Genomic DNA, 111,650 nt, shown 5'->3' on the forward strand with positions numbered 1-111,650 from the left:
ACTTATTCTGTTTCGATGGTCAGGGCATGGCCGCTGCGGCAGTGCAGTGCCAGACCATGGCGTCCGGCCGCGGCCTCCGCCGTCCACACGGCGGCGGCTTCGCCGAGGCTGCGGGCGATTTCATAGCCACGCTGCTTCAGCCAGGATGGATCCACATGGCGAGCCATCAGGCGCGGTGCATTGGGTTGGCGAGGTGAGGCGAGGACGAGGTTGTAGATTCCCATGGCAATCTCCCGAGAGGTTTGCAATGGGGCAAATCTAGCTCCGGAGTATGACGGTTGTTGGTGGAGGCGCCTTGTGCTCGTTCATCAACCAAACTGCAGGCTGTCGGCAAAGGACAGGGCGTCGAGGTGTGCGCGGTTGACCTGTTCTGCCGACAGGTGGAGCGCTTCCGCTTGGGCCGCCAGATTCTTCGCGTCGAAGCCCTCCAGCGAGCAGGCGAGCTTGAGGAAGGGGGCATATACACCGTCGCCAGTGAGTAGTGCGTCGGCAATGCCGGTTGGCAGGTGCATTTCGTCGAGGGCCGTTTGCAGGCTGGCGCCGAGCAGCAGGTGCAGCATCGAGAAGGCGCCGGTGATGAAGAGATTGTCGAGTTCGCCCTTGTCGAAGAAGGCCGCGCCGATTTTCTCCATGAAGCGGCCGCGGGCGATGGCTGTCTGCATCAGTGCCGGCGCGGACGGATCGCGGCTGGCCGAGACCAGCAGCACGGACAGCCATTTGTTGAGCTTTTCGTAACCGAGGATGGTCACCGCGTGGCGGAAGGACTGGATCTCGCACATCAGCCCGAAGCCGGCCGAATTGATGTAGCGCAGCAGCTTGTAGGACAGGGCGACGTCTTGCTTGAGGACGGTCTCGATGTCCTTCACCTCGGCATTCTTGCGTACCAGGTTCATGAGCCGGACGATCTGCGCATGAGATGGGGCGAGCTTGCCGTCGGTCTTTATGCCGCGCAGGAAGAACCAGCCCGATGCTCCGTCATAGCCCTGGATGACCGCTTCCTTGAAACTGGGCACATCGGGCAGGCCCCAGGCGAGGGACAGGCCGGGCGGGTCGGCAGGCAGGGGTTGGCGCTTGGCGTCGATGATCACGAAGCGCCACGGCACGTTCGGTGGGAGCATCGTATCCGGCTGGTACCAGGTCAGGTTGAGGCTGACCCCGTTGGCCTGCAGCTGGGGCAGGAGTTGCAGCGTCAGCGGATGGCCGATCGACTGGGTCGGGATCTCGATCATCGCGTTGGACGGTGCAATCCATTCCAGCATGTCGGGCGTCGGAACCAGCTTGTACAAGCTGACGAACACCGGATGTGTGGCCGGCCACACATCGGCGAGACCATCCAGGGTTTCCACGGCCTGGGCAACTGATGCGGCGTGAACAACCAACCGGTTGGCGGTGATCTTGTACTGCTTGTTGATGACGGGTTCGCGGGTGATCAGCGCTGCATTGCTCATGGACTCGGGGCTCCGTTACGCGGGCTCAGGCCGCATTGGCGTCGTTCGAGAAACTGAAGGCATCCGCGTAGAAAGCCTCCACCGGAAGGCCGCAGCGCTCGGTGAGATCCTTGCGGGCCGCGTCGATCATCGCCGGCGAGCCACAGGCATACACCTCGTGGCCGGACAGATCGGGCAGGTCGGCCATCAGCGCCACATGGGCGAAACCGGTGCGGCCCGACCAATTGTCGGCTGCGGGCGCATCGGAGAGCACCGGTACAAAGCGGAAGCCGGGCAGGCGCTCTTCCCATCCGCGGGCGATGTCGAGCTGATACAGGCCCGCCACGTCGCGGCTGCCCCAGTAGAGGGTCATCTGGCGCTTGAGACCGGTGGCGATGGCGTTCTCGACGATGCTCTTGATCGGTGCGAAGCCGGTGCCACCGGCCAGCAGCACGACCGGCTTCGGCGAATCTTCGTGCAGGCGGAAGCTGCCCAGCGGACCTTCAAAGCGCAGGATGTCCTTCTCCTTGAGCTTCTCGAAGACGTGGGTGGTGAACTGGCCGCCGGGCACCAGGCGGATGTGCAGTTCGAGGAAGTCGGCGCCGGTCGGGGCGTTGGCGATGGAGAAGCTGCGCCGCTTGCCGTCCGCGAGCAGGAAGTCGATGTACTGGCCGGCGACGAACTGGAACTTCTCGCTGGCCGGCAGCTTGATCTCGAGGACGATCACATCGTCGGCGGCGCGGCTGATCTTCTGTACGCGGCACGGTAGTTTCTTGACCGGGATGTCGCCGGCGCGGGTTACCTGGCGTACTTCGATGCTGAGGTCGGAGCGGGGCTGGGCACAGCACAGCAGCGCCAGGCCGCGCTCACGCTCGTCGGCAGTCAGCGTGGACTCCGAGTAATGCCCGAGGTCCACTTCGCCGGACAGGATCTGGCTCTTGCACACCCCACAGGCGCCGTCACGGCAGCTGTATGGGAGTAGCAGGCCGGCAGTGAGGGCGGCCTCGAGAAGGGTTTCGTCGGCGCTGGCAGAATATTGGAGTCCGCTAGGTTGGAGGGTGACCTGGAACGACATGATGGGTGGCCGTGAGATAATCGATTAATGAAACGTCGAAATATGAAGAAAGTGCTGATTGTCGGCAGCGGAGACGTGGCCCGCCGGATCATTCCGTGGCTGGCACGGCGCTTTCGCGTGCGTGCGGTGGTCCGCCGGGCGGAGGAGGGCGCCGCGCTGAGGGCTCTGGGCGCACTGCCCATCGTGGCTGATCTGGATCGGCCCGGCAGCCTGGCACGCCTTGCCGGCATTGCCGATTACATATTGCATTGCGCGCCGCCGCCCGCAGCGGGGCGAGACGATCCGCGTACCCGACATCTGCTTGCAGCCCTTGTGCATCGCGGAAGTCTACCACGACGGCTAAGCTATATTAGTACCACCGGTGTGTACGGGGACTGTGGCGGCGCCTGGGCCGACGAGACGCGGCCGTTGCGGGCGGCGTCTCCGCGCGGCCTGCGGCGTGTGGCAGCGGAAGGCCATCTGCGAGCCTTCGGGCGACGTACTGGATGCCATGTAAGTATCCTGCGGGCACCGGGCATCTACGATGCTGCCAATCGTCTGCCGGGGGCGCGCCTGCAGAAAGGCGACCCGGTGCTGACGCCGCAAGACGATGTATTCACCAACCACATCCATGCCGACGATCTGGCGCAGTTGCTGGTGCTGGCCCTGTTCCGCGGCGGGCCGAACCGGGTCTATAACGCCTGCGACGACAGCGCGCTGCGCATGGGCGATTATTTCGATCTGGTCGCCGATACGCTCGGCCTGCCGAGGCCGCCGCGCCTGCCGCGTAACGAGCTGGCCGGACGGCTGTCGGAAATGACGCTTTCCTTCATGGCCGAGTCCCGTCGACTGAAGAATGATCGCATCAAGCGTGAGCTGCGCGCACGTCTGCGTTATCCGACGGTAGCCGATGCGCTGCGGACGCGGCCCGCCACTTCCTGAATACTTTCATCCTCCGAGTCGAGACCATGCTCTACCTGAGTATCAAAGCCCTGCACATCATCTTCGTCGTCAGCTGGTTCGCCGGCCTGTTCTACCTGCCGCGCCTGTTCGTCAATCATGCAATGGTCACCGACAAGGCCACCATCGAGCGTCTAGCGCTGATGGAGACAAAGCTCTACCGATTCATGACGCCGCTGGGCATCCTGGCTGTAGCTTTGGGTATGTGGCTGTGGTTCGGCTTCGGCTTGGCGGGTGGCTGGCTGCACGCCAAGACTGCGCTGGTCACGCTGCTGATCGTTTATCACCTGTATTGCGGCCGCCTGATGCGTGCCTTTGCCGAAGGGCGCAACACGCGCAGCCACGTGTGGTACCGCTTCTTCAACGAAGTGCCGGTGCTGGTGCTGTTCGTCGTGGTGTTCCTGGTCGTCCTGAAGCCCTTTTGATTTTCCGAACGGATTGCAATCTTGAATTTCTTTGCCCCTTGTCCCCGCGGCCTCGAGCCGCTCCTCGCCGATGAACTCCGCGCCCTCGGCGCCACCGACGGGAAGGTCATTCCCGGCGGCGTACAGTTTTCCGGCGACTGGGCCCTGTGCTATCGCGCCAACCTGGAGAGCCGGCTGGCGACCCGTGTGCTGTGGCAGATCAGCATGGGCCGCTACCGCAGCGAGGAGGACGTGTACCGCATCGCCTATGCGCCGACCTGGGCGCGCTGGTTCACGCCCGACCAGACCATCCGCGTTTTCGTCACCGCGCACAAATCACCGCTGCGCAGCCTGGAGTTCGCGACGCTGAAGATCAAGGATGCGGTGTGTGACCATTTCCGCACCGTCGTCGGGCGGCGGCCGGATGTGGACACCCAGGCGCCGGACATCCGCATCCATGCATTCCTGTCGGCGGATACGGTGACCCTGTATCTCGACACCTCGGGCGATCCGCTCTACAAGCGTGGCTTCAAGCAGGCCGCGGTGGAAGCGCCGCTGAAGGAGAACCTGGCTGCCGGCATCCTGCGCCTGACCGGCTGGAAGCCGGGCGAGGAAGCCTTGTGCGACCCGATGTGCGGCAGTGGCACCTTCCTCATCGAGGCGGCCCAGATGGCCCTGGATGTGGCGCCGGGCCTCGGGCGACACTTCGCCTTCGAGCGTTTCAAGCACTATGAGCGTGAAACCTGGTTGCCGATCCGTAAGGCTGCCGAGGCGCGCCGCAAGGCACCTCGCAAGCTGGAAATCTACGGTTCGGACATTCTCGACTCCCAGCAGCGCAAAGCCTACGTGAACCTGCGCAGCGCCGGCCTGGAAGGTTGTGTGGAAGTCGGACGTGCCGATCTGCTCGACCTCAAGGCCCCGGCGCCGTCTGGCGTGCTGGTTGCCAATCCGCCCTACGGCGTACGCCTGTCGGACACCGCCGAACTGGAAGCCTTCTACCCCAAGCTCGGCGATGCTCTGAAGGCCAACTGGACCGGCTGGCGCTGCTACTTCTTCACCGGCGATCCAGCCTTGCCGAAGGGGGTCCGCCTCAAGGCCAGCAAGCGCACCCCGCTGTTCAATGGGGCTATTGAATGCCGCCTGTTCGAATACCTGATGATCGCCGGCTCTGCCCGCAAACCCAAACCGGCGGAATCAGAAAGCTGAGATCCTTGAACTAAAGGTGCCCGAACGGGGGTAGAAAGCGGAGCGAGCATCGCAGTCGCAGGATCGGAGTGCGCAGTCGTTTTATTCCCCCGTTCAGACGATGTCGAGGTTCTGGATGCCCGAGGGGGCCATGTCCCGGTCGCCGCGGCGGCTTTTCAGCTTGATCTGCAGGCGCAGATCGTTCATCGAGTCGGCGTTGCGCAGGGCGTCCTCGTAGCTGATCAGGCCCCGTTCGTAGAGATCGAACAGGCTCTGGTCGAAGGTCTGCATGCCGAGCTCGCTGGAGCGCTTCATGACTTCCTTGATGCCGGGAATCTCGCCCTTGAAGATCAGGTCGGAGATTAGCGGCGAGTTGAGCATGACCTCCACCGCCGGCACACGGCCCTTGCGGTCGCACATCGGCAACAGGCGCTGGGAGATCAGTGCCCGCAGGTTCAGGGAGAGGTCCATCAGCAGCTGGTGGCGGCGCTCTTCGGGGAAGAAGTTGACGATCCGGTCGATGGCCTGGTTGGCGCTATTGGCGTGCAGCGTGGCCAGGCACAGGTGACCCGTTTCAGCGAAGGCGATGGCGTAGTCCATCGTTTCCCGGTCGCGGATTTCTCCCATCAGGATCACGTCCGGGGCCTGGCGCAGGGTGTTCTTCAGCGCCGGTTCCCAGGATTCGGTGTCGATACCGACTTCCCGCTGAGTGACGATGCAGTTCTTGTGGGCGTGCACGAACTCGATCGGATCTTCGACGGTGATGATGTGGCCGTAGCTCTTCTCATTGCGGTAGTCCACCATCGCCGCCAGCGAAGTGGTCTTGCCGGTGCCGGTACCGCCGACGAAGATCACCAGGCCCCGCTTGGACATGGTGATGTCCTTCAGCACCGGTGGCAGGCCGAGGTCGTCGAAAGTCGGGATCTTCTGCGGGATGGTCCGAAGCACCATGCCGACCTGGCCCTGCTGGATGAAGGCGTTGGCGCGGAAGCGGCCGATGCCCGGCGGGGAGATGGCGAAGTTGCACTCCTTGGTGGCTTCGAACTCCTGGGCCTGACGGTCGCTCATGATCACCCGCGCCAGTTCCATGGTGTGGGTGTGGGTGAGTTGCTGGTTCGACTGCGGCACGATCTTGCCGTCGATCTTGATCGCCGGCGGGAAGGCCGCCGTGATGAAGAGGTCGGAGCCATTCTTCTGCAGCATCAGCCGCAGCAGGTCATGCATGAACTTGAGGGCCTGATCGCGTTCCATGGTGCGTTCCTGTCACCGGCGCGGCCGGTGGTTGTTGCGGTTTTAGGATGGGGACGAAGAGGCTTTAGGCCGGGAAGCTGTCCTTGTTCTGGGCTTTCAGACGGGCTTCGGCACCCGACACGATATTGCGCCGGACCAAATCGGCCAGGCATTGGTCGAGGGTCTGCATCCCCACGTTCTGGCTGGTCTGGATCGCCGAATACATCTGGGCGACCTTGTTCTCCCGGATCAGGTTACGGATCGCCGGGGTGCCGATCATGATTTCGTGGGCGGCGACACGGCCGGTGCCGTCCTTGGTCTTCAGCAGGGTCTGAGAGATCACCGCACGCAGGGATTCGGACATCATCGCGCGAACCATATCCTTCTCGGCGGCGGGGAAGACGTCCACGATACGGTCGATGGTCTTGGCGGCGGACGAGGTATGCAGCGTGCCGAACACCAGGTGGCCGGTTTCGGCGGCGGTCAGCGCCAGGCGGATGGTTTCCAGGTCGCGCATTTCACCGACCAGCACCACGTCCGGATCTTCCCGCAGCGCCGAGCGCAGCGCCGCGTTGAAGGAGTGGGTGTCGCGCATGACTTCCCGCTGGTTGATCAGGCAGCGCTTGGACTCATGTACGAATTCGATCGGATCCTCGATGGTTAGGATATGGCCGTATTCGTTCTCGTTGACGTAATCCACCATCGCCGCCAGCGTCGTGGACTTGCCCGAACCCGTCGGGCCGGTGACCAGTACGATGCCCCGCGGCTGGATGGCGATGTCCTTGAAGATCTTCGGGCAGTTCAGTTCATCGAGGGTCAGCACCTTGGACGGAATGACCCGGAACACTGCCGCGGCGCCGCGGTTCTGATTGAAGGCATTGACCCGGAAGCGCGCCAGGTTGGGGATCTCGAAGGAGAAGTCGGTTTCGAACTGCTCCTCGTACTGTTTGCGCTGGGAGTCATTCATGATGTCGTACACCATGCCGTGGACATCTTTGTGCACCAGCGCGGGCAGGTTGATGCGGCGCACGTCGCCGTGCACGCGGATCATCGGCGGCAGGCCGGCCGAGATATGCAGGTCGGATGCCTTGTTCTTGACGGTGAAAGCGAGCAGTTCGGTGATGTCCATCGTGGTGACTCGTTGCGGGCAGCGGGATTACGGATAACCGGGGCAAGCGTGCAAAACGGGCAGCGCCAGAGCCGATGCTATACTCAACGGCCTCTTTAGCCCAGATTCACGCTTTGGAAGATTATAAATCAGGCATTTCCGGCCGCCTTCAAAACCTTGTCATGCGCATCGCGTCCGCGGCGCTGGCGGTGGGGCGTCAGCCGGCCGAAATCCGCCTGCTGGCGGTGAGCAAGACCTGGCCGGCCGACAGTGTGCGGGAGGCCGCTGCCGCCGGGCAACGGGCTTTTGGCGAGAACTACGTGCAGGAAGGCGTCGCCAAGGTCGAGGCGTTGACTGGCCTCGATCTCGAATGGCATTTCATCGGTCCGCTGCAGAGCAACAAGACGCGGCTGGTGGCCAACCACTTCGCATGGGTGCATTCCATCGACCGGCTGAAGATCGCCGAGCGCCTGTCCGAGCAGCGCGATGTGCATCTGCCGCCGCTCAACGTGTGCATCCAGGTCAATGTGAGCGGCGAGAACAGCAAGAGTGGTGTGGCACCGGCCGAGCTGGCGGAGCTGGCGAAGGCCGTGGCCGCGCTGCCGCGCCTGCGCCTGCGCGGCCTGATGGCGATTCCCGAGCCGACTTCCGACGTGGCCGTGCAGCGGGCGCGTTTTGCCAGCCTGCGGGCCTTGCGTGATGAACTCAATGGGGCCGGCTACGGTCTCGATACCCTGTCGATGGGCATGTCCGACGACCTGGAAGCGGCGATCGCCGAAGGTTCGACGATGGTGCGCGTGGGCACGGCGATCTTTGGATCGCGCAGCTGAAGCATTTTCCTTTAAGTCCAACTGGTGGAAAGAATCCGATGAAAATCACCTTCCTGGGTGGCGGCAACATGGCGGCGGCCCTGATCGGCGGTCTGGTCAAGCAGGGTTTCAAGGCGGCGGACGTTCAGGCCGTCGAGCTGTCGGCCGAAGGCCGCGCCAAGCTGGAGAGCGTCTTCGGCGTGCGCGCCGTCGAAGCCCTCGACGACCAGGCGCTGGCTTGCGACGTGCTGGTGCTGGCGGTCAAGCCGCAGCAGCTGAAGGCCGCCGTGGCGCCGATCGCCGGCCGCCTGAGCAATCAGGTGGTGGTCAGTATTGCCGCTGGCCTGCGTCTGACCGACATTGGCCGCTGGCTGGGGGATTACCGCAAGCTGGTGCGGGCGATGCCCAACACGCCGGCCCTGATCGGCGCCGGCATCACCGGCCTGTTCGCCGATCCGTCCGTCGATGCGGCAGGGTGCGACGCCGCCGCCAAGGTGCTGTCGGCGGTCGGCAGCGTGGTATGGGTGGCCGACGAGGCGCAGATCGATGGCGTCACCGCGGTGTCCGGCAGCGGCCCGGCTTATGTCTTCCACTTCATCGAATGTCTGCAGGCGGCCGGCGAGTCCCTCGGTTTCGACGCCGACACGGCCCGCAAGCTGGCCATCGATACGGTGCTCGGCGCGGCCAAGCTGGCGGCCAGCAGCGACGAATCCCCGGCGGTGCTGCGCGAGCGCGTCACCTCCAAGGGCGGCACCACCGCCGCGGCGCTGGCGTCCTTCGCCGCCGACGATTTCCCGGCCATCGTGACCCGCGCGGTGGCGGCGGCCGAGGCCCGCGGCCGCGAGCTGGGCGAACAGCTCGGCCGCGACTGAGCGCGGAGTCGGCCATGCTCGGAAACCTGTTCCTGACCATTGTCGAAACCCTCGGTAGTCTGCTCTCCGGCGTGCTGCTGGCGCGCTTCGTGATGCAGTGGCAGCGGATTTCCTTCCGCAACCCGATCGGCAATTTCGTGCTGGCCACCACCGACTGGATCGTGGTGCCGCTGCGGCGCTTCATCCCGGGCCTGTTCGGGCTGGATATCGCCAGCCTGCTGCCGGCCTGGATCGTGCAGACGCTGGTGGTGTTCGTCACCTTGTGGGTGCGCGGCATCATCGGCATTGCCGATCCGCTCAGCCTGTTGGTCGTGATGTGGGGCGTGGGTTTGCTTGAAACCATCAAGGCGGCGCTGTACCTGCTGATGGGCGTGGTGCTGATGTCGGCCATCCTGTCGTGGGTCAATCCCTACGCGCCGATGGCGGGTGTCATCAACGCGCTGGCCGAACCCTTCCTGCGCCCGTTCCGCCGCGTCATCCCGGCCATTGGCGGGGTGGACCTGACGCCGATCGCGCTGCTGCTCATCCTCCAGGTGCTGCTCAGCGCGCTGGCGATGGGCAAGTACATGCTGATCGGGCTGGCCTGAGCATGAGCTGGCTGAACCGGGCTGCGGATGGCAGCGTGACGCTGACTCTGCACATCCAGCCCGGTGCCAAGAAGACCGAATTCGCCGGTCTGCACGGCGAGGCCCTCAAGATCCGCCTCGCCGCGCCGCCGGTGGACGGCAAGGCCAATGCGGCGCTAATCGCCTTCCTGGCCAAGGCCTGCGGAGTGCCGAAGGCATCCGTCGAACTGATCAGCGGGGATACCTCGCGCAGCAAGCGGGTCCGCGTCAGCGGCGCCGACCCCGCGCGTCTCCTCGCGCTGGAGCAGGCGGCCACCTGAACCCCTAGCTCGCTTTCAGCATTTCGATGAAGGCGCGCAGCCCGGCCGGCGGCAGGCGGCGGCTCGGGTAATACAGGTAGAAGCCTGGTTCGGTCGGGCGCCAGTCGTCCAGCACTGTCACCAACCGGCCGGCAGCCACGCCGGTGGCGGCACTTTGCTCATAGACGTAAGCCAGCCCGAGCCCGTCCTCGGCGGCACGGACCATCAGCGGCATCTCGCCCACATCCAGCTGCCCGCCCACGTCCACCTCCAGCTTTTCCCCATTCTTCTCGAACTCCCAGCGGTACAGCATGCCGCTCGGAAAGCGGACCCGCACGCAGCGGTGTGCGTGCAGTTCGCGGGGATGGCGCGGGATGCCGGATTCCTGCAGGTAGTCGGGCGACGCGACGACCACGAAGCGCTGAGGTGGGCCCAGTGGAACGGCAACCATGTCCTGCTGCAGGCGCTCGCCAAAGCGTACGCCGGCATCGAAGCCGGCGGCGACGATGTCCACCAGCGCATCGTCGGCGACGATTTCCAGACGCATGCCCGGATGGGCGAGCAGGAAGCGCGTGACCAGCGGGGCCAGCACATGCTCGGCCGCAAAGCGCGGCGCGTTGATGCGCAGGGTGCCGCGTGGCGAATCTCGGAAGGCGTTGACTTCGTCGAGGGCGTCGTCGATGTCCAGCAAGGCCGGAGCCAAGCGATCAAGCAGGCGCTGGCCGGCTTCGCTGGGGGCCACGCTGCGCGTCGTGCGGTTGAGCAGGCGGACGCCGAGACGGGTCTCCAGCCCGCGAAGGGTATGACTCAGGGCCGACGGTGAAACACCCAGCTCGACGGCCGCCCGGCGGAAGCTGCGCAGGCGGGCGACGGTGGCGAAGGCTTGCAGGTCGGCCAGGCAGGCGCGGTTCATATTGATGAATTTAGCTCAGTAGGTTATCGAGTATTGTGCGGATTGTTGCACGATCCGACGCGGCGTAGCCTGCTTCGTATTCCTACTGCATCAATGAAAGGACACGAAGAATGGATATGCACTCGACCGATCTGGCCGGCAAGGTGGTACTGGTAACCGGCGCCTCCTCCGGCATGGGTGCTGCTACCGCGCTGGCTCTCGGCAAGGCTGGCGCACGGGTGGCATTGGCGGCCCGGCGTACCGAGGCCTGCGCGACGATCGCCCGGCAGATCGAGGAGGCCGGCGGCGAGGCGCTGGTGGTGAGGCTGGATGTAGGAGTCGAGGCACAGGTGCGCGAGGCGGTGGCTGCAACCGTCGCCCGCTTCGGGCGATTGGATGGCGCTTTCAACAACGCAGGCCTCCTCGGGCCGACGGCGCCCCTGCATGAAATCGCCAGCGAGGATTTCGATGCGGTGATGCGCACCAACGTATCGGGCGTGTTCTGGGCCATGAAGTACGAGATCGCCGCCATGCTGCAGAGTGGCGGTGGGGCCATCGTCAACAACGCCTCGGTCGTCGCCCAGGTCGCTTTTCCCGGTCTGTCGCCCTACAACACCAGCAAGCATGCGGTGCTGGGGCTGACGCGCTCGGCGGCGCTGGACTACTACCGGCTTGGTATCCGTATCAACGCGGTGTGTCCGGGGCCAGTGGAGACGCCGATGGCTGAGAGCGGCTTCGGCAGCCTGGACAATCTGCGGGCGGCCGGCGAGGGCTTTCCGGCTGGGCGCGTCGGCCAGCCGGATGAAATAGCCCGACCGGTGTTGTTCTTGCTTTCCGGTGCTGCGAGCTACATCAGCGGGCAGGGGTTGGCGGTGGATGGCGGCTTTACGGTTCAGTAAGGGAGGGGTGATGCAGATGGAACAACGTGTTCTCGGCCAGGGCGGCAATACAGTGTCGGCGATCGGCCTGGGCTGCATGGGCATGAGCGAGTTCTACGGGCGCAGCGATGACGGGGAGTCCCTGGCCACCCTGGCCCGCGCCCTGGAACTCGGAGTGAGCCTGTTCGACACTGCCGACACCTATGGCTTCGGCCATAACGAGGAACTGCTAGGCCGCTTCCTGCGCGAAGGCGGTCCAGTCCGCCGGGATCAGGTCCGGGTGGCCACCAAGTTCGGCATCGTGCGCGAGGCGGGGCGCTACGAGCGGCGCATAGACAATTCTCCCGCCTACGTGCGTCAGGCTTGCGAGGCATCCTTGCGGCGGCTGGGCGTGGACTGTATCGATCTGTACTACTGCCATCGACGCGATCCGGCCGTGCCGATCGAGGAGGTGGTCGGCGCGATGGGTGAGTTGGTGCGCGCCGGCAAGGTGCGCCGGATCGGCCTCTCCGAAGTCTCGGTGGACAGCCTGCGGCGGGCCCATGCGGTGCATCCGGTGGCCGCGGTGCAGAGCGAGTATTCCCTGTGGTCGCGGGAGCCGGAGGGGGGCATGCTCGCCGCCTGCGCGGCGCTGGGCGCTAGCTTCGTCGCTTACAGCCCCCTCGGCCGCGCCTTCCTGACCGGAACGGTGGAGACAGGGGCGCTGGCCGAGGACGATTTCCGCAAGAACAATCCGCGCTTCGAGGCCGAGGCGGCGGAGGTCAACCGCGGCTTGGTGGCCGGCCTCGAGGCCTTCGCGGCGGTGCGCGGTGTCAGCAGTGCTCAGGTCGCCCTGGCCTGGCTGTTGGCCAGCCATCCCCATGTGATCCCGATCCCCGGCACCCGACGAGTGCGCTGGCTGGAGGAGAACATCGCGGCCGCCGCGCTCCGCCTGACAGAGGACGAATGCCGCGAGTTGGGCCGACTGTTCGACCCGCATCGGGTGGCCGGCGCACGCTACCCGGCGGCGGGCATGCTCGGCATCGAGTAGCGCCGCCGCCAGGCGCAGCACGGCTCAGGGATACAGCCCGCGCATCTCCCGCGCTGTCAGGATGCGTTCGCAGGCCAGGATGAAGGCGGCGGTGCGCAAGCTCACCCGCCGGGCGCGGGCTGTGTCGCGGATGTGCGTGTACGCCTCTTCCATGATGCGGTCGAGGCGGGCGTTGATCTCCTCCTCCGACCAGAAGAAGCTCGAGAAATCCTGCACCCACTCGAAGTAGCTGACCGTTACGCCGCCGGCGTTGGCGAGCACGTCGGGCACCACCTGGATGCCGCGCTCGGCGAGGATGTCGTCGGCCTCCGGGGTGGTCGGGCCGTTGGCGCCTTCGAGCACGATGCGGGTGCGGATGCGCGGGGCGTTGTGAATGGTGATCTGCTGTTCCAGCGCCGACGGCACCAGGAAGTCGCTTTGCACGTCCCAGAAGCTGTCGTCGGGAATCCGTTCGCCGTCGCGGAACTCGGCCAGCGGCCGGCCGGCGGCGACCCAGGCCAGCAGGGCCGGGATGTTCAGCCCGCCCGGGTGGAACACCGTGCCGGAGACGTCCTGTACCGCCAACACGCGGGCGCCGGCCTCGTGGAAGCAGCGCGCGGCGGTGCCGCCCACGTTGCCGAAGCCCTGGATGGCGACGCGGGCGCCGCTCAAGGGGATACCGGCATCCTTCGCCGCCGCCGCGCCGACCACGAACACGCCGCGCCCGGTGGCGTCCCGGCGGCCGAGGCTGCCGCCGAGGCTGAGGGGCTTGCCGGTGACGACGCCGGTGGCGGTGCGTCCCTGGTTGATGGAGTAGGTGTCCATCATCCAGGCCATGATCTGCTCGTTGGTGTTCACGTCCGGCGCCGGGATGTCCTTGTCCGGCCCGATCAGTACGTTAAGCTCGCTGGTGTAGCGGCGGGTCAGGCGTTCCAGCTCGCCGTGGCTGAGGGTCCGCGGGTCGACCCGGATGCCGCCCTTGGCGCCGCCGTAGGGCACGCCGACGGCGGCGTTCTTGACGGTCATCCAGCCGGCGAGGGCCATCACCTCGGAGAGGGTCACGTCCTGGTGGAAGCGGATGCCGCCCTTGCCGGGGCCGCGGGAGGTGTTGTGGTGCACCCGGTAGCCCTCGAAGTGGGCCACCGTGCCGTCGTCCATCTTGACCGGCACGTCCACGATGAGGACGCGCTTGGGGCGCTTGAGGGTGTCGACCCAGTAGGTCAGCTCGCCCAGGTAGGGCGTCACCCGGTCGATCTGCTGCATGTAGACGCCCCAGGGGCCGGCGTCGTTGCTGGGGCGGAGGTAGGAAGGCAAGGGGTCGAGCATGGTTTCTCCTGTGGGGGCTGAGTTGCGCGGAGTGCCGGCGGAGGGCGGGGCCGCCGACGCCCTGGAGTGGTTTAGAAGTTGTACTTGACGGCGCCCTGGACGCGGCTGGAGGTGCCTTCGGCGCCGCCTTCCACCTTGCGTTGGGACCACACGTACTCCATGCCCACGTCGAGCTGGGAGGCGGCCTTCCAGATCAGGTTGGCGTGCACCTGGCGGGTATCGGTGTTGAGGCCGGAGATGTCGCCGAAGCCGGTCCTGTTGTTGATGTGGGTGGCGTTGAAGGACACCGTGGAGCGCAGCACGGTGTTCCAGAAATGCTGCAGGGCCAGGTAGCCGCCGGCCGCCTTCTGGGCCGACAGGGTGCCGGAGCTGGCGTCGTAGGCGGCGGCGCCGTACACGTCCTGAATGTAGCGGCCGATGCCCTGGCCGCCGTTGAGCTGGTAGAGCACCGTGTCGTTGGCGCCCAGCTTGAGGGTGCCGCCGAGGCCCAGTGCCCAGCCGGTGGTGGAGGCGTGGTTGTTGCCGCTGCCGTCGTCGGCCTTCAGCGGGCGGACCAGGGCGCGCAGGTCGAAGTGGCCGTAGTCGCCGCTGTGCTGCCACTTGGCGGTGAGGTCGGCGCCGCGGTCGATGGCGGTCACGTTGCCGCCGTTGTCGCGGGCGTCGGTCTGGGGGTTTTCCACCGACACCGAGAACTGGCTGGCGCTGCCGAGGGCGGTGGTGTAGCGCAGCTGCGGCTGGCGGATGAAGACCTGGCCGGTGGGGCCGTTGAATTCCAGGGTCTCGGGCATGGCGTCCAGGTCCATGAAGTTGGACCAGGTCTGGCCGGCCAGCCAGTTGCCGACGGTGCCGTAGGCATGGCGCAGGCGCGGGCGGGCCGAGTTGGTGTAGGTCTCGCTGCCTTCGTCGGTGAAGAAGTCGAACTCGATCTTGGTCTTGATCTCGCCCAGCTCGCTCGGCGTGGCGGTCTGCATGTTGATGCGGGACGTGCGGGCGCTGAAGGTGGTGGTGCCCTTGCGCTTGGCGTCGGCGCTGCCGTTGAGGGCGATATCGCCGGCGCTCACGGCGCGGCCCTGGTTGCCCTTGAAGTCGTAGATGGCGTCGAGCTGCACATAGCCGCCGAACTTGATGGAGGTCTCGGTGCCCGGCATCTTGAAGGAGCCCGGCATCGAGCCGCGGACGACCACGTCGGCCGGGTTGAGGGCCGGCGCCGGGGCTGGTGCTGCGACGGCGACGGGGGCGGCGACCGGGCGGCTTTCCAGCTGCTCGATGCGCGCCTGCATCTTCAGCAGCATGGCTTTCAGGTCTTCCACTTCGCCGGCACAGGCGATGCCGGGCACGGAAAGGACGCCGGTGGCTGTGAGGGCGAGGATCAGTTGCGGCTTCTTCATGGTACGGACTCCCAATTGACGGTGTTGAAAACGGTTTCAGCAGGCAAGGCGTGCCCCTGCGCGGCGGGGCGCATGAAAATTCGGTCCGGGGTGGGCCCCGTGTTATCGGGTGGGGAGCCGCAGCCCCGAGGCAGGGACTGCGGCGGGCGGGCGTTTAGCCCTGGGCGGCGAGCACCGCGCGCAGGCTGGCTTCGAGCACGTCGAAGCCTTCTTCCAGCAGCGCGTCGTCGAGGGTCAGCGGTGTCATCAGGCGGATCACGTTGCCGTAGCTGCCACAGGACAGCAGCAGGAGCTGGCGCTTGAAGGCTTCGGCGACCAGGGCCTTGGTGATTTCCGGTGCCGGGCGGGTGCGCTCGGCGTCGTGGAAGAACTCGAAGGCCACCATCGCGCCGACGCCGCGCACGTCGCCGATGCACGGCGCCCAGCCGGCCATGTCGCGCAGGCGGGCCTGCATGCGGGCGCCGATCTGGACGGCGCGCTCGCACAGTTTTTCTTCCTCGACGGCGTCGAGCACGGCCAGCGCGGCGGCGCAAGCCAGCGGGCTGCCGGAGTAGGTGCCGCCGAGGCCGCCGGGAGAAACGGCGTCCATCACCTCGGCGCGGCCGACGATGGCGGAGATCGGGAAGCCGCCGCCGAGGCCCTTGGCCATGGTGATGATGTCCGGCTGGACGCCGCTGTGTTCGATGGCGAAGACCTTGCCGGTACGCGCCATGCCTGTCTGGATCTCGTCGGCGATGAGGAGGATGCCGTGCTTGTCGGCGAGGGCGCGCAGGCGCTGCAGGAACTCGGTGGGCACCGGGTAGTAGCCACCTTCGCCCTGCACCGGCTCGATGATGAAGGCCGCCACGCGGGCCGGCTCGATATCGTTCTTGAACAGCAGCTCGATGCCGTGGATGGCCTCGTCGATGCAGGTGCCGTGCAGTTCGCAGGGGAAGGGCGCGTGGTAGATCTCGGCCGGGAAGGGGCCCATGCGCAGCTTGTACGGATCGACCTTGCCGGTCAGCCCGAGGGTCATGCAGGTGCGGCCGTGGAAGGCGCCGTTGAAGGCGATGATGCCGGGCCGGCCGGTGTAGGCGCGGGCCACCTTGACGGCGTTCTCGACGGCCTCGGCGCCGGTGCTCATGAAGAAGCTCTTGGCCGGGCCGTCCACCGGGGCGAGGGCGTTGAGACGCTCGGCGAGGGTCACGTAGCCGTCGTAGGCGACGACCTGGAAGCAGGTGTGGGTGAAGGCTTCCATCTGGGCGGCGGCGGCTTCGACGACCTTGGGGTGGCAGTGGCCGGTGTTGACCACCGCGATGCCGGCCACGAAGTCGATGAAGCGGCGGCCTTCCACGTCCCACAGCTCGGCGCCCTTGGCGCGGCTGGCGAACAGGGAGTGGGCCTGGCCCACGCCGCGGGGCAGGGCGGCGGAGCGGCGGGCCATCATGTGGGCGTTTTGTTGTTGAAGCGCTTGGTTCATTGCTGTTCTCCGTATGAAGGTCTGAATGTCTTGGTGCAAAGAGGGAATAAGGGATCAGGCGTCGAGGCCGCCGAGGGCCACGTACTTGATCTCCAGGTAGTCATCGAGGCCGTGGCTGGAGCCTTCGCGGCCGAGGCCGGAGGACTTGACGCCGCCGAAGGGGGCGACCTCGGTGGAGATGAGGCCGGTGTTGACGCCGACCATGCCGTACTCGAGGGCTTCGGAAACCCGCCAGATGCGGCCGATGTCGCGGCTGTACAGATAGGAGGCGAGGCCGAATTCGGTGTCGTTGGCCATGCGGATGGCGTCGGCTTCGGTGGCGAAGCGGAACAGCGGGGCCATCGGGCCGAAGGTCTCTTCGCGGGCCACCGCCATCTCGGTGGTGACGCCGGTCAGCACGGTGGGCTCGAAGAAGCTGCCGCCGAGGGCATGGCGCTTGCCGCCGGTGAGCACCTGGGCGCCCTTGGCGACGGCGTCGGCCACGTGGCGCTCGACCTTGGCAACGGCGGCCTCGTTGATCAGCGGACCCTGGGTGGTGCCGGGCTCCAGGCCGTCGCCGACCTTGAGGGCCATGACCGCCTCGGCCAGCTTGGCGGCGAAGGCCTCATACACGCCGTCCTGCACCAACAGGCGGTTGGCGCAGACGCAGGTCTGGCCGGCGTTGCGGTACTTGGAGGCGAGGGCGCCCTGCACGGCGGCGTCCAGGTCGGCGTCGTCGAAGACGATGAAGGGCGCGTTGCCGCCCAGTTCCAGCGACAGCTTCTTGATCGACGGCGCGCACTGGGCCATCAGGCGGGCGCCGACGGCGGTGGAGCCGGTGAAAGACAGCTTGCGCACGATGGGGTTGGCGCACAGCTCGCCGCCGATCGCCGCCGAGCTGGCCACGTCGCTGGTGACCACGTTGAAGACGCCCTTGGGGATGCCGGCGCGTTCGGCCAGCACGGCCAGCGCGAGGGCCGAGTAGGGCGTCTGCGGGGCCGGCTTGAGGACCATCGTGCAGCCAGCGGCGAGGGCCGCGCCGGCCTTGCGGGTAATCATCGCGGCCGGGAAGTTCCACGGCGTGACGGCGGCGCACACGCCGACCGGTTCCTTGATGACGAGCAGGCGACGGTCGGGGAAGGGCGATGGGATGGTCTCGCCGTAGGCGCGCTTGCCTTCCTCGGCGAACCATTCCAGGTAGGAGGCGGCGTAGGCCACTTCGCCGCGGGCTTCGGCGAGGGGCTTGCCCTGCTCGCAAGTCATGATGACGGCCAGGTCTTCCTGGTTTTCCAGCAGCAGTTCGTACCAGGCGCGCAGCAGCTTGTCACGCTGGGCGGCGGGCAGGCGGCGCCAGGCCGGCAGGGCGGCGTTGGCAGCGTCGATGGCGCGGCGGGTTTCCGCGGCGCCCATCACCGGCACGGTGCCGAGGCTGGCGCCGCTGGCCGGGTTGAGGATCTCGCTGGTGGCGCTGTCGTCGGCCTCGCACCACTCGCCGTTGATGAAGGCGGCATGGCGGAACAGGGTGGAATCACAGATTTTGGGCATGAGAAGGGCTCTCCCGACACGAGTGGGATTAAAAAAACAGAGGTGGATCAGGGGTTTAGGTTTTTAGCGCGACTCTCAGCGCAACTCTCAGCGCGACTTTCCGGTGCGCAGCTTCTCGGAGCGCTGGCGGAGCCATTCGAGGGTCAGCAGCATGAGGGTGGAAAGCACGATCAGGATCGTCGCCACCGCGGCGATGGCTGGGCTGATGTTCTCGCGGATGCCGGCGAACATCTGACGCGGCAGCGTGGCCTGGCCGGGGCTGGCGAGGAAGAGCGTGACCACCACTTCGTCGAAGGAGGTGGCAAAGGCGAATAGCCCGCCGGAGACGATACCCGGTGCAACCAGCGGCAGGGTGACCCGGAAGAAGGTCAGCACCGGGTTGGCGCCCAGGCTGGCAGCGGCGCGCACCAGGTTGTAGTCGAAGCCCTGCAGCGTGGCGGTGACGGTGGTGATGACGAAAGGCACGCCGAGGGCGGCATGGGCCAGGATCAGCCCGGTGTAGCTGCCGGCCAGGCCGAGGGGGGCGAAGAACAGGTACACCGCGACGCCGACGATGACCACCGGCACCACCATCGGCGAGATGAGGATGGCGGTGAGCAAGGCTTTGCCGGGGAAGTCGCTGCGCACCAGGCCGATGGAGGCCAGGGTGCCCAGCACCACCGCCAGCAGCGTGGCGGCCGGCGAGACGATCAGGCTGTTCATCAGCGCGTTGCGCCACACGTCGGAGCCGATGATCTCCTCGTACCAGCGCAGGGAGGCGCCGGCCATCGGGTACATCAGGAAGGAGTCCGAGTTGAAGGACAGCGGCACGATGACCAGGATCGGCAGGATCAGGAACAGCAGGATCAGGCCGGCGATGACCCGGTGGGCGTAGAACCAGGTCCGTTCGAGGGGCGAGGCGTAGGCTTGCAACATGGTGTTCTCCTTCAGCGGGCCTTGGCCGTGTTGCGACCCTGGCCGGCGTAACGGGAATAGACAACGTAGAGCAGCAGGGTGGCGCCGAGCAGCACGGTGGAGAGGGCGGCGGCCATGCCCCAGTTGATCGTCTCGTTGGTGTAGAAGGCGATGAAGTAGCTGGCCATCTGCTCCTGCGGGCCGCCGAGAAGGGCGGGGGTGATGTAGTAGCCCATCGACAGGATGAAGACCAGCAGGGCACCGGCGAATACGCCCGGCAGGGTCTGCGGGAAGTACACCTTCCAGAAGCTCTGGAAGGGCGGGCAGCCGAGGGACTGAGCAGCGCGCAGGTAGATCGGCGAGATGCCTTTCATCACCGAGTACAGCGGCAGGATCATGAAGGGCAGCAGGATGTGGGTCATGGCGATGTACACACCGAGGCGGTTGAACACCAGCTGCAGGGGTTCGTCGATGAGGCCGAGGGCCTGCAGGGCCTGATTGACCAGGCCGCCGGACTGCAGCAGCACGATCCACGAGGCGACGCGCACCAGGATGGAAGTCCAGAAGGGCAGCAGCACCAGGATCATCAGCAGGTTGCTGCTGCGGGTGGGCAGGCTGGTCAGCAGGTAGGCCAGCGGGAAGCCGAGGACCAGGCAGCACAGGGTGACCACCAGGCTCATCCAGAAGGTGCGGCCGAGCACGTCCAGGTAGATGGCCTGGTCTTCGGTGGCGGCGACGATGGCGCCGTCGGCATCGAGCGTGTGGTCGAGGGCAGCCAGCAGGTAATAGCTGGTGTAGGGCTGGCCGGCGCGGGCCATGACCTGCCAGGTGTGCGGCTCGCTCCAGCGCGGATCGATGGCGGCGAGGCCGTCCTGAAGGTTGGCGCCGTCGGGCAGCGGCAGGCTGCGGGCGGTCTTCATGATCAGGCTGCGGTAGCCGGTCATCTCGGTATTGAGTCGCTTGGCGGCGGACGCCAGCTCGGTGGTGCCGTGGGCGGCTTCCATTTCCTTCACGAAGACGGCGAGGGTCGAGGCCGGCGGCAGGCCCTGGCCATTCCAGTGTTCCAGTGCAGCGGCGGTTGCGGGCAGGCCGCCGACCACTTCGGGGTTGTCCACGCTGCGCTTGAGCAGTGCGCCGATGGGCCACAGAAAGGTCAGCAGCAGGAAGACGGCGAGGGGGGCGATCAGCGCCAGGTGCAGCAGCTTCTTGCGCCGTTCGGCCCGCTGCAGGCGGGTCTTGAGGGGCAGCGCCCGTTCGGCGGGCTCGGCGGCGGCGGGTGCGGTCAGGGTGGTGGCGGTCATGGGGGCTTCATCCATGGTGGTCGTCGGGGCCGGAGCCCGGTCGGGTGACGCCCGGCCAAGGTCCAGGGCAGGAGAGGGGGAGGTGCTGCTCGAGGACATGGCGGGCGTCATTCGGCGGTCGGCTTACTTGGCGGCCCAGCTGTTGAAGCGCTGCTCCAGCTCTTCGCCGTGTTCGACCCAGAACTGGGTGTTGCTGGGCAGGGCGCTGGCGATGTTGGCGGCGGAGGTCGGCAGTTCGGCGGCGATCTGCGCCGGCATCGACTTGGCGGCCTTCAGGTTGGTCGGGCCGTAGGGGATCTCGCCGGAGAAGACCTGCTGGTTCTCGGCCTTGCTGGAGAAGTGCAGGTACTTGTAGGCCAGGTCACGGTTGGGGGCGCCCTTCGGAATGGCATAGGACTCCACGTCATAGATGTTGCCGCCCCACACCATCTTGAGGTTCTTGCCTTCCTTCTGGGCGGTGGCAATGCGGCCGTTGTAGGCGGAGCTCATTACCACGTCGCCGGCGGCGAGCATCTGCGGCGGCTGGGCGCCGGCTTCCCACCACTGGATGGAGCCCTTGATCTGGTCGAGCTTCTTGAAGGCGCGGTCGACGCCGTCCTTGCTGGCGAGCAGCTTGTAGACCTGGTCGGGCTTCACGCCGTCGGCGAGGAGGGCGATCTCGAGGGTGAACTTGGCGCCCTTGCGCATGCCGCGCTTGCCGGGGAATTTCTTCAGGTCCCAGAAGTCGGCCCAGCTGGCAGGGGCGGCCTTCAGCTTGTCGGCGTTGTAGGCGAGCAGCGTGGACCACACGAAGAAGCCGATGCCGCAGTCGGTGACGGCCTTGCCGATGAACTCGTCCTTGCCGCCGATCTTGCTGTAGTCGAGCTTCTCGTACAGGCCTTCCTCGCAGCCGCGGGCCAGCTCGGGGGATTCGACCTCGACCACGTCCCAGGTCACCTTATGGGCTTCGACCATCGCCTTTACGCGGGCCTGCTCGCCGTTGTATTCGCCGGGCAGGATCTTGTTGCCGCTGCTCTTCATGAAGGGCTGGTAGAAGGCCTTGTCCTGGGCCTTCTGGTTGGTGCCGCCGAAGGAGATCAGGGTCAGTTCGCTGGCCATGGCGCTGCTACAGGACAGGATGCCGCAGACGGCGAGGGCGATGGATTTGAGGGCATGCATGGTGGTGGTTCTCCGGGATAGTGGGATGGCGTGGATCGGAAAAGACGACGGGTGCGGCGGATTCGTCAGGCGCTCGGCGTGGGAGCCAGGGCGCGCAGGTGGGCGGCCGGGATGCCGACCTCGATGGGTTGTTCGGGGCGCAGCTCGTGGCTGAGCTGGGAGATCGGCGCCTTGACCATCAGGCTGGACTGGTTGCCGAGGTCGAGCTGTACGCGCACGTGGTCGCCCTGATAGATGAGTTCCTTGACCTTGGCGCTGAAGCGGTTCTCGCAGCCGGCCGAGGCACCGTTGAGGACGATGCGCTCGGGGCGCACGGAGACCACCGCGCTGCTGCCCACCGCGCCGACGTCGGCGGCCCGGGCCTGGACCACCGCGCCGCTCGGCAGGCGGATCGCACAGGCGTCGCCGTTACGCTCGAGCAAGGTGCCCTGGAAGGTGTTGCTCTCGCCGATGAAGCCCGCGACGAAGGCATTGGCCGGTTCCTCGTAGAGGCATTCGGCGCTGTCGATCTGCTGGATCTCGCCACGGTCGAAGACGGCGATCCGATCGGACATGGTCAGCGCCTCGCCCTGGTCGTGGGTGACGAAGACGAAGGTGATGCCGAGGCTGTCGTGGAGGTGCTTGATCTCGATCTGCATGTGCTCGCGCAGCTGCTTGTCGAGGGCGCCGAGGGGCTCGTCCATCAGCACCAGTTCGGGTTCGAAGACCAGTGCGCGGGCCAGCGCGATGCGCTGTTGCTGGCCGCCGGAGAGCTGCTGCGGGTAGCGGTTGCCGAAGGCTTCGAGGCGCACCATTGCGAGGGCGCGCTTGACCTTGGCGTCGATGTCGGCGGCCGGCAGCTTGCGCACGCTGAGGGGGAAGCGCAGGTTCTCGGCGACCGTCATGTGCGGGAACAGCGCGTAGTTCTGGAACACCATGCCGATGTTGCGGCGGTGCGGCGGCACCTTGTTGATGACCGTGCCGCCGACGCGGATCTCGCCGGAGGTGGGGGTCTCGAAGCCGGCCAGCATCATCAAACAGGTGGTCTTGCCCGAGCCGGAGGGGCCGAGCAGGGTGAGGAATTCGCCGCGGCGGATCTCTAGATTGAGGTCGCGGACGATGAGGGTTTCACCGTCGTAGGTCTTCTGGACGCGGGTGAAGGTGACGTGGGCTTCCTGCTGGGTGCTGCCGGGTTGTGCGGCCATTGGGTAATCCTCCAGGGTGCGGTTCACAACGGGGCCGACTATGCCGGCGCCGTTTGTTGCGAGTTCGTTAAGGCCATAGTAGGGTGCGAAAGCGGTTCTGTAGAGAGCCACTTATTGCGCACTGGAAGGAACCACTTTGCGAGAACCTTTCCATTCGGGGTCTGTGGACCTGCTTTCCGGCCGGCGCGTATTGCGCTGCAGGACGACGCGGCCGCGGCTCCGGAACCCCCGACTGACGCAAGATTGACGCCACTTTTCCCCTGCCATGGATAACCGCCTGATCGTCGAATTGCTGCAGCAGCACCTGGCCCGCCAGCCGGAAGGCCTGATGCTGCGCATCCGCACTTTTCTGGCCCTGCGCCAGGCCATTCTTGATGGGCAATTGCCCCCTGGCACCCGCTTGCCCGGCACCCGCTCCCTGTCCCGGGATCTGGGCATGGGTCGCAATACGGTGCTTCGGGCCTATGAGCAGCTGTTCGCCGAGGGCTATATCGAGGGCCTGATCGGCGACGGCTCCTACGTGTCGGAGGCGCTGCAGCGGGTTGGCCGCCATCCGACCCCCAAGCGGCTGGTCGGGACGCGGCGGGAGGGCTTATCGCGGCGCGGCGGGGAGATCGCGGCGGCGAGCAGCAGCAGCCGGATCCAGCGCGGGGCCTTCATGCCGGGGGTGCCGGATACCGAGAACTTCCCGTTCGCGATCTGGCGGCGCCTGTTGAGCAAGTATTTCCAGCCGGCTCAGTCGCATCTGCTGCAGTACGCCCACGGTGGCTACGGACCGCTCAAGGTCGCCCTTGCCGAGTACCTGCACGTGACGCGGATGATGAAGTGCTCGCCGCGCCAGATCCTGATCCTGAATGGCTCCCACCAGGCGGTGGACCTGTGCGCGCGGATGCTCACCGACCACGGCGACCGGGCCTGGATCGAGGAGCCGGGCTACTGGGGCTCGCGCAACGTGCTGCGCGCGGCAGGGCTCGACGTGCGGGCGATCCCCCTCGATGCGGGCGGCATCGCGCCGACGGCGGAGGACTGGGAGGCGCCGCCGCGCATCATGTGCCTGTCGCCGTCCAGCCAGTACCCGACCGGCGTGGTGCTGTCGCTGGAGCGGCGCCTGGAGGTGCTGGAGCAGGCCGAGCGCTGCGGCGCGTGGATCATCGAGGACGACTACGACAACGAGCTGCGCTACCACAACCAGCCGCTGGCCTCCCTGTTCGGCCTGTCGCGGACCCAGCGGGTGATCTACGTGGGCACCCTTAGCAAGGTGATGTTCCCCGGCCTGCGTCTGTCCTACATGGTGGTGCCTGAGGATCTGGTGGATGCCTTCTCGATCGGCAACGCGGAGCTGTTCCGCGAAGGGCGGATGGTCGATCAGGCGGCGCTGGCGGAGTTCATCGATTCAGGCCACTTCACCGCCCACATCAAGCGCATGCGTGGCATCTACCGCACGCGGCGGGACATCCTGCTCGACGAGCTCGGCACGCGCCTGGGCGACAGCGTGCGGGTCTCCGGTGGGCATGCCGGGCTGCAACTGGTGTATCTGTTCGACGCGCCGGTGGACGATGCGGCGCTGGCCGCCGACGCGCTGGCCGACGGCGTGGTGGTACGGCCCCTCTCCCTGTACTACATGGACCGCAGCCGTAGCGAGCCGGGCCTCAACCTGGGCTTCGCGGCGGTGCCGGACGAGCTGATACGCCCCGCGGCAATCAAGCTGGCGCGGGTCGTGGAGGCGCATCTGGACAAGGCTGCCAGGCGAGGCTGAGCGGCGTTCCGCGAGGCGGGTAAACGAAAAAACGGCACCCGCAGGTGCCGTTTTTCGTAGCGCAGCTTGGGCTCCGCTTATTCCATCGCCTCGTACAGCGGAAGGGTCAGGAATTCCGGGTAGTCCGGGGTCAGCGACATCTTGTCGAAGATCTCGGCGGCCTGGTCGTAGGTGGCGGTGTCCTCGCCCTGGGCGGTGACGGTAGCCTTCACCTTGGCCAGTTCCTCGGCGATCATCGGGCGGACCAGCTCTTCGGTGACCTTGCGGCCGTCGTCGAGGATGCCCTTCGGGCTGACCACCCACTGCCAAACCTGGGAGCGGGAGATTTCGGCGGTGGCGGCGTCTTCCATCAGGTTGTGGATGGGCACGCAGCCGTTGCCGGCCAGCCAGGAGCCGAGGTAGTGGATGCCGACGTTGATGTTGTTGCGCAGGCCGGTTTCGGTGATCGGGGTGGTGGGACGGAAGTCCAGCCACTGGGCCGGGCCGAAGGAGCCTTCGACCTGCTTCTCGAACTGATTCGGCTTGTCGCCCAGCACCTTGACGAACTCTTCCATGGCGATGGACACCAGACCCGGGTGAGCCACCCAGCCGCCGTCGAAGCCGTCGTTGGCGTCACGGGTCTTGTCGTGACGGATGCCGGCGAGGGCCTTTTCGTTGGCTTCCGGATCGCCCTTGATCGGGATCAGGGCCGACATGCCGCCCATGGCCGGCGCGCCGCGCTTGTGGCAGGCCTGCACCAGGGCCAGCGCGTAGGAGCGCATGAAGGGCACTTCCATCGTGATGGCGCCGCGTTGGGCCAGGCAGAAGTCCTTGTTCTTCTTGAACTTCTTGATGCAGGAGAAGATGTAGTCCCAGCGCCCGGCGTTGAGGCCGGCGGAGTGCTCGCGCAGTTCGTACAGGATCTCTTCCATCTCGAAGGTGGCGAGGATGGTTTCGACCAGCACGGTGGCCTTGATGGTGCCTTGGGGCACGCCACAGTGGTCCTGGGCCATCACGAAGATGTCGTTCCACAGGCGGGCTTCCAGGTGGCTTTCCATCTTCGGCAGGTAGAAGAAGGGGCCGGCGCCGCGGGCGATCTGTTCCTTGGCGTTGTGGAAGAAGACCAGGGCGAAGTCGAAGATGCCGCCGCCGACGCGCTGGCCGTCAACGGTGACGTGCTTCTCGTCCAGGTGCCAGCCGCGCGGACGGATCTGCAGGGTGGCGATCTTGTCGTTGAGCTTGTATTCCTTGCCGGCTTCGTTCTTGAAGGACAGTTCGCGGCGGATCGCCTTGTAGAGGTTCACCTGGCCCTGGAGCTGGTTGTCCCAGTTCGGGGAGTTGGAGTCCTCGAAGTCGGTCATGTAGGAGTCAGCGCCGGAGTTGAAGGCGTTGATGATCATCTTGGCCTCGACCGGGCCGGTGATCTCGACGCGACGGCATTGCAGCGCGGCGGGAACCGGCGCGACCTTCCAGTCGCCTTCGCGGATGTGCTTGGTTTCCGGCAAGAAGTCGGGCATTTCACCGGCGTCGATACGGGCTTGGCGCTCGACACGGGCCTTCAGCAGTTCCTGGCGGCGGCCTTCGAAAGCGCGGTGCAGCTTGGCGACCAGCTCGAGAGCTTCCGGGGTGAGGATGGTTTCGTAGCCCGGACGAATCGGGGCATTGATCTGCATGCCGGCGGGGAGGGTGAGGCTCATGATGACTCCTGGTTGAGAAGTTGAAAAAGCTGAAATTGTTCAGGCGCGGTGGCGCGCCACGTAATCGACGACATCGGTCAGCAGGCGGCCCTGGACGGTGGGGGCGACATCCAGTTGCTCGAGGGGCTGGCCGCTGCGGTTGATCCAGAATGTGGTATAGCCGAACCAGGTGGCGCCGGCGGCATCCCAGCCGTTGGACGACACGAACAGGATGCGTTCGGCCGGGCAGTTGAAGGCCTGCGGCGCCAGCGCATAGGCGTCGGCGGCGGTCTTGTATTTGCGCACTGCATCCACCGACAGCACGTGGTCGAAGAGGCCGTGCATGCCGGCGCTCTTGACGGCGACCTGCAGCATTTCGGGCGTGCCGTTGGACAGGATGGCGGTGGGCACACCGGCTTCCTTCAGGGTGCGTAGCGCGCCCAGGTTCTCGGGGAAGGGAGACAGGCAAGCATACTGGTTCATCAGCTGGGTGCGGCGCTGGGCGTCGAGTTCCAGCCCGAGTCTGGCGGCGGCGTACTGCAGGCCGTCCTGGGTGATGTCCCAGAAGGGCTTGTAGCGGCCGGACAGGGTACGGATGAAGCTGTATTCGATCTGCTTGATGCGCCACAGATCGGCCAGCGCGGCACCCTTGCCAGGGTAAAGCTGTTCGGCCAGCAGGCCCACCGAGTAAACGTCGAAGAGCGTGCCGAAGGCATCGAATGCAACAGCCTGGATTCGGGGCGCGTGCGCCATGCTCTTGAGGTCCTCGTCAATGCTGCGGTTTGTCGTTGGTGGTGCTCCGGAGCGCTTCTGCCGGGCTCTTGCCCGGTGGCGCCACTCGATGAGCTTCTCCTCCACCACGTTGGAGCGAAGTTTATTTAATGACTAAACAAAAAAGAAGCCATAATAAAATCAAATGATTTTTTACTTTTAGTATCAAGTGAGCAGCTTTAAGGAAATCGAGACTTTCGTCAGCGTCGCGACTCGTGGCAGCCTGTCGGCCGCCGCCCGTGCCGAGGGCGTGACGCCGGCGATGATGGGGCGGCGCATCGACGCGCTGGAGGAGCGACTGGGGGTGAAACTGCTGGTGCGCACCACCCGCAAGCTGAGCCTCACCTTCGAGGGGAGTGCCTTCCTCGAGGATTGCCAGCGCATCCTCAACGACCTCGCGAATGCGGAAGCTTCGGTGAGCCTGGGTGGCGTGAAGGCCAGCGGGCACATCAAGGTGTCGGCGCCGGCGGGCTTCGGCCGGCGCCATGTGGCGCCGCTGGTGCGGGATTTCCTCGCTGCCAATCCGGAGGTGACATGCAGCCTCGACCTCAGCGACCGACTGGTGGATCTGGTGAACGAAGGCGTCGATTGTGCGATCCGCATCGGCGAGTTGAGCGACTCGAGCCTGGTGTCGGTGCGCTTGGCGGACAACCGGCGGGTCGTCGTGGCAAGCCCGTCCTACCTGGCCCGCAACGGCATTCCGGAAACCCCGGACGAGTTGGCACGCCATGATTGCCTGTCCCTCGACCCGCAGCGGGGCTGGGTGTTTGCTGACCTGGACTCACCGGGGCAGGCGCGCACCGTCAAGGTGTCCGGGCGTTTCGAATGCAACGACGGCACGGTGCTGCACGAATGGGCGCTCGGTGGCATCGGACTGGCCTGGCGTTCCATGTGGGAGGTGGAGCGTGATCTGACGGGCGGTGCGCTGGTGTCGGTGCTGGATGAGTGGGCAGCGCCGGCCACCGGCATTTATGCCGTCTTTCCGCAGAATCGCCGCCTGCCACTGCGGGTACGGCTGCTCATCGATCATTTACGCGGGGTGTTCGGACGTCTGGACTATTGGGGGGGCTGAGAAGGTGTCAGCGGACTGAACTCCAGATCCTTGTCGACCGGATTCTCCAATTCGATTTCAATAGCGATGCGACTGGGGACCGGATGTCCCAGAATTTCGGCAGGTGAAAAGCTCCAGTCGCGGATAAAGCCGGCATATGTTGCCGCTGCGTGGCACGTGTATGGCGTACAGACTGGCGTGGTTCGGACTACACGGCCGTCTGCATCGATATCCACTTGAATCAGGAGACGACCAGATGGAGCCCCCGGGTTGGATGGCCAGTCTTGTGGACCTACTTTCGTGAGTAACACTGGAGGGCGGCTCAGGGCCTCAATAGGAAAGAAAGGCACCTCGGCGCCCGCGTTGGAGTTGGATGGGGCTTCGTCTGTACTCTGTTGATGGGAGGAGGGCGTGCGCGTCATGGACTGTCGGTCGGATGGCCCGTTGGAGATTGGAACCCTGTCTGGGGAGCGCTGCTTGGGTAAAGCGGGAGGAAAGGGGCGCGGTGGCGCAGTACGCAAGCTCGCTATCAAGGGGGGGGCTGTGGGGGACGCCTGACCGGTGTGTGGTGCGCGGTCCAAAGTGATCAGCGCCCCCCAGTGGAGGGTAATGGAAAGCACACTCGCGACGAGCAGCGATGTGTCAGGGTAAGGCCTCATCGAATGCTGTCTCGTCGGCAGTGGCAGGGCACATCAGGATAGGGGCAGACGGGCGGTTCATCGCAAGCCGCTTGTCTGGATAAACGCACCTTTGATCGTCGTTGTCTCGCTTTGGACGACGGCAGGTTCCATCATGTGTGGAGGGAGAATGTTCATGAACAGAATGCGCGGATTTAGTTTGATCGAATTGATGATCGTGGTGGCCATTGCCGGCATCCTTGCGGCAGTTGCCGTGCCGGCTTATACCGAGCACATCGCTCGGGGAAAGATCGCACAGGGCGTTGAGGCACTGTCCGAGGCAAAGGTGCGGATGGAGCAGGTTTTCAATGCCAACCGGTCTTATATGCTGGCAGATGGCTCCTGTCCCGATTTTAGCGCCAGTTTCAGCGGGCTGCCATTCACGATCGCCCACAGTCCGGCGTGTACCGCCAATACCTTTACACTCAAGATAACCGGAACCTCGGCGGGTGGAATGAGTGGCTACTGGTATTCAATCAATGAAAGCAATGAAAAGAAATCGGCAACGCCATCCAGCACTGGAAACTGCTGGTTAATGAGCAAGGGGGGATCGTGCTGACCGGACATGCCCAGAGAGGGGTGACTTTACTGGAGTTGATGGTGACGGTGGTTATCGTGGCCATTCTGCTTGCCGTTGCAATACCTTACTTTGGGGGCTTGATAGCGCGTGGTGCGGTCGGGTCGGGTGCTCAGCTGATCCAGAATGCATTGAGGCAGGCTGAGGCCGAGGCGATTCGACGTAATAGCGATGTCGAGTTCATGCTAACAGACGATGTGCCAAGCGTCTCGTCGGTGGCAACCCTCGTCGCCAAGGCGAACGGCAAGAACTGGACAATCCGGGTGGTTGATGTTGCGGCCTCGAATCGTTATGTGAACGGTTACACAACAAAGGATATTTCCGGCGGCATCGCCTACCAGGGGCCTGCAAGCATTCGTTTCAGTGGGGCCGGGCGCGTATTGGATTCGACGGGAGCGGCAGTGAGCGGGAAGCAGATTTTTCGGGTGTCACAGACGGAGGGGGGCGATTTTGCCTACTGTGTTTTTGTGACGCCTGGAGGAGGGGTGAAAATGTGCAATCCGGCGCTTGCCAGTGGAAACCCGCAGGCTTGTCAGCCGATCTTGGCCGCGACTGATTGTCCGGGGGGGTAGTCCTGTGATGAAACGTGCGATTCACGGTTACGTTTTGCTTGAGGCGCTGGTTGCGCTATTGATATTTTCCTTGGGTTTGCTCGGGATGATAGGTTTTCAAGCTGCATCCACACGAATCGTCACGGATGCCCGCTTTCGAACGGAGGCGGCCATTCTCACGGATGAATTGCTTGCCAAAATGGCTGTTGACAGGCGCGATCTTGTACTCAGTAACTATCCGTTCAATTCGGATGGAAGTGGTGCAAGTGGTGCTACTTCGAAAGTGTGGTTCGATCAGCGTGTCGTTGCCGGAAGCAAATTGCCCAATGCGAAGGCCCAGGTGGCGGTTTCCAAGGGGGATGCGGCTGATACCTTCATTGTTACAGTCGTGCTTCAATGGGATTTGCCCGGGGCGACTGACGCGACTAAGTCAAAGGTGGAGCACGGAGTATATGAAACGACAACCATGCTTTTCTAACCGCCATTGCAGACGGCGTCGCAGGCAGTGTCATGCGCGGCAGTCGGGTATCAGTCTTGTCGAATTGATGGTTGGAATGGTGGTTGGGCTTTTGGCCAGTCTGGTCATCGTGCAGACTTTTTCGTCGAGTGAGATGTTTCGTCGAAATTTGTCCGGGGCGGGGGATGCCACGCAGGCTGCGGCAATCGTCGCCCAGCGGTTGGATCTGGTGCTCCAGGAGGCAGGGGCTGGGCTGGCACGAGGCTCGCATGTCTGGGGGTGCCAATTGTTGGTGAATTACGCAGGGACGGCCATCCTTCCGCGTCCCGACCCGTTTCCGAGTCCTTTCGGCAGTGTTCCACAGAAAATGCGGGCGGTTCCGTTGGCCATCGTGGACGGTGGAACAAGCGGATCCGACGTTCTTGTCGTTATGGCGGGGGATTCCGCAGCAGGTAACAGGCCCATCATGGTTTCGTCGACAGGTTCATCGCTTGTGGTGAAGCCTACCCCAGCCCTTGGTATGGGGCTCAAGGCCGGTGCAGATGCCTCCTTGTTCGATATGTTTCTAACTGTTCCCCAGGACGTTCCAGATGACCCCGGGGATTGTCGCCTAGTGCAGGCGCAGAGCACTTTTTCACCTGCAACGCTGGCCACGGACAGTTCTATCGGGGCCAAGATTGTTACGGTCTCCAATGCCGACATTCCCTTGAATGGAATGTCATATGGAAATGTGGACTCAGGAATTCTCACGAAGGCACCGGCTGCATTTCACTTGGGCTTGCGGAATGCTCCGACGTTTGCCTTGCTGGGCGTCAATGGCGACGGGGAACTCGTTCAGTTCGACATTCTCAACCGTTCTGATCCACAGGTTCTTGGCGAAAATGTTTTTCTCATCAAGGCCAGATATGGGCTTGACGATGGCGTTGGTGGAACGGACAACGACAACGCAGTGGATGAATGGGTTTCACCGTCGGAGAGTGGCTGGACAATAGCCAACGTGCTTGATGGGAAGCTGGCAACCCAGCAAAAGATCGGATACATCAAGGCTGTTCGCATCGCAGTGGTGATGCGTTCGGCGCAACCGTTCATGACCGATGCACCCGTCACTGAATTGAATCTTTTTCAGGATTTACCCGAGAAGAGGCGATTCAAGAGATCCCTGAGTGCAGACGAGCAGCGTTACCAATATCAGGTGTATGAGTGGGTCATTCCTTTAAGAAACATGAAGGTGCCACCCAATGTGTGATTTTCATATTGAAGGTGCTATGTCGGTTGAGTTCAGAGGCGGCTTTGGGCGGCAGAGCGGTGCCGTTCTGGCTGTCGTACTGATTATCTTGCTTGTAATGATGCTGGGTGCGACATCCTTGCTGAGTTCGGTCGGTACGTCGGCCTTGCTGTCGGGCAATATCGGCTTCAAGCGCGATACAAATAGCAGGTCGGCACGTGGGGTTGGGGATGCGTTCAAGCAAATGACGGGTACCAATAGAACAACACTCCTGAGTATTCAGGACTCCATTGTGGGCTGTCCTCCGCCGGCGAGTACCGGCGTAAAGTGCACTGCAGCAACGCAATGGGTCAAGCAGAATTTCTATCCTCGTCTGCTTGAGTCCGATGAAAATGGGATTCCCGTTATTATCAAGGATGCAACTGCATTCGATTCGGTCTTCAAGGTGGCGGCGCAATCCTATACCGGAGGATTTGCTGCATCGGATGTGACCAAGACCAGGTTCTTGATTGAGCGTATGTGCACGACATATGGGCCGGCATCGGCTCTCACATGCATGCTTTCAAGCAGTTCTCCTCGGGGCGGGACGGGATGGGCTGGAAAACCCGGCTCCACGGCTACCCCTCTTTATCGGGTTACGGTGCGTACTGACGGGGTGCGCAACAGCCAGACTTATGCGCAGTGGATTGTTACCTTTGCGCAAGAATAGTGTTGTTTCCGTCAAACGGGGATTGATGATGATGAACCTGCTTAAAGTACAGCGCAAATGCCCAGGTGTCGGATCCGGACGGATCGCAGCGCGACTCATGCTTGCTACCGCCTTGTGGGGCGCTGTCCTGCCGTGCGCGCGCGCGGCTGAAACCGGCCTGGCCAACGTGCCGATCCCTGCAAGTCAGGAAGCGGTACCTGCCAATGTGATGCTTGCGCTGTCTGTGGAGTTTCCGACGGCTCAGAGTCACGCCAATTTCAGCTCGGCCTTGGCTGCCAATTCAACGTCAGATAGTCTTTTCGAAAAGACACGCAAGTATCTCGGTTATTTTGATCCAACCAAGTGCTACGATTATGACGCTACAAATAACTACTTCGTGCCATCTGGGACGACGGACGTAACGAATTCCTTTAAATGCCCGGGTAAGTGGTCGGGAAACTACCTGAACTGGGCAACCATGTCGGTTCTCGATCTATTCCGTTGGGCGATGACGGGAGGGGCGCGAGACATTGATCTACCTCTTGATTTTTCGGCTACGGCGCCGGTGGGTAAGACCGTATTGAAGAAGAGTTGGTCGAGTAATCAGGGGACGCAGCAGAATTTTCCCGACAAATCGCTGCCATATGGAGATATCACTTCCTATACCCCTTACGGTGTGAGTGGAACCAAGAATCTTGTGGCGGTCGTTCTCAACAAGGGGCTTAATGTCGAGTTTAGCTATAGCACGGGAACCACGGCAGGGGCAACGGTTTACAAGAGTCTCCAGGTTCGGGTGCTGGTGTGCGATGGAACGGATCCAACCAAGCACGAGTATCCAGACAATTATTACTGTCAGAAATATCAAAGCCCCGATGACAGGACAAAGTTTGTCTACAAGCCGGTTGGGCTGATTCAGAAGAATATTGACCGGATGCGTTTTGGTGCTGTCAGCTATTTGAATCTGAATAACGACACCTATGGTAATGATACGCAGTTGCAGGCCGTGGATGGGGGGGTCTTGAAGGCTCATATAAACGACTCCAAGACTTATGAAATTCTGCCTACGGGGGTTTTTCCTGCTGACCCGTATCCGGCTGATAAGGGGGGGGATGCCGATGTCACAAAGACGGGGGCGATCAATTATTTGAATAATTTCGGATATGGTGCAAAAAGTTACAAGAGATACGACAATGTCAGCGAGATGTATGCGGTGGCGTTGCGTTATCTTCTCGGTCCGAAAGGGATTGGGAATATTGCTGGCTACTCAAGCATTCCCCCTGTTCCAAACTCAGGGTCCGCGCCGTCTTTGACGACAGCGCAAAAAAAGGCAATAAAGGATGATTTTCCTGTCATTTCGACATGGAAAGATCCGGTTCTGAGTGCGGCTGCGGGGGGGATGTGTCAGAAGCAGTTTGTCATTGGCGTGGGTGATACAAATACATGCTGTGATTCCAATCTGTCCGGCGGTGTTACGCCGGTAAATGCGGTTGTGGCTGGGGAAAGGTTTGCTGGAAAGACAGCCAATTACTGGGTGACGCAAATTCCGAGCTATGATCTGACCCATGATTACATCGCGGGCTTGGCTTTTGCCGCTAATACCCAGGCCCTTCGGAGCGATTTTCCGGATATGCGTATCAAGACTTTTTGGCTTGATGTGCTGGAGTTTTCACACAAGGCACCCAATAACCAGTATCAGAAGGCCGCAAAGTACGGTGCATTCAAGGATGTGAATAATAACGGCGTGCCTGATGAAGGCGAGTGGAATGCCTTGAAGCAAACGTACGCAGGTGAGGTCCTGCCAGATGCCTATTTCCCCGCGTCCGATCCTGATCGCATGTTGACGGGTCTTTCTTCTGCATTTAGCCAAATCAACGCAATGATCGGGGCCGCAGCGGGAGCGGCTCTGCAGTCGTCGGCCATTTCCACGACAGCGACTACCGATGGAGTGTACCTGACAAGCTACAATTCCCAATATTGGTCTGGAGATTTGCAGGGCTTTACAATCGATGCTTCCACGACACTCGGTGTGATCAAGACCAGTTTGGTGTGGAGTGCCGCCTCGCTGCTTGATGCCAAGGTGGCGGGGACTGGATGGGATACGGCGCGCAAGGTGGTGACGCTGGCGCCCAATAGTTCTGGTGTGCTGGTCGGGGTGCCGTTCAGGATTGGAAGTCTTTCGACTGCACAGAAAGCCACTCTAGGGGCCACGACGACGGAGCAGAGTGACATACTGAACTATCTGCGCGGGGATACCAGTAAGCAGTCCACATTGACGACCCGAAATACTTATCGTTATCGCGCTTCGGTCCTGGGCGATATTGTCGACTCGGGGGCATTGTACGTTGGGCCGCCTAGCGAGGTCTATAGCGATGCTTACAACCCGGGGTATTCTGCTTTTGTGGCAGCAAAGGCCTCCAGAACGCCGGTCGTATATGTTGGCGCCAATGACGGAATGCTCCATGCATTTGATGCGCGTGTCTCCGGTACCGGAGGGGGGGCTGAGTTGTTTGCGGTTGTGCCGAATGCGATGTTTGCCGGCCCGGATGGAGTACCGGTGGAAAGTGGTTTGAAGGCTTTGAGTGGCAATGACTATCTTCATCATTACTATGTAAATGCTACGCCATTTGCGCGGGATGTCGACTTTGCGAGAGCGGGAGGTGTTATTGAGACCAATTCAGCAAGGTCGGATTGGCGCACGCTTCTTGTTACGGGCTTGGGGAAGGGCGGGCGTAGTTATGTTGCAATGGACGTGACGGATGTCCCTACTTCATCAACGTCTGAGGCGACCATTGCGGGCAAGGTTCTCTGGGAGTTCACTCACGAGGACATGGGGTTCAGCTACGGGCGTCCTTTTATCGTGAAAACGAGGAAATGGGGATGGGTGGTCGTTATTGCTGCTGGCTACAATAACAATCTTGGCGTGTCCAGTAGCAGCGCGCCGGGCAAGGGTGTGGTGTTCGTGCTCAATCCTACAAATGGCGCTCTTCTCCAGAAGATCACTACTTCTGCAGGTAGTGTGACGACACCCTCAGGTTTAACTCATCTGTCGGGATATGTGCAGGATTATGCTGACATGACCATGGATCAACTCTATGCAGGGGATTTGCTCGGTAATGTATGGCGTTTTGATTTCATGAGCCCGACGCTGTCGGTTCCAAGCGAGACAACCCCGATCGCCATTTTGAGGGACGTTGATGGGAACCCGCAGCCTGTGACGACCGAGCCGCTAATTGAAACTGCGCCCGATTTGGTGCGATATGTTTTTGTCGGAACCGGGCGTCTTCTGCACACCAATGATCGGGATAGCACGCAGCGGCAGACTTTTTACGCCGTACGAGATGGTACGGTGACCAATCCATACTCGACGGCGGCAGGTGCGCCCAATCCCTTGCCTTCAGGGGTTACATTTCCCGTCGGGCGCAGCCAGATGGTGCAGGTGGCGAATCTCATAGAGGGCGTGACAATGGACTCGAGCAAGCCTATGGGGTGGTACTACGATCTCATTGAGACGGCGGACTCTCCGAAGGCACCCGCAGGAGCCAGTAAAGGACCTGAGCAGGTTGTGATTAATCCCCAAGCCAATGAAGGTGTCGTCTCATGGGTAGGGTCTGCCATGACCCAGGATAAGTGCAATCCCGCTGGTGTCAGCTCGACATACGCCGTCAAATATGGAACCGCAAAATCGGTTTTCTCCTTGCTTGATGCTACTAGCAATGCAGTGACGGTGCAGGGGAGTATCCCTTCGAGCGTAGGGTTGGCGGGATTGAGACTGGTTCGTTACGGATCGACAATTAGGCTTGTCGGGTCTCGCAGCGATGCATCAGCGCCCTCGTTCGTTGGGAGTCAAGTTTCGGGCTTTGGCGATCCGCGTGTTTTGAACTGGCGAATTATCGGGCAGTAAGGTGGGGCCCCGCGTCGCTGTCATGCGTTTTATATGGGATGACGGGCTTGCGTAGTTTTTCTTTATCTGTATAATGCGCAGCTCTTGGAGCCGCTGTAGCTCAGTCGGTAGAGCAGCGCATTCGTAATGCGAAGGTCACCAGTTCGATTCCGGTCAGCGGCACCATAAATGCATTCAGGCCAACTCCATAGGGTTGGCCTTTTTGCTGAGACTTGAAGTTGCTCAAGTGAAAGTGCTTGACGGCTAAAGCTTTGAGATGTTTTTTGAAAGTCAGCAGTGGCGGCATTAGCTCAGTTGGTAGAGCACTGGATTGTGATTCCAGGTGTCACCGGTTCGATCCCGGTATGTCGCCCCAGAATATATGAAAAAAGCCCTGAGGAATCAGGGCTTTTTTTTGCCGCATTTTCGGTAATACGCAGTGGGCGTATTACCGAAAATGATGTGGGGTCAGTCAGGCCTTGCGCCCAAGTCCGCCGAGCAGAAATGCAATTGGGCGCTGGGTCTTGTGAATTTCGCGCCCTGCTGCGCTACCTGACTGTTGGGAAAGATCCTTTGGCGCTTCGTAGGGTTTGCTGAAGTCGAAGCCGTCTGGTGCGATGTGGTTGGGCTTGCGGCCTCGGGGGGGAGGGCGCTCCCGCTCGCTGGGCTTGCGACGATCGCTTGGGCTGCTTTCCGATTGCTGGCGAGAGCTCGCTGCCGGAGCCTTGCGCCGACGACCTGCTTCGCCTTCAAAGAAGTCGGTTTCCGGCTCGTAGCCGTGGACGACCTCCTGCCGGATTTCCAGTTTGATCAGTTTCTGGATGTCGGCCAGGCGATGTCGTTCTTCGGCGCTGACCAGCGATACCGCCTTGCCCTTCTTGCCGGCTCGACCGGTTCGGCCGATGCGGTGAACGTAGTCTTCCGCGGTATGGGGAAGTTCGAAGTTGATCACCGAGGGCAGGTCTTCGATGTCGAGGCCACGGGCTGCGACATCGGTGGCCACCAGCACGCGGATCTTGCCGCTCTTGAAATTGTCGAGCGTTTCGGTGCGGGCTTGCTGGCTCTTGTCGCCGTGGATGGAGTCCGCGGAGATGTCATGCCGTTCGAGGAAGTGGGCGAGCCGGCTGCAGGCGAACTTGGTGTCCACGAAAACCAGAACCTGATTGGATGGATCTTCGTGGCGGATGAGGTGGGCCAGCAGATTACGCTTGAGGCCGCTGGAAACTGGATGGACGATGTGGGTGATCGTCTCGCTGACCATGTTGCGGCGGGCTACTTCGATCAGTTGCGGGTTCTTCAGCATCTGGTCGGCGAGCTTCTTGATCTCGTCCGAGAAGGTGGCCGAGAACAGCAGGCTCTGGCGATTGGCCGGCAGCAGCGCAAGGATGCGGCGGATGTCAGGGATGAAGCCCATGTCGAGCATGCGGTCGGCTTCATCGAGGACCAGGAACTCGACCTGGCCGAGGGCGATGGTTTTCTGCTGGACATGATCGAGCAGGCGGCCCGGGGTTGCCACGACGATCTCGATGCCGCGGCGGAGCTCCTGGATCTGCGGGTTCATGTCGACGCCGCCATAGATGCAGGTGCTGCGCAAGGGCAGATGCTTGGAGTACAGCTTTACGGATTCGAACACCTGCATCGCCAGCTCGCGCGTCGGCGCGAGGATCAGCGCACGTACCGGGTGGCGGGCCGGGCTGGTCGAGGTGCTGGCGTGACGGGCCAGGCGGTTCAGCAGCGGCAGGGTGAAACCGGCGGTCTTGCCCGTGCCGGTCTGGGCGCCGCCCATGACGTCGTGTCCGGCGAGGACGACGGGGATCGCCTGGCGCTGGATCGGGGTGGGTTCAGAGTAGCCGGCGTCGGTGACGGCCTGCAGGATTTCAGGGATGAGCCCGAGTTCGGAAAACGACATGGATATGATCACGATGGCGGTGCTGTTTGTTTAGTGCACCGCAGCATTTAAGTAGGCAGGCATTATACATCGGAGCGCGCTCAGCGCCGCGTCAGATAGCACGTAACCTCTTCCCGATCGTGATAGAGGTGTTTGATTCGCAATGTATATTTGATGCCCGCCGGGCGCAGGCGTTGGTCGATGAGGGCGCGGCAGCGTTCCACTTCCTCCTGGCGGCGCTTCATCGGCAGCTTGAGGTTGAAGATCGTGTGCCGGCAGCGTCCGCTGGCGATCCATTCGGCCATCAGGGGCGCGATTCGCGATGGTTGTTCCACCATATCGCAAACCATCCACTCGACGGGCTTCTTCGGGCGCCAAGTGAAACCGTCGGCACGCTGGTGCGTGATGAGACCCGTCGCCAGTGCCGAAGGGGCCAGGGGGCCATTGTCGATGGCAGTGACCCGCAAGCCTCGGCTGGCCAGTTGCCAGCTCCAACCGCCGGGTGAGGCCCCCAGGTCGACGGCCTGCAGACCGGCGCGTAGTGTGGCCTGCTGCTCGTCAGGGGTTAGTAGCGTAAGTATTGCCTCGGCGAGTTTGAGAGTGGAACGGCTCGGCGCCTCCTTGGGCATGCGCAGGCGCGGGATGCCCATTGGCCACGGCGAGGATTCGCTGGGCAGGCTGAGGCCGAGCCAGGCCTGCCGACTGCCGACCAGGAAAAGGTGCAGGCGCGGCAGGTGCGGTGTGTCAGGTCTCAGCAGGCCGGCTTGGCCCAACGATTCCTGCAGTAAGGGGCCGAAGCGCTTCAGAAAGCCCGATTGCTCTTTTCCGTTGTTGGTGTCGGGGGTTTCCAGCAGAAGTGCCGAGAAGCGTTCGCCGAAGGATGCAACGGCTTCCTTCAAAGGGGTCAGCCGGTCGCGCTCGGGCAGGTCGTCGATGATCGCCAGAACCTGGAAGGCCTGGCGGGCAAAGATCAGCCGCGAGATGTCGATGCGGCGCCGTATTTCATCGTGTGGGGCCGGAGTGTCCAGGGCTAGATAAACGAAACCGCCGTTGCCGGGGGCATTGATCCGGCCCGCGAGACGCCGACTTTCAGTCTGGAGCTCCTGGGCGGCATCGGCTTCGAAACCGGGCCGGCATTGAACGAGGACGCCGAGCGCCGGGTGAGGCTGGTTGACAGACGACATGACGGACTGAAGGAGTGGCGTGGCAGGATGGATGTGTAGAATTCTGGAATACTCAGCGGCCACTGCCGTCAATTCCCGGTGCGGTGGTGGGCCGGTTGGTGGCGGATAATAACCGATCGTTGCGCTGGGGCCGTCTCTTTACCGGGGTTTTGGGAGCTATTTCATGGAATATCGCCTGTTGGGGAACAGCGACTTGCAGGTTTCGTCGGTTTGTCTCGGTACGATGACCTTTGGCCGGCAGAACACCGAGGCGGAAGGGCATACTCAGCTGGACGTCGCCTTCGCCCAGGGTGTTAATTTCATCGATGCGGCCGAGATGTATCCGGTTCCGGCCCAAGCTGAGACCTATGGCTCGACGGAGTCCATCGTCGGCTCATGGCTGAAGGGGAGGGCGCGTGACAAGGTCGTGCTGGCCACCAAGGTGGCGGGGCCGGCGCGTGGAATGGGCTGGATTCGCGGAGGACCGCAGGCGCTGGACGGGAACAACATCAGGGCCGCGCTGGAAGGAAGCCTTCGGCGGCTCGGCACCGATTACGTCGATCTGTACCAGCTGCACTGGCCGGCCCGCAATCAGCCCATGTTCGGGCAGTGGCGTTTCGATCCGGCGGCCGAGCGTCCGGCGACGCCGATTCGTGAGCAGCTGGAAGTCCTCGGGGAACTCGTTAAGGAGGGCAAGATCCGCTATGTAGGGCTGTCCAACGAGCATCCCTGGGGGGTGATGGAGTTTCTGCGGATTGCCGATGAACTGGGGCTGCCGCGGGTCGCCACCATCCAGAATGCTTACAACCTGCTCAATCGGGTCTTTGAGCAGGGGCTTTCCGAGGTGTGCTTCCGCGAGAGGATCAGCTTGTTGCCCTATTCCGTGCTGGCCTTCGGCCACCTGACTGGCAAGTATCTGGACGACCCTGGGGCATCCGGCCGGATTTCCCTATTCCCCAGTTTCGGGCAGCGTTACGACAAGCCGAATGTCCGCCCTGCGGTGGCGGCCTACGTGGAGCTGGCCCGACAACATGGCCTGACGGCAGCCGAGCTGGCGATAGCCTTCGTAGCCGCACAGCCGCTGGTGGGGAGTACCATCCTCGGAGCAACGTCCGTTGCGCAGCTTGAAGCCAATCTACGGGCCGCCGAGCGGGTTTTGCCGGAAGCCGTGCTGGCCGGGATAGACGCAATACACCTGCAGTTCACGAATCCGGCGCCCTGACTATCGGTGACGGTCGTCGTTCGGGAGAAGTGCGTTGAGGGAAATCGTAGCTGCCCGCGATCTGAGCATCGGCATGTTTGTGGACGAACTCGATCGCCCTTGGCTGGAGTCGCCGTTCCTGCTGCAGGGCTTTCTGATCGAGGACGAGGCGACGCTTGGACAGGTGCAGCGGGAATGCCGCTTCGTATACGTGGATCGGAGTCGTTCCGTCGGCGATGCCTGGCGCTCCGATCCGAAGGTGCTGGAAGGATTGCCCAGGCATCGGCAAGCTTCAAGGGGGGCGCTTGATCTGGGGGCAAGGCGGCGTCCCCTCGATTTCTTCGCGCTGTTGCGGGCTCTGCGTGCGGGGGGCCTCAAACAGCAGGGCGATGGTGAGACGATCAATCTAGGCACGTCGAGTGTGAGCACCGTTGCGACGGAGGTGCCTCTCGAAACCGAGATCGCCACGACACTCCCGGTCATGGCCCGTGCGCAGGGCGCGCTGGAGCAGATTGCCCATGACGTGCAGAGCTGTCTGAATCCGGATCTAGAACGCGTGCGCAGTGTCGTGGCCGAAATGGTGTTGAGTGTCGCCCGAAATCCGGATGCGCTTCTGTGGTTGGTGCGCCTCAAGCAGACGGATCGCTACAGTTACGATCACTCCCTTGACGTTGCCGCGCACGTAATGATCTTCGGGCGTGCGCTGGGGCTGGGTGAGGATGCTATTGCAACGCTTGGCATGGCTGGCATGTTGCAGGACGTCGGCAAGCTGCGGCTTCCTCCGCGTCTTCTGCACAAACCCGGCGGATTGACGCCCACGGAGTATGAGATTTTCAAGACTCACGTGGATTACTCGAGACAGATCCTGTCCGCATCTCCCCATGCAAGTTCGGCGATGCTCGAGATTGTCGAAAGACACCATGAGCGGGTGGACGGTAGTGGCTATCCGGCCGGCTTGAGCGGGAAAGCGCTAGGCATCATGGCCGAGATCTCCGGTATCTGCGACGTTTACTGTGCGATGACCCGCGAGCGCCCGTATGGTGTGGCGGAGAGTGCCCAGACTGCGTTGGATGCGATGCGCGTCCAGCGCGGGGGCTGCTTCTCTGCGAGTCTGATCGATCAGTTCGTGCAGTGCATCGGCCTCTATCCCGTTGGTACCCTGGTCGAGCTCAATTCGGGCGAAGTCGCGGTGGTCGTCGCGCAGAATCGCATCCGTCGCCTGAAGCCGAAAGTCATGATCCTCCTCGGGCCGGACAAGAAGCCGAACACCTATCCCCAGACTGTCGATCTCCTGTACGACCGGCCCGGTGCGGTCGGAGAACAGTATTTCATCGTGAAGGCCCTGCCACCCGGGGCCTATGGCGTGGTGCCCTCCGAGTTCTATCTGAGATGAATACTCGAGCCCTGAACCTAGGTGGCCTGGTGGTGCCAACTTTCGATGGGGATGCCTTGGCGCGTCTGTTGCTGCGTTACGGTATCGGACCGGCGGAACAGGCGGCCATCCGGGCTTTCGGCCGGATGGCCGATGTGGAGGGGCTGGCAGCTGGGCTTGCCGAACGCTTCGTCCATGTTGGCGAGGGGGATGGGGCGCCGCTGGATGCGTTTTGTGCCAGTCTGGCCCGTTTTGCCGAGTGGGATTTTTCTGCGACCTGGCTCCGGGAGTTGGTGGGGCGCTGGCTAGAATGCTATCTGGCAGGCGCAGTGGCCGAGTTTCCTTTCCTGGCGACCGAAGCCCTCCTCGGGGAGTGCCGGGCCCAATTGCTCGGTGAGCGGAGCACGGCTCATCGCCTCGAGTTGGACATCCAGATGGCGTTGGTACGTCTTGGATTCTGTCTTGGCGGGGTGTTGGCCGAGGCGACGGTCGAGCAGGAGCAGGCCTTCCGTATCTGCGCCGAGGACGCCGACCCGGTGCTCGGCATTCCCAATCGGCGCCGCTTTCTGAGTCTGCTGAGCGATTACCTGAAGTGCGTCGGAGAGGGCGATGTGCTCGGCCTTGTGCTTGTCACGGCAGATTGGGGTTTTGCCGCCGATGTCCTCGCGTTGGACGAGCAGGATTACTTGTGTCTGGCGCTATCTGATGCCATGCGGGCGGCGCTGCGCCCGCGGGATGTGCTGTGTGCCCTGGGAAATGCGGAGTGGGCGGTGATCCTGCCGGATCTGCGCAGTTCCGCCCAGGTATCGCTGGCGGCCTACAAGTTGGTGGATGCCTGTGATGCTGCGCGCAGCAATGCGTTTCCGGCCTTGCGTGGCCGCTTTTGTGCTGGTGGCAGTTGGGCACCGGAGCACGCCCGAAGCGCTCTGGATATCGAACGAACCGCGAGGATGGCGGTGAATGTGGCCAAGCGTTCGGGGCGGCTCTTCGATGTGTACTGCCCAGATGTGACGCGTCAGGCTGACAGGGATGCAAATTTCGAGACCGAGGTGGCCCGTGCCTTCGAGGCGCGCCAGTTCAGGCTTTGCCTGCAGCCACAGGTGGTGTTGCCGTCGCGCAGGCCCGTGGGGGCCGAGGCCTTGCTGCGGTGGACCGATGGTGAAGGGCGGGCGGTTTCCCCTGGGCGGATTTTGCGTGTCTTCGAGCGCTTGGGACTGATGGCCGACCTGTCCCGCTGGGTGATCCAACAGGCCGCCCAGAGCCTCGCCGCGTTGGATGCGGTCGGTTGCGAACTGCGTATCTCGGCCAATCTGATGGCGGAGGATCTGCAGGATCCGGAATTGCCCCTCTTCATCCGGCAGACCTGCGAAACCTGGCGGGTCAGTCCGTCCAGACTGTGTTTCGAGTTGACCGAGGGGGGGCTGGTGTCGAGCGAGGGCATGTCCGTGCGCACGCTTGAGATCCTGAAAGGAGCTGGCGGGCGCCTGGCTCTGGACGATTTCGGCACCGGCTATTCGTCCATGGATTACCTGCGCCGTCTGCCAGTGGACGAACTGAAGATCGACAAGTCCTTCGTCGAGCGCATCGTCCAGTCGGCCAGCGACCGCTCCATCGTCGAGCTGATGGTGCGTATCGCTCACGCATTCGGCCTGGAGGTTGTGGCCGAAGGCGTAGAGAACGAAGAAACCGAAAGCATGCTGGCCACCATGGGCTGCGACTGCGCCCAAGGGTATCTCTATGCGCCGGCCATGCCGGTTGACGTGTTCATCGACTGGTGGCGCGAAGCTGTCCGCCAGGAAGGCCCTCCGGCCACAGGCTGAATAGTGCCGCTTCGGTCATTCCTTGGCGCGGCGGCGTTTGCGCGGAGTTTCCTCTTCCGCGGCTGAATCCGCATCGTTCTTGGCTCCGTCTTCGCTGTCCTTGGCGTCATTTTGCGTGTCAGCGTCAGAACTCTTGGCCTTGGCCGGCTTGGCTCCGGGGGGAGGAGGAGGTGGGGGCGGGGGAAGCTGCGGCGCGACCTCGCTGATCTTGTTTTCTGCCATGTAGTCGTTCATTTCCTTCCAGCCGGCAAACACCGAAGCCTTGGATGCCCCCTGGTTGAGTGTGAAGCAGTCTTCGATCGCCCGTCCCGCATGCCGGCAGGCGCTGCCGATTGCCTTGCCTTCGGCCTCGGTCTGAGCTGCGGCCTTGCTTGGGTCGGGTATGCCCAGGCGTTCGCAGCCGCCGAGCAGGGCAGCGACGCTGATAATCGAAAGCATCAAGCGCAGGGAGGGTCTAGTCATGGCTCGCTGGTCGCGTTGCATTGATCTCGTAAACGGCCTCGGTGCAGGGGACTTGAACGTCTTGTCACGAATCCGGGCGGGCGGAGCAGGGCGCTTCTTACTATAATTAGCGCCTGATTCGCGTCTTCCTGTCGATGGACCCCTTCCCCATGAATATTTTTGGTCGTACCGCCTTGGTGGCGGCTTTCGGCGCTGTGTGCGTCTCCCCGGTCATGGCTGCTGCCAAATCGCATCCGGTTTCCAAACCCCAGGCATCCCGCGCTGCACCGGCAGATGCTGCCGTGAAAGAAGTCGAACTGGTGCACAGCCTTGGTGCTGACAAGGGCGAGCAGTTGCAGAAACTGGTCGATCGCTACAACGCGACCAATCCGGCGGTCAAGGTGGTGGTGCGTGAGCGCCGCTGGAACGACGGCGCGTTGCCGGACATGATGATCCTCGGCGAACGGGATCTGCCGGGCTTTCTGAGCGGTGCTCCGCGTTACCGCCCGCTCCATCAAGTCATGAAGGATGCCGGCGAGCGCTTGGAAACCCTGCGTGCGCCGGCGATGATGACGCCGAGCCCGCTCGACAGCGCCAATCGCCTGGTGGCCCTGCCTGTGGGACTGTCGACCCCGGTGATGTTCTACAACAAGCAGGCCTTCCGCGACGCAGGCGTCGATCCGGATAACGCGCCCAAGACTTGGCAGGCGCTGCAGAAAACCCTCGGGCAGCTGGTCGCGCATGGCGCCAACTGTCCTTATACCACTGCCCAGCCAGCCTGGATCCTGGTCGAGAACATGAGTGCCTGGCACAACGAGCCGGTCGTCTCCGAAGGCAAGAGGGCCAGCCTGGCCATCAACGGCATGCTCGAGGTCAAGCACGTGGCGATGCTGTCTTCGTGGGTGAAGGCCCGCTACCTGCACCTCTTCGGCCGCGACGACGAAGCCACCGAGCATTTCGCCAAGGGCGAGTGCGCGGTCCTCACCGCGCCTTCCGCCGCCTTCCCGACCCTGCAGCGCCAGGCCGGGTTCGAGGTTGGCGTGGCAACGCTGCCCTACCATGAAGACTATTACGGTGCGCCGCAGAACACCCTCGCTGACGGTCCAGCCTTGTGGATTGGCGCAGGCAAGAGGCCGGCTGAGTACAAGGCCGTCGCCCGCTTCGTGAGCTTCTGGCTGAGCAGCGAGAGCCAGGTGGAATGGCAGCGCACTGCGGGTTATCTGCCCCTCAACCGTGCCGGTCTGCTGGCTTCCGAAAGCAGCCTGCTGGCGAACGATCTGGCCGCGATTCGCATCGGCGTACAGCAGCTGACCCACAAGCCGGTGAGTTCCGTGTCCCGGGCGAGCAGCTACCCGCAGCGTGCCGCGGTCCGTCGCATCATCGAGGAAGAGCTGGAGTCCGTCTGGGACGACCGCAAGCCGTCCAAGCTGGCCCTCGACAATGCCGTGTCGCGCTCGCGCGCGCTGGACTGACCGAGGTCTCTGAGTGACCACGGCCGGCTGGGTGTGGCCTGAGCTGCTGGCACACCGCTGCGGCGGAGCGCTGGCGCCGGAAAACACCCTGGCCGGCCTCGAAATCGCCGCCCGGCTTGGTTGCCGGGCCGTCGAGTTCGACGTGATGTTGTCCGCGGATGGCCAGCCCTTCCTGATCCACGATGAAACGCTGGACCGCACCGCCGGTCGAGGGGGGCGGGTTGCCGAACTCAGTGCGGCGGAGTTGTCCGCCGTGGATGTCGGTCGTTGCTTCCATCCAGCCTTTGCCGGCGAGACGATCCCTACCTTTGCCGCGGCCCTCGAAAGCTGCCGGCGTCTAGGGCTGGCTGCCAATGTGGAGATCAAGCCGGCCGCCGGCCATGACAGGCAGACCGGGCAGGTCGTCGGGCGTATGTTGAGTGCCGCTGGCGCTACTGGCCAGCAGGTTCTGTTGTCTTCCTTTTCCACTGATGCCCTCGAGGCCGCCATCGAGGAAGCTCCTGCCTTTCCCCGGGCATTGCTGGCGGAGCGCCATACGCGAGCGGCCCTCGATACCGTGCGGCAACTGTCCTGTGTTGCGTTGAATCTGTCACGCCACTGGGTCACCGAAGCCGATGTCGCTGCCGTATGCGACGCGGGTTTTGCGGTGATGATCTATACGGTGAACTCCCGCGCGGAGGCTCGGCGCCTGTTGGATTGGGGTGTTTCCGGTGTGTTTTCAGACCGTCCCGATCGCCTGTCCGCACCCGTGACGGAGTCGTGAATTACTTGACTGGCCCGGCTTGACGTCATCGCAGTCGGCTTCTACCATCGCGTTTTTCCTATCCTGGGCATGGTCTTGTCTCTCACGCAGCTTTACGCGCCGATCGCCGAAGACATGAAGGCGCTTGACGCCGTCATTAGGGAACGCCTCTACTCCGATGTGGTCCTCATCCGCCAAGTGGCCGAGTACATCATCGGTAGCGGCGGCAAGAGACTACGCCCGGCCATGGTCTTGTTTGCCGCTGGCGCGGCCGGTTATCAGGGCAGCTACCATCGTGAACTGGCGGCGGTTGTGGAATTCATTCACACCGCAACGCTCCTGCACGACGATGTGGTCGACGAGTCCGAATTGCGCCGTGGCAACAAGACGGCCAATGCCCTGTTCGGAAATGCGGCTTCCGTGCTGGTCGGGGATTTCCTTTATTCCCGTGCATTCCAGATGATGGTCGGCACCGACAACATGAAGGTGATGCGTGTTCTCGCGGATGCCACCAACGTGATTGCCGAAGGCGAAGTCCTGCAATTGCTCAATTGCCACAACGCCGATGTCGAAATCGAGGATTACCTGCGCGTGATCCGTTACAAGACGGCCAAGCTATTTGAAGCGGCGGCCCGGCTCGGCGGTATTCTGGGCGGTGTTGGACAGGAACTCGAGGACAGTCTCGCCGCCTTCGGCATGCATATCGGCACGGCGTTCCAATTGATCGACGACGTGCTGGATTATTCCGGCGAAGAAGCGGATACCGGTAAGCATATTGGCGATGACCTGGCCGAAGGCAAACCGACGTTGCCGCTGATCCACGTCATGCAGCACGGCACGTCCGAGCAGGCGGCTTGTGTACGCAAGGCCATCGAAACCGGCGGGCGGGATGACTTTGCAGCGGTATTGAGTGCCATTCGTGAATCCGGAGCGATTGAAGCCACCCGTAGAGTGGCTGAAGAAGAGGCAAAGCTCGCACTTAATGCACTTAATCAACTTCCCTCTTCCATTTTTAAAGAATCGTTGATAGAATTGTCGTCCTTCGCAGTTGCACGGAAATACTGAGCTTCGGCAGATTTAAAAAGTATTTAAAAAATACTTTACAAAGTCGAAATTAAGTGTAAAATGAACGTCTTCTGTTGTAGGGAATTGGCAAAACAGCGCTAATTCAGCAGTAAAGAGTCGGGGAATAGCTCAGCCTGGTAGAGCACTGCGTTCGGGACGCAGGGGCCGGAGGTTCGAATCCTCTTTCCCCGACCACCAATTCAAGTGCAAATAGAAAGTTTATTTGCACTCAAATGAAAATGGAGCAAAGTCAAGATCGACTTTGCTCCATTTTCATTTCCACTGCCGAAATCGGCAAATACAGCTTACCGGCGATGGTATCGATGCCTGCTTCCCGCTGTTCGCTCCTGTCACTGTCTGCACTGACCTCCGGTCAGTCAGCTGCAAGGGGGCTCTGCTATAAGCTCCTGTCGATTTTTCCGGCCCGCCGCCCGCCGCATCCACATCCTGTGATTCCCTGCCGCAGTTGGAGCCTGAGTGCTTCTGCTGCGTGTCGCCACGTACATCTTGCGGAACGTGGCCCGGCAATCACCGACTCTGTTGATCTCCAATGATTGTCAAAGGCCCCCTCCGACCGGATTTTCTTGCTGAAGAAACCCTGGCGGACCTTTTCGAGGCGACTGCGCGTTGCCATCCCGAACGCCCGGCCCTGATCTGGGGGACTGAGCGTCTGTCCTACCGCATGCTCGACGAGCGGGCGGATCTGATGGCGCATCACCTTATCGAGGCGGGTGTGACGCCCGGCGACATCGTTGGCCTGTGGCTACCCAGAGGCATTGACTTGCTGGTGGCCCAGTTGGCCATCGCCAAGACCGGCGCCGCCTGGCTGCCCTTCGACGCGGATGCGCCGGCTGAACGCGTTGCGGTGTGCCTGAAGGATGCGCAGGGGGCCGGGCTGATCACGCAGCGGGAGCGCCCCGCAATCGAATGTCCGGTGTGGTCGCAGACGGAACTGTTGCGCGATGCCGTGCCGCCCCTGCGTCGCCGAAGCGGTGCGAGCCCGGACGATCCAGCCTATGTGATCTACACCTCGGGTTCCACGGGCGTCCCGAAGGGCGTACCGATCAGCCAGCGGGCGATCTGCCATTTCCTGCGCAGCGAGAACGAGGTGCTCGGCATTCGCGGTGACGACCGGATCTACCAGGGTTTCTCGGTCGCCTTCGACATGTCCTTCGAAGAGATCTGGATCGCCTATTTGGTCGGCGCCAGCCTGTGGATCGCGCCGCAGGAGATCACTGCCGATCCGGATGCCTTGCCCAAGGCGCTGCAGGAGCACGGCATCACCGTGCTGCACGCGGTGCCGACGCTGCTGGCGCTTTTCGCGACCGATGTGCCCGGCCTGCGGCTCATCAACCTGGGTGGTGAGGCCTGCCCGCAGTCTGTGGCCGACCGCTGGGCGACGCCGTCGCGGCAGGTTTTCAACACCTATGGCCCGACGGAGGCCACAGTCTCGGCCAGCATCACTGCGCTGACGCCGGGCGAGGCGGTGACCATCGGTCGCCCGCTGCCCAACTACGGCCTGCTCGTCGTCGATGCCGACATGAAGCTGCTGCCTGCCGGGGAAACCGGCGAGCTGTGCATCTTCGGACCGGGGGTTGCCGCCGGCTATCTGGGCAGGCCCGAGCTGACCAGCGAGAAATTCCGCTCCAATCCGTGGGCGGAACATTCCCATGAGGCGAGCCTGTACCGCACCGGTGACCTGGCCCGTATCGACGGGGAGGGCCGGGTCGAGTGCCTGGGGCGGGCCGACGACCAGGTCAAGGTGCGTGGTTTCCGCGTCGAGCTGGGCGAGATCGAGGCGGCGCTGACCCGTCGGCTCGTCAATGCGACCGCAGCGGTGGTGCTCAAGCCGGTCGGCGAACTCGAACAACTGGTCGCCTACATCATGGCGGCGGAAAGCGGGCGGCTGGACGTGGCCGGCTTGCGCGCTCATCTGCGCGAGACCCTGCCGTCCTACATGGTGCCAAGCCACTTCGAGCTGATCGAGACGATCCCGCGCCTGACCTCGGGCAAGATCGACCGCAAGGCCCTGCGCGCGATGCCGATGAGTGCACCAACTACGGTTGCCGAGTCGGACGAGCCGGTCACCGAGGCGGAAGTTGCGCTGTTCGCGGGTCTGGCCCGTTTCTTCCCGGGGCTCTCGATCCGCCGAGGCAGCGACTTCTTCAACGACCTCGGCGGTCACTCCCTGCTTGCTGCGCGCCTGGTTTCTTTGCTGCGAACGGATCCACGTTTCGCCGGCATGACGGTGCGCGACGTGTATTGCCAGCGCCGTGTCGAGGATATCGCGGCGGCGATGGAGGAGGGCGCCCGCCGCCACTCGGCGGTCACCTCGCGCCCCTTCGTACAGGTGCCGCCGCTGCGGCGCTTCCTCTGCGGTCTCGCACAGGCGGTGACGCTGCCGTTCATGATCGGCTTGCACATCCTCAACTGGCTGGCGCCGTTCTTCACCTACCACTTTTTCACCGGTGATCCGGGGGACAGCGTGTGGCGTGCGATGGGGGCGTCGATGCTGGTGTTCCTCGGTACTTATCTCGTCACCTTCGGTGTGGCGGTGATCGGTAGCCGGATCCTGCTGGTCGGTATCCGTCCGGGGCGCTATCCGCTGTGGGGTGCGACCTATTTCCGCTGGTGGCTGGCCGACCGTCTGCAGCAGACCGCGCCAGCCTATCTGCTGTCCGGCTCTTCCCTGTATTGCGGCTATCTGCGGGCCCTGGGCGCGCGTATCGGCGAGGACGTGGTGATCGGCTCGGTGACGATTCGCCAGCCGTGGTTGCTGTCCATCGGGGATGGCGCCAGCATCGGCTCGCAGGTCAACCTGGAGAACGTACGCGTGGAGGGCGGGGAGCTGATCGTCGGTGCCATCGACATCGGGGCGGAGAGCAATGTCGGCTCCTACGTGGTGCTGGAGGACGATACGGCGATCGCGCCCCATGGCCGCATCGAAGGCCTGGCGGCCTTGCCGCGGGGGGGACGGATCGGCGAGCGGGAAGTCTGGGACGGTTCGCCGGCCCGTTACGTGCGCCACCTGACGGATAAGGAAAGGCTGGTTCGGCCCCCGGTCAGTGCCTTGCGCCGGAAGCTGGAGGCGGTTTTCTTCGGCCTGGGGGCTGCGCTGACCGCTTTGCTGTTCTTCCTGCCGATCTTCCCGACTTTCGTGCTGATCGATGCGCTCGATGATGGCGCCTTCGATCCGTCGGCCGCCGGTGCCCACAGCTATCTGTGGGCGGTCATGCGGTATGCGGTGCTGGCGCTGCCGGCCAGCAGCGTGCTGGTCATCGGCACCGCATTGATCGCCGCCGCCATCCGCTGGCTGGTGCTGCCGCGCCTGCTGCCGGGCACCTGGCCGGTGCACAGCAATGTGTATTGCCGCAAGTGGCTGGCCAACCAGATTCAGGTGGCCAGCCTCAACGTGCTGCATGGTGTGTATGCGACGATCTACGCGCCGGTGTGGTATCGCCTGCTCGGTGCCAAGATCGGCCGAGACGCGGAAATCTCCACCGCGATGGGCATCGTGCCGGACATGCTGACCCTTGGCGACGAGGCCTTTATCGCCGATGCGGTGATGCTTGGCGACGAGAAGATCGACGCCGGCTGGATGTCGGTGGACAACACGGTGATCGGCCAGCGCAGCTTCGTCGGCAATGGCGCCTACGTGCCCGACGGCACCACGTTGCCGCCCGGCGTGCTGCTCGGCGTACAGTCGAAGGCGCCCGCTACGGAAAGGATGGCCTCCGGCCAGACCTGGCTTGGCTCGCCGGCGCTGGAGCTGCCGTCCCGCGAGGAGGTGATGGGCTTTCCGGATTCGCTGACCTTCCGTCCGTCCATCTGGCGGCGTATCGGCCGCGGCATCGTCGAGGCCGCGCGCATCCTGATCCCCTTGTCGCTGATCATCGGCGTTGGCTACGTGATCGTGCTGGCCGCCATGCCGGCTGCCGCCGACGAGAACTGGTTCAAGCTGTCCTGGCAGCTGACGCTGGCGGGCATCTGCTACGGCATCGGCGGTTTCCTGCTGGTCGTGGTGCTCAAGTGGCTGCTGATCGGCCGTTACCGGCCGCGGGCGATACCCATGTGGACGCCCTTCGTGTGGGTCAGCGAGGCGGTCACCAGCGTCTATGAATCCATCGCCGTGCCCAATTTCCTCGAATACCTGCGCGGCACGCCGATGCTGCCGGTGGTCCTGCGCCTGATCGGCGTGCACACGGGGCGCGGCGTCTATATGGATACCACCGACATCACCGAGTTCGACTGCGTGACGATCGGCGATCAGGCGGAGCTGAACGCCTGGTCGGGGCCGCAGACCCATTTGTTCGAGGACCGCATCATGAAGATCGGCCGCATCGACATCGGCGCGCAGGTGACGGTCGGCGTGCGCGGTACCGTGCTCTACGACACGCGGATCGGTGACGGCGTGCGCCTAGGGCCGCTGACCCTGGTCATGAAGGGCGAGAGCCTGCCGGCCCAGACGGCCTGGAGTGGTTCGCCGGCCCAGCCCTGGCAGGGCTGAAAACCGGGCGATTTCGGTACTGCACCTGAAAAGCTATTCGGCATGAAGCTGCAAAGCTCAGAAGAATTGCTTGGTTGGGCACCCGGAGGGGCGGGACTAGAGTCGGGCCTTCGCGTATTTCGTTGGTCCGCATCATGTCCCGCCCCTCTGCCGTCTCTGCCCCGTCCCATCGCCCCTACTGGGACGAAGCCCTCGAAACCCAGTCCCGCGCCGACTGGGATGCGCTGAAGCTGCAGCTGCTGCAGAAGCACCTGCACCACGCCTATTACAATTCCCCGTTCTACCGGGCCAGCTTCGACGCGGTCGGCGTACACCCGGAAGAGGTGCGCAGCCTCGATGACATCCGCCGCTTCCCCTTCATCAACAAGCAGACCCTGCGGGAACGCCAGCTGGCGCTGCCGCCCTTCGGTGACCTGGTGGCGGTGCCGGAGCGGGATATCGTCTACATCTCCGCGTCGAGCGGTTCGACCGGTGTACCGACGGCGTCGCCCTTCAGCGCCACCGACTTCGACGCGTGGATCGACTACGAGGCGCGCCAGTTCTGGTCATCCGGGCTGCGTCCGGAAGACCGCTACGCTCACTCCCTGAACTTCTCCCTGTTTGTCGGTGGTCCCTGCGTGCTCGGCGCGCAGAAGCTCGGCGCCCTGTCGATCCACGCCGGCACCGTGCCGTCCGAGCGCCTGCTGGCCATCCTGCGCCAGTTCCAGGTGACGGCCATCTGGACCACACCGTCCTACGCCTGGTACCTGGGCGAGACGGCGATTAAGGAAGGCATCGACCTGCGCAAGGACCTCGCCGTACAGCGCATCTTCGTGGCCGGCGAGCCCGGCGGCTCGATCCCGGAAACCCGCCAGCGCATCGAGGACCTGTGGGGGGCCTCGGTCTATGACTACTACGGGCTGTCGGACATCTTCGGCTCCTGCGCGGGCATGTGTGAGGAGAAGGATGGGTTGCACTGGGCGGAGGACCACATCCTCGTCGAGGTGCTGCACCCGGAGAGCAACGAGCCGGTGGAAGAGGGCGGCCGCGGCGAACTGGTGCTGACCACGCTGAAGAAGAGCGCCCGCCCGATGATCCGCTTCCGCACCGGCGACATCGTGTCCTTCACGTCCGAGCCCTGCGGTTGCGGCCGTACGTCGATCCGCTTGCAGGGCGTGCATGGGCGCTTGGACGACATGCTGATCATCAAGGGCGCCAATCTTTTCCCAAGCGACGTGGAGGCCATCGCCCGCCGCGATCACAACCTGACTGGCGAATACCGGCTGATCGTCGAGCGGGAGAACCACCTGGACCGGCTCACCGTGGAACTGGAGCGCAGCGCCGCATTCACTGGCAGCAACGAGGAACTGGCCCACCACTTCGCACGCCAGCTCAAGTCGATCACCGGCGTCAGCGCGGTGGTGAACATCCTGCCGCCCGACACCTTGCCCCGTGCCACCCACAAGGCCAAGCGCGTCGAGGACCGCCGCAGCGGGGTGTGGGCCTGAGCAGGCCGGCATGCGAAACAACAACAGACCGATACAGACTGACCAAGGAGCGCTTCCATGACCGACCGTAAAGCTGCCTACCGCTTCGAAACCCTGCAGGTGCACGCCGGCCAGCAGCCGGCGCCGGGTACCAACGCCCGCGCCGTGCCGATCTACCAGACCACGTCCTACACCTTCGACGACGCCGACCACGGCGCGCGCCTGTTCGCGCTGAAGGAGTTCGGCAACATCTACACCCGCATCATGAACCCCACCACCGACGTCTTCGAACAGCGCATCGCCGCGCTGGAAGGGGGCGTTGCGGCGGTGGCCACTAGTTCCGGTCAGGCCGCCCAGTTCCTGGCCATCACCACCATCGCCCAGGCCGGCGACAACATCGTGTCCACCAGCTACGTGTATGGCGGCACCTACAACCAGTTCAAGGTCACGCTGCCGCGCCTCGGCATCGACGTGAAGTTTGTCGAGGGCGACGACCCCGAGGATTTCCGTCGTGCCATCGACGCTAACACCAAGGCCTTGTACGTGGAGACCATCGGCAACCCGCGCTTCAACATCCCGGATTTCGAGGCGCTGGCGCAGATCGCCCACGAGGCCGGCATCCCGCTGATCGTCGACAACACCTTCGGCGCCGGCGGCTACATTGCCCGGCCGATCGACCACGGTGCGGACATCGTCGTCGAGTCGGCCACCAAGTGGATCGGTGGCCATGGCACGTCCATCGGCGGGGTGATCGTCGATTCCGGCAAGTTCGACTGGGGCAATGGCAAGTTCCCGCTGTTCACCGAGCCGGCGCCGGGCTACCACGGCCTCAATTTCTGGGAAGTCTTCGGCAGCGGCGGCCCCTTCGGCAACATCGCCTTCGCCATCCGTGCCCGTGTCGAAGGCCTGCGCGACATCGGCCCGAGCCTGTCGCCGTTCAACGCCTTCCAGCTGCTGCAGGGTGTCGAGACCCTGTCCCTGCGCGTGCAGCGCCATCTGGAAAACACCCTTGAGCTGGCCCACTGGCTGAAGGCCCATCCGCAGGTAGCGTGGGTCGAATACAACGGCCTGGAAGACAGCCCCTACCACGAGCTGGCCAAAAAGTACCTGCGCAACGGTTTCGGTGCGGTGCTCAACTTCGGTATCAAGGGCGGCGCCAACGCGGCGCGGACCTTCATCGACAACGTGGAGCTGGCCAGTCACCTGGCCAACGTTGGCGATGCCAAGACGCTGGTGATTCACCCGGCGTCCACCACCCACCAGCAGCTGTCGGAAGCCGAGCAGAAGAGCGCCGGCGTACGGCCGGACCTGGTTCGCGTGTCGGTGGGCATCGAGCACATCGAGGACATCAAGGCCGACTTCGACCATGCGCTGCGCCGGGCCGGGCTGGAAGCGGCGGCATGAGCGCTGTGCGCCTGTCCGACCAGACCCGATTGTTCCAGATGGGGGGCGACTTCGCGCTGGAGTCGGGGGAAAGCCTGCCCGGTGCACAGCTCGCCTTCCGGACCTGGGGCCAGCTGTCGGCGCGGGCCGACAATGCGGTCATCGTCTGCCACGCGCTGACCGGTTCGGCGGACGCCGACGAGTGGTGGGCGCCGCTGTTCGGCAAGGGTCGGGCGCTCGATTCGAGCTCCCAGTTCATCGTCTGCAGCAACGTGTTAGGCGGTTGCTACGGTAGCACTGGGCCGACCACGCCAGCACCGGACGGGCGGCCGTGGGGTGCGCGCTTCCCGCGCCTGACCATCCGTGACCAGGTGCGCGCGCAGATCGCGTTGGCCGACGCCCTTGGCATCCGCCGAATCCGTTTCGTGATCGGCGGCTCGATGGGCGGCCTGCAGGCGCTGGAGTGGGCGCTGCTCGATCCGCAGCGGGTTGGCGCAGTGGTGACGATCGCCGCTTCGGCGGCCCATTCGCCTTGGTGCGTGGCGTGGAGCGAAGCCCAGCGCCTGGCGCTGGCGGCCGATCCGAAGTACCGCGACGGCCACTACGATCCGTCCGATCCACCGCTGGCGGGCCTCGTCGCGGCACGGGCGATGGCGATGGTCGGCTACCGCAGCCCGGCGTCGCTGGGCCGGCGCTTCGGGCGCAGCGACGCCGAGGAGATCTTCGGTGCACGCGCCACCGATCCGGATGCGTTGGCCGTGCAGGGCTGGGTGCGCCATCACGGCGACAGCCTGACCCGCCGCTTCGACGCGCACAGCTACCGGGTGCTCCTCGACGCAATGGACACCCACGACATCGGGCGCGGACGGGGTGGCTGCCGGTTGGCGCTGGAGCAGATCCGTCAACCGGTGCTGGTCGGCTCGGTGCCGTCGGATGCGCTGTACGTGCCGGAGGATCAGCTCGCGCTGGTCAGTCAGCTGGCGCGTGCCAGCCTGATCGCCATCGATTCCGAGCATGGCCACGACGGCTTTCTGATCGATGCCGGGCGCTTCGAGCCGGCGATCCGGCGCTTCCTGGCCGAATTTCACTCCGGCGAAGTGCAATCTTTGCTTACGAACAGCCGCCTGCCGAGTCATATTTCGTACATACATTAGGACGAAAATGCGGGCCCCGGCTGGTCCGGCTGTATCACTGGAAAGATCGACATGAGCAATTCTCCCGTTCCCCGCCGCGCTAGCGCGGCAACGCCCCTCCAGGTTGGCAATGCCGTGTTGCGTAGCGCGCTGCTCGGAAACCTGCATGATGCCGGCGTGGCGATCATCCGCTGCGCCGCCGGGCGGGACCGGGAGTCCCTGTTTGCCTCGCCGTCCCTGCACGAGAAGATCGTCGAGTGCCTGGAGGTGATGCGCGTCAGCGCCCGTGACATGCCGGAAGTAGATAAAGATGAGATGGAGCACGTCGATTGGCATGCCTGGGAGACCCTCAACATCGCTGCAGTCGGTTCGCCGCGACAGGGCCGCGAACACCTGTGGCAGATCGTCACCGACCTGGTGCCGACGACCCTCGTCGAGGTCCGCCGCTACCGCCGTGCCTTGCCGGGCTGGTTCGAGATCTGATTTGCGGTTTCCGGCGCCACTGCCCGGAATTCCCCATCGCCTGCTGTAATTCCACCACGGGCTGCTGGATGCGAAACATCCGGCAGCCCGTAGTCCTTTTCGCCAAAGCTTGCGCATAGCTTGCAGAATGTGCCGAAAACCCCTGAAGAAACAGAGCTCCGCCGGGCCTCTCGCGGGTGCGGGCCGAGCCTGGGTATGCTTCTTGCCGAAGCCTGAACATCATTCACTCGATAAGGCCCGCCCGCGGGCCCATGTTCAGGGGGTTTCATGCGCAAGGTCGTACTTCCCGTCATCGGTGTCACCGCCGCCCTGTCTCTCGCCGCCAGCATGCCGGCGGCGGCACAAAGCCTGGAAGGGGCCGTCAAGGCCCTGAGTGCGGCGGACACCCATTCCCTGTCCCTGACCGGAACGGGCCAGTGGTTTCAGTTCGGCCAGGCGCCGAATCCCACGCTGGCCTGGCCGCGTTTCGACATCAGCCGTTACGCCGCCGACTTCAACTACGACAGCGCCAGCGCGCGGGTGCAGATCACCCGCAGCCAGACCATCGAGCCGGGCCGCCTGCGCCCGGCCCCCGTCGAGCAGAAGGTCGACCAGTACGTCAGCGGCGCCCTTGCCTGGAACCTGCCCACCGGCAACGCTGCCAATCCGGCGCCGACGCCACAGCCGACCGCGCTTGCCGAGCGGCTGGCCGAGATCTGGTCCACGCCGCAGGGTTTCCTGCGCGCGGCGCAGGCCAACAACTCCAGAAGCGTGGTCAAGGCCGGCGAGGCCGAGGTGAGCTTCACCGTCGACGGCCATTACCGCTTCGTCGGCATCATCAACGCCGCCAACCAGGTCGTGAAGGTGCGCACCTGGATCGACAGTCCTGTGCTCGGCGACACCCTCGTCGAGACCCGTTTCTTCGGTTACCGCAACTTCGGCAACCTGTATTTCCCGTCCCAGATCGAGCGCGTGCAGGGCGGCTATCCGGTGCTCGACCTGCAGATCAGCGACGTGAAGGCCAACCCGGCCGTCGACTTGCCGGTGCCGGCCGAGGTGGCAAGCGCCAAGCCCGCCACGCCGACGGTGACGGTGACCAAGCTCGCCGAAGGCGTGCTGTACCTGACCGGCGGTACTCACCACAGCGTGGCCATCGAGCAGAAGGATCACGTGGTAGTGGTCGAGGCTCCGCTGAACGAGGAGCGCTCCCAGGCGGTGATCGCCAAGGTCAAGGAGGCCATCCCCGGCAAGCCGATCAAGTTCCTGGTCAACACCCACGCCCACTTCGACCATTCGGGCGGCCTGCGCACCTTCGTCAATGAAGGCGCCACCATCGTCACGCCGGCAGCCAACGTGACCTACTACCGCAAGATCTGGGGGGCGCAGCGCAGCATCAACCCGGACAGTCTGGCCAGGTCCCGCAAGAACGCCCAGTTCGCTGCGGTGGAAGGCAAGCGCGTGCTGACCGACGGCAAGCGTCGCATCGAGATCCACAGCATCGCCGGCAGCGGCCACAGCGACGCCTTCGCGCTGATCTACCTGCCCGCTGAGAGGATCCTCATCGAGGCCGACGCCTACACGCCGACGGCCGCCAACGTGCCGCCGCCGACCAGCCCCAACCCGTACTCGGTGAACCTCTACGACAACATCCGCAAGCTCGGCCTGGACGTGGAGCAGATCGCCGCGCTGCACGGCCCGCGCGTCGTCACGCTGAACGATCTGCGCACCGCCATCGGCCAGGCCAGCGCGTCCCGCTGAGCCCGGTTCGTCGATTCCTGCTGCGGTGAATCCCTGATTAGGAATTCACTGCAGCAGGAATAAGCAAACGAATTTTTCTTGGTTCGCCATTCGAATCTTCGTCTCTAGACTCGGTTTCACTCATCGTTAGTTAATAGGAAGCCCAATGAAATCGCGCATTGCCCGCCGCTCGCTGTTGTCTCTTGCCCTCGTTCTCGGCCTTTCCAGCCTGGCTCACGCCGACGTCACGCTGCTGAACGTTTCCTATGACCCGACCCGTGAGCTCTACCAGGATTACAACGCTGCCTTTGCCAAGTACTGGAAGGCCAAGACCAAGGAAGACGTGACCGTCAAGGCATCCCACGGCGGCTCCGGCAAGCAGGCACGGTCGGTGATCGACGGCCTCGAAGCCGACGTGGTGACTCTGGCCCTGGCCGCCGACATCGACGCCCTCCACGACAACGGCAAGCTGGTGCCGGCCGACTGGCAGAAGCGCCTGCCGCACAATGCGTCGCCCTATACCTCCACCATCGTCTTCCTGGTCCGCAAGGGCAACCCGAAGAAGATCAAGGACTGGAACGACCTGGCCAAGCCCGGCGTCGAGGTGATCACCCCGAACCCGAAGACCTCCGGCGGCGCCCGCTGGAACTACCTGGCCGCCTGGGGCTACGCCCTCAAGCAGCCGGGCGGCACCGACGCTACCGCCAAGGACTTCGTGAAGAAGATCTATGGCAATGTGAAGGTGCTGGACTCCGGTGCCCGTGGCGCGACCACCACCTTTGCCGAGCGCGGTATCGGCGACGTGCTGATCGCCTGGGAAAACGAAGCCTACCTGGCCGTCAAGGAGCTCGGTCCGGACAAGTTCGACATCGTTACCCCGTCCATCTCCATCCTGGCTGAACCGCCGGTCTCCGTGGTCGACAAGGTCGTCGACAAGCGCGGCACCCGCAAGGTCGCCGAGGAGTACCTGAAGTACCTGTACTCGCCGGAAGGCCAGGACATCGCCGGCAAGAACTACTACCGCCCGACCGATGCCAAGGTGGCCGCGAAGTACGCCAAGCAGTTCGCGCCGGTCAAGCTGTTCAAGATCGACGAAGTCTTCGGCGGCTGGACCAAGGCCCAGAAGACCCATTTCGCCGACGGCGGTGTGTTCGACCAGATCAGCATCAAGTAAGAGGCGAGGGCGTTCCGGCCCTCGGGCCGGACGATACCAGAACCACGCCAGGCCCCCAAAGCCTGGCGTTTTTTTCATCGAGGCGCCGCAAGGCCGCCTTTTGCAGGAGCGTTCGCGTGCTGCAAACCACCCTGATCGTTCCCGGACTCAACAACAGCGGCCCTGGCCACTGGCAGACCTGGCTTGAAGAACAACTGCCCGATGTGCGCCGGGTGCGCCACATCGACTGGGATGTCCCCGTGCTGGCCCGCTGGGCCACCGAAGTACGGCGCGAGATCGACGAGGCCGCCGGCGTGGTGTGGCTGGTCGCCCACAGTTACGGCTGCCTGGCTTCCGTCGTGGCGGCGGCGGATCGCCCGGAGCGGGTCGCCGGCCTGTTGCTGGTTGCGCCGCCGGACCCCGACCGCTTCACCGCCTTCGGCCTGCGCGATCCGCGCGACATCACCTGTAGGAGCGGGCTGGCCGAGTGGATCCCGGCTTCGCCGATCGGCGTGCCGAGCATGGTCGTGGCGAGCAGCAACGACCCCTGGGCCAGTATCGAGCAGACGGCCCACTGGGCGGACAGCTGGGGCAGCCTGTTCATCGATGTGGGCCTGGCCGGGCACATCAACATCGAATCGGGGCATGGCCCATGGCCGCAGGGCCTGGTGCTGCTCAATGCGCTGCGCGATTCCTATACCGGCCTGCCGCTCGGCAGCATCGACGATGGAAAGGTCACCAACCGTGGCAAGCGTGGTGCGCTGGCTCGTCTGCGCCATCGCACGCGCTTCAACTGGGACGTGTTCACAGAGTTGTCCCACTGAATACATATAGTCACAACGATGAAATGCTTATTCGATTTGGGTTGCAAACCTACTGAATTATTGTTGGTTCGCTGCCCAAGTCGGTGGGCGTAGTGTGCTTCGCAATGCAGCAAAGACATTCACCTATTCAAACCGATTGATCCAAGGAGATTTCCCATGTCGAAATGGTACGCGGACAACGCCCAGTCCATCGGCCACACCCCGCTGATCAAGCTCAACCGCATCACTGACGGCGCTCCTGCCACAGTGCTGGCCAAGATCGAGGGGCGCAACCCGGCTTATTCGGTGAAGTGCCGCATCGGCGCGGCGCTGGTGGCGGATGCCGAGAAGCGCGGCCTGCTCGGCCCCGGCAAGGAACTGGTCGAGCCGACCAGCGGCAACACCGGCATCGCGCTGGCCTTCGTCGCCGCCGCCAAAGGTATTCCGCTGACGCTGACCATGCCCGAGACCATGAGCATCGAGCGCCGCAAGCTGCTCACCGCCTACGGGGCCAAGCTGGTGCTGACCGAGGGCGCCAAGGGTATGAGCGGGGCGGTGGCCAAGGCCGAGGAGATCGCAGCCTCCGATCCGGACAAGTACGTGCTGCTGCAGCAGTTCAAGAACCCTGCCAATCCGGCCATCCATGAAAGCACCACAGGCCCCGAGATCTGGGACGACACCGACGGCGCGGTGGACATTTTCGTGTCCGGCGTCGGTACCGGCGGCACCATCACCGGCGTCAGCCGCTATATCAAGCAGGGCCGTGGCAAGGCCATCCAGTCGGTGGCCGTCGAGCCGTCGGCCAGCCCGATCCTGACCCAGGCCCGTGCCGGCGAGCCGCTCAAGCCCGGCCCGCACAAGATCCAGGGCATCGGCGCCGGCTTTGTGCCGGGCGTGCTCGACCTGTCGCTGGTGGATGCGGTGGAACAGGTCAGCAACGAAGAGGCGGTGGACTACGCTCGCCGCCTGGCCCGCGAGGAGGGCATCCTGTCCGGTATTTCCAGCGGTGCTGCCGTTGCCGCGGCGGTGCGCCTGGCCAAGCTGCCGGAGAACGAGGGCAAGACCATCGTCGTGATCCTGCCCGATTCGGGCGAGCGTTACCTGAGTTCGGTGCTGTTCGAAGGCGTCTTCGACGCTGCAGGCCTGCCGGCATGAATTTGCGCGAGCCCGTGAGCACTTACGACGAATCCGTGGCGGCCGAACACTGGGACCTGGGCGCGGTGGTCGGTGGCCTACGGGCCGTGCGCGACCGCTGGCGCGAGGCCCAGGGTCGTAGCCGCGAGGCGGGCGGCCGCGAGTTCCCGTCGCGGGATGCACTGGCCGTGGTGGTCGGGCAGCTGTGCGGGGCGCTCTTTCCGATGCGCCTCGGCCCGGCCGACCTGCGCCAGGAGAGCGAGGACTTCTACGTCGGCCATACGCTGGACGCGGCGCTGAACGGGCTGCTCGAACAGGTTCGTCTCGAACTGGCCTATCAGGCCCGCCATGGGGATGTGGACGAGCAGACGATCCGCCGTCAGGCCATCCAGGCGGTCCGCGAGTTCGCAGCGACGCTGCCGTCCACCCGGGCCCTGCTCGACACCGACGTGGAGGCCGCCTTCCTCGGCGATCCGGCGGCCCGCAGCGTGGACGAAGTGGTGTTGTGCTACCCGGGCATCCTGGCAGTCATCCATCACCGCATCGCCCATCGCCTGTACCGCCTCGGCGTCCCGCTGATCGCGCGCATCGTTGCCGAGCTGGCTCACTCGGCCACCGGCATCGACATCCACCCGGGCGCCGCGATCGGCCACAGCTTCTTCATCGATCACGGCACTGGCGTGGTGATCGGCGAGACGGCGGTGATCGGCAACCGCGTCCGCCTGTACCAGGCCGTGACCCTCGGCGCCAAGCGTTTTCCGGTGGGGGCCGACGGCAGCCTCGAGAAGGGGATGCCGCGCCATCCGGTCATCGAGGACGATGTGGTGATCTACGCCGGAGCGACGATCCTCGGCCGCATCACCATCGGTGAGGGCTCCAGCATCGGCGGCAACGTATGGCTGACCCACAGCGTACCGCCGGGCAGCCATATCACCCAGGCCGGTCTGCAGCATGCGCTCGCCGGCCAGGAGCGGCCCGCCCCATGGCCGCGCTGAATCGCCGCTTCGGACTGGCCGTCCGCCAGTTGCGGGAGGCGCGGGGCTGGTCCCAGGAGGTCTTTGCCGACCGGGCCGGCCTCAGCCGTTCCTACGCCGGCGAAGTCGAGCGGGGCAACGCAGTACCGTCCTTGGCGACAGTGCTCAAGGTGGCTTTCGCCTTCGGCATCAGCGCCTCGACGCTGATCGAGCATTCCGAAAAGGCTGAAATCCGCCGCCCCTGAACCCCAGGGGCAGGTGGATCGCCAGCCATCTCTACAGAAGAACAAACTCATGAACTTGCGCAAGACTCTTCTGGCTGCCAGCCTGGTGGCTGCGGCGTGGCCTTTTGCCGCGTCAGCCACCAACGGCTATTTCTCTCATGGTTACGGCGTGCGCGCCCAGGGTGTCGCCGGTGTTTCCATCGCCTTGCCGCAGGACGGCCTTGCCGCCGCGGCCAACCCGGCGGGCACGGCGCTGGTTGGCGACCGCCTTGACCTTGGCGTGTCCCTGTTCCGTCCCGATCGCGGTGCGTCCATCCGCGGTAATGGATACGGTGCCAACGGTGATTTCAGCGGCAACGACAACAGCAACTTCCTGATTCCCGAATTCGGCTACACCCGTCAGTTGTCGCCCAACCTGGGCTGGGGCGTGGCGGTGTATGGCAATGGCGGCATGAATACCGACTACGGTCGCAATCCCTTCGGTGCCTTCGGTTCCAGCGGCCGCGCCGGTGTCGACTTGTCCCAGCTGTTCATTACCCCCTCCCTTGCCTACAGGCTGACGCCCAGTCATTCGATTGGCGCCGCGGTGACTTTTGCCTACCAGCGTTTTGCTGCCCGCGGGCTGGGGGCATTCGACAATCCGGTGATCTCGTCCAACCCGGGGTCAGTGACCGATCGTGGCCATGACAGCGCCACCGGCGTCGGCATCAAATTGGGCTGGATCGGCGAGGTGCTGCCGACCGTCAAGCTCGGGGCGAACTGGTCGTCGCGCATTGAAACGGGCGAGCTCGGCCGTTACAAGGGGCTGTTCGAGGGAGGCGGCAGTTTCGACGTGCCGGCCAACTATGGCGTGGGTGTGGCCTGGCAGGCCTTGCCTGCGCTAACGCTGGCGGCGGACTGGCAGCGCATCGAGTACAGCAGCGTGAAGGCGGTGGGCAACCCGCTATCGGTGCTGTTCAGTGGTGGCCAGCTGGGTGCCGACAATGGTGCCGGCTTCGGCTGGCGGGACGTGTCCACCGTGAAGCTCGGTGCGATCTACAAGGCGGACGATCGCCTGACCCTGCGAGCGGGCGTTAGCCGCAACCAGCAGGCGGTGCCGAACAAGCGGACGTTTGTTAACATCCTCGCCCCCGGCGTGGTGCGTAATCACTACAGCCTCGGCGCCAGCTTCAAGAGCACGCCCGGTGGCGAGTGGAGCGTGGCTTACACCCGAGTGCCCAAGACCACGGTGTCCGGCTCGGGCTCCATTCCAGCCAGCTTCGGCGGTGGGGAGGCAGATCTGCGCATGAGCCAGGACGTGCTGACGGTTGGCTATTCCTGGGCGCTTTGAGGTCGGCGAGGCCGGCGTTTCCTTCGGGTTTGTCGGATCATCGATCAATGCACGCGTTATGGGTGAGAGCAGTCACCCTCACTGGGGCATGTCATCGGCTCAACAAGAAAGCGGGTTGCATGCCCCAATGTAGGAAAGGTATCCAATGAGTATTGCCTGGCAGGCCTTCACGCCGTGCTCTGCACTCGGAGGCGGGGTCCTGATCGGGCTGGCCGCCACCGCTTTGTTGCTGGTCAATGGTCGGATTGCTGGAATCAGCGGCATTCTGGCCGGTTTGTTGCGGGCGCCAGGCGATCGAGCCTGGCGTTTCGTTTTTTTGGTGGGCTTGTTGCTGGCGCCGCTGGTGCTGCACGTCTTTGCCCCCGGCATCGGCGTCCCGTCGGCTGTGGTGGATGCGCCGGATGCACGCTTCCTGATGCTGGCGGGCCTGCTGGTTGGGGCTGGCACCCGCCTTGCCAACGGCTGCACCAGCGGTCATGGGGTATGTGGCCTTGCGCGTCTGTCGCTGCGTTCGCTGGCGGCCGTGGCGGTCTTCATGGGCACGGCAATCGTGGTGGTTTTCGTGTTGCGCCATGGTCTGGTGGGAGCGGCAGCATGAGTGTTTCGCAGATGAATGAACGTGCCTCGCTTGTAGTGGCAGCGCCGGCTACGGCGGGCACCCGTGCGCTAGGGCTGATTGGCGCGCTGGCGTCCGGCCTCTTGTTCGGTATCGGTCTGCTGCTGTCCGGCATGACCGATCCGGCCAAGGTGCTGGGCTTTCTGGACATCTTCGGTGCCTGGGATCCGTCGCTGGCCTTGGTGATGGTCGGCGGTATCGCTGCTGCGCGGGTTGGCGTGATGCTCGTCGCCCGCCGTGGGGCCACCTTGTCCGGGCTGCCGGTGTGCCTGCCGCCAAAGCGGGCCATCGACGCCCACCTGATTGTCGGCAGTGCGTTGTTCGGCACCGGTTGGGGCCTAGCCGGCTACTGTCCGGGGCCGGCCGTGGTGTCCCTGGGCTTCGGTTCTTCGTCAGCGCTGGCGCTGGTGATCGGGATGCTGGTGGGCTTGTGGATCGTCCCTCATTCCGGCCCGCGGCGATAAGCAAAGCACTTTTAATTGGTTCGTTTTCCGGCTGGCCTTAGCAACACTTGGAGCCACCTCAAGCCGGATCACGAACCCATGAACACCGAAACCGATCGTCTTGCGCACTGGCTGGTCAGTGGGCTCGAACTGGACACCACGGTCTTCCACGTGGGCCAGTATTGCGGGCCGTGGCGGGCGTCTACAGCCGGCCGGGAGAAGGCCAGCTTTCATCTTGTGCTGCGCGGCCAGTCCTACCTGCACCTCGACGGCCAGGCGCCGATCATTCTTGGCGAGCGGGAAGGCGTCTTCCTGCTGCGCGACATTTCCCATTGTCTGACGCCCGAGCCCGACGCGGGGCCGGCCTTCCAGGCCCGCGACATGCGGCCGATGACGCCGCCACTGGCCGGTGCCTGCGGGCTGGCCTGCGGTTTCTTCCAGTTCCGCGGCCTGCTCGGCGAGCTATTCCGCGGCGCCTTTCCCGACTATGTGCTGATCCGTGCCGATTCCGCCGCGCTGAAGGCGGTGGCGCCGCTGTTCGACCTGATCCTCGCCGAGGCGGAGCGGGGCGAGGGGGCACCGTCGCCCTTGATCGAGCGGCTCACCGAGCTGCTGTTCTTCTACGTGATCCGCGAGGTGGCGCGCCGCGACGACGTGGCCGCCGGCCTGCTGGCGGTGGCGCGCCGGCCGGAGTTTGCGCCGCTGCTTGACGACCTGCTGCGCGAGCCCGGCAAGCCCTGGTCCATCGAGGACATGGCCCGCGTGGCGCGCATGTCGCGGGCCAGCTTCTGCCGCCATTTCGTCGAGGCCAGCGGCCAGCCGCCGGCCCAGTTCCTGCTGCAGGTGCGCATGAAGATCGCCGCGCGTCGGCTGCAGGGCGGCGACAGCGTGCTGCGCGCGGCCGAGCACGTCGGCTATTACTCCCAGGCGGCCTTCACGCGTGCCTTCAAGAAAGTGATCGGCGAGCAGCCGGGGGCTTTCCAGCGTGCCCGCCGCAATTCGCTGCCGCACGCCCACCGTTAGACGAAAGAGCAAAAAGCCGCGACGTTCGTGCATAGAGGGTGGCCCGCCCGATCGGGAGAATGGCCCCATCACGAACCATGCTGTGGAGATTTTCATGACCCGCCTGACCGTCCATACCCCTGCCACTGCACCGGAGGGCAGCCGCGCCTTCATCGACACGGTGATCACCAACAACGGCTTCCTGCCTAACCTGATCGGCGTGCTGGCCAATGCGCCAGCGGCCCTCGAAACCTACCTGACTGTGTCTGGCATCAACGCCCGCGCCAGCCTCAGCTTGGCCGAGCGGGAAGTGGTGCAGATCACCGCCGCCAGCGTGCACGGCTGCGACTTCTGCGTCGCCGGGCACACCGCCATCGCCCTCAAGAAGGCCGGTCTCGAGCGGGATCTGGTGCGTGCGCTGCAGGAGCGGGCGAGCACCGGCAACGCCCGTTTCGACGCGCTGGTGGCCTTTACCCGCGCGGTGATCCTGACCCGAGGCAACGTGGGCAAGGGCGAGCTGGCCGACTTCCTGGCCGTCGGCTTCGGCGAGCAGCAGGTGCTGGAGGTGATCCTCGGCGTCAGCCTGGCGACCCTGTGCAACTTCGCCAACAACCTGGCCGGCACCGGCATCAACCCCGAGCTGCAGGCTTACCGTCCGGGAGCGCTGGAAGCATGACGCGGACGAACCGCAATCAGGGTGACGCGCTGGCCTGGGTGGCCGCCCATGCGGCATCCCTCGACCGGGACGCCAGCCACGCCGACCAAGTGGTGCCGGTGCTCGGCGCCGCCGGTTTCTTCCGTATCGGCGTGCCGGTTGAATTGGGCGGTAGCGGTGGTGCCACGTGGGATGCCGTCGAGGCCATCGCCCGCGTCGCCGAACGGTCGCTGACCGCCGCCTTCGTCTTCTGGGGACAGCGCTGCTTCATCGGCTACCTGCTCGACAGCGACAACGCGGCGCTGCGCGAGCGCGTTCTGCCGGCGCTGTTGAGCGGTGAGCTGGCCGGCGCGACCGGCCTGTCCAATGCCATGAAGTACCTGTCGGGCATCGAGAGCCTGTCTGTCGCGGCGACGCCGGTGGCTGACGGCTGGCAGCTCGACGGCCGCCTGCCGTGGGTCACCAACCTGCGCCGCAGCGGCTACGTGGTGGCAGCGGCGGTGGAGCGGACCGACGGCCAGCCGCCGGCGGTGGTGGCCCTGTTCCACGACACGCCCGGCGCGGTGCGCAGCGACGATCTGGAACTGCTGGCCCTGCGCGGCAGCAACACCGCGGCCATCGACATCCGTGGCGTGGCGTTCGGGGTCGGCGAACTGATCGCCGCCGACGCGCGCGCTTTCCTGCCGCGGGTGCGGCCGGCCTTCCTGAGCCTGCAGTGCGGCATGTCCATCGGCCTCGCGCGGGCCAGCCTGGCGGCGTCGAAGGCCAGCGGCAGTGCGGCCCGGGCAGGTCTGCAGGCACGCATCGACCGCATCGAAACCGATCTGGTGGATGCCATCGCGATGCTGCGCAGTGGCCTCGCCGACGGCAGCTTCGCCACCCAGGCGGCGCCGCTGTTCCGCATCCGCATCCGGCTGGCCGGCATCGTCCGCGAGGCGGCCGATCTGGAACTGGACGCTACCGGCGGCCGCGCCTACCTGCTGGCGACCACCGGCGACTTCGCCCGGCGCTGGCTGGAGGCCGCTTTCGTGCCGGTCGTCACGCCGAGCCTGACCCAGCTGCACGGCGAGCTGGAACGCCACGCTGCCCTGAGGGCCGCATGAACAGCCCGCTGGCGGAAGCTGAGATCGCCAAAGCCGGCTGCGCGCCGGCGGTGCTGGAGGGGCGTGGCCTTTCCTATTCCCATGCGGGCATCGGCACCATCTTCGACGGCGTCTCGCTGACGGTGCGCCGGCGCGAGATCGTCGCGCTGCTGGGCAGCAGCGGCTGCGGCAAGTCCACGCTGCTTCGCGTGCTGGCCGGCCTCGAAAAGCCGGCGGCGGGGGAGGTGCGCTTCCTTGGCGAGGCGCTGGCCGAACCCCATCCGCGCAGCGCGCTGGTGTTCCAGCAGCCGAGCCTGCTGCCGTGGCTGAACCTGGCCGGCAACGTCGGCTTCGGCCTCGATTTCGCGCACCAGCCAAAAGCTGCCAAGGCCGAGCTGGCCGAGCGCGTGGCCGCCGCCATCGATGCGGTGGGCTTGGCCGGCCGCGAGGCGGCCTATCCGTCCCAGCTCTCCGGCGGCATGGCCCAGCGTGCGGCGCTGGCCCGTGCGCTGGCGCGCCAGCCGGAACTGCTGTTCGCCGACGAACCTTTCTCGGCGCTGGACGCGATCACCCGCGCCGAGATGCAGGCGCTGCTGGTGGACGTGGTGCACCGCTGGCATTCCGCGGTGCTGCTGGTCACCCACGACATCGACGAAGCCATCCTGGTGGCCGACCGCATCGTGCTGATGGGAGGCCGTCCGGGCCGGCTGGTGCAGGAATGGGTGGTGGACATCCCGCGCCCGCGGGAGGATTTCCCCGAGGCCGTCTCCGTGCTGCGCCTGGCTATCCTCGCGGCGCTACGCCACAGCAGCCAGTAAGACCGCAGCGCAAGCCCGCATTCAACCGCATTCAATCGAACTCGCACCGGAGACCGACTTCATGGATTACCGACCCGACTCCCGTTCCATCCATATCTGCCAGTCGCCGGATTGCGGTTGCGGCCTGACTCGCCGCGATTTCCTGCGCCTGTCGGCGCTCACCGCAGCCAGCGTCGCGGCGCCGCTGCTGTCCGCCGGCGATGCGCTGGCCCAGGGCGCCGGCAGCGACCTGCCGGTGAAGATCGGCTACCTGCCGATCACCGACGCCACGCCGCTGCTCGTCGCCCACGGCCGCAAGCTGTTCGAGGCGGAAGGCCTGCGCGTCGAAAAGCCGCGCCTGTTCCGCAGCTGGGCGCAGATCGTTGAGGCCTTCGTCGCCGGTCAGGTGAACGTCATCCACCTGCTGTCGCCGGCGACCCTGTGGGTGCGCTATGGCACGCGCTTCCCGGCCAAGGTGGTAGCCTGGAACCACGTGAATGGCTCCGCGCTGACGGTGGCGCAAGGCATCAACAGCGTGGCCGAGCTGGGCGGAAAGACCGTGGCGATCCCGTTCTGGTACTCGATCCACAACGTGCTGCTGCAGCAGATCCTGCAGGCCAACGGCCTAGTGCCGGTAACCAAGGCGCGGGACGCCGGCCTGGCCCGCAACGAGGTGAACCTCATCGTGCTGCCGCCCGCCGAGATGGTGTCGGCGCTGGCCGGCAAGTCCATCGCCGGCTTCATCGTCGCCGACCCTTTCAATGCACTGGCCGAGACCGCCGGCGTCGGTAAGGTGCTGCGCCTGTCCGGCGACGTCTGGAAGAACCACGCCTGCTGCGTGACCTTCCTCGCCGAGCGGGACATCGCCGAGCGCCCGGAATGGGCCCAGCGCGTTACCAACGCCATCGTCAAGGCCCAGCTGTGGACCCGCACGAACCAGCTCGACGCCGCCAAGCTGCTGTCGAGCGCCGACGACAACCGCTACACGCCGCACAGCCCGCAGGTGCTTGCCAAGGTGCTGGCGACCACCGATTACGCCAGCTACGAGGCCAGCGGCGCGGCGCGCAACAAGGGCTGGTACCAGCGACGCATCGACTTCCAGCCCTATCCCTTCCCGTCCTATACGGAGGAGCTGGTGCGCGTGCTGCAGAGGACCAAGGTGGAGGGTGACAACGCCTTCCTGGCCAAGCTCGATCCGCGCTTCGCCGCCCGTGATCTGGTGGACGACCGCTTCGTGCGCAAGGCCATCGCCGCCGTCGGCGGACCGTCCGCCTTCGGGCTACCGGCCGACCTTCAGCGCAAGGAAGTGCTGGCGGTGTGATGGTGGCGAATCTCCTGCTTCCGCTCGCCGGCCTGCTGGCGGCTGCCCTGTTGTGGGCTGTTGGCGCCGGCTGGCTGGCGGCTAACACGCCGGTGGCGGCCAGCTTTGAGCCCGTGCCGGCTTTCGACGCGCTGCTGCAACTGCTGCAGGGCCGTGACCTGTGGACCCACGTGGGCATCAGCCTGCAGCGGGTCGGCATCGGCTTGGCCATTGCGCTGGTGCTGGGTATCCCGCTCGGCGTGCTGACCGGGCTCTCCAAGTGGTTCTCCCGCACCACCACGTCGCTGTTCCAGTTTGCGCGAATGATCTCGCCGCTGTCGTGGATGCCGCTGGCGGTGATGGTGCTGGGAGTCGGCGATGCGCCGGTGTATTTCCTGCTGGCTTTTGCGGCGGTGTGGCCGATCCTGCTCAATACCGCCTCGGGCGTGGCCCAGCTCGACCCCAACTGGTTGCTGCTGGCGCGCAGCCTGTCGGCAACGCGAAGCGAGACGATCCTGCGGGTGATCCTGCCGGGCATCACCGCCCACATCCTGACCGGCGTGCGGCTGGCCATCGGCATCATCTGGATCGTGCTGGTGCCGGCGGAGATGCTCGGCGTGTCGGCCGGGCTGGGTTACTTCATCCTCGATTCCCGCGACCGCCTGGCCTACTCGGATCTGATGGCGGCGATTCTGGTGATCGGCTTCCTCGGCTACCTGCTCGATCACGCCGCCCGCAGCCTGCACCGGCGCTGGCTGCACGCCTGAGCGGCTGATTCCGCACATGTTGGAGGCGTGCATGGAAGCGAACTGGTCAGGAGGTCGCGCCGATCAGTTCCTCCACCCAATCGATGAAGGCGCGTAGCCTGGCATTGGTACGCCGGCTTGGGTGGAAAGCGACATGCAATGGCATGAGGTCCAGTTGCCACTCAGGAAACAACAGGATCAACGTGCCCTCGCTTGTGCAACGCTGGGCCATGTAGTCTGGCAGCCATACGATTCCAAGTCCGGCCACGCCCGCAGCCAGATAAGCATTACCGTCATCCACGGCAAGGGCATAGTTGCCACGGATGCTGACAATCTCCTCGCCACGTCGCATCGGATATGGGACGCGCTGGTTCCTGTGTGCCCACAGATAACCCACGATCCGATGAGCAGGGCCATCGAGTTCGCTTGGATGGTCGGGACTCCCAGTGCGTCGCAGGTATTCCGGCGCGGCGTAGGTCTGTAGACGGAGGTCGCCCACCCGCTTGGCGATCAATGTCTGGTCCGCGATAGGCCCTCCCCGAATCACACAGTCGATGTTTTCATCCAGCAGGTCGGACGTGCGATCGCTGACCCGCATGTCAAGCTGAATGCCAGGGTGGCGCTCGTAGAAAGCGGGGAGTGCAGGTATCAGGATCAAGCGGGCCAGCGGGCTGGGCACATCGACCCGCAAGCGCCCTTCGAGCATGTCCGATCCTCCTGCCACGCTTTGTTCCGCTTCCTGCAGGTCGGCCAGCAACCGAATCGCATGGTCGTAGAAGTTTTGCCCTGCAACGGTCACTTTGACCTTGCGGGTGGTTCTATGAAGCAGCTGGGCTTGCAGGTGAGTCTCGAGTTGCTGCACCAACTGGGTTGCTGTCGCCCGGCTGATATGTAGGGTCTCCGACGCCTTGGTAAAGCTGCCTGTTTCCACCACACATGCAAACACTCGCATGGCATCGAACCGATCCATATTTTGTTCCGAGAATTCGATTGTTATTGTTTGAATTTTACAAATTCTGATGAAGGAAATCGGCCATTTATCGATGAAATCCCTGCTTGTAGAGTCTGGCACTTATCCCAATGAAGTCTGGCAGAGCTTGCCGGACCAGAAAGTGAGAACGTGCCATGGTGTCATCCCGTGACGTTGTATGCCCTGCAGGGCGTCAAGCTTTGTATGAACGAAATCGTTATTCCCCGGCGGTGCGCGCGGACGGTTTCCTTTTCGTGTCTGGCCAAGTCGGCAGTCGCGAGGATGGTTCGCCAGAGCCCGAGTTGGAGGCACAGATTCGGCTCGCCTTTGACAACCTCAATGCGGTACTGGAGGCAGCCGGATGCACTTTTGACCATGTGGTCGATGTCACGGTATTCCTGGTCGATCCGCAGAACACGTTAGAGACCGTCTGGAAAGTGCTGCCGGATTACTGGGGTGAGGCGCCATACCCAACGCTGACGGGGGTTGGCGTGACTTGGCTGTCTGGCTTCCAGTTCGAAATCAAGGTGATCGCCAGATTGCCTGTAGCTTGAGCCGATGGAAGATGCTCACGTCTTCGAGGGCGAGAGCGGCCCGTTTACGGACGAGGGCCTGCGCCATCGAATTGGACGAACGCTAGCCGAGTGACATCAGCAAAGATGTGTTAAGAGGAGATTCAAACGCTCAAACCTCGCGCTTGGATAAATGCATTTGCTCCCACTGGGTGGCCGTAGGCGTAGCCCTGCAGCAGCACGTGGTCCGCAGCCAATTCCGGTGCCGGCTCCTCCACATGGGTGACGATGATGCGGGCGTCTTCGCGCAGGGCGGCCAGCCACTTGAGGCGCTCGTGGGCTTCGACGCCGCTGCCGAGCTTGCGCCGGTCCACCTTCACGAACTGCGGCCACACCGTGTTGGCGATGGCCTGCCACTGGGCCGCGGACTCCACATTGACCGCCACGCGGAAGCCGTTGTTGCGGTAGTTGCGCAGCACGAAGGCCAGCAGATCGGGCTGGGCGCTGGCTTCTGGCGGTGTTTCGATGACGATGTTGTCCGGCGCCACGCCGAGGGCGTCCACCACGCGGCGGAAGGCGCGGCCGTGGTCGTCGCCGACGGCGGCCAGCAGGCGGCCATGTACGTTGAGGAAGAGGGGAAGCTCATTGCCGGCGGCCAGCGCGTTGAGCAGGTGCACGGTGCGCGCCAGGCGGTCGAGGGCGATCAGGCGGGCATCTTCGGCGGCGGCGGAGAACAGCGTCCATGGCGACAGTCCGTCATCGTCCGGGCCATGGCTGCGCAGGAAGGCCTCGCGGCCGACGACAGCGCCGCTGGTCGCATCGACGATAGGCTGGAAGGCGCTCGACAGCTCGAAGCCGAACCAGTCGCCCACCACCGCGCCGCTTTCCGTGCGGTGCAGCTGCTTGCCGGGGACGGGCTCCTGCGGCAGGCGGGCGAGAAAGTCCCGCGCCAGCGGGTTGAGGTGGGATGCGGTCGCGGCGGCCATGGGGAGACTCCTTGGTGGATCGGGTACGGCCGCGCAGGGGGGCGGTCCGGCTGCCAAATCTATTGCCACGTGGCCGCGGGCGGAACCAAGAAATTCTGCAAAACATATGTGGAAGCCCGGCCGGGCCGCCCACGGTGGAGCAGGGTGGGGTTCAGCCCAGCGAGCCGACGATGCTGACCTCGCGCTGCTCCGGGATCTCGTTGTAGGACAGCACGGACAGGCCCGGCGCGAACAGGCGCGCGTAGCGGGCCAGCAGCGGGCGGATCTGCGGCATCACCAGCAGGATGGGCGGTACGTTCTGCTGCTTCATCTGCTCGCGCACCTGGGGCATGTTGGACTGCAGCTGGGCCAGCAGGTTGGGGTCGATCGGGTAGTTGTCGAGGGCGGCCTTGCCGCCCTGGCGGGCCTGGTTGAGGGAGCCGAGCAGCATGTTCTCCAGCTCGCCGCCCAGGTTGAAGACCTTCATCTCGCCGCTCGGGCCCGCCAGTGCGGCGACGAGCTGGCGGCGCAGCGTGCAGCGCACCTCGGCGGCAAGCAGGATCGGGTCGCGGGTGGCTTCGGCGTTCTCGAGCAGCGTGGTGGCGATCGGCACGATGTCCTTCAGGGACACGTTCTCGGCCAGCAATACGCGGAATATCTTCAGCAGCAGGCTGTGGCTGTAGGCCTTCTCGAGGGCTGTGGCGAGCTTCGGCGCCACCGCGGTCAAGCGCTCCAGCAGCGCCGGCACGTCCTCGTGGGCGATCAGCTCGGGCAGGTGGTCGCGCATCAGCTTGGCGACGTGGGTGGCGATCATGCTCGCCACGTCCACGACCTGGTAGCCGAGGCCCAGCGCGTGGGCCTTCTGCTCCGGCGCGATCCATACCACCGGCATGCCGTAGGCCGGCTCGATGCCCGGCGTGCCGTCCAGCTCACCGTAAATCTGCGGCGATGGGATGGCCATCAGCTGGTCCGGGTAGGTGAGCACCTGGGCGATCGGCGTGCCGTTGAGGAGTACCGAATACTGGGCCGGCTTCAGCGTCAGGTCGTCGCGCACTCGGATCTTCGGCAGCAGCAGGCCCAGGCTCTCGCTGAGCCCCTGGCGCATGCCGGCCAGGCGCTTGGTGAGTGGTGCGCCCTGCGCGTTGTCGATGAGGCCGACCAGCTTGTAGCCGACGCTGATGCCGAGCGGCTCGACGAAGGGCAGGCCGGTCCAGTCCAGCTCGGGGGCGCTCTCGGTGAGCAGCGCGGCCTCGATGGCGGCGCTGTCCGCTTCGGCCGGCACCGCGGGGCGGCGGCCGAGGCGCCAGGCGACGAAGCCGAGCACGCCGCCGAAGGCCAGGAAGACCAGCCACGGCATGCCGGGGATCGCCGCCAGCGTCACCATCAGCCCGGCGGCGCCGTATAGCACGGCCGGAGAAGCCAGCATCTGGGCCGCCACCTGCTGCTCGAAGTCCTTGCCGTCGTTGCCGACGCGGGTCACCACGATGGCTGCCGCGGAGGACAGCAGCAGCGCCGGGATCTGTGCCACCAGGCCGTCGCCGATGGTCAGCAGCGCGTACAGGCGGAAGGCGTCGGAGAGGCTCAGGTCGTGCATCAGCGCGCCGATGGCGACGCCGCCGAGCATGTTGATGAGCAGGATCAGGATGCCGGCGATGGCGTCGCCGCGCACGAACTTGGAGGCACCGTCCATCGCCCCGTAGAAGTCCGACTCGGCGGCCACTTCGCGGCGCCGCTGCTGGGCCTTCTCCTGGTTGATCAGACCGGCGTTGAGGTCGGCGTCGATGGCCATCTGCTTGCCGGGCAGGGCGTCCAGCGTGAAGCGGGCCGACACCTCGGAGATCCGCTCGGCGCCCTTGGTGACGACGATGAAGTTGATGATCATCAGGATCACGAACACCACCAGACCGACCACGAAGTTGCCGCCGATGACCACGTGGCCGAAGGCCTCGATGACCTGGCCGGCGGCGCCGGTGCCCTCGTGACCGCGCAGCAGTACGACCCGCGTGGACGCCACGTTGAGGGTCAGGCGCAGTAGCGTGGTGGCCAGGATGATCGTCGGGAAAATCGAGAAATCCAGAGGTCGCCGCGCATTCACGCTGACCAGGATGACGATCAGCGCCAGCACGATGTTGAAGGTGAACAACACGTCCAGCACCACCGGCGGCAGCGGCAGGATGACCATCGACAGGATGGTCAGCACGAACAGCGGCGCGGCGACGCGGTGTCGGCTGAGGTCGGAGAGGAGTTGGCGCAGGGTGTTCATGGCGGTGGTTCGTGGTCCGTCGGGAGGCGGGCTGGAATGGGGGGCTGGCGGTGGTTCAGGTGTCGGTTTCTGTGTCGAGGAACTGCCGCGGCACCGGCGGCGGGTCCGGCAGGTCCGGGCGCTGCGGTCGCTGGCCGTTGCGGAAGGCTTTCAGCTGCAGCACATAGCCCAGAACCTGGGCCACCGCGCGGTACAGCGGGGCCGGGATCTGCTGGTTGACCTGGCTGGTGTTGTAGATGGCGCGGGCCAGCGGCGGCATCGGCACGATCTCGACCTTGTGCTCGGTGGCCACCGCGCGGATGTACAAGGCCATCTCGTCCACGCCCTTGGCCACTACGTAGGGCGCCTCGGCGCGGGCCGCGTCGTACTTGAGGGCGACCGCGTAGTGCTGCGGGTTGACGATCACCACGTCGGCGCCGGGCACCGTCTTGCGCACGCCGCGGCGGGCCAGCTGCTGCTGGATCTGGCGGATTCGCTGGCGCACTTCCGGGCGGCCTTCGGTGGATTTGTGTTCCTCCTTCATCTCGCGCCGGCCCATGCGCTGGCCGCGCAGGTAGATGAAGTGCTGCACCGGCACGTCGATCAGCGCGAAGACGACGAAGACCGCGCACAAGGCCATGATGCCGTCCACCATCAGGCCGGCGCCGCCTGCCAGGGCCTGATCGAGGGGCTGGGCCTGCAGCTGCATGAAGGCCTCGCGGCCGCTGCTGACCACGTGCCACAGCACCAGGCCCAGCGCGCTGGCCTTGAGGACGGTGGTGGCCAGCTCGACCAGGTGCTTGGGCTGGGTCAGGCGCTGGGCGTAGGAGAGCGGGTTGAGGCGGTCCAGCTTGGGCTTCAGGTTCTCGCCGCTGAGCACCCAGCCGCCCGGCACCAGCGAGCCGATGGATACGATGAGCGGCACCGCGAACAGCGGGGCGAGCATCTTGGCGAGCAGCAGCATGGTGGTCGTGAAGGCGATGGACCACAGGTTGTCCAGCGTGGCGTCGCCGTCCAGCGCGGCGAAGCCGACGCCGAACAGGGCGCGGAAATCCGCCAGGTAGCCAGGCATCAAGAGGAGCAGCAGCTTGACGCTGACGAGCAGGCCGAGGGCGGTGGCCCAGTCCCGTGAGCGGGCCGTCTGGCCCTGTTCGCGGGCCTTGCGCAGTTTCTGCGCGGAGGCCTTTTCGCTCTTGTCTTCGGTCGAGGTGTCGGCCATCGCTCACAGCCCCATGTCGTGGTGGAGCAGGCGCAGTACGTGGCTGGTCATGCGCACGTAGTGTTCCGGCACGAAGCCGATGATGCGCACCAGCATGTAAAGGCCGAACAGGGTGATCAGCGAAAAGCCGAGGGCGTACAGGTTGAGGGCCGGCGCCACGCGGTTGAGGAAGCCAAGCCCGACCTGCACCACCAGCGTCGAGAAGATGATGGGCACCGCGAGCAGCAGCGCCGCGGCGAACACCCAGGCAATGTTGAGGGCCAGGGTCTGCAGGGCCAGGAAGTCGAAACCGCGGCCCACCGGCCAGGCGTGGAAGCTCTCGGCGAGCACGCCGGTCAACACCAGGTGGCCGTCGATGGAGAAGAACACGATGACGCCGAGCATGTAGAGCAGGCCGGATACCACGTCCGACGAGGTGCCGTTCATCGGGTCGTTCATGACTGCCATGCTGAGGCCCATCTGGGACGACACCAGGAAACCGAGGATGGCGAGGATGGCCATCAGCTGGTGGAAGGCCAGGCCGATCACGAAGCCGATCAGCAGCTGCTCGCCGGTGGCCAGCACGCCGGCCATCGAGAAGGGATCGATGTGCGTGGAAGGGCCGACGACTGGCAGCATGACCACCGCGACGAGCAGCGACAGCAGCACGCGGATCGGTACCGGCAGCATGTTCTCGCCGATCACCGGTGCCGCGCTGAACAGCGCCAGGCTGCGGCAGAAGGGCCACCACAGGGTGTGCAGAAGGGCGAGCAGCTGGCCGAAGAGCGCTTCCATGATGCGGCGGGGGCGGACTCAGCCCACCAGCGTGGCGGCGCGCCGGAACACGGCGACGCAGAAGTCCATCACGTAGGACGTCATCCAGCGCCCGGCCAGCGTGATCGCCAGCAGCGTGACGACCAGCCGCGGCAGGAAGCTGAGGGTCTGTTCGTTGATCTGCGTGGCGGCCTGGAACAGCGCGACCAGCAAACCGACCACCAGGCCGGGCACGACCAGCACGGCGACCAGCACCATGACCATCTGCAGGGCTTCGCCGATCAGGTCGGCGGCGATCTCGGGCGTCAGCATGGCACGTCCTCGTTCACAGGCCGCGCACGCTGGTCACCAGCGTCTCGACGGTCAGGGTCCAGCCGTCCACCAGCACGAACAGCAGCAGCTTGAGGGGCAGGGAGATGACCAGCGGCGACAGCATCATCATGCCCATGGCCATCAGCACCGACGACACCACCAGGTCGATGACCAGGAAGGGGATGAACAGCATGCAGCCGATCTGGAAGGCGGTCTTCAGCTCGCTGAGCACGAAGGCCGCCAGCTTGACGGTGAAGGCGTGCTGTTCGGGTTTGTCGACAGTCTTCTCGCCGGCCAGCCGGGACACCTGGGCCAGCGCGCTCTTGCTGGTCTGGGCGAGCATGAAGCGGGACAGGGGCTGCTCGGCGATGGCGAGCGCCTCCTGCAGGCCGATCTTCTCCTGGTCGTAGGGTTGCAGCGCCTTCTCCCAGATGGTGTCGCCGACCGGGCGCATGACCAGCAGCGTGAGGATCAGCGCCACGCCGGTGATGATGCGGTTGGGCAGGCCCTGCTGCAGGCCGAGGGCCTGGCGCAGCAGGGACAGCACGATGACGAAGCGGGTGAAGCTGGTCATCATCAGCACCAGCACGGGCAGCAGCCCGAGCAGGGTCATGATGATCAGCACCTGGGTCTTGACCGTCAGCTCGGTCTTCGCGCCCTGGGCGGTGCTGGTGAACAGCCCGATCTGGTCGGCACAGGCCAGGTCCGGCAGGGCCAGTAGCGCGAGCGCCAGCAGCCCCAGGGCCGCGGACGGCCATAGACGCGTGTGTGGCGGTGTCATGCTGCCAGCCTCATGACGCCAGCGTGCCCAGGTCCAGGTCGCACAACTCGACGACCTTCAGTCCATAGTTCTCGCCGGCCAGCACGACTTCGGCGCGGCCGATGGGCGTGCCGTTCACCTTGATGACCAGAGGTTCGCCGGCCAGGGTGTCGAGCTCGATGACACTGTCGCGGTCGATGTTCATCAGGTCCTGCAGCGAGATGCTGGTCGAGCCGACTTCCAGCGTCAGCCGCACCGGGATCTTGCGCAGCATCTGGGCCAGTGGCCGGGCAGGGCGCGGCGCCGGGGTGGGTTCGGTGCTTTCACCGAAGGCGCTGGCTTCACCGTCGAAGTCACCCAGCATGTCGTCGAGGCTTGCGTTGATCGGGTCCATCCCACTCACTCCACATCTTCAAAAGCGGTTAAACAAAGCTTGCCCTTGTGTTCCACGACCTGAGCCGTGAACAGCCGGGAATCGTCGACCAGGATGTCGGATGGCCCCAGGCGCACCGGGATCACGTCGCCGACCCGCAGGTCGAGCAGGCGCCCCAGCGGAATGTCCTTCTCGAGCAGGCGGGCCGTCAGCGCGAGCCGCAGGCGGTGCGGGAAAGGCTGGGCCGCGGCCGGTTCGCCAGGTCGATCGCGCGTGGGTGCCAGTTGTTGCAGGAGATGGCGCTGCCAGGCCTCCTCGAGCAGGAAGTACATGCCGCCGTCGATGCCGTGGGTCCGTTCGCGCATGCCGACGCGCAGGGCCCAGGCGCCCTGGCGGCGCAGTGCCGTGGTGGCGTCGCCGAGCAGGCGTCCGGTGTGGGCGCTGCCGTCGTGGGACGGAGCACGTCCTTCCAGGCGATCCACCAGTACTCCGGTGAAGCGCCGCCCGAGCAACGCGGCGAGGCGTTCTTCCGTTGCCGTCACCGGCGCCTCGTCCCGCGGACCGGCCTTGCTTACAGGGTGGGCACCGTAGCGGTAGTCGAGGGCGCACAGCAGGAGTTGGCGGTCCAGCGCGAAATCGATACGGCCCCGTTCGTGCGTGTAGCCGTTCCAGCGGCGGTGCTCGGGGAGGCGGTCGACGGGCACGAGGCGGACGTCTGCGACTTCGAACTGCGCGCGGTAGCGACGGTTCAGGCTGCCGCGCAAGGCCTCGTCGAGATCGTCCCGCGCGAGCGCGGTGAAGCGCTCCAGCAGGTGGAGCGGGCGCCCCAGAGAGAGAGGGTCGAGCGTCATTCCACCGCGCGGCGCTGCGGATTTCTGCATGTCTGTATTACCAATGATTGTCCGGCAATTCGAGCAGAATGCCGGTCGCGTTTCGCCCGCGAATGGCGTTTCCTGAATTCTTAATCCGGAAAGACTTGGATCTAATTATTTTTAGTTTGCGGATTAATTCGATTTAACGCAACAGGAATTGATGGGCCGTTTATCGATTAATTCAATCTGGGGCTGAATTGAAAAAAGTGATTGCCTGGCGGAAAGCTTCTGGGCATAATCACTCCAACTCGCGACCAAAACCGCGAAAACTTAAATTTGGGCACACCCGTTCGAAAGACGGGGTCGCAAAGCCTCCGGTCTAAAGCTCTTACGGGCTACGATAGCGGGGTTGCCAGACAGGAACCGCTGACTCGGTTCCGCCGGTTGTTGTCCGTGTGGGCTTTGCCTGTACGCCGCGCCGGGTCTGTGTTGTCGCCTTTCTGGCGGCTGCGCCTCGTCTTTCCCATGTGTGCGCCCCGAGCACGTCGATGAGGGAAAGCGCATGAACCATCACATTCTCGTTTGAATACGCACCAAGGCCGTTCGGGCATGGTGTCGTTCGCCTGCCCTCCGTACGCCTGGATCCGGATCAGGGTTTTCTCCTGACCCCCTTTGCCCGATTCGATTCGGCGCGAGGTCTATTTGCGTCCGGTTCTAATTCCGGCCTTATTGCCTGTTCAATTCTTTTTCATCGATTTATTCGTTCTTTTTTTAAATTGCCGCATTGAGCGTGTGAGGGATTCCTTTTGCCCAAAAAAACGCAACGCCAATTGGCGATTGAATCCCGCCCCACCGGCTGGTGCGTGCGGGGCGCCATTCCGGCGCATCCCGTTTCCGAAGGAGAGTGTGGTGGTGACTGAAATGCTGGCGTCGATCGGCGCCGACCTGATGAAGCTGCAGGGCAGCCTGCCGGCCGCCGACCTGGCCGTGCCGGCGGCCAATCCGCTGGATGCGGCCAGCCCCGAAGCCGACGGCTTCGGTGAGCACCTCAAGCAGGCCGTGCTTGGCGTCAATGAGAAGGACCGCGTCGCCGGCGAGCGCATGGCCGACGTGGACAGCGGCCGCAGCGACGATCTGGTGGGGGCGATGTTGTCCAGTCAGGAAGCCAGCCTGTCCTTCTCGATGCTGATGCAGGTCCGCAACAAGATGGTCGGTGCGATGGACGACCTCATCAAGCTGCCGCTCTAAGCGCACCCTGGGACGCCACTCGTGAATCTCTCCCTCTCTCCCGCCCTGGCCCGCCTGCGCGCCCCCGGCGGCCTGCCGAAGCTGCCGCCGGGCTTCGTCAAGGGCCTGCTGCCCATCGTGCTGCTGGCGCTGGCGATCACCGCGCTGGTGCTGATGTTCGCGTGGAACGACCAGGCGGGCTACAAGCCGGTGTTCGGCAGCCGCGAGAAGGTGGCGTCCGCCGAGATGATCGCGCTGCTCGATGCCCAGGGCATCCCCTACCGGCTCCATCCGGATTCCGGCCAGGTGCTGGTGCCGGCCAAGCGCCTCGGCGAGGTCCGCATGCTGCTGGCGGCCAAGGGCGTCGTCGCCAAGCTGCCGCAGGGTTTGGAGCTGATGGACCGCAATGACCCGCTGGGGGTCAGCCAGTTCGTGCAGGACGTGCGTTTCCGCCGCGGCCTGGAGGGGGAGCTGGTGCAGAGCATCATGACCCTCGACGCGGTGGATTCGGCGCGGGTGCACCTGTCCATCGCGCGCTCTTCGTCCTTCGTCGTCAATGACGGCGAGAAGAGCACCGCGTCGGTGGTACTGGCCCTCAAGGCCGGCCGCTCCCTCAGCCCCGAACAGATCGCGGCGATCATCAACATGGTTGCCAACAGCGTGGCCGGTCTCGATCCGCAGCGGGTCAGCGTAGTCGACCAGGCCGGCAACCTGCTGTCCGCCCGCGTCGATCTCAGCGAGGGCTTCGAGGGTGCCCAGCTCAACGACGCGTCCCACCGTTTCCGCGACGAGACCCAGCGCAATGCCGAGGATCTCCTGCTGCCGATGCTTGGCACGGGCAACTTCAAGGTCAGCGTCACCGCCGAGGTGGACAACGACCGCATCCAGGAAACCACCGAACGCTACGGCGAGGCGCCGAAGATCACCAACGAGGCGATGCGCACCGAGAACGGCCGCGACCCGCTGGCGGTCGGTGTGCCGGGTTCTCTCAGCAACCGCCCGGTGGCGGTGAAGGCCGAGGAGGAGCCGGAGGCAGCGACCACCAAGAAGAACGCCACCACCCGCCAGTACGCCTATGACCGCAGCGTGACCCAGGTGAAGCGCAGCCGCGGCCGCCTGAAGAAGCTCTCCGTGGCGGTGGTGATGAACAACGCCGCGGCCCCCGACGGCAAGTTGTGGACGCCGGAGGCGCTGGCCAATGTGGACAAGGTGCTGCGCAGCGGCCTCGGCATCGACTCAGCGCGCGGAGACAGCCTGGTCGTCACCGCCAGCGGCTTCCGCAAGCCGGTGGATGACAGCGTGGCCTGGTGGCAGCAACGCGACAACATCATCGAGATGGCGAGCTGGCTGGCCTACGCGATCAGCCTGCTGCTGGCCTTCCTGTTCATCGTCCGTCCGCTGATGAAGCTGGTCCAGCAGCGTCTGGCGTTGCCCGCTGCCGAGACCGTCGACGAGCTGGCAGAGGCGCAGGACCCTGCCAGTCCGGAACTCGCCGCGCCGGCAGCGCACGCCGCGTTGGCCGCACCCGATGCTCAGCGCATGCCGGTCGCCGGCCTGCTCGAAAACTACGACCTGCCGGCGCCGGGTTCGCCGGTGGACGTGATGGTTGAACACCTGAAGGTGCTGTCGGCGAAGGAGCCGGAGCGCGTTGCCGAAGTGGTCCGCCAATGGATGCAGAAAAATGGCCGAAGCGAATAATCTGCCCGACATGATCGTCCCCGGCGCCACGCCGACGCCGGTGGAACAGGCCGCCATCGTGCTGCTGTCGATGGGCGAGGAGCCCGCCGCCGCGGTGCTGCGCTGCCTGTCTCGCGACGAGTTGCTGGAAGTCACCCAGGTGATGTCGCGGATGAGCGGCATCAAGGTGGAGGCGGTAAAGAGCTCGCTGCAGCGCTTCTTCGACGATTACCGGGAGCAGAGCGGCGTGCATGGTGCGTCGCGCACCTACCTGCGGCGCTCCCTCGACCTGGCGCTCGGCGCCGACATCGCCGGCAGCGTGCTCAACAAGATCTACGGCGACGAGATCCGCCCGAAGATGGCGCGCCTCCAGTGGGCCTCGCCGAAGTGGCTGGCCGAGCAGCTGATCAACGAACACGTGCGCATGCAGGCGGTGTTCCTGGCCTTCCTGCCGGCCGCGCTGGCCAGCGAGATCGTCGATGCGCTGCCGTCCGACAACCGGGACCAGGTGCTGCTCAATGTGGCGCGCCTCACCGAGATCGACCGCGAGCTGCTGATCGAGCTGGAGGAGATGGTGCTCCGCTGCCTGGACAGCCTGGGGCTGCAGAGCGCCAGCGTGGAGGGTGTGCGTCACGCCGCCGAGATCCTCAACCGGCTGCCCGGCAACCGCCAGCAGATGGTCGAGATGTTGCGCGCCCACGATCCCGAGATGGTGTCGGAGATCGAGGTCAGCATGTACGACTTCTACGTACTGTCCCGTCAGAACGACGAGGTCATCACCCGTCTCATCGAAGAAGTGGCCCTCGACCAGTGGGCCATTGCCCTCAAGGGGGCCGAGCCGGCGGTGCGCGAGGCCATCCTGCGGGCGATGCCGCGTCGTCAGGCGCAGGGCTTCGAGGATCTGATGCGGCGCAGCGGCCCGGTGCCGCGCAGCCGCGTCGAGCAGGTGCGTGCCGAGATCATGGGGCAGGTCAAGGAACTCGTCGATGCGGGCGAGATCGAGATCCAGCTGTTCGCCGAGGCGACGGTCGAATGAAGAACTTTCGGCCCTACCGTTTCCCCCCCTTGTCCCTCGTGGCTGGCGCGTCGGTCGCCAGTGCGGCGGAGGCCCAGGCTTCCCTGGCCGATGGCTTCCACCAGGGCATGGAGCGGGGCTACCGGGAAGGGCATGAACTGGGCCTGGCCCAGGGACGTGGGGACGGACTGGCGGAGGGCCGCCGTGAAGGGCTGCGCACAGGCCGTGACGAGGCTCGCCAGGAGGTGCTGGCCCAGTTCGACACGCTGAGTGCGCCGATCGATGGGCTGATCGCCAGCCTGCGCCAGATGCAGGCCGACTACCAGGGTGCGCTGCGCCGGGAGGTGGTGGATCTGGTCGCCAAGGTGGCCCGTCAGGTCATCCGTAGCGAACTGGCCCTGCAGCCGGTGCAACTGCTCGCGCTGGTGGACGAGACCCTGGCGACGATGCCGCCGGCCCGCGAAGGGGTCGAGGTCTTCCTGAACCCGGAAGAGCGGGAACGCATCCTCGAACTGGCGCCGGATCGTGCGTCGCGCTGGACGCTGATCGCCGATCCGCGCCTGGAGCCCGGCGAGTGCCGCGTTCGTGCCGACGGGCGCGAGGCCGACGCCGGCTGCCGCCAACGCCTCGCCGCCTGTATCGAACAACTCGAAACCCATCTCGCCGAGGACGGCGAGGAGGTGCGTCCGTGATCGCCGCCGCGCTGCGCCAGCTCGAATTCGCCGACGTCCCGGTGGCCACGCTGACCGGCCGCCTGGTCGGCGCCTCGGGTCTGCTGCTGGAGAGCACCGGCTGCGCCTTCCAGACCGGCCAGTGCTGCCGCATCGAAACCGCTAGCGGTGAGTGGATCGCCGCCCAGGTGGTCGGCTTCCGCAACGACGTCTCCTACCTGATGCCCTTCAAGCGCCCGGAAGGCCTGGCCACCGGCGCCCGCGTGCTGCCGGCGGCCGAGCAGGGCGGGCTGATGATCGGGCCGTCCTGGCTGGGGCGCATCGTCAATGGCCTGGGCGAGCCGGTGGATGGCCGTGGCCGCCTGGGGGGCGAGCACCCGCTGGCGGCTCGGCCGCCGCATGTCCATCCGCTGCGCCGCAAGCCGGTGGAAGGCGTCCTCGACGTCGGCGTGCGCGCCCTCAACGGCCTGTTGACCCTCGGGCGTGGCCAGCGCGTCGGCCTGATGGCCGGCAGCGGCGTCGGCAAGAGCGTGCTGCTCGGCTTGATCACCCGCCAGACCGTCGCCGACGTGGTGGTGGTCGGCCTGATCGGCGAGCGCGGCCGCGAAGTGCGCGAGTTCATCGACATGTCCCTCGGGCCGGCCGGGCTGGCCCGTGCGGTGGTCGTCATCGCGCCGGCCGACGAGTCGCCGCTGATGCGCCTGCGCGCCACCGAGCTGTGCCATGCCATCGCCGCCCATTACCGGGACCAGGGCCAGAACGTGCTACTGCTGGTCGACTCCCTCACCCGTTACGCGATGGCCCGCCGCGAAGTGGCGCTGGCCCTCGGCGAACCGCCGGCCACCCGCGGCTATCCGCCGTCGGTGTTCGGCCTGCTGCCGCAGCTGGTGGAGAGCGCCGGCAACGGCGAGCACGAGGCGGGCAGCATGAGCGCCATCTACACCGTGCTGGCCGAAGGCGACGACCAGCAGGACCCGGTGGTGGACACCGCGCGGGCCATCCTCGACGGCCACATCGTACTGTCCCGCGAGCTGGCCGACCGCGGCCACTACCCGGCCATCGACATCGCCCAGTCCATCAGCCGCTGCATGGCGCAGGTGACGACTCCCGCCCAGCAGGCGGCGGCGCGGGAGATCAAGGCCTTGTATTCCCGCTACGTCCGCGTGCGTGACCTGCTGCCGCTGGGCGCCTACGTGGCCGGCGCCGATCCGGCCACCGATCGGGCGGTGGCCCTGTACCCGCGGATCGAGGCCTTCCTGCACCAGGGTACGCGGGAGGCCGCGCCCTTTGCCGACACCCTGGCCCGACTGGAGAGCCTGCTGGCATGAGCACCCATCCCAAGACCCTGCGCGGCCTCGCTGCCGTCGTCGACCAGCGCCGCCGCGAAAAGGACAGCCTGGTCGGTGAGCTGGCCGGCCGCCGCACTCAGCTGGAGCGCCATCGCGCCACGCTGGCGCGCCTGGAGCAGCTGTGCGCCAGCGCCACCGTTAGCGGCGAACGACCGGCGGTCCACGTCGCCGCGTTGTCCCTGAACTGCGGAGACTACAAACAGGCGGTGTTGAACCTCGCCGACAACCAGCGCGACGAAGTCGAGCGCCATGACGCCGACCTGCAACTGGCCCAGCTGGCGCTGACCCGTGCGGTGCAACGCCACGAGGCCGTCAGCCAGGTGCTGGACGGCAAGCTGCAGGCCCTGCAGCGGGAGCAGCGGCAGGGCGAGCAGAAACGCCAGGATGAGCTGGCCACCCAGAGCTGGTGGCGGAGGCGGGCATGAACGCCGGAATGAGCACGGAATTTCAGACGGGAGCGGATCCGGTCGCCTTTAACGAAGGCGAATTCCGATTCACTTCTTCCCCCGTAGGAGAGCTCCATGGCTAGCACGAGCATCAATCCGACCTCGATGGCCAATTCCCTGGCCACGGCCTACACCCAGGCCGCCCAGGACCAACTGACCACCCAGACCAACAAGGCGCAGGCGACATCCACCGCGCTGAATTCCCTGCGCTCCGCACTCAACACCTTCAACAGCGCGGTGACGAGCCTCAGCGCCAAGAAGGGGTTGAGCCAGAACACCGCGACCTTCAGCAATCCGGCAATCGGCGGCGCGAGCGCCACGTCCACCGCACAGGCCGGTTCCTACTCCTTCTTCGTCGAAAAGCTGGCCACCGGCAGCCAGGTCGCTTACCAGGACCTGCCCGCCGCGGCGGCCTCCGAGGGCGGCCCGATCGTCGTACAGATGCCCGACGGCACGACGATCAACGTCGCGCTGGCCGATGCCGACAACGACGGCACCATCTCCCAGTCGGAAGTGGCGCGCGCCATCAACCTGGCCCCGACCAACCAGGGCAAGGTGACGGCCACCACGGTGAGCGCCAACGGGAAGACCCAGCTGCTGCTGACGGCGGCTCAGACCGGCGGCGTTGCCGACCCGCTGACGGGCGTCGTCCCCAACATCACCATCGATGCCAGCGGCTTGCCGTCCGGCGCCCTGCAGACTGCTCTGGGCGCCGCCCCGAACGTGCTGGCCGCAGCCCAGAACGCGGTGGTCTGGCTGGGCGCGCAGGGCACCGGCATCAAGCTGGAACAGGCCAGCAACACCTTCACGTCGATCCCCGGCGTCAGCATCAGCTTCAACCAGGCCATGACGGCCGGCGCCGCGCCGGTGACGCTGACGGTGGCCAGTGATGCCAGCGGCACCGCAGCCAACGTGCAGACCTTCGTCGATGCCTACAACGCGCTGAACAAGACGCTCGACAGCCTCACCGCCGCGGGCAGCGCCGACGGCAAGACGAGCGCCGGCGCGTTTGCATCCGACGCCGGCATCCGCGCGCTGCGCGGCAAGCTGAGCAGCATCCTGCGCCAGAGTTTCGGCGGTCTGAGCGTGATCGATCTGGGCGTGGCGAGCGACCGCAGCGGCGTGTTGAGCCTCGACAGCAGCAAGCTGAGCAAGGCCCTTGCGGCTCATCCGGATGGCTTGTCGCAGGTCTTCGGCAGCACCGCCACCACCGGCGGCAGTGGCCTGCTCGGCGCATTGAACGATTACGCCGGGGTGTGGCTGAACAGCGCCAACGGCCTTCTCAAGAACCGCCAGGACTCGGTGCAGCGCACGCAGACCGAGCTGACCGACAAGCAGACCCGTCTCGACGCCACCTTCAAGCTGTACTACGAGCGCTACCTGCAGCAATTCACGGCCCTGCAGACCCTGCAGGACCAGATGAGCCAGACCTCCGACATGTTCAGCAGCCTGAGCACCAGCGGCAACTGACCGACTTCATCGAACCACCGGGACCACCACCGTGCATCACTCCGCTTATCAGAGCTATCACAGCGACAACCTGGCGGCGCAGACCGCCCAGGCCTCGCCGGTACAACTCGTGCTGATCCTGACGGACGGCCTGATCGAGGAGCTGTTCCGCGCCCGCGCCCACATCGAGGGCGGGCGCTACGAGCAGAAGGCCCACAGCCTCGACCGGGCCCTGGGCATGCTCAACGGGCTGGCGAGCGCGCTCGACCTCGACTCGGGCAGCGACGTGGTGGCCAGCCTGGACCAGCTCTACGCCTACTGCGGGCAGCGCCTGTACCAGGCGGGCGTGGCGCTGGATGTCGGCATCATCGACGAGGTGGTCGGGCTGCTGAACACGCTGCGCAGCGGCTGGGAAGGCATGCAGGCCCGTCATGGCTGAACGGCTGGACCTTCTGGCCGCGCTGGCCACCCGCTTGCGGGCTGCGACGGCGGCCCGCCAGTGGGCGGCGGTCGGGCGCATCGACGGCGAGATCGCCGCGCTGCTGAAGAGCTTCCGCACCGGCTTTCCGCTCAGCAGTGCCGAGCGGCAGGCCGTGGATGCGCTGGCCGCCGTGCATGGCCTGGCCCGCGAAGCCTGCGCCGATGAGGCAGTCCGCATCGGCCGGCGGCTGGCGGAGATGTGCACCCATCGGGACGGCTGGATGGCTTACGCATTGACCGACTACGACTTGTCGGAGCCGCGCGCATGAGTATCGCCATGTCTGCCGATGGTCAGTCCGTCCTGCTGCCGATGGGGGCGGTCGCGGCGGCCAATGCGGGGCTGCCGACGACTGCCGCAATCGTCGGCGATGTCGGGAATGACACCCCCTTCGACGCTGCACTGCAGGCCTGTCTGGCCGAGCTGCCGGATGCCGTCGGCGTGCTTGCCGACGACCGGGCGGACGGACACGGCGCCAGCGTTGAGCCGTCTGAGGATGAGACCCGGTCGTCTGTGGCCCAGGGCGCGCCTGTCGTGCTGATGGCACTCATGTCGCCGTCGCAGGCCGCGCCGCTGGCAGTGCTGTCCTTGGCGACAGCGGACGTGGCTGTATCTGAGCCGGTAGGGATCACGACGACAGCCGTCGTCGGCCAGCCGCTGGCGCTCGTGCTCGCGACGGGGCAGGGGACGCCGCGTCCTCTCCCGTCGATGTTCCGGACCGCGTCCGAGCAAGCTGCCGCGCCGGCGGAGGCCGTACTGCCCACTACGCAGCCCGTGTCCGAACGGTCCGATGTTGCTACAGCGCGGATTGCCGTGCCGGGGGCGGTCCTGGAGAAGAGCGCGAGCTTGGCGTTGACGGATGGGCCGGATGGACTGCTTTCGAGTACCGCACAGCCGGTGGTTGCGGTTGGCGCGTCCGGCATCGGGCAGCCCATACCCGAGCAGCCGGGGGGCGCCCAGGAGCAGGTTGCCAGGCCGGATGCTGACCCAGGAGAGCCCACGCGTTCGGCGTCGCCGGACGGACGATCGTTCATGAGCATCGCACTGCCTGCACTTGTGCCCGGCGCATCCGGCGCGGGGCTGCCCGCGCCTGTGGGGGCGGATGTCGATGTGGCTTCGGATGCAACGCAGGGTGCCATTCCGGGGGCGATTCGGCGTTCGGCATCGTCGGACGGGCTGGATGGATTGCGCCTGGGTATCGCACGGCCAGCTGCCGCGGCCGGCGTATCCCCTTTCGTGCCGCCCGTGCCCGAGCGGCCCGGTGTCATTGCCATGCAGGTGGTAGCGCCGGGCGCCGTTCAGGAGGAGATCGGGCATCCGTCGCGGACGGATGAACAACCGGATTGGATGTCCTCGAGTCGCGCCTTGCCCGCGGCTGTGGCAGGAGTGTCCGCCGGCGCCGCGGCGCCGGCTGCAATGTCTGGGAGAAGTGCCGCGGAGACCGGGCGTTCTGCCTTGGTTGACGGCGTGGACCAACCGCAGCCGACGGCCATGCCACCGATCGGCAGCGCCGATCCGGCCTCCGCACGCAGTCCGGACGCAGCGCTGCGCCTGCCCAACGGCGACGCGAACCAATGGCGCCAGCCCCTCATGCAGGCCCTGGGCGAGCGTCTGCAGTTTGCCTCCGAGCGGGGCATCGACAGCGCGGTGATCCGCCTGGAGCCGCCGCGCATGGGCAGCATCGAGATCGCCATCCGCCACCAGGACGGTGCGCTGCAGATCAATCTCAGCGCCACCCACAACGAGGTGCTGCGCCAGTTGCAGGACATCAGCGACAACCTGCGCCACAACCTCGGCCAGCGCCATTCCGGCGACGTGACAGTGCAAGTGGCCGACGCGAGCGCCTCCCGCCCGGGGCAGGGCCAGGGCGACGGCGAACGCCAGCGGCAGCGTCAAGCCCAGGCCGAGCAGAACCCGGGCCGTGCCCTCGGCGATGCCGAGGCCGAGGCTGAACGTCAGTCCTTCCGTCTGGCCCGCAACGAGGAATGAAAGAGATGAGCAAACTGAACCGAACCCTCCTGCTGGTGGGCGCCCTGGTGCTGACCGCAGGCGTCGGCGCCGGTGCGGCCTGGTGGCTGCTGCGGCCGCAGGACGGCGCCACCAAGGTCGAAGCTGCGCCGGCCATCGATCCGCAGGAGTACCGCTACGTCAACCTGGAAAAGGTGATCGTCATGCTGCGCGGGCGTACCGGCGAATCGATGAGCCACTACCTGGCGATGGACCTGGTCTTCAAGACCCCGCTGAAGAGCGAGAAGACCACCAAGGAACACCTGCCGCTGCTGCGCAGCGTGGCGGTGATGGAGCTGTCCCGTTACTCCCAGGAAAAGGCCGCGGCGATGACTCTCGAGGAGTTCGCCGCCAACATCAACCGCGCCTTCAACGACCGCTATGCCCGCGAACACGGCGAAAAGCCCTTCGTCGAGGCGATGGTCAGCAAGCTGATCATCGAGTAAGCGGCCATGGACATGTATGCAGGTTACGCCGAACTGCAGGGCGGTGCCGTCGAACAGCGCTACCTGCTGCAGTACGTGCCGCTGGTGAAGCGCATCGTGCGTCAGCTGCGCTCCCAGATCGGCGCGGCGATGGAGCGCGAGGACATGGAGCAGATCGGCCTGCTCGGCTTGCTGGACTGCCTGCGCCGCTACGGTACGCCCGACGAGAAGTTCGGCGCCTATGCGTCGATGCGCGTGCGCGGCGCGGTGCTCGATGAGCTGCGCCGCCAGGACTGGCGGCCGCGCAGTGTGCGCCAGGAAAGCCACCGTCTGCGCGACGGCATCCGCGCCCTCAGTCGCCGCATCGGCCGCGAGCCGAGCGAGGCAGAGGTGATGCAGGCCCTCGGCCTGAGCCCGGAGGGCTATCAGGAGTTCCTGCTCGCCGAGAACGCCGAAGTGCTGGTCAGTTTCGACGAGGTGCTGCAGGAGATGGGCAGCCTGTCCGCCGACGGCCCGTCGCCGGAGGTCCAGCTGGTGCGCCGGCGCAGCATCGAGCAGGCCCTGCGGGCTCTCGACGAACGCGAGCAGCGGGTGATTCAGCTGTACTACGAATTCGACCTGAGCCTGAAGGAGATCGCGACGGTGCTCGACCTCACCGAAGCGCGGGTCTGCCAGATCAACAAGGGGGCGCTCCGCAAGATGCGGGCGTGCCTGCAACACTGAACGCCGGTCCGACGGAGCAACGCATATGCAACAACTCATCGGCATCGCCATCGTTCTCGGCACCGTCTTCGGCGGCTTCGTGCTCGGTGGCGGCATCCTCAAGGTCATCTGGCAGCCGGTCGAGCTGCTGATCATCGGCGGCGCGGCCGTCGGTGCGCTGGTGCTCGGCAATCCGCGCCACGTGCTGGCCGAGACCTGGCTGCAGATCCGCCAGATCGTCACCAGCCGCAAGCAGGGGCGGGAATTCCAGCGCCAGCTGCTGCTGCTCATGTACGAGCTGCTGCAGACGGCGGCCGGTGGCCTCAAGGCCCTCGACGCCCACGTGGAAGAGCCCCACAACAGCCCTTTGTTCAGCAACTATCCGCTGATCCTCGAAGAGCCGAAGCTGCTGGCCTTCATCGTGGACAATTTCCGCCTGATGGCGATGGGCAAGATCAACGCCCACGAACTGGAAGGTGTGCTCGAACAGGAGCTGGAATCCATTCACGACGAACTCGGCCAGCCCGCCAAGTCTCTGTCGAAGGTGGCCGAGGCGATGCCGGGCTTCGGCATCCTGGCGGCGGTGCTGGGCATCGTGATGGCGATGAACACGGTCGGCGAAGGTGCCAACTCGGCCGAGATCGCCGAGCGCGTGGCTGCGGCGATGGTCGGTACCTTCATCGGCATCTTCTTCTGTTACGGCCTGCTCGACCCCATCGCCAACATGATGAAGCAGGTCGTCACGCGGGAGCTGTCGGCCCTCGAATGCGTCAAGGTGGTGCTGGTCACCCACGTGTCGGGCAAGCCGGCGCTGCTGGCCATCGACGCCGGCCGGCGCCTGGTGCAGCTCAACATCAAGCCGAGCTTCGCCGAGCTGGAAAGCTGGATCAACGCCCTCAGCGGCGATCCGGACGCGGTGATGCAGCGACGCGGCGGAGCACGCGCGAATGCCTAGTCTGGCCGACAAGAAGCACGGCGAGGCCGTCGTCAAGCGGGTTTCCCGCAAGCACGACGAAGAAGCCCATGGCAGCGCCTGGAAAGTCGCCTTTGCCGACTTTTGCCTGGCGCTGATGTGCTTGTTCCTGGTGCTGTGGGTGATGGCCGCCCGCAATGCCGAGCAACTGGCCGACATCACCCGCACGGCCAGCGGCGAGTTCATGGAAGACGGCGCCGGCCGCAGCCCGGAGGCGGTGGGCGGGCCGCGCGGCAGTCTGATCGACCGCCTGCCGGTGCCGGATCGCGGCGACGATCCCAACGGCAAGTTGCGCTCCAATGGCGATGGCCAGGCCGGGCGCGAGCCGCAATTGTCGAAGACCCGCTTCGAGACCGCGTCCGACATGCAGGAGCTGGCCGACGTGGTGAAGCGTCTGAGCGCCGACACCGGCCTGGCCGGCAACCTGCTCACCGAGGTGAGCGCCCAGGGCCTGCGCGTGATGCTCCACGACACCGACCAGCGCGGTATGTTCGCCCGCGGCTCGGCGCTGCCCAGCGAGCCCTTCCGTGCGCTGCTGCGCAAGATGGGGCCGCTGTTCGCGCGCATCGAGAACCAGATGCTGATCCTCGGCCACACGGACGCCATGCAGTACGCCGATGCCGGCCCGTCGGCCTATTCCAACTGGACCCTGTCCAACGAACGGGCCATGCGCGCACGCATCAACCTGCTCGCCGGCGGTATGCGTCCGGACAGCGTGCTGCAGGTGGTCGGCATGGCCGACCGGGCGCCCCTCGACCCGAAGAACCCCCGTGCGGCGGTGAACCGCCGTATCGAACTGCTGATCCTGAGCAGCGAACAGGCCCGTAGCCTGTCCGCCACCTTCGGCATGCCTGCCGCGGTGGCCCCGCTGATCGACGGTGTGAACGTAGGCCTGCCCCGTGCCGGCGAAGCCGGCGCCGCCCGTCAGGGTGCCGACGTGCGCAGCCTGCTGGAGGGCGCTGCCCGCTAAGCCCATGCGAACCAAACCCAGAGAGTCCCGAATGAAGATTTCCGGTCCTTCCATCCCGATGACTTCCGCCGCTGCGACCTCCGAGGTCGCGCCGGTCGCCAACGTGCCCGCCGTCGCCCCTACCGCCAGCGCCGCCGAACAGGCGCCCTTGCAGTCGGCGGCGCTGCTACAGGCCAAGGAAGCCCTGCAGGCCATGCCCGAGATCGACCGGGCCAAGGTGGACGCCCTGCGCGACGCCCTGGCCAAGGGCGAGCTGCCCTTCGACGCCAGCAAGCTGGCGGGCCTGATCGACCGCTACCACGGCAGCCGCTCATGACCCAGCCGATGCAGCCCCCCACGCCTGCCCAGGCGCTGCTCCGCCTCGCCGCCGGCGTGCGCGCGGACGTGGTCGACTACGAGCGGCTGCAGGAACGGCTCGACGCGCAGTTCGACGCGGCCTTGCGCCACGACAGCGGCCGGCTGGCGGGGCTCGCCGACGAGATCGTCGCGCTGTGCAACACCCTCGACGCGCGGCGCCAGGAGCGCAACGGCTTGTTGCGGGTGTTTGCCGCCGCGCTGAAGGGGATGCCGCCCGCCGAGGCCGTCACGGCACTGCTGGCCCGCTTGCCCGAGAGTCAGCGCAGCGCGGCCCAGGCCGGCTGGAGCAGGCTGGGTGCGCTGGTGCGCGAGTGCAAGGCCCTTAATGTACGCAACGGCCAGTTGCTGATGGATCAGCACGAGATCATGCAGCGCGTACTCAAGGACGGAGACGATGTCTATGCTCCGGCCTGACGCCGTCTTCCGCAGTGGCGCAGCCTTCGACGTCATCGCCGACGACATCGCGCTGCCCACCGGCGGTGCCGGCAAGGGCGACTTCGCCGCGCTGATGCGCGATGTGAACCGGGAAGTGACGGACTTCATCGAGAACGGCGGTGGCGACAGCGGCGCCGTCATGGGTCTGGATGCGGCGGCGCGTGCCTATCTGGCCCGCCAGGGCATGGCGCCGGCTGCTGAGCCCGAACCGGCCAGCGCCGGCATCCAGCAGGACGGGCTGCCGGCGGATAGCCGCGCCTTCCTCGATGCCATCGCGCCGCTGGCCGCCGAGACCGGGCGCCGCCTCGGCGTGTCGCCGGACATCCTCGCCGCCCAGGCCGCGCTGGAGTCGGGCTGGGGCCAGCGGCCGATCCGCCAGTCCGACGGCGGCGACACCCACAACCTGTTCGGCATCAAAGCCGGCGGGGCCTGGCAGGGCGGCAGCGCGAGCATCGCCACCACCGAATACGAAGGCGGCGCGAAGCTGACCCGGACCGAGCGCTTCCGCAGCTACGCCAATCCCGGCGAGGCCTTCCGCGATTTCGGCCGCCTGCTGCTCGACAACCCCCGATACAAGGGGGCGCTCAACACTGGCAACGACGTCGCAGCTTACGCCCGTGGCCTGGCCCAGGGTGGCTACGCCACCGATCCCCAATACGGGGCCAAGCTGGCGCGCATCGCCGCCCGGCTTCAGTCGGGGGACTGAACGATGCCGACAGGTTCCACTTCGTTCGCGCCCGTCACCCGCGCCCGGATCACCCGGCCGGTGGCGCTGTTGCGCACGCCGATCACGTCGTCGCGGTGCCCTGCCTCGGTGGCTTCGCCGGTCGAGCTGACCAGGATGCCCTGGTTGCGCGCCACGATGGTCACGCTGGCGCCGCGGCGCACCAGCACCGCGGCGACCAGTGCGCGGCGGTCCACCAGCTGCCCCGGCCGCAGCGCGCGCCGGCTGGCCATGCCGACGAGCGCGGCCGGGTCGGAAAGCGCGTCCTGCAGGCTCACCAGCGTGCGCCGCTCCAGCCGCAGGTCGTCGGCGACGATGGGCTGGCCGCTGTTGAGCTGGCTGGCGGCCACCACGACCTGGGCGCTGAGCTCGGCGCGCACCGTGTATGTCTCGCTCCAGCCCGCCGCCGCGCAGCTCGCGACGAAGCGCATGCGCGACGGGAACTGGGTGTCGGCGGGTTCGACGCTGACGGGTCTGGCGCAGGGCTGGGCCTTCGGCGGGCTGCCGACCACCTCGATGGCGAACTGCGGCTCGACGAGCCCCAGGCGCACCGCTTCGGCGCTGAGGAACTGGCGCGCTGCCCGCGCCACGTCGCCGGTGGTGTCGGCCCGGGCTGCGGCCATGCCGGTGGCCAGCGCGGCGGCCAGCAAGGAATTGATCACGGATCTAGTTGTGGGGGGAAAACGCATGAGTATCGATTTCGACAAGGCTCTCGGAGTCCACGCCGACACGCTGAAGCTGCGTGCCGAGCGGACGAGGATTCTGGCATCCAACATCGCCAATGAAAACACGCCGGGCTACCAGGCGCGCGACGTGGACTTCGCGGCCAGCCTCCGCGAGGCCGTCGCGGGGCAGGGCGGCGCGGCGGGCGGCGATGCGGCCGAGCTGCGCTACCGGGTGCCCAACCAGGCCAGCGCCGACGGCAACACCGTCGAGCTGGGCGTCGAGCAGGCGGCGTTCTCCCAGAACGCGTCGGATTTCCAGACCAGCCTGAGCTTTATCAACATGAAACTCAAGGGCCTGGCCCGAGTCATCGAGGGGCAATAAGCCATGTCGTTCAGAAGCATCGCGCAGATCGCCGGAGCGGCCATGACCGCCCAGAGCCTGCGCCTCAACACGGTGGCCAGCAACCTGGCCAACGCCCAGACCGCCGCGCCCAGCGAGGACAAGACCTATCACGCCCGCAAGCCGGTTTTCGCGACCTATTACCAGGGCAGCGCGGACGGCCAGCCGGCAGTGGCCGGCGTGCGCGTGCTCGACGTGGTGCAGAGCAGCGAGCCGGTGCGCAAGGTGTACGAGCCCGGCAATCCCCAGGCCAACGAGGACGGCATGGTGTTCTATCCCAACGTCAACTCGGTGGCCGAGATGACCGACATGATGGAAGCCTCCCGCGCCTTCGAGACCAATGTGGAAGTGCTCGGCCGCGTGAAGGGCATGCAGCAGGCCCTGCTGCGGATGGGGGAGAGTTGAGATGAGTGCCGTTTTCAATTCCTCCACCAGCGCGACCAGCACCGCCAGCGACAGCGCTGCCGTCAAGAGCAACGGGCTCGGCGTCAGCGACGACATGTTCATGACGCTGCTGGTGGCCCAGATCAAGAATCAGGATCCGCTCAATCCCCAGGATCCTTCCCAGTTCGTGACCCAGCTGAGCCAGCTCAGCCAGACCTCGGCGCTGCAGTCCCTGGTCAGCCAGGGCAAGAGCGCCGCGACGCAGATGGACGGCCTGCAGACCCTGCTGCTCGGCGCGCGCATCGGCAGCGACGTGACGGTGCGCAGCGACAGCGTGGAGCTCGGCAACCAGGCCCTCAACGGCCGCTTCGAACTGGCCAGCGGCAGCGCTGCGACGAGTCTCGTGCTGACCGATGCGCTGGGCCAGGCTCATAGCGTGGCTCTCGGCAGCCGTGGTGTGGGCGTGAACACTTTCAGTCTCGATCCGGCCAGCCTGGGCCTTGCGCCCGGCCGTTACAGCATTGCGGTCAAAACCGCCGGCGGTGAGACGCCGGCGGTGGACATCGCCGGCAAACTGGAGAGCGTCCGTGTCTCCGGCAGTTCGGGGGTGGTCCTGAAGGTCACCAATGTCGGCGAGGTCGCGTCGTCGGCGATCACCGGTTTCAACAGTCCCGCAGGTTGAGTTTTCCGACCGTGCCCAACGAATAGTCCGTCATAAGGAATCCATCATGAGCTTCGAAATCGCCCTGTCCGGCATCAACGCAGTCAACACCCAGCTGGATACCATCAGTAACAACATTGCAAACTCGGGCACTTACGGCTTCAAGTCGAGCCGTGCCGATTTCGCGTCGGAGTACGCCGGCTCCCAAGCCACGGGGGCAACCGTTTCGTCTCAGACCCAGAGCATCGCTGTCGGTGGCGGTGTGCAGAGCACCGGACGCGGCATGGACGCGGCGATCCTCGGGCGTGGCTTCTTCGTCAGCAAGGATATGTCCGGCCAGTCCCTCTACAGCCGCGTGGGGATTTTTTCGGTCAATAAGGACGGATACGTGGTCGATGGTTCCGGGCGCCACGTGCAGGGTTATGCGGCGCTGCCGGGGAGTACCAGCCTCGGCGCGATGGGCGATCTGAAGGTGCCGGCCAGCCAGATGGCAGCCAATGCCACTGACAAACTGCAGTACGTCGCCAACATGTCGGCCGACTGGAGCGCGCCGACGGTGACGCCCTTCGACGCAGCCGATCCGCAGACCTTCAACGGTTCGATGGTTTCGATGGTGTACGACTCCCTCGGTACCCAGCACAGCGTGACCCAGTATTTCGTCAAGTCGGCGACCAGTGAAGTGACCGTTCATTACAGCTTCGACGGGGCGGTGCTGCCGGCCACGACGACCACGCTGCATTTTGACGTCAATGGCCAGCTCTCCACGCCGGCTGCGCCGGTCGCATTGGCCCTCGGTACGCCCGCCGGCGCTGACGCACTGACGGTGAACATCGACTACGCCGGCTCCACCCAGTTTGCCGGCGAGGCCACCACCAGCGCCAACGCCGCCAACGGCTACGCGTCCGGCTCCCTGAGCAGTGTCCAGATCGCAGAGGACGGTGGTGTCATGGTCCAGTACAGCAATGGCCAGAAGCAGCGCGCCGGCACCATCGCGCTGGCGACCTTTCCCGATGAAGGCTCGCTGACGCCGGCCGGCGGGACCAGCTGGATCATGTCCAGCGAGTCCGGCACGCCGCTGTTCTTCACACCGGGCAGCGGCCTGGCCGGCAAGCTGAGTGCCGGTGCGCTGGAGCAGTCCAACGTCGAACTCACCGGCGAGCTGGTCAGCCTGATGACGGCCCAGCGCAACTACCAGGCCAACACCAAGGTGATCTCGGCGCAGAGCCAGATGATGCAGAACCTGATGCAGGCGATCTAAGCCATGGACGCGCTGATCTACACCATCATGAGCGGCGCCGAGCGTGCCCTGCACGCCCAGCAGGTGCGGGCCAACAACCTGGCCAACGCCGACACCAGCGGCTTCCGGGCCGATATGGAGCTGGCCACCAGCCAGGCGGTGCCGGGCTACGGCTACGACAGCCGCCACTTCAGCCAGTTGCAGGCCAACAGCCTCAACATGCGCGGCGGCGGTGTGCGCGAGACCGGCCGCGACCTGGATGTGGCGATCAGCGGCGAGGGCATGCTGGCGGTGCGCTGGCAGGGCGGCGAGGCCTACACCCGGGCCGGCAACCTGGCCGTCGACGGCGACGGGGCCCTGACCGCCAACGGTCACCCGGTGCTCGGCGACGACGGCCCGATCGTACTGCCGCCGCACAGCCAGGTGGAGATCGCCACCGATGGCACGATCTCCGTGCTGTCTCCCGGCCAGCGCGACATGCAGCCGGTGGACCGCCTGAAGCTGGTGCGCGCCGACGCCGCCCAGCTCACCAAGAACGAAGCCGGCCTGATCGTCGCCCGCAACGGCGCGGCCCTGCCAACCGATGAAACGGTGACGGTCAGCAGCAAGCACCTGGAAAGCAGCAACGTCTCGGCGGTGGAGGAAATGGTGGCGACCATGAGCCTCAACCGGGAATTCGAAATCCAGATGCGCCTGCTCAAGTCGGCCGACTCGATGGCCGCCAGCGGCAATCACCTGATCTCCGAATAAAGGAAAAAGACCATGAATCCCGCCATGTGGATCAGCAAGACCGGCGTGCAGGCCCAGGATGCCAAGCTCCAGGCCATCGCCAACAACATCGCCAACGTGAACACCGTCGGCTTCAAGCGCGACCGGGTGGTCATGGAGGACATGTTCTATCAGGTGGACCGCCAGCCCGGCACCCAGGGCAACAACACCGGCGCGAGTTCGCCGGTGGGCGTGCAGCTGGGTAACGGTACGCGCTTGGTCGGCACCCAGAAGGTGTTTACCACCGGCAGCCTGCAGACCACCAGCCAGCCGCTGGATGTGGCCATCCTCGGCAAGGGCTTCTTCCGCGTGCTGCAGCCCAGCGGCGAGATCGGCTACACCCGCGCCGGTCAGCTGCAGGTCAGTGCCGAAGGCCAGCTGGTGAATACCCAGGGCCGCCCGCTGCAGCCGGAGATCACCATCCCCGCCGACGCCACCTCGGTGACCATCAGCGACACCGGCGCAGTGTCGATCACCCAGTCCGGCTCCGCCACGGCCAAGGAGGTCGGGCAGATCACCCTGTCCAACTTCGTCAATCCGGCCGGCCTGCTGGCCCTCGGCGAGAACCTCTACCAGGAGACCACCGCCAGCGGCGCGCCGACCGAGGCCAACCCCGGCGAGGAAGGCCTCGGCAAGCTCAAGCAGGGATCGCTGGAAGGCTCCAACGTGCAGGTCGTCGAGGAGATGGTGGACATGATCGCCGCGCAGCGGACCTACGAGATGAACACCAAGGTGCTGTCCGCCGCCGACAACATGATGCAGAACCTCGCCCAGGCGACCCGCTGAGATGTCCGCCGCCCACGCCCTGCCACGTATCCGGAACGGGTTGGCCGCCTGCGCTGCCGGCCTGCTGGCCGCGTGCGCGGCGATCCAGCCGGCGCAGATTCCGCCGCTCGACGACGGTGCCCGGCCGAATATTCCGGTTCCGGCTGCGCGCAAGGCGCGGGCCGGCGGCGTCTTCTCCGGCGAGCAACCGTGGGCCAGCACCGCCGACAGCCGTGCCTTCCGTCCCGGCGATGTGCTGACCGTGCAACTGGAAGAGACCACCCAGGCCAGCAAGTCGGCGGATACCGCCATCGACAAGAAGAGCGGGGCGACGCTGGCGCCGGTCACGTTGTTCGGCAAGGCGGTGAAGAGCACCGGCCTCGGCTTCGACGCCAACCGCAATTTCGCCGGCAACGCGTCGAGCCGCCAGCAGAACACTCTGCAGGGGGCGATCACCGTCATCGTGCAGGAAGTGCTGCCCAACGGCCTGTTGCGCGTCAGTGGCGAGAAGAGCCTGTACCTGAACCAGGGCGAGGAACTGCTGCGCCTGGCCGGCTACGTGCGCGCGTCCGACATCGACACCGAGAACCGGGTCTCGTCCCTGCGCATCGCCAATGCGCGCATCGCCTATTCCGGGCGTGGCACGCTGGCCGACGCCAACGAACCGGGCTGGCTGAGCCGCTTCTTCAACAGCCCCTGGAGTCCTTTCTGAGAGTCCGCCCATGAAAGCCTGTCTGTGCCTGCTCGGCCTTGCCGCCGCGCTGCTCCTTCCCGTCCCCGCGGTGCATGCCGCCCAGGCTCTCGGCCAGCTGGTCAGCGTCGAGGGCGTGCGCGAGAACCAGTTGCTCGGCTACGGTCTGGTCGTCGGCCTGCAAGGCAGCGGCGACAGCACCCAGGTCAAGTTTTCCAGCCAGTCGGTGAGCAACATGCTCAAGCAGTTCGGCATCAAGCCGCCGGAAGGCAACGCCTCGCGCCTGAAGAACGTGGCGACGGTGATGGTCAGCGCGGTCTTTCCGCCGGGCTACCGGCGCGGCCAGCAGCTCGACATCACGGTGTCGTCGATGGGGGACGCCAAGAGCCTGCGCGGCGGCATGCTGCTGCTGACGCCGCTGCGCGCCGCGGATGGCGAGATCTACGCGCTGGCCCAGGGCCAGCTGGTGGTCGGCGGCGTCGCCGCGCAGGGAGCCAGCGGCTCCAGCGTGACGGTCAACAGCCCGACCTCCGGGCGCATTCCCAACGGCGCCACCGTCGAGCGGGAGATCGAGAGCGATTTCGACACTCAGCCGACGATCCGCCTGAGCCTCAAGCGCCCCCATTTCCGCACCGCGACCAATATCGTCGAGGCGATCAACCGCCGCTACGGGCAGCTCGCCAGCACCCGCGATGCGACCAGCGTGGACGTCATCGCACCGCCCGACCCGACCCGCCGGGTCGCCTTCGTGGCCGACCTGGAGACGCTGCCGGTGGAGATCGGCGAGAACCGCCCGAAGGTCATCTTCAATTCGCGTACCGGCACCGTGGTGATCTCGGAAGGGGTGCGCGTGCGTGCCGCGGCGATCTCCCACGGTTCGCTGAAGGTCGTCATCTCCGAGATGCCGCAGGTCAGCCAGCCGGGCCCCTTCGGGCGCGGCCAGACGACGGTGGTGCCCCAGTCCCAGGTGAAGGTGGAGCAGAGCGGCGGACGCATGTTCAAGTGGCCGTCCGGGGTCAGCCTGCAGGCCATCATCGACACCGTGAACAGCATCGGCGCCAATCCCGACGACGTGATGGCGATCCTGCAGGCCCTCGACCAAGCGGGCGCCATCGACGGCGAACTGATCGTCATCTAGGAGAGGCCCGTGAAACTGAATCCAGCCCTGTCTTCATCGGTGGCCCCGACGGCGGCCGAGCAGACCCTCGACCTGCCGCGCGGCGCCGGCGGCGAAGACGCCGAGCGCGCCCGCGTGGTGGCCGCCGCCGAGAAGTTCGAATCCTTCTTCATCGCCGACATGCTCAAGCAGATGCGCAGCGTGACGCGGGAGATGGCCGACGAGGACAGCATGTTCCAGAGCCACATCAACCAGGACATGCTGGAGATCGCCGATGGCAAGCTGGCCGACGTGCTCGCCGGGCAGCGCGCCTTCGGCGTGGCCGACGCGATCCTCGCCCAGTTGCAGCCCGACGCACGCAGCCCGGCGGCCGGCGGCACCGGGGCGCGGCCCGTCTCTGCCGGCCCGCTTCCCGCCGCCATCCCGTTTAAGCCGCGGCCCTGAGTGGTCGCCTTTCCGTGAGAAAGGGGCTGTCGCATCTGCGCCGCCCCGACACAGGAACCGCCTGCCCATGAGCATCATCAACAACGCACTGTCCGGCAGCCTGGCCGCCCAGGTCGCCCTCAACGCGACCAGCCAGAACACCGCCAACATCATGACGCCCGGCTACACCCGGCAGGGCGTGCTGCTGACCGCCCTCAAGCCGGCCAACAGCGGCCTGTCCGCCGGCAGTGGCGTCGAGGTGTCGGCGCTGACGCGCTTTGCCGACAGCTACAAGAGCCAGCAGATGTGGCGGGCCGCGACCAGCCTCGGCCAGTACACCGTCACCCAGCCCTACCTGACCCAGCTGGAGCAGGTGATGGGCGACTCGACCGCCGGCCTCAACAGCGGCCTGGATGCCTTCTTCAGCGCCCTTAACGCGGCCAGCGTGGACCCCACGTCGAGCCCGCTGCGCCAGCAGGTGATCACCACCGGGGAGGCGATGGCCCAACGCTTCAACAGCCTCAACCAGGTGCTGTCCAACCAGCGCGCGTCGGTACAGCAGCAGCGCACCGCGGCGGTCGGCCAGGTCAACACGCTGTCGACGGACATTGCGACGCTGAACAAGCAGATCTCCGCTGCCATGGCCAGCGGGGTCAATGCCTCGGGCCTGATCGACGAGCGGGATCAGAAGGTCGATTCGCTGGCCAGCCTGGTCGGCGTGCAGGTGGTGGACCAGAACGACGGCACGCGCAGCGTGTCCCTGCGATCCGGCCAACCGCTGGTCGTCGGCGGTATTGCCGCCACGCTGGGGGTGAGCACCAAGGTGGATGGCTCGCAGATTCTCAGCGTGAATTTTGCGAAGGAGAGCTTCAAGCTGCCGGTCAGCGGTCTGGGCGGCCAGCTGGGCGGGTTGGACGAGCTGGAGCGTGGCGTGCTGGTGCCGACCATGCAGTCGATCACCGACATGGCGAGCCAGATGTCGTCGGCCATCAACACCCAGTTGCAGGCCGGCTATGGCATGGACGGCAGCCCCGGCAAACCCTTGTTCATCTTCGATGCGAGCAGCGTGACCGGCATGCTGCGGGTCGATTCGTCCATTTCCGCTCAGGCGCTCGGCTTTTCGTCCGATCCCAGCCTGCCCGGCGACAGCGCCAACCTGAAGCAGGTGATTGCCATTCAGCAGGCGCCGCTGGCATTGGCATCGCTGGGGACGGTGAGCCTCGGCGACGCGGTGACGCAGCTGGTCGGCAAGCTGGGCATGAGCAGCCAGCAGAACCAGACTTCCCTCAAGACGGCCCAGACGGTGCGCAGCCAGAGCGAGGACAGCTGGGCGTCCACCAGCGGCGTCAACCAGGACGAAGAGGCGATGAACCTGGTCCAGTACCAGCAGATGTACAAGTCGAACATGAAGGTCATCGCGGTGGCCAACGATCTGTTCGACGCCACGCTGTCGATGCTGGGCTGACGGATGCCCGGCCCTTCGTCCTTGCCCGCCGACCCGGATGGCAGCCCGGAGAGTGTCGAGCCGGCCTTCGTCCAGCGGCGGCGCTACACTCGGGTGCAGGCGCCGGTCGGCCTGCCCTTCATGGCCGAGTTCACCTTGGGGGGGCGGCTCCGCGTGCTGGGCGTGGACGATCTCGCCCGCGGCGGCATCGGACTGCGCGCATCGCCGACGCAGGCCACGCTGCTCTACGTTGGGCGGCGTCTGCCGCGCGTGTGGGTCGAGCTCGGTTCGGGGCGCAGCTTCCTGACCGAACTCGAAGTCCGCTCGCGGCGGCTTCTGCACACCTTCCTGCTCGGTCAGCAGTACGTGGTTGGGTGCCGCTTTACGGGCCTGTCGGCGTCGGCGGAGACCATCGTCGAACATGCCGTGGCCGAGCTGGAACGGCACCAGAACGTGGCGGCGGCGCCGACCCAGTCCCTTGAAAACCAGTGAGGCCAGCGATGCGCATATCCACCACCCAGTATCACAGCACGATGAGCAGCACGCTGCAGACGGCTTCATCCCGGCTCGAGACGGTCATGCAGCAGATGTCCACGGGGCAGAAACTGCTGCTTCCGTCCGACGATCCGATCACCGATGTGCGCCTTTCCCGGTTGAACCGGGAGGAGTCCGCGGTGAAGCAGTATCGCGACAATATCGGTGCGCTGAAGGTCCGCCTGAGCCAGAACGAGGTGAGCCTGGACAGCATGAACTCGGACATGATGAGCGCCCGCGACCTGATGGTGTGGGCCCTTGACGGGGCCAACTCGTCGGAAGACGTGGCCGCCATGACGTCGTCCCTCAAGGCGATCGGCGACAGCCTGTTCTACGGCGCCAACGCCAGGGATCAGGAAGGGCGCTACCTCTTCTCCGGCACCAAGACCTCGACGCAGCCCATCGTTTATGACGCGACCCAGCCCGCCGGCTCCCGCTACAGCTACCAGGGCAATCTGGGGCAGCAGCAGGTGGCCGTCGGCAACGGCGTGACGCAGAGCGCCAATGTGACCGTCGAAGAGATGGCCGCGATGCTCAACCAGCTGGAAGCTACGGGCAGCGCACTGAGCGCCCCGGGGGCGAGCGCCAATGTGCCGGCGACGCGGGCGCAACTGACCGCTACCCTCGACACCATCGATACGACGATGGGCCAGTTCAGCAGCAAGATCGCCCATCTGGGCGGCATGCAGAACATTCTCGAAACCCTGGACGGCAATTTCGCCAACGTCAGCCTGTCCAACCAGCAGGCCTTGATCGACCTCGGGCAGCTCGACTATGGCGACGCGGTGATCAAGCTCAATGGCTACACCCAGGCGGCGCAGGCCACGCAGAAGGCCTATGCGCGGGTCAGTCAGCTGTCCCTGTTCGACGTGATCTGATCGATGGCGGCATCGATGCAGATCTCCGCCATCCAGGCCCGCGGCACGACGGCGGCCGGTGTGGCCGCCGCGCCGCGCTCGTCGGCCACGCCGGCGTCGGGGCGTGATGCGGGGCCGGCGTCGTCAACGCCGATCCTCGCCCTCACGGGCGACCGCGGTTTTGGCCAGCGGGAAGGACTCAACCGGCAGGCTTCCGCGCTGCAGCTGACCCAGGCCTTCACCGGCCGCGCGCAAGTGCTGCTCGCCGACCTGAAGAAAGGCGTCGGGGACGCGCTGGCCGGACAGCAGATGTCCGGCACCGGTGTGCAGCCGCAATTGCAGCGCTTTGCCGATTTCTGGCAGACCCGCCCGAGCGCGACGGACGGCAGCGTGGATGGCACGTTGCAACTGGTCGGCGCCGGCGAGGCCCGCCAGAGTTTCCGCGTGCGTGGGCTGGATACGTCCGGCGTTGCGGCTGCGGGGGCGGAGACGCTGCAGTTTTCCGTGCGCGGCCGTCTGTCCGCGCGGCTGTCCATCGAGCCCGGTTCGTCGCCACGGGTCGTCGGCCGGCGCCTGGATCTTGCGCTGGCGCCCCTGGGCGTGCGTGTGGCGGTGGATGCCGACGGCGTGTTGCAGTTCAGTGCCGCCGAAGCCGACTGGCCGGCGGTGCGCGACAGCCTGCAGGTCAAGGGGGAGGGCCGGCGCTACCCGACCGGCCAGTTCAGCCGCGTGCGCATCGATGCCGACGCGGCGGCAATCCGTCCCGATACCTGGAAGGTCGACAGCCCGGCGGCCCAGCGCCAGACGCTGCGTGCCGTGGTGCTCGCCGGGCAGGCGCTGGAAACCCTGCAAAGCGCCACCGACAGTGCGCTGATCCATCTGGCGGCCGACGTGGGGGCGCCGGACACCGGGGAGGCGCAGCGCGTCCACGGCCTGGCGACCCAATTCGAGACCGAGGCCCGTACCGCCTCCTTCGCGGCGCTGGCCGACGTGCTGCCGGCCACCCGCGGCCTCACCCGCGAACGGGTTTCGGCACTGCTGGGGTTGGCTTAGTCTCCGCCGCTTCAGCCCCTCTGCGTCCTGCTTTTCCCCGATCCGTTCCGGCGTCGATGCGCGGGGGACGGCGCGCATTCCCGGTCCGTTTTCCATGCTGCGCCCGGTGGGAGACAGACCGGCCGCGCGAATGGCGGCTCACTACTCCCTGTCGGGAAATCTTCTCGAAATGATTTAAGGATTTTCGCCGGGCAGTCGCCTTTGACTGATGAGGGCGCAGGAACGGGTGCCCTGAATGAACAACCTAGATTAGGAGTCTTGCCATGCTGAGCCTCAATACCAACATCGCCTCCCTGACCTCGCAGAACTCTCTCGCTGCGACCCAGAAGAATCTGTCCACCTCGATGGCCCGTCTGGGCACCGGCTTCCGCGTAAACTCCGCGATGGACGATGCGGCCGGCCTGCAGATCGCCACCCGTCTGGACTCCCAGACCCGTGGCATGGCGGTGGCCCAGCGCAACGCGCAGAACGGCATCTCGATGATGCAGACCGCCGAAGGCTCCTTCAAGGAAGTCACCGACATCCTGCAGCGCATGAAGGATCTGGCGACCCAGTCCGCCAACGGAACCTCCTCCTCGGATGACCAGACCTCGATGCAGGCGGAATACGATTCGCTGGGCGACGAACTGACCAACATCATGAACAACACGACTTTCGGCGGTACCAAGCTGCTGAAAGGCGGCACCATTGCCGGTTCGGTGACGTTCCAGATCGGTGCCAGCGCCAGTGAGACGATGATCGTCAACCAGGCCACGAACATGACCGCTCTGGACACCGCTCTGGGTGCCGCATCCGGTACCTACACGACCCCCGGTACCCCCGGCACCGACATCACCAGCGTTGCAGGCGCAAACGGTACGATCACCAAGCTGGAAACCGCCATTGCTGCCGTCAGCACCGTGCGTTCCGCCCTGGGTGCCGCGGCTAACCGCCTCGACCACGTCTACAACAACCTGGCCAACATGAGCACCAACACGGCTGCCGCCAAGGGCCGGATCATGGACGTGGATTACGCTTCCGAAACCGCCAACATGACCTCCAAGCAGATGCTGATGCAAGCCGGCACCTCCATGCTGAAGCAGTCCAACAGCATGTCCCAGATGGTCATGTCGCTGATGCAGTAATCATCCGCCACAGGATGACGGATGCCCCCGCCCGGCGGGGGCAGAGTGCGACCCGATGCCGCTCCCCGCGCCATCGGGTTTTTTTGCGCGTGATGTTCGTCAGTCGGCCGCGGGGCGCCAGCCGGGGTGCTGGAAGTAGGTGCCGTAGGACTGCAGGGCCCGCTGCAGGCGGGCGGCGCCGGCGTGCCGTCGGGCGGGCGTCTTGCTGCGCATCATCTCCGCGCCGCCGAGTATGTCGGCGATGACGAGGTGCAGCATTTCGTCGGTCTCCGGGGCCAGCCGGCAGTGTTCGACGGCGTAGGCGACCTTCCGCTCGACGGTGGCGGCGAGGGCCGCGTAGTCGCGCTTGCCGAAGCGTTCCCGGTGAATGGCCGGTAGCGCGTCGGCCAGGGCCCGGTTGATGTCGCCCATCACCTGGCGCAGCGTGGCGTCGGTTTCCCATTGGGCACCGGCGTTCAGGTGCAGCGTGGTATCCGGTGCGGCGCCGTGGTGCTCGTGGTGGTGGGCGTCGGCGGCGAAGGACGCCTGGCCCGGCGCGGCCAGCAACGTGAGCGTGCCAAGCGTCAGGGCGAGCCATTGTCTGGTCTGCATATCTGTTTTCCGCATCTTCGGATCGGGGCCGGCATTGTCAACCAGACCGGCGGCCAGGGCTTTAACCGGTATCAAGGGGCCGCCGGATTCGCTGCTTGCCGCGCTGCGCCATGCCGGCCCGGCATTGCTATAGTTCGGGCCCGAACACGCATCAATCAGTGAGACGAAAAATGGCCAAGCAGGTGAGCAAGGTTTTCCAGCATATCGACTTCGCGATCTGGCACGTGCCCCAGGCAGGCGGCTATGTGTACGAAGCGGCCGGCGTGGAGATCGACGATGACACCTACCAGGACAGTCCCTTCGAGGACAGCTACGAAGCTGCGCTGGAAGCGGCCTGCGAACTCTACGACGTGGAGGTCGGCAGCCTGGCGGCCGAACTGCCGGTGGTGTACGCCAACAGCCTGTTCAGCGTGTATGCGACGCCGGATGGGGAGTTCCTGTTTCATGTCGCCAGCGACGAGGCCGAGGCACCGACGCTGGCCAGCTACGCTGGCTTGCCGGGGCCGCTGTTCGACACGCGGGAAGAGGCCATCATCGCCGCCTTCGAGCAGGATCTGGAGCGTCGCAGCGAGCGGGGCGACTGATCATCCCAATGGCCTGATTCCCGCCGTGGCGGGATGACAGCTCAAATGCATGAGGGGCGGGGCGCCGTGTAGTCGGCGGCCCGCCCCATTGGAACGCGCTTCAGTCGGCGTACTTCACCGAGCAGCCGTAGGGCTTGGTGCTGGCGTGGGCCACCGGGCGGCCGGCGCCGAGGTCGGCGAGGGCCAGCTTGACGTAGTTGTCGGCCTTGGCGATGTCATCCTTGCGGGCCGACGGGATGCTGTCGATGCCGCCCTTGTACACCAGCTTGCCGGCCGGATCGACGATGAACAGGTGCGGCGTGGTCTGGGCGCCATAGAGCTTGCCGATCTTGCCGTCCGGGTCGAGTACGGTGCCGCTCGGCGCCGCGTTGCGGAAGCTGTTGATCTTGATCGCCGAGGCGCCTTCTACGTGGCCCTGCTTGCCGGGGGCGGAGGAGATCACCTGCAGCCACACCACGCCCTTGGCGGTGGCGTCCTTCTGCAGTTGCGGGATGTTGCCGCTCTCGTAGTGCTTCACGACGAAGGGGCATTCGTGGTTGGTCCATTCGAGCACCACGGTCTTGCCCTTGTAGGCGGCCAGGCTGACCGGCTTGCCGTCGGCGCCCTAGGCGGTGAAGGCCGGGGCCGGCTGGCCGATCTCGGCATTGGCGTGGGCGCTGCCGACGGCGGCCAGCGGCAGGGCGGCGATGGCGAGCTTGAGCAGGCTGCGGCGGGAGAGAGCGAAAGGCATCGTGTTACTCCTTGGCGAGTTTGGGGGAATCGGTGGCCAGCCCGGCCGTGGCGATGGCGGACAGGACCGTGGCGGGGGTGAGCAGCTGGGGCAGCACCTGCGGTGCGGTGCCGGCGCCGGCCGGGTAGAGCAGGTAGAGCGGCACGCCGCTGCGTCCGAACTCGGCCAGGTGGGCGGAGATCTGCGGATCCTGGTTGGTCCAGTCGCCCTTCAGGTAGGTGATGCCGGCCTGGCGGAAGGCATCGGCCACGCCGGCGTCGCTGAGGGCGACCTTCTCGTTGGCCAGGCAGGTGATGCACCAGGCAGCGGTGAAATTGACGAACACCGGCTTGCCGGCGGCGCGCAGTTCGTCGAAGCGGGCCTTGCTGTAGGGCTCCCAGGCGTGCTTGCCGGCCGTGGCCGGGGCGGCTGCATTGGCGGCGCTGGCCTGCACGCCGGCGTAGCCGCCGCCCAGCGCCGCCACCAGCGTCAGCAGGGCCACGCCGGTGCCCCCGTGGCGGGCGAACACATGGGCGTGGCGGCTGCTGTCGTAGAGCCAGGCGGCGAAGGCGATGGCCAGCATGCCGCCCAGCGCGATGGCGATGGCGTTGGGGCCGGCCTGCTGGGCCAGCACCCACACCAGCCACACGGCGGCGCCGTACATCGGGAAGGCCAGCGCCTGCTTGACCCGTTCCATCCACACGCCGGGGCGTGGCAGCGCACGCTGCAGCGCCGGCCAGAAGCACAGCAGCAGGTAGGGCAGGGCGAGGCCCAGGCCGAGGCTGAGGAACACCGCCAGCAGCACCGGCGCCGGTTGGCCCAGCGCAAAGCCGAGGGCGGCGCCCATGAAGGGGGCGGTGCACGGCGTGGCGACCACGGTGGCCAGCACGCCGGTAAAGAAGCTGCCGACATAGCCCGGCTTGTCGGCCAGCGAGGCGCCGATGCCGGTTGCCGAGGCGCCCAGCGTGAATACGCCGGACAGGCTGAGGCCGACGGTGAACATCAGGTAGGCCACCGCCAGCACGAAGGACGGCGACTGGAACTGGAAGCCCCAGCCGACCTGGGCGCCACCGGCCTTGAGGGCGATCAGTACGGCGCCGAGGGCGGCAAAGCTGGCCAGCACACCGCTGGTATAGGCGAGGCCCTGCAAGCGGACTTGGGCGCGATCGTGGCCGGCGTGGCGCAGCACGGACAGGGCCTTGATGGACAGCACCGGGAAGACGCAGGGCATCAGGTTGAGGACCAGCCCGCCGGCGAGGGCCAGCAGCACGGCCATGCCGACGCCCAGGTTGGCGCTTTCGGTGGCTTGCGGCGCAGTCGCGGTGGCGCCCACTGCCGCGGACACCGGCGCGGCGATGCGATAGCCCTGCAGCTTGCCGTCGCCATCGCGGATGCTCAGCACGCCGGCAAGGGTCTCGCCGGCCTTGGGCGGCTCGTCGCCGGGCTTGATATGGATTTCGAGGGCATCGCCAACGACGGTGACCGGCTGTGGCGCGTCGTGGACGGTCTTGCCCCACTGCTCGGCGTAGAACCATAGCTCGCCAGGCGTCGGGCTGCCGAAACGGGCCACAAGGCGCGCATCGGTGATGCGCAGCGTGAGAGCGTCCTTGCCCGTGCGGGCCTCGACGGGCCATGGGCTCGCAACGGGGAGGTGGGCGCGGGCCGCTTCGATCAGCGGACTGCCGGGACCGACGGTGCTGCCGACCGCCTGCACGGGCAGCGTCAGTTCCAGCTCGACCTGCTGCGGGATGCAGGTTTCCTGGCACACCAGCCAGTCCACCGTTGCCTTCACCGGGAAGCGTCCGCCTGCCGGCAGGGTGGCCGGCGCCGTGATGGTGGTGAGCAGCGCGACCTCCTTCTCGTAGCCGTAGTTGACCACCGGGCCGAGCTTGAAGCGGCCGGGCGTCGGCCACTGGATGTCGCCGGCTGTGGCGCCGGCCGGCAGCATCCACGCGATCTGAGTGGCGAGGCCGGAGTCGCCGGGATTGACCCAGTAGGTGTGCCAGTGGGGAATGATCTTCTGGCGCACGCCGAGCTGGATCTCGTCGCCGGGGCGGATGGCTGTTACGGAGGCGACGAGTTCGGCCTCGACCTGCGGGGTGCTGGCGCGGGACGACGCGGCGAAGCCGGTGTCGGCGGCAAGGCTCAAGGCCAGCACGGCCAGACCGGAAGCGAAGCGGCGGGCGATCGGAAAGGAGCGCATGGTGGTCATCGGGCGGGGCCAGGCCCCGCGCTGGAGCCCCGGCGAGGCCGGGGCGGGAGGGATCAGTTGGTGGCGAAGCAGTAGAAGTAGCCAGCGCCGCCGGTGGCGATCAGCGCATCCTGGCTGCAGCCGCGGCTGGCGTGGGTGGAGTTCCACGACACGTTGCCGCCGGTGGCGCCGCGGTTGGTGCGGTCGGAGTGGCCCAGTTGCACGCTGCCTTCGCCGCTGCTCGTGTAGTTCTTGCAGGTGTGGTCGGCAGCATCGCTGTAAGCGCGGCCGTCCGGTTTGGAGCCGGTGAGGATGTCGTGCTGGTTGGGGGTGTCGCCGACGCCCTTGATCGGGTCGCCCTTCTCGGTCAGCGCGGTGGTGCGGTGCAGGTTGCTGCCGAGCTGGCCGAGTTCGACGGTGTCGCCGTGCAGGTGGGCTACGTCGTTGGCGACGATGGCGCCCTTGGCGTTGGCCCACGGGCCCTTGCCGATGCGGTCGCGGGCGTTGACGGCGGGATGGCCATCGGCGGCCTGGGTGCTCAGGTAGGCGTGCCAGGTCCGGTTGCCGGCGCCGACGGTGGCAGCCAGTTTCTGGCAGTGGGCATCGGCGCCGGCCAGGCCGCCCAGGTCGGCACCCTTGCCGACACCGACGCTGGTGACGAAGAAGCCGAGGGGCAGCTTGGGCGCCTCGGCGGCCTGCTGGGCAAGGGCAGCGCCGGCGGCGAGGACGAGGCTGGCGGCGATGAGGGTGGTGCGCTTCATGCGATGAGTTTCCTGGGTCGGTTGTAAAAAGCGGTGTTCAGCTCGCCGGGCTGTCGGTGGCGAGGCGCGGCTGGCCGGCGGCCTGAGGCTTGCCGGGCTTGGCCTTGGGTTTCGGCTTGTCGGTCTGGAAGGTGCGGCGCAGGCGTTTCCAGCCGATCACCACGCTGCTGGCGCCGAGCACCAGGCCGAGCAGCACCCAGACGAGCATCCAGGCGTCCCACAGGGGGCGCTGGTAGAGCACGCCGAAGTCCCAGTGGTGCAGCGCGGAGTACAGCCAGCGATAGACGCGGCGGCTGTCGTCCTGGCGCAGCAGCAGGCGGCCGTCCTGAGGGTCGATGTAGAGCCGGGTAGCCGCCTTGTCGTCCAGGTCGATGCGGACCACCGGCAGCGGGCGCTCGACGGTGCTCTGGTGGTGGCGCGGGTAGTAGTAGCTGTCGTAGGCGTCGAGGGTGGTCTGCGCGGCGACCTTGCTGCCGGGGGCCAGGCGCTCGGCGGCCTGGGCCAGCGCGGCAGCGTCGAAGCGGCTCACGCTGGCGTCCACG

Annotated in this window: 110 protein-coding genes, 3 tRNA genes, 1 pseudogene and 1 riboswitch (1 of these 115 cut by a window edge); of the genes and pseudogenes, 79 read left to right on the forward strand and 35 right to left on the reverse strand. The window is 65.5% G+C overall.

Annotated features, from left to right (window positions below; translation table 11 throughout):
* Positions 1-2: 2 nt before the first annotated feature.
* The 3 genes from AC1PPK_RS12155 to AC1PPK_RS12165 form a co-directional block, all read right to left on the reverse strand.
* Positions 3-224 (reverse strand): hypothetical protein, encoded by a 222-nt coding sequence (locus AC1PPK_RS12155; protein WP_481118070.1) that lies wholly within the window; start codon positions 222-224, stop codon positions 3-5.
* Positions 225-308: 84 nt separating this feature from the next.
* Entirely contained in the window at positions 309-1,448 is a 1,140-nt protein-coding gene (locus AC1PPK_RS12160) for an EAL and HDOD domain-containing protein (protein ID WP_481118071.1), read from the reverse strand.
* A 25-nt stretch (positions 1,449-1,473) separates the two neighbouring features.
* Positions 1,474-2,502: a CDP-6-deoxy-delta-3,4-glucoseen reductase gene (locus AC1PPK_RS12165; protein WP_481118072.1), complete on the reverse strand. Its 1,029-nt coding sequence runs from the start codon at positions 2,500-2,502 to the stop codon at positions 1,474-1,476.
* Positions 2,503-2,544: 42 nt separating this feature from the next.
* Here AC1PPK_RS12165 and AC1PPK_RS12170 point away from each other — a divergent pair, with 42 nt between their 5' ends.
* From AC1PPK_RS12170 to AC1PPK_RS12180, 3 genes are read left to right on the forward strand one after another with little or no spacing between them, the layout of a single operon-like run.
* A complete protein-coding gene (locus tag AC1PPK_RS12170; protein WP_481118073.1) occupies positions 2,545-3,423 on the forward strand; it encodes an NAD(P)H-binding protein in 879 nt (292 codons plus the stop codon).
* A gap of 26 nt (positions 3,424-3,449) precedes the next feature.
* Positions 3,450-3,866: a CopD family protein gene (locus AC1PPK_RS12175; RefSeq protein ID WP_481118074.1), complete on the forward strand. Its 417-nt coding sequence runs from the start codon at positions 3,450-3,452 to the stop codon at positions 3,864-3,866.
* Between the two features lie 21 nt (positions 3,867-3,887).
* On the forward strand, positions 3,888-5,051 hold the full coding sequence (locus tag AC1PPK_RS12180) for a THUMP domain-containing class I SAM-dependent RNA methyltransferase (protein WP_481118075.1): 1,164 nt from the start codon (positions 3,888-3,890) through the stop codon (positions 5,049-5,051).
* Positions 5,052-5,144: 93 nt separating this feature from the next.
* On the opposite strand, the gene AC1PPK_RS12185 is transcribed toward AC1PPK_RS12180, so the two are convergent.
* The gene (locus tag AC1PPK_RS12185; RefSeq protein WP_481118076.1) at positions 5,145-6,281 is read right to left on the reverse strand and encodes a PilT/PilU family type 4a pilus ATPase; all 1,137 of its coding nucleotides are present in this window, start codon (positions 6,279-6,281) and stop codon (positions 5,145-5,147) included.
* Positions 6,282-6,345: 64 nt separating this feature from the next.
* Positions 6,346-7,389: a type IV pilus twitching motility protein PilT gene (locus AC1PPK_RS12190; RefSeq protein ID WP_481118077.1), complete on the reverse strand. Its 1,044-nt coding sequence runs from the start codon at positions 7,387-7,389 to the stop codon at positions 6,346-6,348.
* A 74-nt stretch (positions 7,390-7,463) separates the two neighbouring features.
* Here AC1PPK_RS12190 and AC1PPK_RS12195 point away from each other — a divergent pair, with 74 nt between their 5' ends.
* The 4 genes from AC1PPK_RS12195 to AC1PPK_RS12210 are packed head-to-tail and all read left to right on the forward strand — an operon-like array spanning position 7,464 to position 9,935.
* Complete coding sequence (locus tag AC1PPK_RS12195; protein ID WP_481118078.1) at positions 7,464-8,198, forward strand: YggS family pyridoxal phosphate-dependent enzyme; 735 nt, start codon at positions 7,464-7,466, stop codon at positions 8,196-8,198.
* Positions 8,199-8,236: 38 nt separating this feature from the next.
* Positions 8,237-9,049 carry a pyrroline-5-carboxylate reductase gene (gene proC / locus AC1PPK_RS12200; protein WP_481118079.1) on the forward strand — a complete coding sequence of 271 codons (813 nt, stop codon included), beginning with the start codon at positions 8,237-8,239 and terminating at the stop codon, positions 9,047-9,049.
* 14 nt (positions 9,050-9,063) lie between these two features.
* Entirely contained in the window at positions 9,064-9,636 is a 573-nt protein-coding gene (locus AC1PPK_RS12205; RefSeq protein WP_481118080.1) for a YggT family protein, read from the forward strand.
* Positions 9,637-9,638: 2 nt separating this feature from the next.
* On the forward strand, positions 9,639-9,935 hold the full coding sequence (locus AC1PPK_RS12210; protein WP_481118081.1) for a DUF167 domain-containing protein: 297 nt from the start codon (positions 9,639-9,641) through the stop codon (positions 9,933-9,935).
* Positions 9,936-9,939: 4 nt separating this feature from the next.
* Here the strand turns inward: AC1PPK_RS12210 and AC1PPK_RS12215 are convergent, their stop codons facing one another.
* Complete coding sequence (locus AC1PPK_RS12215) at positions 9,940-10,827, reverse strand: LysR family transcriptional regulator (RefSeq protein ID WP_481118082.1); 888 nt, start codon at positions 10,825-10,827, stop codon at positions 9,940-9,942.
* A 110-nt stretch (positions 10,828-10,937) separates the two neighbouring features.
* On the opposite strand from AC1PPK_RS12215, the gene AC1PPK_RS12220 reads away from it, so the two are divergent.
* Positions 10,938-11,705, forward strand: coding sequence for an SDR family NAD(P)-dependent oxidoreductase (locus AC1PPK_RS12220; protein ID WP_481118083.1), 768 nt, complete (start codon positions 10,938-10,940; stop codon positions 11,703-11,705).
* A 16-nt stretch (positions 11,706-11,721) separates the two neighbouring features.
* Complete coding sequence (locus AC1PPK_RS12225; protein ID WP_481118084.1) at positions 11,722-12,714, forward strand: aldo/keto reductase; 993 nt, start codon at positions 11,722-11,724, stop codon at positions 12,712-12,714.
* A gap of 24 nt (positions 12,715-12,738) precedes the next feature.
* Here the strand turns inward: AC1PPK_RS12225 and AC1PPK_RS12230 are convergent, their stop codons facing one another.
* The 8 genes from AC1PPK_RS12230 to AC1PPK_RS12265 form a co-directional block, all read right to left on the reverse strand.
* On the reverse strand, positions 12,739-14,019 hold the full coding sequence (locus tag AC1PPK_RS12230; RefSeq protein WP_481118085.1) for a Glu/Leu/Phe/Val family dehydrogenase: 1,281 nt from the start codon (positions 14,017-14,019) through the stop codon (positions 12,739-12,741).
* A gap of 71 nt (positions 14,020-14,090) precedes the next feature.
* A complete protein-coding gene (locus AC1PPK_RS12235; RefSeq protein WP_481118086.1) occupies positions 14,091-15,407 on the reverse strand; it encodes a DcaP family trimeric outer membrane transporter in 1,317 nt (438 codons plus the stop codon).
* A gap of 154 nt (positions 15,408-15,561) precedes the next feature.
* A complete protein-coding gene (gene gabT / locus AC1PPK_RS12240) occupies positions 15,562-16,866 on the reverse strand; it encodes a 4-aminobutyrate--2-oxoglutarate transaminase (protein ID WP_481118087.1) in 1,305 nt (434 codons plus the stop codon).
* A 54-nt stretch (positions 16,867-16,920) separates the two neighbouring features.
* Positions 16,921-18,390 (reverse strand): NAD-dependent succinate-semialdehyde dehydrogenase, encoded by a 1,470-nt coding sequence (locus tag AC1PPK_RS12245; RefSeq protein WP_481118088.1) that lies wholly within the window; start codon positions 18,388-18,390, stop codon positions 16,921-16,923.
* A gap of 87 nt (positions 18,391-18,477) precedes the next feature.
* Positions 18,478-19,305, reverse strand: a complete 828-nt coding sequence (locus AC1PPK_RS12250; RefSeq protein ID WP_481118089.1) for an ABC transporter permease — start codon at positions 19,303-19,305, stop codon at positions 18,478-18,480.
* Positions 19,306-19,316: 11 nt separating this feature from the next.
* Positions 19,317-20,600 carry an ABC transporter permease gene (locus AC1PPK_RS12255; RefSeq protein ID WP_481118090.1) on the reverse strand — a complete coding sequence of 428 codons (1,284 nt, stop codon included), beginning with the start codon at positions 20,598-20,600 and terminating at the stop codon, positions 19,317-19,319.
* A 108-nt stretch (positions 20,601-20,708) separates the two neighbouring features.
* Positions 20,709-21,743, reverse strand: coding sequence for an ABC transporter substrate-binding protein (locus AC1PPK_RS12260; RefSeq protein WP_481118091.1), 1,035 nt, complete (start codon positions 21,741-21,743; stop codon positions 20,709-20,711).
* Between the two features lie 65 nt (positions 21,744-21,808).
* Positions 21,809-22,927, reverse strand: coding sequence for an ABC transporter ATP-binding protein (locus tag AC1PPK_RS12265; RefSeq protein WP_481118092.1), 1,119 nt, complete (start codon positions 22,925-22,927; stop codon positions 21,809-21,811).
* Between the two features lie 265 nt (positions 22,928-23,192).
* On the opposite strand from AC1PPK_RS12265, the gene pdxR reads away from it, so the two are divergent.
* Positions 23,193-24,683, forward strand: coding sequence for a MocR-like pyridoxine biosynthesis transcription factor PdxR (gene pdxR, locus AC1PPK_RS12270; protein WP_481118093.1), 1,491 nt, complete (start codon positions 23,193-23,195; stop codon positions 24,681-24,683).
* A 77-nt stretch (positions 24,684-24,760) separates the two neighbouring features.
* Here pdxR and aceB read toward each other — a convergent pair whose 3' ends face one another.
* Both aceB and AC1PPK_RS12280 read right to left on the reverse strand, forming a co-directional pair.
* Entirely contained in the window at positions 24,761-26,359 is a 1,599-nt protein-coding gene (aceB, locus tag AC1PPK_RS12275) for a malate synthase A (RefSeq protein WP_481118094.1), read from the reverse strand.
* A gap of 39 nt (positions 26,360-26,398) precedes the next feature.
* The gene (locus tag AC1PPK_RS12280) at positions 26,399-27,091 is read right to left on the reverse strand and encodes a haloacid dehalogenase type II (RefSeq protein WP_481118095.1); all 693 of its coding nucleotides are present in this window, start codon (positions 27,089-27,091) and stop codon (positions 26,399-26,401) included.
* 187 nt (positions 27,092-27,278) lie between these two features.
* Here AC1PPK_RS12280 and AC1PPK_RS12285 point away from each other — a divergent pair, with 187 nt between their 5' ends.
* From AC1PPK_RS12285 to AC1PPK_RS12325, 9 genes are all read left to right on the forward strand, one after another.
* Positions 27,279-28,181: a LysR family transcriptional regulator gene (locus AC1PPK_RS12285; RefSeq protein WP_481118096.1), complete on the forward strand. Its 903-nt coding sequence runs from the start codon at positions 27,279-27,281 to the stop codon at positions 28,179-28,181.
* A gap of 792 nt (positions 28,182-28,973) precedes the next feature.
* On the forward strand, positions 28,974-29,396 hold the full coding sequence (locus AC1PPK_RS12290; protein ID WP_481118097.1) for a type IV pilin protein: 423 nt from the start codon (positions 28,974-28,976) through the stop codon (positions 29,394-29,396).
* The gene (locus AC1PPK_RS12295) at positions 29,390-29,986 is read left to right on the forward strand and encodes a pilus assembly FimT family protein (RefSeq protein ID WP_481118098.1); all 597 of its coding nucleotides are present in this window, start codon (positions 29,390-29,392) and stop codon (positions 29,984-29,986) included. Before AC1PPK_RS12290 ends, AC1PPK_RS12295 begins: the two co-directional genes overlap by 7 nt.
* 7 nt (positions 29,987-29,993) lie before the next feature.
* The gene (locus AC1PPK_RS12300) at positions 29,994-30,443 is read left to right on the forward strand and encodes a type IV pilus modification PilV family protein (RefSeq protein ID WP_481118099.1); all 450 of its coding nucleotides are present in this window, start codon (positions 29,994-29,996) and stop codon (positions 30,441-30,443) included.
* Entirely contained in the window at positions 30,418-31,668 is a 1,251-nt protein-coding gene (locus AC1PPK_RS12305) for a PilW family protein (RefSeq protein ID WP_481118100.1), read from the forward strand. The genes AC1PPK_RS12300 and AC1PPK_RS12305 overlap by 26 nt, the downstream gene beginning before the upstream one ends.
* Entirely contained in the window at positions 31,661-32,356 is a 696-nt protein-coding gene (locus AC1PPK_RS12310) for a pilus assembly PilX family protein (RefSeq protein ID WP_481118101.1), read from the forward strand. Before AC1PPK_RS12305 ends, AC1PPK_RS12310 begins: the two co-directional genes overlap by 8 nt.
* A 25-nt stretch (positions 32,357-32,381) precedes the next feature.
* Positions 32,382-36,236, forward strand: a complete 3,855-nt coding sequence (locus tag AC1PPK_RS12315; RefSeq protein ID WP_481118102.1) for a pilus assembly protein — start codon at positions 32,382-32,384, stop codon at positions 36,234-36,236.
* 89 nt (positions 36,237-36,325) lie between these two features.
* Positions 36,326-36,401: transfer RNA gene (locus AC1PPK_RS12320), tRNA-Thr, on the forward strand.
* Between the two features lie 114 nt (positions 36,402-36,515).
* A tRNA-His gene (locus tag AC1PPK_RS12325) sits at positions 36,516-36,591 on the forward strand.
* Between the two features lie 96 nt (positions 36,592-36,687).
* Here AC1PPK_RS12325 and AC1PPK_RS12330 read toward each other — a convergent pair.
* Positions 36,688-38,124, reverse strand: a complete 1,437-nt coding sequence (locus tag AC1PPK_RS12330; RefSeq protein WP_481118103.1) for a DEAD/DEAH box helicase — start codon at positions 38,122-38,124, stop codon at positions 36,688-36,690.
* A gap of 80 nt (positions 38,125-38,204) precedes the next feature.
* Positions 38,205-39,287 carry a 23S rRNA (cytidine(2498)-2'-O)-methyltransferase RlmM gene (gene rlmM / locus AC1PPK_RS12335; protein ID WP_481118104.1) on the reverse strand — a complete coding sequence of 361 codons (1,083 nt, stop codon included), beginning with the start codon at positions 39,285-39,287 and terminating at the stop codon, positions 38,205-38,207.
* A gap of 163 nt (positions 39,288-39,450) precedes the next feature.
* Here rlmM and AC1PPK_RS12340 point away from each other — a divergent pair, with 163 nt between their 5' ends.
* Genes AC1PPK_RS12340 through AC1PPK_RS12350 form a run of 3 tightly spaced genes read left to right on the forward strand, consistent with a single transcriptional unit; the run spans position 39,451 to position 43,659 of the window.
* On the forward strand, positions 39,451-40,488 hold the full coding sequence (locus AC1PPK_RS12340) for an aldo/keto reductase (protein WP_481118105.1): 1,038 nt from the start codon (positions 39,451-39,453) through the stop codon (positions 40,486-40,488).
* Between the two features lie 34 nt (positions 40,489-40,522).
* The gene (locus AC1PPK_RS12345; protein WP_481118106.1) at positions 40,523-41,860 is read left to right on the forward strand and encodes a cyclic di-GMP phosphodiesterase; all 1,338 of its coding nucleotides are present in this window, start codon (positions 40,523-40,525) and stop codon (positions 41,858-41,860) included.
* On the forward strand, positions 41,857-43,659 hold the full coding sequence (locus AC1PPK_RS12350; protein ID WP_481118107.1) for a putative bifunctional diguanylate cyclase/phosphodiesterase: 1,803 nt from the start codon (positions 41,857-41,859) through the stop codon (positions 43,657-43,659). Before AC1PPK_RS12345 ends, AC1PPK_RS12350 begins: the two co-directional genes overlap by 4 nt.
* Before the next feature lie 15 nt (positions 43,660-43,674).
* Here the strand turns inward: AC1PPK_RS12350 and AC1PPK_RS12355 are convergent, their stop codons facing one another.
* Positions 43,675-44,142 (reverse strand): hypothetical protein, encoded by a 468-nt coding sequence (locus AC1PPK_RS12355; protein WP_481118108.1) that lies wholly within the window; start codon positions 44,140-44,142, stop codon positions 43,675-43,677.
* Between the two features lie 260 nt (positions 44,143-44,402).
* Here AC1PPK_RS12355 and AC1PPK_RS12360 point away from each other — a divergent pair, with 260 nt between their 5' ends.
* The 24 genes from AC1PPK_RS12360 (at position 44,403) to AC1PPK_RS12475 (ending at position 70,347) form a co-directional block, all read left to right on the forward strand.
* Positions 44,403-45,572, forward strand: coding sequence for an extracellular solute-binding protein (locus tag AC1PPK_RS12360; protein ID WP_481118109.1), 1,170 nt, complete (start codon positions 44,403-44,405; stop codon positions 45,570-45,572).
* A gap of 13 nt (positions 45,573-45,585) precedes the next feature.
* Complete coding sequence (gene ugpQ / locus AC1PPK_RS12365; RefSeq protein WP_481118110.1) at positions 45,586-46,335, forward strand: glycerophosphodiester phosphodiesterase; 750 nt, start codon at positions 45,586-45,588, stop codon at positions 46,333-46,335.
* A gap of 75 nt (positions 46,336-46,410) precedes the next feature.
* Complete coding sequence (gene ispB / locus AC1PPK_RS12370; RefSeq protein WP_481118111.1) at positions 46,411-47,379, forward strand: octaprenyl diphosphate synthase; 969 nt, start codon at positions 46,411-46,413, stop codon at positions 47,377-47,379.
* 118 nt (positions 47,380-47,497) lie between these two features.
* Positions 47,498-47,574 (forward strand) — tRNA-Pro (locus AC1PPK_RS12375).
* A gap of 355 nt (positions 47,575-47,929) precedes the next feature.
* Complete coding sequence (locus AC1PPK_RS12380) at positions 47,930-51,886, forward strand: Pls/PosA family non-ribosomal peptide synthetase (protein WP_481118112.1); 3,957 nt, start codon at positions 47,930-47,932, stop codon at positions 51,884-51,886.
* A gap of 134 nt (positions 51,887-52,020) precedes the next feature.
* Positions 52,021-53,373: a phenylacetate--CoA ligase family protein gene (locus tag AC1PPK_RS12385; RefSeq protein ID WP_481118113.1), complete on the forward strand. Its 1,353-nt coding sequence runs from the start codon at positions 52,021-52,023 to the stop codon at positions 53,371-53,373.
* A 57-nt stretch (positions 53,374-53,430) separates the two neighbouring features.
* On the forward strand, positions 53,431-54,756 hold the full coding sequence (locus AC1PPK_RS12390; protein WP_481118114.1) for an O-acetylhomoserine aminocarboxypropyltransferase/cysteine synthase family protein: 1,326 nt from the start codon (positions 53,431-53,433) through the stop codon (positions 54,754-54,756).
* On the forward strand, positions 54,753-55,889 hold the full coding sequence (gene metX, locus AC1PPK_RS12395) for a homoserine O-acetyltransferase MetX (RefSeq protein WP_481118115.1): 1,137 nt from the start codon (positions 54,753-54,755) through the stop codon (positions 55,887-55,889). Before AC1PPK_RS12390 ends, metX begins: the two co-directional genes overlap by 4 nt.
* Before the next feature lie 51 nt (positions 55,890-55,940).
* Entirely contained in the window at positions 55,941-56,351 is a 411-nt protein-coding gene (locus AC1PPK_RS12400) for a hypothetical protein (protein WP_481118116.1), read from the forward strand.
* A 267-nt stretch (positions 56,352-56,618) separates the two neighbouring features.
* A complete protein-coding gene (locus AC1PPK_RS12405; protein ID WP_481118117.1) occupies positions 56,619-58,088 on the forward strand; it encodes an MBL fold metallo-hydrolase in 1,470 nt (489 codons plus the stop codon).
* A 145-nt stretch (positions 58,089-58,233) separates the two neighbouring features.
* On the forward strand, positions 58,234-59,241 hold the full coding sequence (locus tag AC1PPK_RS12410; RefSeq protein ID WP_481118118.1) for a sulfate ABC transporter substrate-binding protein: 1,008 nt from the start codon (positions 58,234-58,236) through the stop codon (positions 59,239-59,241).
* Between the two features lie 116 nt (positions 59,242-59,357).
* Positions 59,358-60,044, forward strand: a complete 687-nt coding sequence (locus AC1PPK_RS12415) for an RBBP9/YdeN family alpha/beta hydrolase (RefSeq protein ID WP_481118119.1) — start codon at positions 59,358-59,360, stop codon at positions 60,042-60,044.
* Positions 60,045-60,200: 156 nt separating this feature from the next.
* The gene (cysK, locus tag AC1PPK_RS12420) at positions 60,201-61,178 is read left to right on the forward strand and encodes a cysteine synthase A (protein WP_481118120.1); all 978 of its coding nucleotides are present in this window, start codon (positions 60,201-60,203) and stop codon (positions 61,176-61,178) included.
* 14 nt (positions 61,179-61,192) lie between these two features.
* Entirely contained in the window at positions 61,193-62,152 is a 960-nt protein-coding gene (epsC, locus tag AC1PPK_RS12425) for a serine O-acetyltransferase EpsC (RefSeq protein WP_481118121.1), read from the forward strand.
* Positions 62,140-62,376, forward strand: a complete 237-nt coding sequence (locus tag AC1PPK_RS12430; RefSeq protein WP_481118122.1) for a helix-turn-helix domain-containing protein — start codon at positions 62,140-62,142, stop codon at positions 62,374-62,376. The genes epsC and AC1PPK_RS12430 overlap by 13 nt, the downstream gene beginning before the upstream one ends.
* Positions 62,377-62,425: 49 nt before the next feature.
* The gene (locus tag AC1PPK_RS12435; RefSeq protein ID WP_481118123.1) at positions 62,426-63,685 is read left to right on the forward strand and encodes an OmpP1/FadL family transporter; all 1,260 of its coding nucleotides are present in this window, start codon (positions 62,426-62,428) and stop codon (positions 63,683-63,685) included.
* A gap of 145 nt (positions 63,686-63,830) precedes the next feature.
* Positions 63,831-64,283 carry a YeeE/YedE family protein gene (locus tag AC1PPK_RS12440; protein ID WP_481118124.1) on the forward strand — a complete coding sequence of 151 codons (453 nt, stop codon included), beginning with the start codon at positions 63,831-63,833 and terminating at the stop codon, positions 64,281-64,283.
* Positions 64,284-64,294: 11 nt separating this feature from the next.
* Positions 64,295-64,765, forward strand: a complete 471-nt coding sequence (locus AC1PPK_RS12445) for a DUF6691 family protein (RefSeq protein ID WP_481118125.1) — start codon at positions 64,295-64,297, stop codon at positions 64,763-64,765.
* A 78-nt stretch (positions 64,766-64,843) separates the two neighbouring features.
* Positions 64,844-65,767, forward strand: a complete 924-nt coding sequence (locus tag AC1PPK_RS12450; protein WP_481118126.1) for an AraC family transcriptional regulator — start codon at positions 64,844-64,846, stop codon at positions 65,765-65,767.
* Positions 65,768-65,861: 94 nt separating this feature from the next.
* On the forward strand, positions 65,862-66,422 hold the full coding sequence (locus AC1PPK_RS12455) for a carboxymuconolactone decarboxylase family protein (protein WP_481118127.1): 561 nt from the start codon (positions 65,862-65,864) through the stop codon (positions 66,420-66,422).
* A complete protein-coding gene (locus AC1PPK_RS12460; protein WP_481118128.1) occupies positions 66,419-67,504 on the forward strand; it encodes an acyl-CoA dehydrogenase family protein in 1,086 nt (361 codons plus the stop codon). The genes AC1PPK_RS12455 and AC1PPK_RS12460 overlap by 4 nt, the downstream gene beginning before the upstream one ends.
* Complete coding sequence (locus tag AC1PPK_RS12465; protein ID WP_481118129.1) at positions 67,501-68,301, forward strand: ABC transporter ATP-binding protein; 801 nt, start codon at positions 67,501-67,503, stop codon at positions 68,299-68,301. The genes AC1PPK_RS12460 and AC1PPK_RS12465 overlap by 4 nt, the downstream gene beginning before the upstream one ends.
* 61 nt (positions 68,302-68,362) lie before the next feature.
* The gene (locus AC1PPK_RS12470; RefSeq protein WP_481118130.1) at positions 68,363-69,601 is read left to right on the forward strand and encodes an ABC transporter substrate-binding protein; all 1,239 of its coding nucleotides are present in this window, start codon (positions 68,363-68,365) and stop codon (positions 69,599-69,601) included.
* Positions 69,601-70,347 (forward strand): ABC transporter permease, encoded by a 747-nt coding sequence (locus AC1PPK_RS12475; protein ID WP_481118131.1) that lies wholly within the window; start codon positions 69,601-69,603, stop codon positions 70,345-70,347. The genes AC1PPK_RS12470 and AC1PPK_RS12475 overlap by 1 nt, the downstream gene beginning before the upstream one ends.
* A 46-nt stretch (positions 70,348-70,393) precedes the next feature.
* On the opposite strand, the gene AC1PPK_RS12480 is transcribed toward AC1PPK_RS12475, so the two are convergent.
* Complete coding sequence (locus tag AC1PPK_RS12480) at positions 70,394-71,296, reverse strand: LysR family transcriptional regulator (RefSeq protein ID WP_481118132.1); 903 nt, start codon at positions 71,294-71,296, stop codon at positions 70,394-70,396.
* 155 nt (positions 71,297-71,451) lie between these two features.
* Between AC1PPK_RS12480 and AC1PPK_RS12485 the strand changes: the two genes are divergently transcribed.
* Entirely contained in the window at positions 71,452-71,850 is a 399-nt protein-coding gene (locus AC1PPK_RS12485; RefSeq protein ID WP_481118133.1) for a RidA family protein, read from the forward strand.
* A 122-nt stretch (positions 71,851-71,972) separates the two neighbouring features.
* Here AC1PPK_RS12485 and AC1PPK_RS12490 read toward each other — a convergent pair whose 3' ends face one another.
* The 8 genes from AC1PPK_RS12490 to AC1PPK_RS12525 all read right to left on the reverse strand — a co-directional run bounded on the left by AC1PPK_RS12490 (position 71,973) and on the right by AC1PPK_RS12525 (position 79,313).
* Positions 71,973-72,794, reverse strand: a complete 822-nt coding sequence (locus AC1PPK_RS12490) for an EAL domain-containing protein (RefSeq protein WP_481118134.1) — start codon at positions 72,792-72,794, stop codon at positions 71,973-71,975.
* Between the two features lie 151 nt (positions 72,795-72,945).
* On the reverse strand, positions 72,946-75,036 hold the full coding sequence (locus tag AC1PPK_RS12495; RefSeq protein ID WP_481118135.1) for a flagellar biosynthesis protein FlhA: 2,091 nt from the start codon (positions 75,034-75,036) through the stop codon (positions 72,946-72,948).
* A gap of 55 nt (positions 75,037-75,091) precedes the next feature.
* Positions 75,092-76,234, reverse strand: a complete 1,143-nt coding sequence (locus AC1PPK_RS12500; RefSeq protein ID WP_481118136.1) for an EscU/YscU/HrcU family type III secretion system export apparatus switch protein — start codon at positions 76,232-76,234, stop codon at positions 75,092-75,094.
* A gap of 3 nt (positions 76,235-76,237) precedes the next feature.
* Complete coding sequence (gene fliR / locus AC1PPK_RS12505) at positions 76,238-77,008, reverse strand: flagellar biosynthetic protein FliR (RefSeq protein ID WP_481118137.1); 771 nt, start codon at positions 77,006-77,008, stop codon at positions 76,238-76,240.
* 18 nt (positions 77,009-77,026) lie between these two features.
* Positions 77,027-77,299: a flagellar biosynthesis protein FliQ gene (gene fliQ, locus AC1PPK_RS12510; protein ID WP_481118138.1), complete on the reverse strand. Its 273-nt coding sequence runs from the start codon at positions 77,297-77,299 to the stop codon at positions 77,027-77,029.
* A 13-nt stretch (positions 77,300-77,312) separates the two neighbouring features.
* On the reverse strand, positions 77,313-78,080 hold the full coding sequence (gene fliP, locus AC1PPK_RS12515) for a flagellar type III secretion system pore protein FliP (protein ID WP_481118139.1): 768 nt from the start codon (positions 78,078-78,080) through the stop codon (positions 77,313-77,315).
* 10 nt (positions 78,081-78,090) lie between these two features.
* Positions 78,091-78,453: a flagellar motor switch protein FliN gene (fliN, locus tag AC1PPK_RS12520; protein ID WP_481118140.1), complete on the reverse strand. Its 363-nt coding sequence runs from the start codon at positions 78,451-78,453 to the stop codon at positions 78,091-78,093.
* A gap of 5 nt (positions 78,454-78,458) precedes the next feature.
* Complete coding sequence (locus AC1PPK_RS12525; protein ID WP_481118141.1) at positions 78,459-79,313, reverse strand: FliM/FliN family flagellar motor C-terminal domain-containing protein; 855 nt, start codon at positions 79,311-79,313, stop codon at positions 78,459-78,461.
* Positions 79,314-79,573: 260 nt separating this feature from the next.
* Positions 79,574-79,661, forward strand: a riboswitch (cyclic di-GMP riboswitch).
* A 504-nt stretch (positions 79,662-80,165) separates the two neighbouring features.
* Here AC1PPK_RS12525 and fliE point away from each other — a divergent pair.
* The 17 genes from fliE to AC1PPK_RS12610 all read left to right on the forward strand — a co-directional run bounded on the left by fliE (position 80,166) and on the right by AC1PPK_RS12610 (position 94,131).
* Positions 80,166-80,492 (forward strand): flagellar hook-basal body complex protein FliE, encoded by a 327-nt coding sequence (gene fliE, locus AC1PPK_RS12530; RefSeq protein WP_481118212.1) that lies wholly within the window; start codon positions 80,166-80,168, stop codon positions 80,490-80,492.
* A gap of 21 nt (positions 80,493-80,513) precedes the next feature.
* A complete protein-coding gene (fliF, locus tag AC1PPK_RS12535; RefSeq protein ID WP_481118142.1) occupies positions 80,514-82,169 on the forward strand; it encodes a flagellar basal-body MS-ring/collar protein FliF in 1,656 nt (551 codons plus the stop codon).
* Positions 82,153-83,184 (forward strand): flagellar motor switch protein FliG, encoded by a 1,032-nt coding sequence (locus AC1PPK_RS12540; RefSeq protein ID WP_481118143.1) that lies wholly within the window; start codon positions 82,153-82,155, stop codon positions 83,182-83,184. The genes fliF and AC1PPK_RS12540 overlap by 17 nt, the downstream gene beginning before the upstream one ends.
* Entirely contained in the window at positions 83,181-83,855 is a 675-nt protein-coding gene (fliH, locus tag AC1PPK_RS12545; protein ID WP_481118144.1) for a flagellar assembly protein FliH, read from the forward strand. Before AC1PPK_RS12540 ends, fliH begins: the two co-directional genes overlap by 4 nt.
* Positions 83,852-85,162 (forward strand): flagellar protein export ATPase FliI, encoded by a 1,311-nt coding sequence (fliI, locus tag AC1PPK_RS12550; protein WP_481118145.1) that lies wholly within the window; start codon positions 83,852-83,854, stop codon positions 85,160-85,162. The genes fliH and fliI overlap by 4 nt, the downstream gene beginning before the upstream one ends.
* Complete coding sequence (locus AC1PPK_RS12555) at positions 85,159-85,608, forward strand: flagellar FliJ family protein (RefSeq protein ID WP_481118146.1); 450 nt, start codon at positions 85,159-85,161, stop codon at positions 85,606-85,608. Before fliI ends, AC1PPK_RS12555 begins: the two co-directional genes overlap by 4 nt.
* 96 nt (positions 85,609-85,704) lie before the next feature.
* Positions 85,705-87,099 (forward strand): flagellar filament capping protein FliD, encoded by a 1,395-nt coding sequence (gene fliD, locus AC1PPK_RS12560; protein ID WP_481118147.1) that lies wholly within the window; start codon positions 85,705-85,707, stop codon positions 87,097-87,099.
* Positions 87,100-87,130: 31 nt separating this feature from the next.
* The gene (gene fliS / locus AC1PPK_RS12565) at positions 87,131-87,517 is read left to right on the forward strand and encodes a flagellar export chaperone FliS (RefSeq protein WP_481118148.1); all 387 of its coding nucleotides are present in this window, start codon (positions 87,131-87,133) and stop codon (positions 87,515-87,517) included.
* Positions 87,510-87,827 (forward strand): hypothetical protein, encoded by a 318-nt coding sequence (locus AC1PPK_RS12570; protein ID WP_481118149.1) that lies wholly within the window; start codon positions 87,510-87,512, stop codon positions 87,825-87,827. Before fliS ends, AC1PPK_RS12570 begins: the two co-directional genes overlap by 8 nt.
* Entirely contained in the window at positions 87,824-89,545 is a 1,722-nt protein-coding gene (locus AC1PPK_RS12575; RefSeq protein WP_481118150.1) for a flagellar hook-length control protein FliK, read from the forward strand. Before AC1PPK_RS12570 ends, AC1PPK_RS12575 begins: the two co-directional genes overlap by 4 nt.
* Before the next feature lie 5 nt (positions 89,546-89,550).
* Positions 89,551-90,009, forward strand: coding sequence for a flagellar basal body-associated FliL family protein (locus AC1PPK_RS12580; protein WP_481118151.1), 459 nt, complete (start codon positions 89,551-89,553; stop codon positions 90,007-90,009).
* A gap of 6 nt (positions 90,010-90,015) precedes the next feature.
* Positions 90,016-90,711 (forward strand): RNA polymerase sigma factor FliA, encoded by a 696-nt coding sequence (fliA, locus tag AC1PPK_RS12585; protein ID WP_481118152.1) that lies wholly within the window; start codon positions 90,016-90,018, stop codon positions 90,709-90,711.
* 25 nt (positions 90,712-90,736) lie between these two features.
* A complete protein-coding gene (gene motA, locus AC1PPK_RS12590) occupies positions 90,737-91,645 on the forward strand; it encodes a flagellar motor stator protein MotA (RefSeq protein WP_481118153.1) in 909 nt (302 codons plus the stop codon).
* Entirely contained in the window at positions 91,638-92,633 is a 996-nt protein-coding gene (locus AC1PPK_RS12595; protein ID WP_481118154.1) for a flagellar motor protein MotB, read from the forward strand. Before motA ends, AC1PPK_RS12595 begins: the two co-directional genes overlap by 8 nt.
* A gap of 31 nt (positions 92,634-92,664) precedes the next feature.
* Positions 92,665-92,949, forward strand: coding sequence for a flagellar biosynthesis anti-sigma factor FlgM (gene flgM, locus AC1PPK_RS12600; RefSeq protein WP_481118155.1), 285 nt, complete (start codon positions 92,665-92,667; stop codon positions 92,947-92,949).
* Positions 92,946-93,404: a flagellar export chaperone FlgN gene (flgN, locus tag AC1PPK_RS12605; protein WP_481118156.1), complete on the forward strand. Its 459-nt coding sequence runs from the start codon at positions 92,946-92,948 to the stop codon at positions 93,402-93,404. Before flgM ends, flgN begins: the two co-directional genes overlap by 4 nt.
* Positions 93,391-94,131: a glycoside hydrolase family 73 protein gene (locus AC1PPK_RS12610; protein ID WP_481118157.1), complete on the forward strand. Its 741-nt coding sequence runs from the start codon at positions 93,391-93,393 to the stop codon at positions 94,129-94,131. Before flgN ends, AC1PPK_RS12610 begins: the two co-directional genes overlap by 14 nt.
* Here the strand turns inward: AC1PPK_RS12610 and flgA are convergent.
* Positions 94,116-94,811: a flagellar basal body P-ring formation chaperone FlgA gene (gene flgA, locus AC1PPK_RS12615; RefSeq protein ID WP_481118158.1), complete on the reverse strand. Its 696-nt coding sequence runs from the start codon at positions 94,809-94,811 to the stop codon at positions 94,116-94,118. The genes AC1PPK_RS12610 and flgA overlap by 16 nt on opposite strands.
* Before the next feature lie 25 nt (positions 94,812-94,836).
* Here flgA and flgB point away from each other — a divergent pair, with 25 nt between their 5' ends.
* The 14 genes from flgB to AC1PPK_RS12685 all read left to right on the forward strand — a co-directional run bounded on the left by flgB (position 94,837) and on the right by AC1PPK_RS12685 (position 106,272).
* On the forward strand, positions 94,837-95,196 hold the full coding sequence (gene flgB / locus AC1PPK_RS12620) for a flagellar basal body rod protein FlgB (protein ID WP_481118159.1): 360 nt from the start codon (positions 94,837-94,839) through the stop codon (positions 95,194-95,196).
* 3 nt (positions 95,197-95,199) lie between these two features.
* Positions 95,200-95,619: a flagellar basal body rod protein FlgC gene (flgC, locus tag AC1PPK_RS12625; RefSeq protein WP_481118160.1), complete on the forward strand. Its 420-nt coding sequence runs from the start codon at positions 95,200-95,202 to the stop codon at positions 95,617-95,619.
* Between the two features lies 1 nt (position 95,620).
* Positions 95,621-96,280 (forward strand): flagellar hook capping FlgD N-terminal domain-containing protein, encoded by a 660-nt coding sequence (locus AC1PPK_RS12630; RefSeq protein WP_481118161.1) that lies wholly within the window; start codon positions 95,621-95,623, stop codon positions 96,278-96,280.
* A 46-nt stretch (positions 96,281-96,326) separates the two neighbouring features.
* Positions 96,327-97,517 carry a flagellar hook protein FlgE gene (locus AC1PPK_RS12635; protein ID WP_481118162.1) on the forward strand — a complete coding sequence of 397 codons (1,191 nt, stop codon included), beginning with the start codon at positions 96,327-96,329 and terminating at the stop codon, positions 97,515-97,517.
* A gap of 3 nt (positions 97,518-97,520) precedes the next feature.
* Complete coding sequence (locus AC1PPK_RS12640) at positions 97,521-98,246, forward strand: flagellar basal body rod protein FlgF (RefSeq protein ID WP_481118163.1); 726 nt, start codon at positions 97,521-97,523, stop codon at positions 98,244-98,246.
* 12 nt (positions 98,247-98,258) lie between these two features.
* Positions 98,259-99,050, forward strand: coding sequence for a flagellar basal-body rod protein FlgG (flgG, locus tag AC1PPK_RS12645; RefSeq protein ID WP_481118164.1), 792 nt, complete (start codon positions 98,259-98,261; stop codon positions 99,048-99,050).
* A 1-nt stretch (position 99,051) separates the two neighbouring features.
* Positions 99,052-99,741 (forward strand): flagellar basal body L-ring protein FlgH, encoded by a 690-nt coding sequence (flgH, locus tag AC1PPK_RS12650; protein ID WP_481118165.1) that lies wholly within the window; start codon positions 99,052-99,054, stop codon positions 99,739-99,741.
* 10 nt (positions 99,742-99,751) lie between these two features.
* The gene (locus AC1PPK_RS12655) at positions 99,752-100,858 is read left to right on the forward strand and encodes a flagellar basal body P-ring protein FlgI (protein WP_481118166.1); all 1,107 of its coding nucleotides are present in this window, start codon (positions 99,752-99,754) and stop codon (positions 100,856-100,858) included.
* 9 nt (positions 100,859-100,867) lie between these two features.
* Entirely contained in the window at positions 100,868-101,281 is a 414-nt protein-coding gene (locus tag AC1PPK_RS12660; protein ID WP_481113415.1) for a hypothetical protein, read from the forward strand.
* Between the two features lie 67 nt (positions 101,282-101,348).
* Positions 101,349-102,725 (forward strand): flagellar hook-associated protein FlgK, encoded by a 1,377-nt coding sequence (flgK, locus tag AC1PPK_RS12665; protein WP_481113416.1) that lies wholly within the window; start codon positions 101,349-101,351, stop codon positions 102,723-102,725.
* A gap of 3 nt (positions 102,726-102,728) precedes the next feature.
* Entirely contained in the window at positions 102,729-103,196 is a 468-nt protein-coding gene (locus tag AC1PPK_RS12670) for a PilZ domain-containing protein (RefSeq protein WP_481113417.1), read from the forward strand.
* A gap of 8 nt (positions 103,197-103,204) precedes the next feature.
* Positions 103,205-104,116 (forward strand): flagellar hook-associated protein FlgL, encoded by a 912-nt coding sequence (gene flgL / locus AC1PPK_RS12675; RefSeq protein WP_481113418.1) that lies wholly within the window; start codon positions 103,205-103,207, stop codon positions 104,114-104,116.
* Positions 104,117-104,131: 15 nt separating this feature from the next.
* A complete protein-coding gene (locus AC1PPK_RS12680; protein ID WP_481113419.1) occupies positions 104,132-105,148 on the forward strand; it encodes a hypothetical protein in 1,017 nt (338 codons plus the stop codon).
* A gap of 263 nt (positions 105,149-105,411) precedes the next feature.
* Complete coding sequence (locus AC1PPK_RS12685) at positions 105,412-106,272, forward strand: flagellin N-terminal helical domain-containing protein (protein ID WP_481113420.1); 861 nt, start codon at positions 105,412-105,414, stop codon at positions 106,270-106,272.
* Between the two features lie 99 nt (positions 106,273-106,371).
* Here AC1PPK_RS12685 and AC1PPK_RS12690 read toward each other — a convergent pair whose 3' ends face one another.
* Positions 106,372-106,863 carry a hypothetical protein gene (locus AC1PPK_RS12690; RefSeq protein ID WP_481113421.1) on the reverse strand — a complete coding sequence of 164 codons (492 nt, stop codon included), beginning with the start codon at positions 106,861-106,863 and terminating at the stop codon, positions 106,372-106,374.
* A 170-nt stretch (positions 106,864-107,033) separates the two neighbouring features.
* On the opposite strand from AC1PPK_RS12690, the gene AC1PPK_RS12695 reads away from it, so the two are divergent.
* Positions 107,034-107,447 (forward strand): hypothetical protein, encoded by a 414-nt coding sequence (locus tag AC1PPK_RS12695; RefSeq protein WP_481113422.1) that lies wholly within the window; start codon positions 107,034-107,036, stop codon positions 107,445-107,447.
* 100 nt (positions 107,448-107,547) lie between these two features.
* Here the strand turns inward: AC1PPK_RS12695 and AC1PPK_RS12700 are convergent.
* From AC1PPK_RS12700 to AC1PPK_RS12720, 5 genes and pseudogenes are all read right to left on the reverse strand, one after another.
* Positions 107,548-108,036: pseudogene (locus AC1PPK_RS12700) on the reverse strand (redoxin family protein); the annotation flags it as partial.
* A gap of 15 nt (positions 108,037-108,051) precedes the next feature.
* Positions 108,052-108,177: a twin-arginine translocation signal domain-containing protein gene (locus AC1PPK_RS12705; protein WP_481113423.1), complete on the reverse strand. Its 126-nt coding sequence runs from the start codon at positions 108,175-108,177 to the stop codon at positions 108,052-108,054.
* Between the two features lie 4 nt (positions 108,178-108,181).
* Entirely contained in the window at positions 108,182-110,359 is a 2,178-nt protein-coding gene (locus AC1PPK_RS12710; protein WP_481113424.1) for a protein-disulfide reductase DsbD family protein, read from the reverse strand.
* A gap of 62 nt (positions 110,360-110,421) precedes the next feature.
* Positions 110,422-111,108, reverse strand: coding sequence for a lectin (locus AC1PPK_RS12715; RefSeq protein WP_481113425.1), 687 nt, complete (start codon positions 111,106-111,108; stop codon positions 110,422-110,424).
* Between the two features lie 37 nt (positions 111,109-111,145).
* On the reverse strand, positions 111,146-111,650 hold the 3' end of the coding sequence (locus AC1PPK_RS12720; protein WP_481113426.1) for a PepSY domain-containing protein. Its footprint extends 1,076 nt past the window's final position; the window shows 505 of its 1,581 coding nt (coding positions 1,077-1,581); its start codon lies off the right edge, out of view; it ends in the stop codon at positions 111,146-111,148.

This window comes from Zoogloea sp. JDB1 (genome assembly GCF_056724025.1).

Bases quoted from the DNA above. Each gene is read 5' to 3' on its own strand.
- AC1PPK_RS12155 (WP_481118070.1), bottom strand. From the start codon at position 224: ATGGGAATCTACAACCTCGTCCTCGCCTCACCTCGCCAACCCAATGCA.
- AC1PPK_RS12160 (WP_481118071.1), bottom strand. From the start codon at position 1,448: ATGAGCAATGCAGCGCTGATCACCCGCGAACCCGTCATCAACAAGCAG.
- AC1PPK_RS12165 (WP_481118072.1), bottom strand. From the start codon at position 2,502: ATGTCGTTCCAGGTCACCCTCCAACCTAGCGGACTCCAATATTCTGCC.
- AC1PPK_RS12170 (WP_481118073.1), top strand. From the start codon at position 2,545: ATGAAGAAAGTGCTGATTGTCGGCAGCGGAGACGTGGCCCGCCGGATC.
- AC1PPK_RS12175 (WP_481118074.1), top strand. From the start codon at position 3,450: ATGCTCTACCTGAGTATCAAAGCCCTGCACATCATCTTCGTCGTCAGC.
- AC1PPK_RS12185 (WP_481118076.1), bottom strand. From the start codon at position 6,281: ATGGAACGCGATCAGGCCCTCAAGTTCATGCATGACCTGCTGCGGCTG.
- AC1PPK_RS12190 (WP_481118077.1), bottom strand. From the start codon at position 7,389: ATGGACATCACCGAACTGCTCGCTTTCACCGTCAAGAACAAGGCATCC.
- AC1PPK_RS12195 (WP_481118078.1), top strand. From the start codon at position 7,464: ATGCTATACTCAACGGCCTCTTTAGCCCAGATTCACGCTTTGGAAGAT.
- proC (WP_481118079.1), top strand. From the start codon at position 8,237: ATGAAAATCACCTTCCTGGGTGGCGGCAACATGGCGGCGGCCCTGATC.
- AC1PPK_RS12205 (WP_481118080.1), top strand. From the start codon at position 9,064: ATGCTCGGAAACCTGTTCCTGACCATTGTCGAAACCCTCGGTAGTCTG.
- AC1PPK_RS12210 (WP_481118081.1), top strand. From the start codon at position 9,639: ATGAGCTGGCTGAACCGGGCTGCGGATGGCAGCGTGACGCTGACTCTG.
- AC1PPK_RS12215 (WP_481118082.1), bottom strand. From the start codon at position 10,827: ATGAACCGCGCCTGCCTGGCCGACCTGCAAGCCTTCGCCACCGTCGCC.
- AC1PPK_RS12220 (WP_481118083.1), top strand. From the start codon at position 10,938: ATGGATATGCACTCGACCGATCTGGCCGGCAAGGTGGTACTGGTAACC.
- AC1PPK_RS12225 (WP_481118084.1), top strand. From the start codon at position 11,722: ATGGAACAACGTGTTCTCGGCCAGGGCGGCAATACAGTGTCGGCGATC.
- AC1PPK_RS12230 (WP_481118085.1), bottom strand. From the start codon at position 14,019: ATGCTCGACCCCTTGCCTTCCTACCTCCGCCCCAGCAACGACGCCGGC.
- AC1PPK_RS12235 (WP_481118086.1), bottom strand. From the start codon at position 15,407: ATGAAGAAGCCGCAACTGATCCTCGCCCTCACAGCCACCGGCGTCCTT.
- gabT (WP_481118087.1), bottom strand. From the start codon at position 16,866: ATGAACCAAGCGCTTCAACAACAAAACGCCCACATGATGGCCCGCCGC.
- AC1PPK_RS12245 (WP_481118088.1), bottom strand. From the start codon at position 18,390: ATGCCCAAAATCTGTGATTCCACCCTGTTCCGCCATGCCGCCTTCATC.
- AC1PPK_RS12250 (WP_481118089.1), bottom strand. From the start codon at position 19,305: ATGTTGCAAGCCTACGCCTCGCCCCTCGAACGGACCTGGTTCTACGCC.
- AC1PPK_RS12255 (WP_481118090.1), bottom strand. From the start codon at position 20,600: ATGGATGAAGCCCCCATGACCGCCACCACCCTGACCGCACCCGCCGCC.
- AC1PPK_RS12260 (WP_481118091.1), bottom strand. From the start codon at position 21,743: ATGCATGCCCTCAAATCCATCGCCCTCGCCGTCTGCGGCATCCTGTCC.
- AC1PPK_RS12265 (WP_481118092.1), bottom strand. From the start codon at position 22,927: ATGGCCGCACAACCCGGCAGCACCCAGCAGGAAGCCCACGTCACCTTC.
- pdxR (WP_481118093.1), top strand. From the start codon at position 23,193: ATGGATAACCGCCTGATCGTCGAATTGCTGCAGCAGCACCTGGCCCGC.
- aceB (WP_481118094.1), bottom strand. From the start codon at position 26,359: ATGAGCCTCACCCTCCCCGCCGGCATGCAGATCAATGCCCCGATTCGT.
- AC1PPK_RS12280 (WP_481118095.1), bottom strand. From the start codon at position 27,091: ATGGCGCACGCGCCCCGAATCCAGGCTGTTGCATTCGATGCCTTCGGC.
- AC1PPK_RS12290 (WP_481118097.1), top strand. From the start codon at position 28,974: ATGAACAGAATGCGCGGATTTAGTTTGATCGAATTGATGATCGTGGTG.
- AC1PPK_RS12300 (WP_481118099.1), top strand. From the start codon at position 29,994: ATGAAACGTGCGATTCACGGTTACGTTTTGCTTGAGGCGCTGGTTGCG.
- AC1PPK_RS12305 (WP_481118100.1), top strand. From the start codon at position 30,418: ATGAAACGACAACCATGCTTTTCTAACCGCCATTGCAGACGGCGTCGC.
- AC1PPK_RS12310 (WP_481118101.1), top strand. From the start codon at position 31,661: ATGTGTGATTTTCATATTGAAGGTGCTATGTCGGTTGAGTTCAGAGGC.
- AC1PPK_RS12315 (WP_481118102.1), top strand. From the start codon at position 32,382: ATGATGATGAACCTGCTTAAAGTACAGCGCAAATGCCCAGGTGTCGGA.
- AC1PPK_RS12330 (WP_481118103.1), bottom strand. From the start codon at position 38,124: ATGTCGTTTTCCGAACTCGGGCTCATCCCTGAAATCCTGCAGGCCGTC.
- rlmM (WP_481118104.1), bottom strand. From the start codon at position 39,287: ATGTCGTCTGTCAACCAGCCTCACCCGGCGCTCGGCGTCCTCGTTCAA.
- AC1PPK_RS12340 (WP_481118105.1), top strand. From the start codon at position 39,451: ATGGAATATCGCCTGTTGGGGAACAGCGACTTGCAGGTTTCGTCGGTT.
- AC1PPK_RS12350 (WP_481118107.1), top strand. From the start codon at position 41,857: ATGAATACTCGAGCCCTGAACCTAGGTGGCCTGGTGGTGCCAACTTTC.
- AC1PPK_RS12355 (WP_481118108.1), bottom strand. From the start codon at position 44,142: ATGCAACGCGACCAGCGAGCCATGACTAGACCCTCCCTGCGCTTGATG.
- AC1PPK_RS12380 (WP_481118112.1), top strand. From the start codon at position 47,930: ATGATTGTCAAAGGCCCCCTCCGACCGGATTTTCTTGCTGAAGAAACC.
- AC1PPK_RS12385 (WP_481118113.1), top strand. From the start codon at position 52,021: ATGTCCCGCCCCTCTGCCGTCTCTGCCCCGTCCCATCGCCCCTACTGG.
- AC1PPK_RS12390 (WP_481118114.1), top strand. From the start codon at position 53,431: ATGACCGACCGTAAAGCTGCCTACCGCTTCGAAACCCTGCAGGTGCAC.
- metX (WP_481118115.1), top strand. From the start codon at position 54,753: ATGAGCGCTGTGCGCCTGTCCGACCAGACCCGATTGTTCCAGATGGGG.
- AC1PPK_RS12400 (WP_481118116.1), top strand. From the start codon at position 55,941: ATGAGCAATTCTCCCGTTCCCCGCCGCGCTAGCGCGGCAACGCCCCTC.
- AC1PPK_RS12405 (WP_481118117.1), top strand. From the start codon at position 56,619: ATGCGCAAGGTCGTACTTCCCGTCATCGGTGTCACCGCCGCCCTGTCT.
- AC1PPK_RS12410 (WP_481118118.1), top strand. From the start codon at position 58,234: ATGAAATCGCGCATTGCCCGCCGCTCGCTGTTGTCTCTTGCCCTCGTT.
- cysK (WP_481118120.1), top strand. From the start codon at position 60,201: ATGTCGAAATGGTACGCGGACAACGCCCAGTCCATCGGCCACACCCCG.
- AC1PPK_RS12430 (WP_481118122.1), top strand. From the start codon at position 62,140: ATGGCCGCGCTGAATCGCCGCTTCGGACTGGCCGTCCGCCAGTTGCGG.
- AC1PPK_RS12435 (WP_481118123.1), top strand. From the start codon at position 62,426: ATGAACTTGCGCAAGACTCTTCTGGCTGCCAGCCTGGTGGCTGCGGCG.
- AC1PPK_RS12440 (WP_481118124.1), top strand. From the start codon at position 63,831: ATGAGTATTGCCTGGCAGGCCTTCACGCCGTGCTCTGCACTCGGAGGC.
- AC1PPK_RS12445 (WP_481118125.1), top strand. From the start codon at position 64,295: ATGAATGAACGTGCCTCGCTTGTAGTGGCAGCGCCGGCTACGGCGGGC.
- AC1PPK_RS12450 (WP_481118126.1), top strand. From the start codon at position 64,844: ATGAACACCGAAACCGATCGTCTTGCGCACTGGCTGGTCAGTGGGCTC.
- AC1PPK_RS12455 (WP_481118127.1), top strand. From the start codon at position 65,862: ATGACCCGCCTGACCGTCCATACCCCTGCCACTGCACCGGAGGGCAGC.
- AC1PPK_RS12460 (WP_481118128.1), top strand. From the start codon at position 66,419: ATGACGCGGACGAACCGCAATCAGGGTGACGCGCTGGCCTGGGTGGCC.
- AC1PPK_RS12465 (WP_481118129.1), top strand. From the start codon at position 67,501: ATGAACAGCCCGCTGGCGGAAGCTGAGATCGCCAAAGCCGGCTGCGCG.
- AC1PPK_RS12470 (WP_481118130.1), top strand. From the start codon at position 68,363: ATGGATTACCGACCCGACTCCCGTTCCATCCATATCTGCCAGTCGCCG.
- AC1PPK_RS12475 (WP_481118131.1), top strand. From the start codon at position 69,601: ATGGTGGCGAATCTCCTGCTTCCGCTCGCCGGCCTGCTGGCGGCTGCC.
- AC1PPK_RS12480 (WP_481118132.1), bottom strand. From the start codon at position 71,296: ATGGATCGGTTCGATGCCATGCGAGTGTTTGCATGTGTGGTGGAAACA.
- AC1PPK_RS12485 (WP_481118133.1), top strand. From the start codon at position 71,452: ATGGTGTCATCCCGTGACGTTGTATGCCCTGCAGGGCGTCAAGCTTTG.
- AC1PPK_RS12490 (WP_481118134.1), bottom strand. From the start codon at position 72,794: ATGGCCGCCGCGACCGCATCCCACCTCAACCCGCTGGCGCGGGACTTT.
- AC1PPK_RS12495 (WP_481118135.1), bottom strand. From the start codon at position 75,036: ATGAACACCCTGCGCCAACTCCTCTCCGACCTCAGCCGACACCGCGTC.
- AC1PPK_RS12500 (WP_481118136.1), bottom strand. From the start codon at position 76,234: ATGGCCGACACCTCGACCGAAGACAAGAGCGAAAAGGCCTCCGCGCAG.
- fliR (WP_481118137.1), bottom strand. From the start codon at position 77,008: ATGGAAGCGCTCTTCGGCCAGCTGCTCGCCCTTCTGCACACCCTGTGG.
- fliQ (WP_481118138.1), bottom strand. From the start codon at position 77,299: ATGCTGACGCCCGAGATCGCCGCCGACCTGATCGGCGAAGCCCTGCAG.
- fliP (WP_481118139.1), bottom strand. From the start codon at position 78,080: ATGACACCGCCACACACGCGTCTATGGCCGTCCGCGGCCCTGGGGCTG.
- fliN (WP_481118140.1), bottom strand. From the start codon at position 78,453: ATGGACCCGATCAACGCAAGCCTCGACGACATGCTGGGTGACTTCGAC.
- AC1PPK_RS12525 (WP_481118141.1), bottom strand. From the start codon at position 79,313: ATGCAGAAATCCGCAGCGCCGCGCGGTGGAATGACGCTCGACCCTCTC.
- fliE (WP_481118212.1), top strand. From the start codon at position 80,166: ATGCTGGCGTCGATCGGCGCCGACCTGATGAAGCTGCAGGGCAGCCTG.
- AC1PPK_RS12540 (WP_481118143.1), top strand. From the start codon at position 82,153: ATGGCCGAAGCGAATAATCTGCCCGACATGATCGTCCCCGGCGCCACG.
- fliH (WP_481118144.1), top strand. From the start codon at position 83,181: ATGAAGAACTTTCGGCCCTACCGTTTCCCCCCCTTGTCCCTCGTGGCT.
- AC1PPK_RS12555 (WP_481118146.1), top strand. From the start codon at position 85,159: ATGAGCACCCATCCCAAGACCCTGCGCGGCCTCGCTGCCGTCGTCGAC.
- fliD (WP_481118147.1), top strand. From the start codon at position 85,705: ATGGCTAGCACGAGCATCAATCCGACCTCGATGGCCAATTCCCTGGCC.
- AC1PPK_RS12570 (WP_481118149.1), top strand. From the start codon at position 87,510: ATGGCTGAACGGCTGGACCTTCTGGCCGCGCTGGCCACCCGCTTGCGG.
- AC1PPK_RS12575 (WP_481118150.1), top strand. From the start codon at position 87,824: ATGAGTATCGCCATGTCTGCCGATGGTCAGTCCGTCCTGCTGCCGATG.
- AC1PPK_RS12580 (WP_481118151.1), top strand. From the start codon at position 89,551: ATGAGCAAACTGAACCGAACCCTCCTGCTGGTGGGCGCCCTGGTGCTG.
- fliA (WP_481118152.1), top strand. From the start codon at position 90,016: ATGGACATGTATGCAGGTTACGCCGAACTGCAGGGCGGTGCCGTCGAA.
- motA (WP_481118153.1), top strand. From the start codon at position 90,737: ATGCAACAACTCATCGGCATCGCCATCGTTCTCGGCACCGTCTTCGGC.
- AC1PPK_RS12595 (WP_481118154.1), top strand. From the start codon at position 91,638: ATGCCTAGTCTGGCCGACAAGAAGCACGGCGAGGCCGTCGTCAAGCGG.
- flgM (WP_481118155.1), top strand. From the start codon at position 92,665: ATGAAGATTTCCGGTCCTTCCATCCCGATGACTTCCGCCGCTGCGACC.
- flgN (WP_481118156.1), top strand. From the start codon at position 92,946: ATGACCCAGCCGATGCAGCCCCCCACGCCTGCCCAGGCGCTGCTCCGC.
- AC1PPK_RS12610 (WP_481118157.1), top strand. From the start codon at position 93,391: ATGCTCCGGCCTGACGCCGTCTTCCGCAGTGGCGCAGCCTTCGACGTC.
- flgB (WP_481118159.1), top strand. From the start codon at position 94,837: ATGAGTATCGATTTCGACAAGGCTCTCGGAGTCCACGCCGACACGCTG.
- flgC (WP_481118160.1), top strand. From the start codon at position 95,200: ATGTCGTTCAGAAGCATCGCGCAGATCGCCGGAGCGGCCATGACCGCC.
- AC1PPK_RS12630 (WP_481118161.1), top strand. From the start codon at position 95,621: ATGAGTGCCGTTTTCAATTCCTCCACCAGCGCGACCAGCACCGCCAGC.
- AC1PPK_RS12635 (WP_481118162.1), top strand. From the start codon at position 96,327: ATGAGCTTCGAAATCGCCCTGTCCGGCATCAACGCAGTCAACACCCAG.
- AC1PPK_RS12640 (WP_481118163.1), top strand. From the start codon at position 97,521: ATGGACGCGCTGATCTACACCATCATGAGCGGCGCCGAGCGTGCCCTG.
- flgG (WP_481118164.1), top strand. From the start codon at position 98,259: ATGAATCCCGCCATGTGGATCAGCAAGACCGGCGTGCAGGCCCAGGAT.
- flgH (WP_481118165.1), top strand. From the start codon at position 99,052: ATGTCCGCCGCCCACGCCCTGCCACGTATCCGGAACGGGTTGGCCGCC.
- AC1PPK_RS12655 (WP_481118166.1), top strand. From the start codon at position 99,752: ATGAAAGCCTGTCTGTGCCTGCTCGGCCTTGCCGCCGCGCTGCTCCTT.
- flgK (WP_481113416.1), top strand. From the start codon at position 101,349: ATGAGCATCATCAACAACGCACTGTCCGGCAGCCTGGCCGCCCAGGTC.
- AC1PPK_RS12670 (WP_481113417.1), top strand. From the start codon at position 102,729: ATGCCCGGCCCTTCGTCCTTGCCCGCCGACCCGGATGGCAGCCCGGAG.
- flgL (WP_481113418.1), top strand. From the start codon at position 103,205: ATGCGCATATCCACCACCCAGTATCACAGCACGATGAGCAGCACGCTG.
- AC1PPK_RS12680 (WP_481113419.1), top strand. From the start codon at position 104,132: ATGCAGATCTCCGCCATCCAGGCCCGCGGCACGACGGCGGCCGGTGTG.
- AC1PPK_RS12685 (WP_481113420.1), top strand. From the start codon at position 105,412: ATGCTGAGCCTCAATACCAACATCGCCTCCCTGACCTCGCAGAACTCT.
- AC1PPK_RS12690 (WP_481113421.1), bottom strand. From the start codon at position 106,863: ATGCAGACCAGACAATGGCTCGCCCTGACGCTTGGCACGCTCACGTTG.
- AC1PPK_RS12695 (WP_481113422.1), top strand. From the start codon at position 107,034: ATGGCCAAGCAGGTGAGCAAGGTTTTCCAGCATATCGACTTCGCGATC.
- AC1PPK_RS12705 (WP_481113423.1), bottom strand. From the start codon at position 108,177: ATGCCTTTCGCTCTCTCCCGCCGCAGCCTGCTCAAGCTCGCCATCGCC.
- AC1PPK_RS12710 (WP_481113424.1), bottom strand. From the start codon at position 110,359: ATGCGCTCCTTTCCGATCGCCCGCCGCTTCGCTTCCGGTCTGGCCGTG.
- AC1PPK_RS12715 (WP_481113425.1), bottom strand. From the start codon at position 111,108: ATGAAGCGCACCACCCTCATCGCCGCCAGCCTCGTCCTCGCCGCCGGC.